104 protein-coding genes, 5 tRNA genes and 2 pseudogenes (2 of these 111 running past the window's edge) are annotated in these 113,681 nt (G+C 62.7%); 43 read left to right on the plus strand and 68 right to left on the minus strand.

Annotation, left to right across the window (positions count from 1 at the left end; genetic code table 11):
* Positions 1-96: the end of a DUF4880 domain-containing protein gene (locus IWW33_RS02495; RefSeq protein WP_174141627.1), read on the plus strand. It extends 420 nt beyond the left edge of the window; only the last 96 of its 516 coding nucleotides appear in the window; the start codon falls outside the window, past its left edge; it ends in the stop codon at positions 94-96.
* Positions 97-139: 43 nt separating this feature from the next.
* On the opposite strand, the gene IWW33_RS02500 is transcribed toward IWW33_RS02495, so the two are convergent.
* Positions 140-1,219 carry an MFS transporter gene (locus IWW33_RS02500; protein WP_231386141.1) on the minus strand — a complete coding sequence of 360 codons (1,080 nt, stop codon included), beginning with the start codon at positions 1,217-1,219 and terminating at the stop codon, positions 140-142.
* Between the two features lie 424 nt (positions 1,220-1,643).
* Between IWW33_RS02500 and IWW33_RS02505 the strand changes: the two genes are divergently transcribed.
* The gene (locus IWW33_RS02505; protein ID WP_161872319.1) at positions 1,644-2,792 is read left to right on the plus strand and encodes a M14-type cytosolic carboxypeptidase; all 1,149 of its coding nucleotides are present in this window, start codon (positions 1,644-1,646) and stop codon (positions 2,790-2,792) included.
* Positions 2,793-2,850: 58 nt separating this feature from the next.
* Here IWW33_RS02505 and IWW33_RS02510 read toward each other — a convergent pair whose 3' ends face one another.
* From IWW33_RS02510 to IWW33_RS02540, 7 genes are all read right to left on the minus strand, one after another.
* Positions 2,851-3,822 carry a spore coat U domain-containing protein gene (locus IWW33_RS02510; protein ID WP_115275571.1) on the minus strand — a complete coding sequence of 324 codons (972 nt, stop codon included), beginning with the start codon at positions 3,820-3,822 and terminating at the stop codon, positions 2,851-2,853.
* Positions 3,819-6,143, minus strand: coding sequence for a fimbria/pilus outer membrane usher protein (locus IWW33_RS02515; RefSeq protein ID WP_231386212.1), 2,325 nt, complete (start codon positions 6,141-6,143; stop codon positions 3,819-3,821). The genes IWW33_RS02510 and IWW33_RS02515 overlap by 4 nt, the downstream gene beginning before the upstream one ends.
* An 81-nt stretch (positions 6,144-6,224) precedes the next feature.
* Complete coding sequence (locus IWW33_RS02520; protein WP_115275340.1) at positions 6,225-7,001, minus strand: molecular chaperone; 777 nt, start codon at positions 6,999-7,001, stop codon at positions 6,225-6,227.
* Between the two features lie 43 nt (positions 7,002-7,044).
* Positions 7,045-7,548, minus strand: a complete 504-nt coding sequence (locus IWW33_RS02525; RefSeq protein WP_115275341.1) for a spore coat U domain-containing protein — start codon at positions 7,546-7,548, stop codon at positions 7,045-7,047.
* A 9-nt stretch (positions 7,549-7,557) separates the two neighbouring features.
* On the minus strand, positions 7,558-8,091 hold the full coding sequence (locus tag IWW33_RS02530) for a spore coat protein U domain-containing protein (RefSeq protein WP_115275342.1): 534 nt from the start codon (positions 8,089-8,091) through the stop codon (positions 7,558-7,560).
* 19 nt (positions 8,092-8,110) lie between these two features.
* Positions 8,111-8,647, minus strand: coding sequence for a spore coat U domain-containing protein (locus IWW33_RS02535; protein WP_039602589.1), 537 nt, complete (start codon positions 8,645-8,647; stop codon positions 8,111-8,113).
* 29 nt (positions 8,648-8,676) lie between these two features.
* Positions 8,677-9,204: a spore coat U domain-containing protein gene (locus tag IWW33_RS02540; RefSeq protein ID WP_119688620.1), complete on the minus strand. Its 528-nt coding sequence runs from the start codon at positions 9,202-9,204 to the stop codon at positions 8,677-8,679.
* A gap of 264 nt (positions 9,205-9,468) precedes the next feature.
* Here IWW33_RS02540 and IWW33_RS02545 point away from each other — a divergent pair, with 264 nt between their 5' ends.
* The 3 genes from IWW33_RS02545 to IWW33_RS02555 are packed head-to-tail and all read left to right on the plus strand — an operon-like array spanning position 9,469 to position 14,618.
* Positions 9,469-11,739, plus strand: coding sequence for an ATP-binding protein (locus IWW33_RS02545; protein ID WP_046787298.1), 2,271 nt, complete (start codon positions 9,469-9,471; stop codon positions 11,737-11,739).
* A 15-nt stretch (positions 11,740-11,754) separates the two neighbouring features.
* Positions 11,755-12,216, plus strand: a complete 462-nt coding sequence (locus IWW33_RS02550) for a response regulator (protein WP_046787299.1) — start codon at positions 11,755-11,757, stop codon at positions 12,214-12,216.
* Between the two features lie 14 nt (positions 12,217-12,230).
* Entirely contained in the window at positions 12,231-14,618 is a 2,388-nt protein-coding gene (locus tag IWW33_RS02555; RefSeq protein ID WP_115275346.1) for a hybrid sensor histidine kinase/response regulator, read from the plus strand.
* Between the two features lie 125 nt (positions 14,619-14,743).
* Here the strand turns inward: IWW33_RS02555 and IWW33_RS02560 are convergent.
* Positions 14,744-14,818, minus strand: a tRNA-Gln gene (locus IWW33_RS02560).
* Positions 14,819-15,087: 269 nt separating this feature from the next.
* Between IWW33_RS02560 and IWW33_RS02565 the strand changes: the two genes are divergently transcribed.
* Positions 15,088-15,330 carry a hypothetical protein gene (locus tag IWW33_RS02565; RefSeq protein WP_039602799.1) on the plus strand — a complete coding sequence of 81 codons (243 nt, stop codon included), beginning with the start codon at positions 15,088-15,090 and terminating at the stop codon, positions 15,328-15,330.
* Between the two features lie 105 nt (positions 15,331-15,435).
* Positions 15,436-16,518 (plus strand): cell division protein ZapE, encoded by a 1,083-nt coding sequence (zapE, locus tag IWW33_RS02570; protein WP_174141626.1) that lies wholly within the window; start codon positions 15,436-15,438, stop codon positions 16,516-16,518.
* A gap of 34 nt (positions 16,519-16,552) precedes the next feature.
* Here zapE and IWW33_RS02575 read toward each other — a convergent pair whose 3' ends face one another.
* The gene (locus IWW33_RS02575; protein ID WP_174141754.1) at positions 16,553-18,442 is read right to left on the minus strand and encodes a propionyl-CoA synthetase; all 1,890 of its coding nucleotides are present in this window, start codon (positions 18,440-18,442) and stop codon (positions 16,553-16,555) included.
* A gap of 180 nt (positions 18,443-18,622) precedes the next feature.
* Between IWW33_RS02575 and IWW33_RS02580 the strand changes: the two genes are divergently transcribed.
* Positions 18,623-19,489 (plus strand): LysR family transcriptional regulator, encoded by an 867-nt coding sequence (locus IWW33_RS02580; protein ID WP_039602801.1) that lies wholly within the window; start codon positions 18,623-18,625, stop codon positions 19,487-19,489.
* On the opposite strand, the gene IWW33_RS02585 is transcribed toward IWW33_RS02580, so the two are convergent.
* From IWW33_RS02585 to IWW33_RS02605, 5 genes are all read right to left on the minus strand, one after another.
* Positions 19,463-20,620, minus strand: a complete 1,158-nt coding sequence (locus IWW33_RS02585; protein ID WP_119688618.1) for an HPP family protein — start codon at positions 20,618-20,620, stop codon at positions 19,463-19,465. The genes IWW33_RS02580 and IWW33_RS02585 overlap by 27 nt on opposite strands.
* Positions 20,621-20,827: 207 nt before the next feature.
* Complete coding sequence (locus IWW33_RS02590; RefSeq protein WP_174141625.1) at positions 20,828-22,147, minus strand: sensor histidine kinase; 1,320 nt, start codon at positions 22,145-22,147, stop codon at positions 20,828-20,830.
* Positions 22,144-22,812, minus strand: a complete 669-nt coding sequence (locus IWW33_RS02595) for a response regulator transcription factor (RefSeq protein ID WP_115275350.1) — start codon at positions 22,810-22,812, stop codon at positions 22,144-22,146. Before IWW33_RS02595 ends, IWW33_RS02590 begins: the two co-directional genes overlap by 4 nt.
* On the minus strand, positions 22,813-23,127 hold the full coding sequence (locus IWW33_RS02600; protein ID WP_115275351.1) for a PepSY domain-containing protein: 315 nt from the start codon (positions 23,125-23,127) through the stop codon (positions 22,813-22,815). It abuts the gene before it with no gap.
* A complete protein-coding gene (locus tag IWW33_RS02605; RefSeq protein ID WP_012313686.1) occupies positions 23,127-23,435 on the minus strand; it encodes a PepSY domain-containing protein in 309 nt (102 codons plus the stop codon). The genes IWW33_RS02600 and IWW33_RS02605 overlap by 1 nt, the downstream gene beginning before the upstream one ends.
* Before the next feature lie 153 nt (positions 23,436-23,588).
* On the opposite strand from IWW33_RS02605, the gene IWW33_RS02610 reads away from it, so the two are divergent.
* Complete coding sequence (locus IWW33_RS02610; RefSeq protein ID WP_174141624.1) at positions 23,589-24,668, plus strand: patatin-like phospholipase family protein; 1,080 nt, start codon at positions 23,589-23,591, stop codon at positions 24,666-24,668.
* Positions 24,669-24,719: 51 nt separating this feature from the next.
* Positions 24,720-25,076, plus strand: coding sequence for a 6-carboxytetrahydropterin synthase QueD (gene queD / locus IWW33_RS02615; protein ID WP_012313684.1), 357 nt, complete (start codon positions 24,720-24,722; stop codon positions 25,074-25,076).
* Between the two features lie 27 nt (positions 25,077-25,103).
* Here the strand turns inward: queD and IWW33_RS02620 are convergent, their stop codons facing one another.
* Entirely contained in the window at positions 25,104-25,865 is a 762-nt protein-coding gene (locus tag IWW33_RS02620) for a hypothetical protein (protein WP_174141623.1), read from the minus strand.
* Between the two features lie 67 nt (positions 25,866-25,932).
* The gene (locus IWW33_RS02625) at positions 25,933-26,400 is read right to left on the minus strand and encodes a DUF1289 domain-containing protein (RefSeq protein WP_046787307.1); all 468 of its coding nucleotides are present in this window, start codon (positions 26,398-26,400) and stop codon (positions 25,933-25,935) included.
* A gap of 405 nt (positions 26,401-26,805) precedes the next feature.
* On the opposite strand from IWW33_RS02625, the gene acnB reads away from it, so the two are divergent.
* Entirely contained in the window at positions 26,806-29,415 is a 2,610-nt protein-coding gene (gene acnB, locus IWW33_RS02630; RefSeq protein ID WP_046787308.1) for a bifunctional aconitate hydratase 2/2-methylisocitrate dehydratase, read from the plus strand.
* Between the two features lie 65 nt (positions 29,416-29,480).
* Here acnB and prpD read toward each other — a convergent pair whose 3' ends face one another.
* From prpD to IWW33_RS02660, 6 genes are all read right to left on the minus strand, one after another.
* Positions 29,481-30,965 (minus strand): 2-methylcitrate dehydratase, encoded by a 1,485-nt coding sequence (prpD, locus tag IWW33_RS02635; protein ID WP_196914182.1) that lies wholly within the window; start codon positions 30,963-30,965, stop codon positions 29,481-29,483.
* A 138-nt stretch (positions 30,966-31,103) separates the two neighbouring features.
* Entirely contained in the window at positions 31,104-32,294 is a 1,191-nt protein-coding gene (prpF, locus tag IWW33_RS02640) for a 2-methylaconitate cis-trans isomerase PrpF (RefSeq protein ID WP_196914183.1), read from the minus strand.
* 139 nt (positions 32,295-32,433) lie between these two features.
* Entirely contained in the window at positions 32,434-35,022 is a 2,589-nt protein-coding gene (gene acnD / locus IWW33_RS02645) for a Fe/S-dependent 2-methylisocitrate dehydratase AcnD (protein WP_119688614.1), read from the minus strand.
* Positions 35,023-35,123: 101 nt separating this feature from the next.
* Positions 35,124-36,251, minus strand: coding sequence for a 2-methylcitrate synthase (gene prpC / locus IWW33_RS02650; RefSeq protein ID WP_119688613.1), 1,128 nt, complete (start codon positions 36,249-36,251; stop codon positions 35,124-35,126).
* A gap of 84 nt (positions 36,252-36,335) precedes the next feature.
* Positions 36,336-37,226 (minus strand): methylisocitrate lyase, encoded by an 891-nt coding sequence (prpB, locus tag IWW33_RS02655; protein ID WP_012313676.1) that lies wholly within the window; start codon positions 37,224-37,226, stop codon positions 36,336-36,338.
* An 8-nt stretch (positions 37,227-37,234) separates the two neighbouring features.
* Positions 37,235-37,939, minus strand: coding sequence for a GntR family transcriptional regulator (locus IWW33_RS02660; protein WP_046787312.1), 705 nt, complete (start codon positions 37,937-37,939; stop codon positions 37,235-37,237).
* A 294-nt stretch (positions 37,940-38,233) separates the two neighbouring features.
* Here IWW33_RS02660 and IWW33_RS02665 point away from each other — a divergent pair, with 294 nt between their 5' ends.
* The 5 genes from IWW33_RS02665 to IWW33_RS02685 all read left to right on the plus strand — a co-directional run bounded on the left by IWW33_RS02665 (position 38,234) and on the right by IWW33_RS02685 (position 43,620).
* Positions 38,234-38,770, plus strand: coding sequence for an ATP-dependent zinc protease (locus IWW33_RS02665; protein WP_046787313.1), 537 nt, complete (start codon positions 38,234-38,236; stop codon positions 38,768-38,770).
* A 5-nt stretch (positions 38,771-38,775) separates the two neighbouring features.
* Positions 38,776-40,311, plus strand: a complete 1,536-nt coding sequence (locus IWW33_RS02670; protein WP_012313673.1) for an inactive transglutaminase family protein — start codon at positions 38,776-38,778, stop codon at positions 40,309-40,311.
* Entirely contained in the window at positions 40,311-41,291 is a 981-nt protein-coding gene (locus IWW33_RS02675) for an alpha-L-glutamate ligase-like protein (protein ID WP_115275358.1), read from the plus strand. Before IWW33_RS02670 ends, IWW33_RS02675 begins: the two co-directional genes overlap by 1 nt.
* A gap of 131 nt (positions 41,292-41,422) precedes the next feature.
* Positions 41,423-42,766 carry an aminodeoxychorismate synthase component I gene (gene pabB / locus IWW33_RS02680; RefSeq protein ID WP_196914184.1) on the plus strand — a complete coding sequence of 448 codons (1,344 nt, stop codon included), beginning with the start codon at positions 41,423-41,425 and terminating at the stop codon, positions 42,764-42,766.
* Positions 42,767-42,885: 119 nt separating this feature from the next.
* Positions 42,886-43,620: a phosphoadenylyl-sulfate reductase gene (locus tag IWW33_RS02685; RefSeq protein ID WP_046787316.1), complete on the plus strand. Its 735-nt coding sequence runs from the start codon at positions 42,886-42,888 to the stop codon at positions 43,618-43,620.
* Positions 43,621-43,723: 103 nt separating this feature from the next.
* On the opposite strand, the gene cysB is transcribed toward IWW33_RS02685, so the two are convergent.
* The 3 genes from cysB to IWW33_RS02700 all read right to left on the minus strand — a co-directional run bounded on the left by cysB (position 43,724) and on the right by IWW33_RS02700 (position 46,377).
* Complete coding sequence (gene cysB, locus IWW33_RS02690; RefSeq protein WP_119688611.1) at positions 43,724-44,698, minus strand: HTH-type transcriptional regulator CysB; 975 nt, start codon at positions 44,696-44,698, stop codon at positions 43,724-43,726.
* Positions 44,699-44,827: 129 nt separating this feature from the next.
* Positions 44,828-45,325 (minus strand): universal stress protein, encoded by a 498-nt coding sequence (locus IWW33_RS02695; protein WP_012313668.1) that lies wholly within the window; start codon positions 45,323-45,325, stop codon positions 44,828-44,830.
* Positions 45,326-45,429: 104 nt separating this feature from the next.
* Entirely contained in the window at positions 45,430-46,377 is a 948-nt protein-coding gene (locus tag IWW33_RS02700) for a putative 2-dehydropantoate 2-reductase (protein ID WP_196914185.1), read from the minus strand.
* 233 nt (positions 46,378-46,610) lie between these two features.
* Here IWW33_RS02700 and IWW33_RS02705 point away from each other — a divergent pair, with 233 nt between their 5' ends.
* Positions 46,611-47,687: a 3-deoxy-7-phosphoheptulonate synthase gene (locus IWW33_RS02705; RefSeq protein ID WP_046787319.1), complete on the plus strand. Its 1,077-nt coding sequence runs from the start codon at positions 46,611-46,613 to the stop codon at positions 47,685-47,687.
* Between the two features lie 62 nt (positions 47,688-47,749).
* On the opposite strand, the gene IWW33_RS02710 is transcribed toward IWW33_RS02705, so the two are convergent.
* Positions 47,750-48,031, minus strand: a complete 282-nt coding sequence (locus IWW33_RS02710; RefSeq protein ID WP_046787320.1) for a GNAT family N-acetyltransferase — start codon at positions 48,029-48,031, stop codon at positions 47,750-47,752.
* 517 nt (positions 48,032-48,548) lie between these two features.
* On the opposite strand from IWW33_RS02710, the gene IWW33_RS02715 reads away from it, so the two are divergent.
* Positions 48,549-48,800 (plus strand): Lpp/OprI family alanine-zipper lipoprotein, encoded by a 252-nt coding sequence (locus tag IWW33_RS02715; RefSeq protein ID WP_003250288.1) that lies wholly within the window; start codon positions 48,549-48,551, stop codon positions 48,798-48,800.
* Positions 48,801-48,939: 139 nt separating this feature from the next.
* On the opposite strand, the gene IWW33_RS02720 is transcribed toward IWW33_RS02715, so the two are convergent.
* The 3 genes from IWW33_RS02720 to IWW33_RS02730 all read right to left on the minus strand — a co-directional run bounded on the left by IWW33_RS02720 (position 48,940) and on the right by IWW33_RS02730 (position 50,994).
* Positions 48,940-49,917 carry a L,D-transpeptidase family protein gene (locus tag IWW33_RS02720; protein ID WP_046787321.1) on the minus strand — a complete coding sequence of 326 codons (978 nt, stop codon included), beginning with the start codon at positions 49,915-49,917 and terminating at the stop codon, positions 48,940-48,942.
* Positions 49,918-50,048: 131 nt separating this feature from the next.
* Entirely contained in the window at positions 50,049-50,330 is a 282-nt protein-coding gene (locus tag IWW33_RS02725; protein WP_039601335.1) for a hypothetical protein, read from the minus strand.
* A gap of 58 nt (positions 50,331-50,388) precedes the next feature.
* Entirely contained in the window at positions 50,389-50,994 is a 606-nt protein-coding gene (locus IWW33_RS02730; RefSeq protein WP_046787322.1) for an arylesterase, read from the minus strand.
* Positions 50,995-51,004: 10 nt separating this feature from the next.
* Between IWW33_RS02730 and IWW33_RS02735 the strand changes: the two genes are divergently transcribed.
* A complete protein-coding gene (locus IWW33_RS02735; protein WP_012313661.1) occupies positions 51,005-51,688 on the plus strand; it encodes an ABC transporter ATP-binding protein in 684 nt (227 codons plus the stop codon).
* A complete protein-coding gene (locus IWW33_RS02740) occupies positions 51,688-54,195 on the plus strand; it encodes an FtsX-like permease family protein (RefSeq protein WP_196914186.1) in 2,508 nt (835 codons plus the stop codon). Before IWW33_RS02735 ends, IWW33_RS02740 begins: the two co-directional genes overlap by 1 nt.
* A 56-nt stretch (positions 54,196-54,251) precedes the next feature.
* Here the strand turns inward: IWW33_RS02740 and greB are convergent, their stop codons facing one another.
* The 4 genes from greB to IWW33_RS02760 form a co-directional block, all read right to left on the minus strand.
* On the minus strand, positions 54,252-54,725 hold the full coding sequence (gene greB, locus IWW33_RS02745) for a transcription elongation factor GreB (protein ID WP_115275363.1): 474 nt from the start codon (positions 54,723-54,725) through the stop codon (positions 54,252-54,254).
* Positions 54,726-54,736: 11 nt separating this feature from the next.
* Positions 54,737-55,045 carry a hypothetical protein gene (locus IWW33_RS02750; protein ID WP_046787940.1) on the minus strand — a complete coding sequence of 103 codons (309 nt, stop codon included), beginning with the start codon at positions 55,043-55,045 and terminating at the stop codon, positions 54,737-54,739.
* A 214-nt stretch (positions 55,046-55,259) separates the two neighbouring features.
* Positions 55,260-55,694, minus strand: a complete 435-nt coding sequence (locus IWW33_RS02755) for a DoxX family protein (protein WP_046787939.1) — start codon at positions 55,692-55,694, stop codon at positions 55,260-55,262.
* Between the two features lie 114 nt (positions 55,695-55,808).
* Positions 55,809-57,215, minus strand: coding sequence for a transglycosylase SLT domain-containing protein (locus IWW33_RS02760; protein ID WP_115275364.1), 1,407 nt, complete (start codon positions 57,213-57,215; stop codon positions 55,809-55,811).
* 158 nt (positions 57,216-57,373) lie between these two features.
* Here IWW33_RS02760 and IWW33_RS02765 point away from each other — a divergent pair, with 158 nt between their 5' ends.
* From IWW33_RS02765 to IWW33_RS02775, 3 genes are all read left to right on the plus strand, one after another.
* Positions 57,374-58,171 (plus strand): TatD family hydrolase, encoded by a 798-nt coding sequence (locus tag IWW33_RS02765; protein ID WP_115275365.1) that lies wholly within the window; start codon positions 57,374-57,376, stop codon positions 58,169-58,171.
* Positions 58,172-58,286: 115 nt separating this feature from the next.
* Complete coding sequence (locus tag IWW33_RS02770; RefSeq protein ID WP_046787936.1) at positions 58,287-59,765, plus strand: methyl-accepting chemotaxis protein; 1,479 nt, start codon at positions 58,287-58,289, stop codon at positions 59,763-59,765.
* 75 nt (positions 59,766-59,840) lie between these two features.
* The gene (locus IWW33_RS02775) at positions 59,841-60,209 is read left to right on the plus strand and encodes an Mpo1-like protein (RefSeq protein ID WP_125923210.1); all 369 of its coding nucleotides are present in this window, start codon (positions 59,841-59,843) and stop codon (positions 60,207-60,209) included.
* A 3-nt stretch (positions 60,210-60,212) separates the two neighbouring features.
* On the opposite strand, the gene IWW33_RS02780 is transcribed toward IWW33_RS02775, so the two are convergent.
* The 3 genes from IWW33_RS02780 to IWW33_RS02790 form a co-directional block, all read right to left on the minus strand.
* Positions 60,213-61,010, minus strand: a complete 798-nt coding sequence (locus IWW33_RS02780) for a thioesterase family protein (RefSeq protein ID WP_046787934.1) — start codon at positions 61,008-61,010, stop codon at positions 60,213-60,215.
* Between the two features lie 76 nt (positions 61,011-61,086).
* On the minus strand, positions 61,087-61,866 hold the full coding sequence (locus IWW33_RS02785; RefSeq protein ID WP_125923209.1) for a CHAD domain-containing protein: 780 nt from the start codon (positions 61,864-61,866) through the stop codon (positions 61,087-61,089).
* A gap of 14 nt (positions 61,867-61,880) precedes the next feature.
* A complete protein-coding gene (locus IWW33_RS02790) occupies positions 61,881-62,159 on the minus strand; it encodes a hypothetical protein (protein WP_012313650.1) in 279 nt (92 codons plus the stop codon).
* A 153-nt stretch (positions 62,160-62,312) separates the two neighbouring features.
* On the opposite strand from IWW33_RS02790, the gene IWW33_RS02795 reads away from it, so the two are divergent.
* The gene (locus IWW33_RS02795; protein WP_115275574.1) at positions 62,313-63,353 is read left to right on the plus strand and encodes a patatin-like phospholipase family protein; all 1,041 of its coding nucleotides are present in this window, start codon (positions 62,313-62,315) and stop codon (positions 63,351-63,353) included.
* Between the two features lie 80 nt (positions 63,354-63,433).
* On the opposite strand, the gene IWW33_RS02800 is transcribed toward IWW33_RS02795, so the two are convergent.
* From IWW33_RS02800 to IWW33_RS02850, 11 genes are all read right to left on the minus strand, one after another.
* Positions 63,434-65,305, minus strand: a complete 1,872-nt coding sequence (locus tag IWW33_RS02800; protein WP_125923208.1) for a SurA N-terminal domain-containing protein — start codon at positions 65,303-65,305, stop codon at positions 63,434-63,436.
* Between the two features lie 183 nt (positions 65,306-65,488).
* Complete coding sequence (locus IWW33_RS02805) at positions 65,489-65,761, minus strand: HU family DNA-binding protein (RefSeq protein ID WP_012313647.1); 273 nt, start codon at positions 65,759-65,761, stop codon at positions 65,489-65,491.
* A gap of 152 nt (positions 65,762-65,913) precedes the next feature.
* Complete coding sequence (gene lon, locus IWW33_RS02810; RefSeq protein ID WP_046787930.1) at positions 65,914-68,310, minus strand: endopeptidase La; 2,397 nt, start codon at positions 68,308-68,310, stop codon at positions 65,914-65,916.
* A gap of 156 nt (positions 68,311-68,466) precedes the next feature.
* Positions 68,467-69,750, minus strand: a complete 1,284-nt coding sequence (gene clpX, locus IWW33_RS02815) for an ATP-dependent Clp protease ATP-binding subunit ClpX (protein ID WP_012313645.1) — start codon at positions 69,748-69,750, stop codon at positions 68,467-68,469.
* 108 nt (positions 69,751-69,858) lie between these two features.
* Positions 69,859-70,500 carry an ATP-dependent Clp endopeptidase proteolytic subunit ClpP gene (gene clpP / locus IWW33_RS02820; protein WP_009683825.1) on the minus strand — a complete coding sequence of 214 codons (642 nt, stop codon included), beginning with the start codon at positions 70,498-70,500 and terminating at the stop codon, positions 69,859-69,861.
* Between the two features lie 91 nt (positions 70,501-70,591).
* Positions 70,592-71,905 carry a trigger factor gene (tig, locus tag IWW33_RS02825; protein WP_046787929.1) on the minus strand — a complete coding sequence of 438 codons (1,314 nt, stop codon included), beginning with the start codon at positions 71,903-71,905 and terminating at the stop codon, positions 70,592-70,594.
* 246 nt (positions 71,906-72,151) lie between these two features.
* Entirely contained in the window at positions 72,152-72,451 is a 300-nt protein-coding gene (locus IWW33_RS02830) for a DUF6388 family protein (protein WP_046787928.1), read from the minus strand.
* A gap of 239 nt (positions 72,452-72,690) precedes the next feature.
* Positions 72,691-72,766, minus strand: a tRNA-His gene (locus IWW33_RS02835).
* A 36-nt stretch (positions 72,767-72,802) separates the two neighbouring features.
* A tRNA-Leu gene (locus IWW33_RS02840) sits at positions 72,803-72,887 on the minus strand.
* A 54-nt stretch (positions 72,888-72,941) separates the two neighbouring features.
* A tRNA-His gene (locus IWW33_RS02845) sits at positions 72,942-73,017 on the minus strand.
* Positions 73,018-73,059: 42 nt separating this feature from the next.
* Positions 73,060-73,136, minus strand: a tRNA-Arg gene (locus tag IWW33_RS02850).
* A gap of 259 nt (positions 73,137-73,395) precedes the next feature.
* Here IWW33_RS02850 and folD point away from each other — a divergent pair.
* Positions 73,396-74,250, plus strand: coding sequence for a bifunctional methylenetetrahydrofolate dehydrogenase/methenyltetrahydrofolate cyclohydrolase FolD (gene folD, locus IWW33_RS02855; protein ID WP_039603436.1), 855 nt, complete (start codon positions 73,396-73,398; stop codon positions 74,248-74,250).
* A gap of 98 nt (positions 74,251-74,348) precedes the next feature.
* Here folD and IWW33_RS02860 read toward each other — a convergent pair whose 3' ends face one another.
* Genes IWW33_RS02860 through IWW33_RS02885 form a run of 6 tightly spaced genes read right to left on the minus strand, consistent with a single transcriptional unit; the run spans position 74,349 to position 80,267 of the window.
* Positions 74,349-76,088, minus strand: a complete 1,740-nt coding sequence (locus tag IWW33_RS02860; RefSeq protein ID WP_119688604.1) for an ABC transporter substrate-binding protein — start codon at positions 76,086-76,088, stop codon at positions 74,349-74,351.
* Positions 76,089-76,126: 38 nt separating this feature from the next.
* Positions 76,127-76,399, minus strand: coding sequence for a DUF2160 domain-containing protein (locus tag IWW33_RS02865; protein ID WP_119688603.1), 273 nt, complete (start codon positions 76,397-76,399; stop codon positions 76,127-76,129).
* Between the two features lie 12 nt (positions 76,400-76,411).
* On the minus strand, positions 76,412-77,212 hold the full coding sequence (locus IWW33_RS02870) for a carbohydrate ABC transporter permease (RefSeq protein ID WP_039603433.1): 801 nt from the start codon (positions 77,210-77,212) through the stop codon (positions 76,412-76,414).
* 3 nt (positions 77,213-77,215) lie between these two features.
* A complete protein-coding gene (locus IWW33_RS02875; RefSeq protein WP_039603432.1) occupies positions 77,216-78,079 on the minus strand; it encodes a sugar ABC transporter permease in 864 nt (287 codons plus the stop codon).
* On the minus strand, positions 78,076-79,173 hold the full coding sequence (locus IWW33_RS02880) for an ABC transporter ATP-binding protein (protein ID WP_174141615.1): 1,098 nt from the start codon (positions 79,171-79,173) through the stop codon (positions 78,076-78,078). Before IWW33_RS02880 ends, IWW33_RS02875 begins: the two co-directional genes overlap by 4 nt.
* Complete coding sequence (locus IWW33_RS02885) at positions 79,173-80,267, minus strand: ABC transporter ATP-binding protein (RefSeq protein WP_119688601.1); 1,095 nt, start codon at positions 80,265-80,267, stop codon at positions 79,173-79,175. Before IWW33_RS02885 ends, IWW33_RS02880 begins: the two co-directional genes overlap by 1 nt.
* A 223-nt stretch (positions 80,268-80,490) precedes the next feature.
* Here IWW33_RS02885 and IWW33_RS02890 point away from each other — a divergent pair, with 223 nt between their 5' ends.
* From IWW33_RS02890 to IWW33_RS02920, 7 genes are all read left to right on the plus strand, one after another.
* A complete protein-coding gene (locus tag IWW33_RS02890) occupies positions 80,491-82,248 on the plus strand; it encodes a sigma-54-dependent Fis family transcriptional regulator (RefSeq protein ID WP_196914187.1) in 1,758 nt (585 codons plus the stop codon).
* Between the two features lie 143 nt (positions 82,249-82,391).
* Positions 82,392-83,456, plus strand: a complete 1,065-nt coding sequence (locus IWW33_RS02895; RefSeq protein WP_196914188.1) for an ornithine cyclodeaminase — start codon at positions 82,392-82,394, stop codon at positions 83,454-83,456.
* A gap of 104 nt (positions 83,457-83,560) precedes the next feature.
* The gene (locus tag IWW33_RS02900) at positions 83,561-84,046 is read left to right on the plus strand and encodes an Lrp/AsnC family transcriptional regulator (protein WP_046787921.1); all 486 of its coding nucleotides are present in this window, start codon (positions 83,561-83,563) and stop codon (positions 84,044-84,046) included.
* 287 nt (positions 84,047-84,333) lie between these two features.
* Positions 84,334-85,644, plus strand: coding sequence for a C4-dicarboxylate transporter DctA (locus tag IWW33_RS02905; RefSeq protein WP_046787920.1), 1,311 nt, complete (start codon positions 84,334-84,336; stop codon positions 85,642-85,644).
* Positions 85,645-85,688: 44 nt separating this feature from the next.
* Positions 85,689-86,393, plus strand: coding sequence for a FadR/GntR family transcriptional regulator (locus IWW33_RS02910; RefSeq protein WP_046787919.1), 705 nt, complete (start codon positions 85,689-85,691; stop codon positions 86,391-86,393).
* 16 nt (positions 86,394-86,409) lie between these two features.
* Positions 86,410-87,090 carry a GntR family transcriptional regulator gene (locus IWW33_RS02915; protein ID WP_046787918.1) on the plus strand — a complete coding sequence of 227 codons (681 nt, stop codon included), beginning with the start codon at positions 86,410-86,412 and terminating at the stop codon, positions 87,088-87,090.
* Positions 87,091-87,165: 75 nt separating this feature from the next.
* A complete protein-coding gene (locus IWW33_RS02920) occupies positions 87,166-88,227 on the plus strand; it encodes a hypothetical protein (RefSeq protein WP_012313629.1) in 1,062 nt (353 codons plus the stop codon).
* Between the two features lie 14 nt (positions 88,228-88,241).
* On the opposite strand, the gene IWW33_RS02925 is transcribed toward IWW33_RS02920, so the two are convergent.
* Positions 88,242-88,670, minus strand: a complete 429-nt coding sequence (locus tag IWW33_RS02925; protein WP_012313628.1) for a PACE efflux transporter — start codon at positions 88,668-88,670, stop codon at positions 88,242-88,244.
* A 100-nt stretch (positions 88,671-88,770) separates the two neighbouring features.
* On the opposite strand from IWW33_RS02925, the gene IWW33_RS02930 reads away from it, so the two are divergent.
* The 3 genes from IWW33_RS02930 (at position 88,771) to IWW33_RS02940 (ending at position 92,617) form a co-directional block, all read left to right on the plus strand.
* Positions 88,771-89,649: a LysR family transcriptional regulator gene (locus tag IWW33_RS02930; RefSeq protein WP_196914189.1), complete on the plus strand. Its 879-nt coding sequence runs from the start codon at positions 88,771-88,773 to the stop codon at positions 89,647-89,649.
* A gap of 140 nt (positions 89,650-89,789) precedes the next feature.
* A complete protein-coding gene (gene mcpA, locus IWW33_RS02935; protein ID WP_115275379.1) occupies positions 89,790-91,670 on the plus strand; it encodes a methyl-accepting chemotaxis protein McpA in 1,881 nt (626 codons plus the stop codon).
* Positions 91,671-91,831: 161 nt separating this feature from the next.
* Positions 91,832-92,617, plus strand: a complete 786-nt coding sequence (locus tag IWW33_RS02940) for a sulfite exporter TauE/SafE family protein (RefSeq protein WP_012313625.1) — start codon at positions 91,832-91,834, stop codon at positions 92,615-92,617.
* 57 nt (positions 92,618-92,674) lie between these two features.
* Here the strand turns inward: IWW33_RS02940 and IWW33_RS02945 are convergent, their stop codons facing one another.
* Positions 92,675-93,214, minus strand: coding sequence for a histidine phosphatase family protein (locus IWW33_RS02945; RefSeq protein ID WP_196914190.1), 540 nt, complete (start codon positions 93,212-93,214; stop codon positions 92,675-92,677).
* Positions 93,215-93,355: 141 nt separating this feature from the next.
* Between IWW33_RS02945 and IWW33_RS02950 the strand changes: the two genes are divergently transcribed.
* Positions 93,356-93,955, plus strand: coding sequence for a biliverdin-producing heme oxygenase (locus IWW33_RS02950; RefSeq protein ID WP_196914191.1), 600 nt, complete (start codon positions 93,356-93,358; stop codon positions 93,953-93,955).
* Between the two features lie 52 nt (positions 93,956-94,007).
* Here IWW33_RS02950 and IWW33_RS02955 read toward each other — a convergent pair whose 3' ends face one another.
* From IWW33_RS02955 to IWW33_RS02970, 4 genes are all read right to left on the minus strand, one after another.
* A complete protein-coding gene (locus IWW33_RS02955; RefSeq protein WP_046787912.1) occupies positions 94,008-94,340 on the minus strand; it encodes a DUF3325 domain-containing protein in 333 nt (110 codons plus the stop codon).
* Entirely contained in the window at positions 94,337-95,851 is a 1,515-nt protein-coding gene (locus IWW33_RS02960) for a PepSY-associated TM helix domain-containing protein (RefSeq protein WP_196914192.1), read from the minus strand. Before IWW33_RS02960 ends, IWW33_RS02955 begins: the two co-directional genes overlap by 4 nt.
* On the minus strand, positions 95,848-96,135 hold the full coding sequence (locus tag IWW33_RS02965) for an iron transporter (RefSeq protein WP_161871180.1): 288 nt from the start codon (positions 96,133-96,135) through the stop codon (positions 95,848-95,850). Before IWW33_RS02965 ends, IWW33_RS02960 begins: the two co-directional genes overlap by 4 nt.
* 126 nt (positions 96,136-96,261) lie before the next feature.
* On the minus strand, positions 96,262-98,502 hold the full coding sequence (locus IWW33_RS02970; protein ID WP_174141761.1) for a TonB-dependent siderophore receptor: 2,241 nt from the start codon (positions 98,500-98,502) through the stop codon (positions 96,262-96,264).
* 242 nt (positions 98,503-98,744) lie between these two features.
* Between IWW33_RS02970 and IWW33_RS02975 the strand changes: the two genes are divergently transcribed.
* Entirely contained in the window at positions 98,745-100,028 is a 1,284-nt protein-coding gene (locus IWW33_RS02975; protein ID WP_196914193.1) for an arsenic transporter, read from the plus strand.
* Here IWW33_RS02975 and dmeF read toward each other — a convergent pair.
* The gene (gene dmeF / locus IWW33_RS02980; protein WP_196914194.1) at positions 99,952-100,947 is read right to left on the minus strand and encodes a CDF family Co(II)/Ni(II) efflux transporter DmeF; all 996 of its coding nucleotides are present in this window, start codon (positions 100,945-100,947) and stop codon (positions 99,952-99,954) included. The genes IWW33_RS02975 and dmeF overlap by 77 nt on opposite strands.
* Before the next feature lie 297 nt (positions 100,948-101,244).
* On the opposite strand from dmeF, the gene IWW33_RS02985 reads away from it, so the two are divergent.
* From IWW33_RS02985 to IWW33_RS26580, 5 genes and pseudogenes are all read left to right on the plus strand, one after another.
* Positions 101,245-102,987 carry a copper resistance system multicopper oxidase gene (locus tag IWW33_RS02985; protein ID WP_119689139.1) on the plus strand — a complete coding sequence of 581 codons (1,743 nt, stop codon included), beginning with the start codon at positions 101,245-101,247 and terminating at the stop codon, positions 102,985-102,987.
* Between the two features lie 14 nt (positions 102,988-103,001).
* Positions 103,002-103,301 (plus strand): hypothetical protein, encoded by a 300-nt coding sequence (locus tag IWW33_RS02990; protein WP_174141767.1) that lies wholly within the window; start codon positions 103,002-103,004, stop codon positions 103,299-103,301.
* Complete coding sequence (locus IWW33_RS02995; RefSeq protein ID WP_174141769.1) at positions 103,291-104,259, plus strand: copper resistance protein B; 969 nt, start codon at positions 103,291-103,293, stop codon at positions 104,257-104,259. The genes IWW33_RS02990 and IWW33_RS02995 overlap by 11 nt, the downstream gene beginning before the upstream one ends.
* Positions 104,260-104,268: 9 nt before the next feature.
* Entirely contained in the window at positions 104,269-105,048 is a 780-nt protein-coding gene (locus tag IWW33_RS03000; protein WP_119688586.1) for a cytochrome c, read from the plus strand.
* 15 nt (positions 105,049-105,063) lie between these two features.
* A pseudogene (locus IWW33_RS26580) lies at positions 105,064-105,214 on the plus strand (DUF411 domain-containing protein); the annotation flags it as partial.
* A 46-nt stretch (positions 105,215-105,260) separates the two neighbouring features.
* Here IWW33_RS26580 and IWW33_RS26585 read toward each other — a convergent pair.
* Positions 105,261-105,368, minus strand: a pseudogene (locus IWW33_RS26585) (peptidase S24); the annotation flags it as partial.
* Positions 105,369-105,439: 71 nt separating this feature from the next.
* On the opposite strand from IWW33_RS26585, the gene IWW33_RS03005 reads away from it, so the two are divergent.
* On the plus strand, positions 105,440-106,129 hold the full coding sequence (locus IWW33_RS03005) for an SOS response-associated peptidase family protein (RefSeq protein WP_196914195.1): 690 nt from the start codon (positions 105,440-105,442) through the stop codon (positions 106,127-106,129).
* Positions 106,130-106,145: 16 nt separating this feature from the next.
* On the opposite strand, the gene IWW33_RS03010 is transcribed toward IWW33_RS03005, so the two are convergent.
* The 6 genes from IWW33_RS03010 to IWW33_RS03035 all read right to left on the minus strand — a co-directional run.
* Positions 106,146-107,963, minus strand: a complete 1,818-nt coding sequence (locus IWW33_RS03010) for an ABC transporter ATP-binding protein/permease (RefSeq protein WP_115275389.1) — start codon at positions 107,961-107,963, stop codon at positions 106,146-106,148.
* A gap of 193 nt (positions 107,964-108,156) precedes the next feature.
* Entirely contained in the window at positions 108,157-108,360 is a 204-nt protein-coding gene (locus tag IWW33_RS03015; protein WP_046787904.1) for a formate dehydrogenase subunit delta, read from the minus strand.
* Positions 108,357-111,236 (minus strand): formate dehydrogenase subunit alpha, encoded by a 2,880-nt coding sequence (gene fdhF, locus IWW33_RS03020; protein ID WP_115275390.1) that lies wholly within the window; start codon positions 111,234-111,236, stop codon positions 108,357-108,359. The genes IWW33_RS03015 and fdhF overlap by 4 nt, the downstream gene beginning before the upstream one ends.
* Positions 111,233-112,792, minus strand: a complete 1,560-nt coding sequence (locus IWW33_RS03025) for a formate dehydrogenase beta subunit (RefSeq protein WP_174141770.1) — start codon at positions 112,790-112,792, stop codon at positions 111,233-111,235. The genes fdhF and IWW33_RS03025 overlap by 4 nt, the downstream gene beginning before the upstream one ends.
* A complete protein-coding gene (locus IWW33_RS03030; protein WP_046787901.1) occupies positions 112,786-113,268 on the minus strand; it encodes a formate dehydrogenase subunit gamma in 483 nt (160 codons plus the stop codon). Before IWW33_RS03030 ends, IWW33_RS03025 begins: the two co-directional genes overlap by 7 nt.
* Before the next feature lie 235 nt (positions 113,269-113,503).
* Positions 113,504-113,681, minus strand: the final stretch of a protein-coding gene (locus IWW33_RS03035; protein ID WP_125923185.1) for a glutathionylspermidine synthase family protein. The gene runs 980 nt beyond the window's last position; 178 of the gene's 1,158 nt are visible here — the last part of the coding sequence; the start codon falls outside the window, past its right edge; it ends in the stop codon at positions 113,504-113,506.

Raw genomic sequence — 113,681 nt, forward strand, 5'->3', positions numbered from 1 at the left:
TATCGGCAAGGGCGAGCGGCGATTTCGTTGGGTGGGTGTTCGATTGCAGTAGGGCTGGGCGTGGCGGCGCTGGTGCTGTTTGGCTACTGGGCGTAAGCCGTCAGGGTCGGCAGGATGCAAAGCCAGTACCCCTGCCAAATCAAGGCTTATGTCCGAATAGCCCGGACACGCAGGCAAGGAGCAACCAGCCTGATAGGCAAGAGGCTATAAAACTCACTGCCAGATGCATTGCCAAACTCACCTCTCCTGATGAAGCCACCAGCAGGCTAACGCCCCCACCGCACGCATAGAGCAATGTGTTGCTGACCGATGCAGCAGCCCCTGCGCGATCGGGATGCCGACTGAGTGCGTACGTGGTTGCAGCCGGGCGGACGATCGTCGTGCCGATTGTGCATAAGGTTAATGGCAATACAAGATCGATGAGCACCAGTTCACCGCTTGAAATGGCAAGATGCAGGGCTACGCCAGCGGTTCCTATCAGTGCAAATCCACAACCAATCTGCGCCTGTGTACTCATACTTCGATTCAGCGAATTGGCAACTACACCGCCGACCATGTAGGCCAACCCATACAAGAGGAACACCATGGAGAAGGCGAACTCCGTCAACCCTAGCGGCCCCATCAGCAACAAGGGGGATACGACAACAAATGAAAAGTGACAGGCAAATGCCAAACAGGAGAAGATCGAATACACAAGAAACTTTCTGTCCTTCAGAATCTGGCAATAGCCAGGCAAAAAACCTCCCCGATAGCGAGAGGCTCTATCTTCACCCAATAACATCAAACAAAGTAACAGCACCAATACTGCCAGCATGACAAATACCTGAAAACTCCCCTGCCACCCCCAATATTGCTGAAGCACGCTGCCTGCTAACGGCGACAACGCGATAAAGACGCCGCTTGCACTGGTCAGCAGAATTCGCATCGCATTGCGCTGCTGGCCACTGTAACTATCCTGCACCAGCGCTTGGCTTAGTACGAAACAGCCACAGCCCATGGCCTGCAACAGGCGAAACACCATGAAGGTCTCATAGTGAGTGGTGCGTATGCAGCCGATTGCCCCTGCGATGCCTACCAAGAGCCCAGCGATCAGCAAGCGTTTTCTTCCCACACAATCGGAAAGCGGGCCGATCACCGCTTGGGATAGAGCCACACCCAGCGCAAATAAACTCACTGAATAGGCAATGCGCTTTGTATCGACTGCAAAATACTCAGCCATCTACGGAACAGAAGGCAAAATGACGTCGAGTGGGAATACACCCAGCAGACTGATAAGAATGAGCAAAATCGACAGGAAAGAAGTTTTTGCAGGCACGCCACCCACTCCGGTTACTGACGACAGGGCGCTGGCCAACACGCCTAACCGTTCCACTATTTTTTCAATGCATATACGAACCCACACAGGCAATACACACAAGCGGGATTACTGAATGAAATACCCTAAAAACGTGTAGGATTCTTGAACCCAACATCGTACTAGTCCGTCCTGACCCGCCCATTCCAGTTCGATCTATCAACTGCTTAATCAGCCTGCAATTAACTTCCCAACAATAGGAAATCATTGAGGGTGCTGTTTTTTGTACACAGCCTCCCCCACGAGGGGTGTACAGTACCCCCACAACAAAGCCCAAGGAGCCACGCCAATGACCGTGACGCTGTCCCCTCTGCAGATCGACTGCGCTTTCGATTCCGGCAACATCCAGGTACTGGATGCCAGTAACCCTGCCCAGGTCCACCTGGCCATTCGCCCGGACACCCACAGCGGCCACTTCCAGTGGTTCCACTTCAAGGTCAGCGGCCTCACGCCCGGTCAGGTCCATCGCTTCAGCCTGGACAACGCCAGCGAGTCTTCCTACAAGAACGCCTGGGCCGGCTATAACGCCGTGGCTTCGTACGACCAGCAAACCTGGTTCCGTGTGCCCAGCCAGTTCGATGGCAAGGCACTGGCCTTCGAAGTGAAAGCCGAGCAGGAGCAGATCTGGTTCGCCTACTTCGAGCCCTACCCGCGTGCGCGCCACAACCAGTTGATCGAGCGTGCCCAGCAGATTCCCGGTGTCGAACTGCTGGCCCATGGCCGCAGCGTACAGGGCCGCGACATTCCGCTGTTGCGCGCAGGCGACGGAGCCGCAGGCAAACGCAAGCTATGGCTGATCGCCCAGCAGCACCCGGGCGAGCACATGGCCGAGTGGTTCATGGAGGGGGTGATCGACCGTCTTCAAGCCAATGACGCCGTCGTCCAGCAACTGCTGGCCAAGGCTGACCTGTACCTGATCGCAAACATGAACCCGGATGGCGCCTTCCTCGGCCACCTACGCACCAACTTCAAAGGCCAGGACCTCAACCGGGCCTGGCAGGACGCCAGCGTCGAGGCTAGCCCGGAGGTGTTCTTTGCCCAGGCGCAGATGAAGCAGTACGGGGTGGATGCGTTCATCGATGTGCATGGGGATGAAGAAATCCCGCACGTGTTCACCGCAGCGTGTGAGGGTAACCCGGGGTACACGCCACGCCTGGCCAAGCTTGAGGAGCAGTTCCGCAGCACCTTGTGCAGCGTTACGCCTGACTTCCAGACCAAGTATGGCTATACCCGCGATGAGCCTGGGCAGGCCAATACGACACTGGCGTGCAATGCGGTGGGCATGGCGTACGACTGCCTGTCGCTGACCCTTGAGATGCCGTTCAAGGACCATGACGATGCGCCCAACCCGGTGACCGGCTGGTCGGGAGAGCGGTCCAAGGCATTGGCAGGGGCGGTGCTGGAGACCTTGCTGAAGATGGCTGACGATTTGCGCTGATCAGTGCCGGCCTTTTCGCGGGGCAAGCCCGCGAAGAGGCCGGCGCAGACATACCCGGTCAAAACTGCACATCGAGTATCACATTGTCGGTATAGGTCGCCGCCGGCGGTGTCGCCTGGTCGGTATAGACCTTGGCGTTGTAGTTGAACACCTGGCTACCGGTGCCAGTCCCCACCCCAGGGTTGACGTTGGCATCGCTGCTGGAACGCCGCGCGCCACCCACTGCTCCCCAACGTACCGCGCCCGCGCTCTTGAAGATGTCGTAGGCCAGGTAGTCGTTGGCAGCAGACTTCATCCTCCGACGCCCGCCAGATGCGTTCTGCCCGTCATCCAGCCCGACCGTGTAGCTACTGCCCTTGGTGCAGGAAAGGTTCACGCTCTGGTTAACCGTGCCGAACCCCGCCACTACCGGTGCGCTGCCAAAGCTGATGGTCGGCGTTGTGATCTGGCAATCATTACTTACCGTCAGGGTCACCGTGAGGGTCTGGTTCCCCGCGCCCGTGTCGCGCCCCAGGCAGAGATTGCCCAGGCCAATGCCCGAGCAATAGTTCCAGACCCAGGCAAGGTTCAGCGTCTCGGTATAGACGCCGGCGGCCACGTTGGCGCCAACCGTAGTCTTCAGATACAGCGGCACAGACTTAGGGGAATTGCCATTGAGCAGGCCCAGGGCGTCGATCAGGCCATTGCGTGCGAAGTCGAACTGCGCGCTGCGGGTGATGGGGTTGCTGGTCGTATTATTGGCATAGATCGTATACGGGATGACATCCCCGGTCGGCCCCACCAGCCCGCTGGTAGCTGATGTAATGGTGAGGTAGAAGTGGTCACTGCTCACTAGCAGGGACAACAACGACCCGGTGCACTGCAAACCCGCATTGATGGTGGAAGCACTCTGGATGGCAGTGCGCACCAGCGTTGAGTTGACGGTGCCGAACGCCGCTGGCGCGGTCGCGACGGACGAGCATAGCGCCCAGACCGAACCCGCCGGCAGCCATAGCATTGCGATCACCAGGCCGAGCAACCCCCTCCTCATCGGCATACCAACGGGCCGATCAACGGGATGGAGCCTTCTGCCTGCGGCAAGTCGAACTCGACCTGGCACTGCCCTCCTCCCTCCAGCCCAACCCGCAGGTGGTTGTGCGCTGAGAGGTTCTCCAGATACACCAGTCCGTCCCAGCCCACCACCGCCTGGCTGCCACTTTCACGATGGCTGACCGTACTGCCCAGCTTGAGCGGCTGCTGGTTGCCATCGACCAGCTCGACGCTCGCCGCCAGCACGCGCTTGAGCGGGAATTCCAGCAAGTAGCCGCTGCCACGGCGTACCGCGACCCGCTGCTCCACCTGCGCCGCGAGCACATCGGGTGGCAGGTCCATGGGGTCGATCTCGTACTTGCCGCGGTAGTAGCCGCTGCTGTACGGCACCAGCAGGTGGCCGTTGCGGTCGGTGCGGCCGATCTCCTGGTTTTCGTAACGCACGGGCACATCGGCATAGCCGCCGGTGCTGACCACCACAAAGGCATCGTCGATACGGTTGGCGGCGAACACCCCGGCGTCCATCCACACCAGCGAGCCGCTGGCATCGGCCCAGCGGGTCATTTCGCCGCTGCTGCCGTACACGCCGGCCTGCAATTGCACCGACTGCAAGCGCCAGGTGGCGTCGGCCTGGCGGTAGGCATCGCGATCACCCCCAGTGGCGTAGCCAAGGTTGTAGCCAACACCACCGCCCACCGGCACCGCGCGGCTGTAGTTGACCCGCTGCAAATCCTCGCCTTCCTTGCTGCGCTCCATGCTCACGGCCAGGGTGCCGCTGAAGTCGATCGGGATCACCCATTGCGCCTGCACCGCCCATTGGCTGTCGCCGACCTCACGGTTGGCCGAGAGGTAGACACTGCTATTGCCCCAAAGCGGTTTGCTCCAGCTCAGGTTGATCAGCCGGGTGCGCGAGCCGTCACCGGCGCGCACATCGAAGTAGCCCGCGCCGAGGCTGCCGAAGCGGTCGAGGTTCAGGCTCAGGGTGACCTGCTCGCTGCGCTGGCTCAATTGCATGTCCAGGCTGTCGACCCGGCTCAGGTCGGCGTAATCACCATGACGCTGCAAGCGCTGATAGCTGAAACCCAGGCGCTGGCTGTTGTACTGATAGCCGAGGGCGACCTGGTGGCCCTTTTCGCCATCGTACTGGCTCTGCGCCGTCGCAGCGTTCAGTACACCGAACGTGCCCAGGCGCACATTCGCGCCCACACCGCCAAGCAGCAACGACTCTGCGGTTTCGACATGGCTTTCGAGGGTAAAGAAATCGCTGACGCCATGGCGCAGGCTGGCCGAGGCGACGCCGGGCCCGTAGCTGAAGTCGCGCACTGCATAGTCTCGGCGCAGGCTGCCGGCGGCCATCGAGAAATCCGACAGACCTTTTTGCAGCAGGCTGCTGGTGACGTAGAACGGCAACGTGGTGGAAACCTGGCGCCCAAGTGCGTCGGTGGTAACCACCACGGCCTCGCCGGCACCGTTGATGAACGGCACGTTGGTCAGGGTGTAGGGGCCTGGCTGCAACTCGGCGGTGCTGGACTTGTAGCCGTTGATGAACAGGTCCAGTGAGGTCGGCACCGCCGCCTCTCCCGCGAAAGCAGGCAACGGATAAGTGACCAGGTCAGGGCGGGCGGCAAAGTCACGCGACAACTGCAGGCCGCCTACCCGCACCGAACTGGTCCAGGGCAACGCACCGGTGACGAAGTCGCCCGCTTCGTAAGTCAGCAGGCGCTGCTCGTCGGTGAAGCGCCAGGTGGTGTCGTAGCGCAGGAAACCCTGGCGGCTGTCGTCGGCCGCGGCGCCGTTGAACGACTGCCGCCACTGGCCGGTGCTGGCAAAGGTGCCCCAGCTGTCGAACAGGCGCAGCTCATTCCACGCAGCCAGGTAAGTGCCACCCTCGTCGGTGTCGTTGAGGTACAGGTCGTAGTTGAACAACGCGCCGAAACTGCTGCGCGCATCGCTGGCCGGGTACAGGTTACGGTCGCCGACTTGCTGGTCCGGGAGCCAGGCCGGTGGCACTTGCAGCAGCAGGCGCTGGTTCTGGCTGTCGTAGTCGCTGTGCAGGCCCGCGACGGTATCCAGGGCCACCTCGCCTTGCGGATTGCCCGGCAGGGCGATGCCGGCAGCGCGCAGCACCTGGCTGTCGAGGAACAGCCCGCCGGCGCGCTGCTGCACCGGCACCAGCTCAGCCCTGGGCACCTGGTTCACCAGCAGGTCCAGATACAGTGTGGCGTCGGCAATGGCGGCGGCCTCGGTGGGCGGCGGCGGCAGCTCGTCGGCCACCACCAGGCCGGGGCCGATTACCGCGAGCCCCAGGCACCAGCGGCGCATCGCCTGCGACAGCCATTTCACACACGCATTCCGACCATCGCCGGGTCCTCCCTGGCCCCTGACATTCATTCAATAGTGGTTTCATTGCCCTTGGCGGATCGCTTCGGCCACCTCCTGACCGTTCACCCTGCCCTTGAGTACGCCACTGCTGTTCGGTGCAACCGGTGCCGGCCAGCGCATGCTGGCCCCGGGCAATACATACCCAAGCAGCCCCTCGGCCAGTGGCCTTGCCTGGCCGCCCTGCTGCACCACCACATCGGTCAGCCGGGCATGCACCGGGCCGGTGTTGCGCAGTTCTACATAGGGTTTGCCCTGCACCGTCACCGGCCGCCAGCTCAGTTGCGGCTTGCCTACGCCGCTGGCGCTGCGCTTGCCCTCCGGGTCCGGCTTGCCCCACAAGCCTTCGCCATAGACGAACAACGGTACCGAGTAGCGCATCTGCAGGCGGATGGCTGCGGTAGCGCCCTGACTGGCGTTGTCCGAGGGCAGTGGCGAGGGAATTTCGTCGATGATGATGCGGTAAGCCTGCTCCTGGCCGGCCGGTGAGCTGCCAGTGCGGGTCAGGCGGATCAGTTGTTTCTGGCCGGGGGCGATGGTGGCTACCGGCGGGCTGCCGATGATCTCCCGCTGGGCCTGGAACTGCTCCTGCATGTCGCCCTGACGCCAGGCGAAAACCCGCACCTGTAGGCTCGCCGGAGCGCTGCCACGGTTCTCCAGCCACAGCGCGCCGGCCTTCTGGTCAGCCTCCAGCACCGGGTCTATCGGCCAGATCAGCACCGAGGTGGCAGCCCCCGCCGGCAAGCTCGCCAGCAGCAATGACCCGATCAAACCCCGCGCCCACTTCGCGCTTGCCCGCATACCGCTCTCCTTGATTTATTTTATTGTCAGGGGCCCCGGTGTTTCACCAGGTCACCGTCACTTGCACGACGTCGGTGTAAGTCCCGGCCGGCACAAGGCCGGTGAGCTGCGTGCGGCCATACACCGACAGCTTGATCGTCGTCGGGTCGCTGTTGTTCAGCGTCACGCTCTGGCCCACTGCGATGCTCTGGCTGTAGGCCGCGTCCTGGTACAGTTGGTAGGCCAGCAGCTGCGTGCCGCCGCTGCGTTTGAGGAAGCGCGTGCCGGTCACCACGTTCTGGCCACCGTCCAGGCTCATGCTCAGGCTCACGCCGGGCGTGCACTGGAAGGTCACTGTGGCGCCCCCCAATGAGGTACTGAGGACCCCGGTCGACAAGGCCGACTGCGTCCCGTAGTCGAGCACGCCATACTGGGTGACGCCGCCCACCACCAGGCAGCCTGCGGTGATCGTCGCCGTGACCTGGAAGGTGCTGCTGGTTGCGGCATCCAGTGGCGTCGCCAGCAGCGCACCCAGGCCTGCAAGGCAGCCACCCAGCCAATAGCGCATGGCCGCGGCTCAGAACGACAGCTCGACGGCCACCGTATCGGTGTATACCCCTGCCGGCAGCCCCGCCTTGCCGCGTGCCTGACCGTAGAGGTTGACGGTCTGAGCAACCCCGGTGCTGGTCGGCAGCGTGATGGTGCCGTCGATGTCCAACAGTTGGGTGCGCCCGGTGTCGGTATAGAAGTCGTAAGGCACGAAGTTGCCGTTGCCGTCTGCCAGCGCCCGGGTGCCGCCATCCGATGCACCGTCGTTGGCCCCCGCTCGCACGCGAATGGCTGGCACCGTACCTGCGGAGCAGAGGATGCTCATCGCACCGCCGCCGCCACCGAGCACCTCACCGTTGGCGGTGGTGAACAGCGCCTCTTGGGTGCCGAAGCTGAGGGTACCGAAGTTCAACCCCGAGGTGCCTGTGGTGCCATTGACCTGGCACGCCGACGTCAATGTCAGGGTGGAGCTGATGGTCCCGGTCACCGTAGCGGCCTGGGCGTGGCATGCCATCGCCAGGCCAAGGCCAGCGAGCATCCAGTGGGTGAGGTTCGTTCGCATCGGGGTCTCCTTGCGTGAATTACCAGTCCAGAGTCACTCTAAGCGTGTCGCGGTACAGCCCGGCCGGCAGCGCACGCGGTTGCGCTACCACTACGCCGAAGATGGGAATCGGAATCTGTTCGGTGCTGCTGATGGTGAAGGCACGCGCCTGGCCGATGCCATAACGGCTATTGCCGCCTGGGTCGAGCGCCAATTGATAAGGGATCATTTCACGGCCATTGCTGAGCCGCCGTACGCCATCGCTGCCATTGAGGCCGCCGTTGATGCGCACATTGAAGGCCCTGACCTGGGGCGTGCAGCTGATCTGCAAGCTGCCCTCGCCGCCTGCCTCGTCAACCCGGCTGCGCAGCGGCTGGTCCCAGTTCGGGCCACGCTCGCCGAAGTCCATCAGCCCCGGGTTGCCGAGCGTGGCCGGGGGCTGGTCGCCACTGCTGATCTGGCACGCTGCGCTGATCACCAAACGAGCCTGGATAAAGCCGGTGGTTGTGCCATGTGCCCCACCACTGGGCAACAGCAGCGGGCCCAGGCTGAGCAACAGAATGGATGTACGGTTCATGGCGTGACGTCCTTGTGCATGGTGGCTCGCTACCAGGTGACCGTGACTTTGAGCAAGTCGGCATACGTACCGGCGTGCGGCACCCAGGCCAACTTGTCGATCCGGGCGTACAGTGGCAGTTCGACCGTACCGCTGTCCGGCACACGTGCGGCGTGGGGCTGGCCCACGACCACAGGCTCGCGCCAGGCCGCGTCGCGGTACAGGCGATAGGGAATCGGCCGGGCCCTGGCGTCGCTACTGGCCAAGAAGCGCAGTTCACCGGCACCACCGTGCAGGCCACCGTCGACACGTACCTGGTAGGGCGTGTCGGGGTTGCATTCCAGTCGCGGTGGGCGCTGGTTTAGCAGCACCCCGCTCAAGGGCGCACCAGGCCCATCCAGACGTGCGGCAGCGCCCAGGTCGATCCGACCGAGGTCCTGCGCCCCCGCCTCGCGCTGCTGGCTGACCAGCATGCAGCCCCGCTGCACCTGCACCCGCACCTCCACGAGGAAGTCCGCTGCCACGGCACTGCCACTCAACAACAGGCCCCACAGTGCGGCCACAAAGCGTCCCTTCACTGACACGTCCCTAGTTTTTCCGTCCTGAGTCTGAGCGTAGCAGCCGGTGGCCTGCCTGTGCCCACTCCACGCCATTCTTTGGTAGTAACAACAAAGGGTTAGACCGTTAGCCGGTCACAGCAAAGAAATTTTCGGCTGGCATCGAACCCAAGCGCCTCCAGTACCTCCAATGGCCATAGGCCGGCAAAGCAGTGCGCATTCTGTTACGGTGCGCAGCAGCCACCGAGCCCGCATCAGACGCATGCGCGCCATGCATGGACGAACATGACAGGAGCGTATCCATTGACGACCACCGACATCGCACTCGCCGAAGCCGTGGAACGCTGCGCCCAGGAGCCGATCCAGGTACCCGGCAGCATCCAGCCACATGGTTTTCTGCTGGTGCTGGATGAACAGGACCTGCGTATCCTCCAGGCCAGCGACAATGTCGAACGCTGGCTCGGTGTGCCCGCCCTTGAGCTGGTGGGATGCACCTTCGCCGACGTGGTCAGCGACAGTTTCGATCTGCGTTCCCATCTTGAGCGCCTGCCCGGCGACGATGTATTCCCCTTCCACATCGGCGATGTGCTCCTGCGCAATGGGGCACCCTGCAACGACCGGCTGCGCCTGCTGACCCATCGCCATGATCAGGTACTGATCGCTGAGTTCGAGCCCGTTCGTCAGCCTGTCGGCCCGGTCGACCAAGGCGATTATTACCCCCTGGTGCGGGGTTTCGTCAGTAGCCTGAACAACGCCGCAACCCTGGAAGCGTTGCTGCAGCAGACTGTATTGCAGATAAAGCGAATCACCGGTTTTGGCCGGGTCAAGGCCTACAGCTTCGATAAAGAGGGCAATGGCCAGGTGCTCGCTGAAGTGGCTGATGCCGGCTATCCACGCTACTTGGGTTTGTGCTTCCCAGCGTCGGACATTCCCCGCCAGGCCCGCGAGCTCTATCGGGTCAACCGCATTCGTGTGATCGAAGATGCCGACTACCAGGCCTCACCGCTGGTGCCGGCGGCCAACCCGCGCACCGGCAAACCGCTGGACATGAGCTTCGCCGCGTTGCGCAGCGTATCGCCGGTGCACCTGCAGTACATGCGCAACATGGGCACCCTGGCGTCGATGTCACTGTCGATCGTGGTCGATGGGCAATTGTGGGGCCTGGTGTCATGCCACCACGAGCAACCTCGCCCGGTCGACCTGCGCACCCGCACAGCCTGCGAGCTGCTGGCCAGTGTGCTGTCGCTGCAGATCGAGTCGCGTGAGGCCCACGCCAATACCCGGAAGCTGCTCGACCTGCGCCAGCACATCGTACGCATGATCTCCTCGATGGCCGACCATGACAGTGTCAGCGAGGGCCTGCGCGCGCAGCCCGAGGTGCTGCTGGCCTTCGCCGGGGCAAGCGGCGCAGCGGTCATTTCCGCCGAGCGCTGCGACCTGATTGGCCAGACGCCGCCGGCAGCGCAGGTCACTGCGCTGGTGCACTGGCTGGCCCAGCGCCATGATGAGACGGTGTTCCACAGTGACAACGTGCGCCGCGACATCGACGAACTGCCCGAGCTGGCCGAGCATGCCGGTGGCGTGCTGGCAGTGGCCATTTCTCAGATCCACTCGCACTACCTGCTGTGGTTCCGCCCCGAGCAGGTGCGCACGGTCAACTGGGCCGGACGGCCCGACAAACAGATAGGCCCGCAGGGCGCGCTGAACCCGCGGCACAGCTTCGAACACTGGCAGGAACAGCTGGGCGGCTACTGCGAGCCATGGGACCCGCTGACGATCGAAGGCGTGGTCGAACTGCGCACCGCCGTGCTCGGCATTGTCCTGCGCAAGGCCGAAGAGCTGGCGCAACTGGCCAACGAGCTGCGCCGTTCGAACAAGGAGCTCGAAGCCTTCAGCTACAGCGTGTCACACGACCTGCGCGCACCGTTGCGGCATATCGCCGGTTACACCGAACTGCTAGGCGAGATCGAAGGCCAGGGCCTGAGTGAACGCGGCCGGCGCTTTCTCAAGCACATCGAGGAAGCTGCGCAGTTCGCCGGCAGCCTGGTGGATAACCTGCTCAACTTCTCGCAGATGGGCCGCTCGGCCCTACGCCTGTCGGATGTTGACCTCAATGCGCTTGTAGAAGCCATCCGCCAGGAACTGGCGCCCGATTATGAAGGGCGCGAGATCGTCTGGGACGTCGCACCGCTGCCCAAGGTGATCGGTGACCCGGCGTTCATCAACCTGGCGCTGCATAATCTGATCGCCAACGCTATCAAGTACACCCGTGGCCGCGAACCTGCGCGCATCGAAATCGGCGCACACCAGCACGCGGAGGAAATCGAAGTCTATATTCGCGATAATGGCGTGGGCTTCGACATGGCCTATGCCAACAAACTCTTCGGGGTGTTCCAGCGGCTGCACCGCATGGAGGATTTCGAGGGCACCGGAATAGGTCTGGCCAGCGTGCGGCGGATCATCGAGCGCCATGATGGCCGAGTCTGGGCCCAAGGCCAGGTCGACCAGGGCGCCAGCTTCCATTTCACTCTTCCACGTCATCCAGAAACAAACTGAGGCACCGGTTCAATCATGCTCAAACCTATCCTGCTGGTAGAAGACAACCCCCGGGACCTGGAGCTGACGCTCCTGGCCCTGGAGCGTAGCCAGTTGGCCAACGAGGTCATCGTTCTGCGCGACGGCGCTGATGCCCTCGACTATCTGCTACGGCGTAACGCCTATGCCGCGCGCGACGACGGCAACCCCGCCGTGTTGCTACTGGACCTGAAACTGCCCAAGGTCGATGGCCTGGAAGTGCTAAGGGAGGTGCGTGCCACCCCCGAGCTGCGCAGCATCCCGACGGTGATGCTGACCTCGTCGCGGGAAGAGCCCGACTTGCTGCGGGCTTATGAACTGGGGGTCAATGCCTACGTGGTCAAGCCCGTGGAGTTCAAGGAGTTCGTCGCGGCGATTTCCGACCTCGGCGTGTTCTGGGCCGTGCTCAACGAACCACCACCTGGCTCGCTACGCCTTAACCGGCGTGGCAGCAACTGAGGCCCACCGCGAACATGCTGCCAACGCCGCTCAAATTACTGATGGTCGAAGACAGCTCGCTGGATGCCGAGCTGACCTTGCTGAGCCTGGAGCGCAGCGGACTGCAGCTGCAGTCGCAGCTGGTGTTCGATCATGTCGCCGCCGAGCATGCCCTGCACGAAGCCAGCTATGACCTGATCCTTTGCGACTGCGTGCTGCCCGGCTCGTCCGGTACCGACGTGCTGGCCATCGCCCAGCGCCTGGCGCCGGATACGCCGTTCATCTTCCTGTCGGGCATATACGGTGAGGAGCACGCGGTGGAAATGATCCGCCTGGGTGCCACCGACTACGTACTGAAGAAAAACCTGTCGTTGCTGCCCAAGGCAGTGCGCAGGGCGCTTACCGAAGTGCAGGAACGTCAGCGTCGGCGCCGTGCCGAAGAAGCCCTGGCGGACCTTGAGGCACGCGCCCGGATTGCCATCGATGCAGCCGGCATGGGTACCTGGGACTTTCGCCCGGAAGAAGGGCTGCTGATCTGGGACGACCGCTGCAAGACGCTGTTCGGTCTGCCGGTAGACACCGAGATGAGCCTTGACGTTTTCTATGCCGGCATTTATCCAGAAGACGTGCAACGGGTGCGCGAAACGGTGGAATACGCCATGCGCCCGGACAGCGACGGGCTTTACCGGGCCGAATTTCGCATTGCCCAACCCAACGGCCTGGAACCGCGCTGGCTGCTCAGCAGCGGTCAGAGCCAGTTTGTCGATGGCCGCTGCACACGCTTTTCGGGCGTATTGCAGGACATCCACGCCCAGCGCCTGGCGACCCAGGCGCTCAAACAGCTCAACGAAATGCTCGGCGAGCGGGTCGAGCGCCGTACCCGCGAGCGTGACCGGGCCTGGGAGCTTTCCCAGGACTTGCTCGCGGTGCTCAACAAAGACCTCACACCGGTCGCACTGAACCCTGCCTGGGAGGCCAGCCTGGGTTTCTCGCGCGAACGCCTGAGCCAGACCTCGTTATTGCAGTTGCTGCCCGAACCGGACCAAGAAGCGCTGCTGACCGAACTCGCCGCCCTCGCCCATGGCCGCACCAGCGCGCGCTTCGTCGGCCGTATCCAGCATGCAGGCGGCCAGTTGCGCTGGCTGTCATGGGTGGTGGTACCGGAAGACACGCTGCTCTATGTGGTAGCCCGCGACATCACCAGCGAGCGCGAAGCAGCCATGGGCCTGGCCGACGCCAACGACCGCCTGCGCGAACAGATCACCGAGCGCGAGCGCATAGAGGCAGCGTTGCAGCAGATGCAACGGCTGGAGGCGGTCGGCCAGCTCACGGCGGGTGTTGCACACGACTTCAATAATCTGCTGACAGTCATCCTTACCGGCTCAAGCTTCCTTGAGCGCGACCTGGACAAAGGTGACCTGGAAAAAGCGCGCAAACGCCTGACGCATATCCGCGAGGCGGGTGAACGCGGCGCCAAGCTGACCTCACAGCTGCTCGCCTTCTCCCGCCGCCAGCGCCTGGAACCGGTACCGCTGAACCTCAACCGCACCTTGGGCGGCCTGGAGGAATTGCTGCGCCGCACCTTGGGCGGGAGCATTTCTGTGCGCCTGGACCTGGACCACAGCCTGTGGCAAGCGCTGACCGACCCGACCCAGACCGAAATGATCATTCTCAACCTGGCGATCAACGCCCGCGACGCCATGCCCGACGGTGGCCAGTTGACGCTGGCCACACGCAATACCCGGATCAAGGCCCGCCCGCAGCGGCCGGAAGACCCGGAGCCGGGCGAGTACGTGATGCTGAGCATCCGCGACACCGGCTGCGGCATGAGCGAAGAGGTGGTGGCCAAGGTGTTCGAACCCTTCTTCACCACCAAGGACATCGGCAAAGGCTCGGGCCTGGGGCTGGCCCAGGTGTTCGGCTTTGCCAAGCAGTCTGGTGGCGGTGTGCGCATCGACACCGCGCCTGGGCATGGCACCCAGGTTGCCGTTTACCTGCCCGCAGTGAAGCATGAGCTGGCGGCGGACCCGGTGATCCCGGCTGCGTCGCAGTCCATCAGCGACAGTGGCCGCGACCGCACGGTGCTGCTGGTGGATGACGACCACCTGGTGCGCGACATGCTCGGCGATGTGTTGCGCCAGTACGGCTATCAGGTACGCCAGGCACACAGCGGCGAACAGGCATTGGCCCAGCTGGACGACGAGATCGACTTGTTGCTGACCGACTTTGCCATGCCCGAATTCAACGGTGCCCAACTGGCTTTGGCCGCACGTGAACGGCATCCGCGCTTGCCGGTGGTGTTTCTGACCGGGTATGCCGAGCTGGAAGGGCTGGATTTGCCGGACAGCCTGGTGATGCAGAAGCCGGTGCAGGCTGAGGAACTGGCCCGCGTGCTGGATGAACTGCTGCGGGTGAACAGGTAATCGCGCTGTAGCTGACAGGGCCCATTGTCGTCAGTCGACGATGGGCCTGCGCAAACGCCAGAAACGAAAAAACCCAGCGCCGATATCATCTGCACTGAATCAGGAATGGATGTTTAACGAGAAAATGGCAGGGGCGGCTGGATTCGAACCAACGCATGGCAGGATCAAAACCTGCTGCCTTACCGCTTGGCGACGCCCCTGTATCGGATGCAGCGTTAGCTGCTCTGACCATTCCAACTGAGTGACAACTGGGTTGTTGTCTTGGAATGCGCGGCACTTTAACAACATTCTTTGCACCTGGGAAGCCCCTTGCGCAAAAAAAATGCTTTAAAACAGCAGGTTAGTGTTTTGCGGGCCGTTCACACGCCGCAAAACGACCATCCGTCGCATTTAATCCGCTTGGCTTCAACACAATCGCATCGCGCCCTTCCAATCAGATAAGCCATTTGCATTGACCAAGGAGGATGCCATGCCCGTTTCCCACGACCTGTACCAGGACCTGCACTACCCCCGCGAGATCGTCCAGCAGCGCCGTCAACAGGACAAGACCCTTGACCGAATGCTCGACGAGTACGTCGACATCGACAACCAGGTACTGGCTGCCGAGGCGATTTCAGCAGGTAACTTTCAGGACGACGACCTGCGCCACCTCAAGGAGCGCCGGCTGGCCATCAAGTACATGATCGAGCGTCAGCTGGAACGCAAGGTTTGAGTTATCCGGCCAACTGATAGAAGCCCCGCACTTTTTCTATTGGTTAAAAGGGCCGACCTGGGGCAAGCTGCGCGCTGACCTTCCTGTGCCCAAGGAGCTTAGCTTTTGTCTGCCTGGATCCCCTCCCCCCTGCGCCAACTGGGCCAACGCCTGCGACCCGCCACCTCCAGCCAGAGCGAACTGCTCGCATGGTTCGAAGACAAGGCGCGCAGCCGTGGCTACCAGCTCAGCGCGGGCCAGCGCCGGGTCATCCAGGCCATGGCCGAGCAGCTTGCCCGCTTGCCAGGCGAACCACGCAGCCTTTACTTGTACGGGTCGGTTGGCCGCGGCAAGAGCTGGCTGCTGGACGGTTTCTTCCAGGCAGTGCCGATCGAGGCGAAAAAACGCCTGCACTTCCATGATTTTTTTGCCCGCCTGCACCAGGGCATGCACCGTCACAGGCTGCTGGACGATGCCCTGGGCGCCACGCTGGACGCATTGCTGGGCGACTGCAAGGTGCTGTGTTTCGACGAATTCCATGTGCATGACATCGGTGATGCCATGCTGCTCACCCGCCTGTTCAATGCCTTGTTCGCGCGTGGCATCTTCGTGCTGGTGACTTCGAACTACGCCCCCGAGGGCCTGCTGCCCAACCCGCTGTATCACGAGCGATTCCTGCCGGTGATCCGCCTGATCCATGGCCGCATGGAGGTCCTTGAAGTGGGCGGCGACACAGACTTTCGCAGCCTGCCGGCCAACCGCGAACACCAGCGCTTTACCCAGGGCCACTATGTATGGCCGGGCGATGCGGCCCAGCGCCTTGCGCTGAAGGTGCCGCCCGCGCACCCGCTCACGCTTGAGGTGAACAAACGCAACCTTCGCGCGCTCGCCAGTCACGGCAGGCTGGTGATGTTCGCCTTTGACGACCTGTGCGAGCAGCCCACAGCAGTGATCGATTATCTGCAGCTTGCCCAGCAATATGATGCCTGGATCATCGACGGGCTGGATGACCTCTCGGAGTGCTCATTGGCAGCGCAGCAGCGCTTCGTCAACCTGGTGGATGTGCTGTACGATCAGGACTGCCAGGTGACGGTGATCGGGCAGCGGCGGCTGGAAGAGAGCCTTGGCGGCACCATTGCCGACCTGATGCGCACCCGCAGCCGGCTGGGGCAGTTGCATCAGGTGGGGCCGGAGGACTTCATCGGCTGAACCCTCGCATTCACGCGCTAGCCAGGCCAACCGGTCAGCCTGCCCTGGGCAGATCCGCCAGCACCGCTTCGATCTCTCTGAGCACCGCCGGATCATCCAGTGTCGAGGGCGGCACATACGCCTGGCCATCGGCAATTTTGCGCAGCACCGCCCGCAGGATCTTGCCCGAGCGGGTCTTGGGCAGCCGTTTCACCAAGCGCACCCGGTTGAAGCAGGCCAACGCGCCGATCGCTTCACGCACCCTGCCCACCAAGTCCACCAACAGTTGCGCCTCGGTAATGCCCTCCCCGTCCTTGAGCACTACCAGCGCCAAGGGCACCTGGCCCTTGATCTCGTCATGCACACCGATTACCGCGCATTCGGCCACCGCAGGGTGGCACGCCACCAGGTCCTCCATCTCGCCGGTGGAAAGGCGATGGCCGGAGACGTTGATCACATCATCGGTTCGACCCATGATGTAGACGAAGCCATCGTCATCCAGGTAGCCACCATCACCGGTGTGGTAGTAACCCGGGTAAGTCTGCAGATAAGCCTGCAGGTAGCGCTCATGATCGCCCCACAAGGTCTGGCTGCAACCGGGCGGCAGCGGCAGAGCGATGACGATGGCGCCCTGATGGTTCGGGCCCAGCAAGTGCCCATCGTCATCCAGCACACGCACGTGATAACCCGGCACCGCGCGGTTGCTCGAACCCGGACGCGCCGCGCTGCCCTCCAGCCCCACGCATGGCGCGGTGACTGGCCAGCCGGTCTCGGTCTGCCACCAATGGTCGTGCACCGGCTTGCCGGTAACCCGTTCCAGCCATTGGTGGGTACTGGAATCGAGCTTTTCCCCGGCCAGGAACAACTGGCGCAGCGTACTCAAGTCATGCCGGCGGATCAGCTCGCCATCCGGGTCCTCCTTGCGGATCGCCCGCATGGCGGTCGGTGCACAGAACAAGGCATTGACCCCATACTGCTCGACCACGCGCCAATAGGCCGACGCATCCGGGGTGCGGATCGGCTTGCCTTCGTAGAACACCGTGGTGCAGCCGCTCATCAGTGGCCCATAGACGATCAGCGAATGGCCGACCACCCAGCCCACATCGGAAATACCCCACCACACATCACCGGCCTGCATGCCGTAGATGTGGCGCATGGCATAACAGAGGGCGACCGCGTTGCCACCGTTCTCACGGACGATGCCCTTGGGTTTGCCCGTGGTACCGGAGGTGTACATGATGTAAAGCGGGTCTGCCGACTCCAGCTCGACCGCAGGCACCGGCTCGGCATTTACCAGCGCTTGCTGCCAGTCAAGGTCGCGGTTTGGTTGCAACCGGGCGCGAGCCTGGGGCCGCTGCAGCACCAGCACGTGGCGCGGCTGATGGTGAGCCAGTTGCAGTGCGCGGTCGACCAGCGGCTTGTACTCGATCACCCGATCGAATTCCAGGCCGCAGGACGCCGTCAGCAGCAGCGTTGGCCGCGCATCATCGATACGCAGGGCCAGCTCGTTGGCTGCAAAGCCACCGAACACCACCGAGTGCACCGCACCGATACGCGCGCAGGCGAGCATGGCCATGGCCGCCTGCGGCACCATCGGCATGTAGATGACCACCCCATCGCCTTTGCCCACCCCCAGCTGGCGCAGCAACCCGGCCAGGCGCGCCACCTCGTCACGCAGCTCGTTGTAGGTGAACGCCTGCTGCACACCGGTGACAGGGGAGTCGTAGATCAACGCCATCTGCTCGCCACGGCCCAGCTCGATTTGCCGATCGAGGGCCAGGTAGCAGCTGTTCAGGCGGCCGTCGGCGAACCAGCGATGGGTGCCGTCCGGGTTTTCCTGCAGTGTCAGGGTAGGTTTGCGGTACCAGGCCAGATGTTTGGCCTGGTCGGCCCAGAAGGCAGCAGGGTCGGTAATGGAATGGGCGTAGCTGTGCTGGTAGGTCATGTTGATGGCAACCCGGTACTTGTTGTTATTGAAGGGCGAGCCTTGAGTATGGACCGCCACGCCCCGGCCGCCATGGGACTAAAGTCACAACGCATATGCAGATTTGCAGCGCTGGCGAAAGCGCCCCATAACGGTGCAAAGCCTCTAGAATAGGCAACCCTTCCCGCCACAGAGCAGCCCATGGATATCGAGCAGGCCCGAACGTTTCTGGAAGTCGTACGGTGCGGCAGCCTCGTCGCCGCCGCCGAGCGCCTGTTCGTGTCACAGACCGCCATCACCGCACGCGTGCAGCGCCTCGAGCAGCAACTGGGCTGCCAGCTGTTCGTGCGTAGCCGCAACGGCGCCAGCCTGACCAGTGATGGCGAAGCCTTCGTCAGCTATGCCAACCAGCTGGTGCAGACGTGGGAGGCGGCGCGCCGTGACCTGCCGCTGCCCGAGGGCTGCCAGCAAGTGCTGCACGTAGGGGCAGAAGTGAGCCTGGGCAACCCGATGCTGCTCGACTGGGTCAGCGCCTTGCACTGCGCATTACCCAGCCACGCCATCCGCAGCGAGGTCAGCGACGGTGAGTCCTTGCTGCGCAAGGTAGAGATGGGCCTGCTGGACGCCGCACTGGTCTATCAGCCCACCTACGGCCCGGGCCTGCAGGTAGAGCAGTTGATGGAAGAGAAGCTGATCCGCATACGCCGGGTCGAGCAACCCGACCCGTACATCTACATCGACTGGGGCGAGGCCTTCCGCCGCCAGCACGACGCCGCCCTGCCCGACTGCGCGCGACCGGCGCTGAGCTTCAACCTCGGGCCGCTGGCCCTGCAGTTCATTCTCGACAAAGGCGGCAGCGGCTATTTCCGTACCCGCGTGGTGCAGGCGTATCTGGACAGCGGGGTATTCGAGCGGGTACCGCAAGCCCCGGAGTTCACCTACCCGACCTTCCTTGTCTACCCGCGCAAACGCGACAGCGAGGCCCTGCAACAGGCCTTCGCGGTGCTGCGCCGGCTGGTGGCCTCCGGCGCCAGCGATTGGTCACAACGCTGGGACCCGCTGATCTGAAACGCTGCCAGCGCCACTGAGCAGCTGGCGCTTGAGGCCGGCGATCAGGTCGGTCTGGGTGATCACACCGACCAACTGGTCGCCATCGATCACCGGCAGGCAGTGCAGCCCTTGCTCGCACAGCAGGGGCAGCAGGCGTTGCAATGGGTGCTGGCTGCTGACACTGATGACCTGCCGGCTCATCACCTGCTCCATACGCACGGCCTTGCCCGCGAAAAGCCCCCGCCAACTGAACCGGCCACGTTGCATGGCCGGACCGAGCAGATCGCTAAGGCTGACGATACCCACCAGCTTGCCCTCTTGCAGCACCGGCAGGGTTTTCAGGTGATGACTGGCGAGCATCTTCCAGGCCTGTTCCAGGGTGGTGTCGGGGGCGGCGAACTGCACATCGCGGGACATCACCGAAGCTGCGCTGATCCCGCCCAGGCTGCGCTGCAGGGCATGCTGCTCGGTGGCCAGGATGATGCGCTCCAGTTCATCGCGGGTGACGTCGACGAACTCACCCAACTCTTCCAACGCCTGATCCAGGTCCGCACCACTGACCCCGACCCGCTCGCTGGGCAACGGGTCGTGGGTGTGGTGCTGGTCCTTGCGTGGCGCAGCACCCTTGGGGTAATGCACGCCGGTCAAACGGTTGTAGACCACTGCCACCGTCACCAGAATCAGCGCGTTGAGCAACACGGGCTCCAGCAGGTGGTCGCCCAGCGCCGTCAGCCCTGAATCGGCCAGCACCGCGCTCACCGCAACACCGCCACCCGGCGGGTGCAGGCAGCGCAACAGGCACATCAGCAAAAGCGAGATGCCCAGGGCAGCCGCCGCAACCCACAGGTGGGGGCCGAACCCCTCGCGCATGGCAAGGCCCACTGCGCCCGCCAGCGCATAGCTGCCCAGCACTGGCCAGGGCTGGGCCAACGGCCCGGAATGCACGGCGAACACCAGCACTGCCGAAGCCGCAAGAGGGCCCAGCAGGTGCAAGGCGATACCAGGCCCGTAGGCCATACCGGTCAACCAGCCGGCGAGGAACAAACCGAGCAGCGCGCCGATGCCGGCACGCAGCCATTGTTTTGGAGGAATATTCAGGGGCGACGGCAACAGCCGCTGCAGGCGACTTTCGGAACGCAAGGCAGTCATTCAAGTAATCGTGTTTGTGGTTCTGATCAAAAGAAAGCCCAGCCGAACTGGCCTGGGCCCTAGGGGCTCCGTCCGTGGAGAGATGGAAACCGCAGGGTTTCGTCAGGGGATTGTGCCGCCCAGTGTCGGGCTTGGGCCAATTCAAAAAAATGCGGCTGTACTGCAGTTTTTTTGCAGTGCTGCTGCCGGCGACAGGGCCAGAGAGGGTCAGCGCACCTTGCGCGGTAAATCGATACTCACCCGCAACCCGCCCAAAGGGCTCTGGAGCAAGGCCAAAGACCCACCCCAGGCATCGACGATATCCCGCACGATCCCCAGCCCCAGGCCATGCCCATCCACTTGCTCATCCAGCCGCGAACCGCGCTCCAGCACCTGCTGGCGCTGGCTTTCAGGTATGCCCGGACCGTCATCGTCGACCCACACCTGATAGCCTTCGGTGGTCGGGGCTATGCCCAGGCGCACTTCGCTGTCAGCCCATTTGCAGGCGTTATCCAGCAGGTTGCCAAGCAGCTCCAGGAAGTCCTCCCGGTCCCAAGGCAGCAGTAACCCTGGCGGTACATCGCGCTCGAGCAGCAAGCCTTCGCCATGGATCATGCCCAAGGTGGCGAGCAACCCCGGAAGCTCGGTATCGCAGTCGAATTGAGCGCCAGGCAGCGCATCCCCGGCCAGGCGCGCCCGGTTCAGTTCGCGTGCCAGGCGCTGCTGGATCTGCTCCAGTTGCTCGCGCAGTTGCGCACGCACTTCGGGCAAGCCATTCAGGCGCTCGCTGGACGCCAGGCTCAGCAGCACCGCCAATGGCGTCTTCAATGCATGACCCAGGTTGCCCAACGCGTTGCGCGAACGGCGCAGGCTGTCTTCGGTATGGCTGAGCAGATGATTGATCTGACCTACCAGCGGTGCCAGTTCGCTGGGCACTTGGGCATCGAGCTGCGAGCGCTGGCCTTGCTGCAACTGAGCAATCTGCTGACGCGCCCGCTCCAGCGGGCGCAACGAACGGGTGACGGTGATGCGCTGCAGCACCAGCACCAGGATCAGCGCCACCAGGCCCATCCCCAGGCCGATCTGCTGCAGGCGCCGGAACCCCTCGCGCACAGGCGAGTAATCCTGGGCGACGCTGATCGAAATGTCCTGGCCCAGCCGCCGGTAATCGGCACGCAGCGCAAGCAACTGCTGGCCTTCCGGGCCCAGCTCGTGGCTATCGGAGAGACCGGGCGCGGCCGGTTTCGGCATGTCCAGGTCCCATAAAGAGCGCGAGCGCCAGGTGCCCTTGTCGAAATCGATGCGGAAGTAGTAACCGGAAAACGGCCGTTGATAGGCGGCGGAAATGCGCCGCTCATCCAACTGCAACCCCGAAGGCCCGCGCACCAGCGCCACCAGCAGGTTCTCGCTTTCCTTGCGCAGGCCGTTTTCCAGATAGCGCTGCAAACCGGCCTCGAACAACCACAAGGTAAGCTGCGCAAGCACCACCCCGACCACCACCAATACGGCTACAAGGCCCAGGCTCAAGCGTGCCTGAATCGATTTCACCCGGTGCTCCCGGCGTAGATGTAGCCTTGCCCGCGGCGGGTCTCGATGACACTGCGGCCCAGCTTGCGGCGCAAATGGTTGACGTGCACTTCGAGCACGTTGGAGTCACGCTCGGTTTCACCGTCGTACAAGTGCTCGGCCAGGTGGCTCTTGGAGAGGATCTGTTGAGGGTGCAGCATGAAGTAACGCAACAGGCGGAACTCCGCAGCGGTCAGCTGGATGTCCACCCCCTCGCGGCTCACGCACTGGCGGCTTTCGTCCAGGTGCAACCCGGCGGCTTCAAGACGGGGCTGGTTGGCAAGGCCCTTCGCCCGGCGCAGCAGCGCCTGAATGCGCAACTGCAGCTCTTCAGGGTGGAAGGGCTTGCTCATGTAGTCGTCGGCGCCAGCCTTCAACCCCTCGATGCGCTCGGCCCATGACCCCCGTGCGGTCAGAATCAGCACCGGCGTGGCCAGACCTGCTGCACGCCACTGCGCCAGCACGTCCAGCCCCGGCAACCCCGGCAGGCCGAGGTCCAGAATGATCAAGTCGTAGGGTTCGCTCTGGCCCTGATATACCGCGTCCCGGCCGTCGGCCAGCCAGTCCACGGCGTAGCCCTGGCGCTGCAGGCCGGCAATCAACTCGTCAGCCAGGGGAACGTTGTCCTCGACAAGCAACAGGCGCATTCAGTCGTCTTCCTCGTCTTTGAGCAGGGCACCGGTGCTGGCATCGAGCTTGATCTCGCGCACCACACCTTCCGTGGTCAGCAGCTCGACTTCGTATTCGTAGCGATCATCGTCTTCTTCCAACTCCGCCTCCAACAACCGCGCCCCGGGGTGACGCCCCAGGGCGGTCTCGAGCAGTTGCTCGAGCGGCAGAATCACGCCTTTCTGGCGCAACTGCAGGGCCTCATCCTGATCCAGGTCGCGAGCAACGGCCAAGGAGCAGACGGCCAGCAGCGAGAGCGCCAGGTAGCGCGCCCACCGGGTCAAGTGGATCATCAGCGGTCCTGTTCGTCCTTCAGCACTTCACCGGTCTTGGCGTCCAGGTCAACGTCCCATTCGACGTTCTGGGTGTCACGCATCTCGACCTTGTAGATGTAGCGACCGTATTCGTTTTCCAGCTCCGAATCGGTGACGGTGGCGCCCGGGTGCTTGGCAACGGCAGTGGCCTTGAGCTCATCCAGCGACTTGATGGTCTTGGCATTCACCAGCTTTACCACTTCGTCAGGCTGTACGTCCTTGGCCAGGGCAACGTTGGCACCGAAAGCAAGCGCAGCGGCAGTGAAAATGGCAGTCAGAGTTTTCATCAGGTTCTCTCCATCGAGGTGTGCAATTTGTCTACGGAGTTAAGATTATCCACCAGTCCTTAACTCAACCTGAAAATAGCTGGCGCCATGATAGCGCAGCGCATCAACCAGCGACTCCCTATAATGGCCCTCCTGTGAGTTGCGAGGCCGTCCATGAGCGCCATCCATATCAAGTACCCGGCTCTGACCCTGAAGGCCGGCAAACGTGCCCTGCAGCAGATCCGCGAACGCGGGCTGCAGGCAGCGGACGTCGGTGTGGTGCCAGGCGCCGCTGGCGGGCCCAAGCCGCTGGGGATTCAGGGATTGGACCTGGCGCTGTTTGGCGAGTGGCTGCCATCGGCCCCTCGCCAGCGGGCATTGATTGGCGCATCGATCGGCTCCTGGCGCTTCGCCAGCGCCTGCCTCGATGACCCGATCGCTGGCATCCGCCGCCTCGGTGAACTGTATACCAAACAGGACTTCGCCAAAGGTGTGACCGCAGCCCAGATCAGCCGCAGCTGCCAGCAGATGCTCGACGACCTGCTGCAAGGGCGCGATGGGCAGATCCTGGCAAACCCGTACTACCGCCTGAACATCCTGGTGGTGAAGAGCCACGGCCATCTTGCCCACGACCACCGCGGCCGGTTGGGGATGGGGCTGGGCTCGGTAATCGCCAGCAATCTGCTGGGGCGCTCGCGCCTGGGCCGGCATTTCGAACGGGTCATCCTGCACGATGAGCGTGCCGCCCCGCCGCTGGATCAACTCACAGACTTTCCCTCACGCTACCTGCCACTGGGCCAGGGCAACCTGCGCCACGCCCTGCTCGCGTCCGGCTCGATCCCGATGGTCATGGAAGGCGTGCGCGACATCCCCGGTGCGGGTGCGGGCACCTACCGCGACGGCGGTTTGCTCGACTATCACCTCGACCTGCCATACCGCGGCGACGACCTGGTGCTTTACCCGCATTTCACCGACAAGGTCGTGCCTGGCTGGTTCGACAAGGCGCTGCCATGGCGCAAGGGCGATGCCACGCGCCTGCGCAATGTGCTGTTGGTGACGCCGTCACCGCAGTACCTGGCCGCACTGCCCTTCGGCAAGCTGCCCGACCGCAACGACTTCAAGCTTTTCATGGGCGATGCACCCAGCCGCAAACGCTACTGGTACCAGGCCATTGCCGAAAGCCAGCGGCTGGGTGACGAACTGCTGGAGCTGATCGCCACCGGGCGGCTGCACGAACGCCTGCAAGCCTTGTAGCGACCATGCTGGTAGACTGCGCGCATCTTCGATACACACAGAGTTCTGACCGTGGAAATCTTTAAGGAATTTACCTTCGAATCGGCCCACCGCCTGCCTAACGTCCCGGCCGGGCACAAATGCGGCCGCCTGCATGGCCACTCGTTCAAGGTCGGCCTGCATCTGACCGGCCCGCTTGACCCGCATACCGGCTGGATCCGCGACTTTTCCGAGATCAAGGCGATCTTCAAGCCGATCTACGAGCAGTTGGACCACAACTACCTCAACGATATTCCAGGCCTGGAAAACCCCACCAGCGAGGTCATCGCCAAGTGGATCTGGGAGCAAGTCAAGCCGCTGCTGCCGGAGCTGTCCAAGGTGCGTATTCATGAAACCTGCACCAGCGGCTGCGAATACAGCGGCGATTGACTGGCGCTGCGCTACACGAGCACGGGGTCAAGCCTTGGCAACGAGCGGACGAGGGTGAGGCGGCACACAAGGGTTAGACACCTGCAGGCTGAACTGGCCACGGTCGCCTCGACGGTTGTTGAGGTATGCAACCCGCTCCACCCGTCGCCTCACTTGCCGACCGTCTGCGCTATAGAGCTTCAGGTTCAACAGCACTTGCCCTTCTTGCAACTCCTGTGGATCCAGGCCAGGGATATGCCACAGTGGCGTTCGCCGCCCGGCGGTCAGCTTGTACAGTGCCGTCTCCAGATCGACAGGCGGGTCGGCGGGTAGCACCACGGATGTCCCGAAGGGGTCTCGCAACGCCAGACTGGCGGGGTCGTCCTTGCACACACCGGCATCCGAACGCGCCGGGTAAAAGCCCAGATAACCGTTTCGACTGACGTCGAGCCAGTATTCCAGTGAAGGCCAACGGTCGACATTATTGCCCTCATATGCCGGGCGGATCTCGTAAACGAAGCCTGTTGCAAGTCGATAGACACCAAACCAGAAAACGTCACAAAACGCACGCTTACGAGCCTCGCGACCCCATAGCGAGTCAATCAGGAACGATTGCAACATTTCCTCGCCATAGTCCAGGCTGGTCATCAGCCAACCATCGTCACCGTTCCAGTCATCGAATTCGACCCAGAACGGCCGGGTGATATCATCATCGTCAATCTGGGCGGCCCGCAACGGTGCATCCAGCAATTGCCAGCGGCATGTCGCGGTAAAACTCAGCAGCGGTTCAAAACACAGCTGCGCCATCATCCGTACTCCTTTCGCTCGATAAAAACGCACAGTGGCGCCTTTTCAAGGCAGGGGGCAGGAAGAAGGCTTACCTCAGTTCGGTACGCAGGAACCCCGGCGCGATATAGCGCTGGTAATGCGCCTCGGACAACAAAAAGAATTCGCGGTCGATGGCATCGCGCAACTGCGGCAGCTCCCAGTCCCGAAACTCGGGCAGCAACGCCATCCCGTACGCTTCCAGGTCGCGAATCAGGCGGGCACCGCGTGCAATCAGCTGATACGCCCAACAATACTCAGACTGCTGCTCGACAAAGCGGATGGAGCGCTGCTGCAGCTGCTGACGCAGCAGGTTCGTATCGAACACTTCCAGCTTGGCCATCATCACCTGCACCAGCAACTGTTCCAGGCGCAGCAAAACGGCACGCTTGTGATCGTCGTCGTAAGCGTTCCAGTGGATGACTTCGTGATGGAAACGCTTGCAGCCACGGCACACCGTGTCTCCATACACCGTGGAGCAAAGGCCGACGCAAGGGGTCTTGATGGACTGGTTGGGCATGGAAAAACAACGGCTTGGCGGTGGAACACAGGCCCATGTTAGCCCTTTGTCTAACCAGGGTCACTCGTTAAAGTCATGTTCGCCGCCTTACCTTCTGCGACAATTTGCCGTAGAATCATCCCGCCTTTTCAAGGCAACAATGTCCGTTGGAAGCTGTTTTCAAAGCGTCACGAGCACAGTTGATCCGGTAGAACGGCGTTGGCCCGGGCCATGCACCCCTCGCATGCCCGCGCCAGCCCTCATCAGCCCCCGTTCTGCAGGCGTAAAACTTTGAAAGCAGCTTCTGTAAGGATTCTCTGCGACCCTGGCTGGGCGGCCCAAGAAGCCGTGATGGCGCATGGGTGCAGAGAATGCTGGATGAGCGTCCCGGACTCCCTTTAGGGACCACTGATGAGGGTAATAACTGTGCTTGAAGCCTACCGCAAACACATCGAAGAGCGTGCCGCCCTGGGTATCGTGCCCCAGCCGCTGAACGCCGAACAAACCGCAGGCCTGGTCGAGCTGCTGAAAAACCCGCCGGCCGGCGAAGAAGCCTTCCTCGTAGACCTGATCACCCACCGCGTTCCACCAGGAGTCGACGAAGCTGCCTACGTCAAGGCCGCTTTCCTGTCTGCCGTGGCCAAGGGTGAAGCCAACTCGCCACTGATCGACCGCAAGCACGCCACCGAGCTGCTGGGCACCATGCAGGGCGGCTACAACATCGAAACGCTGGTCGCGCTGCTGGATGACGCCGAACTGGGCGCCGTCGCGGCCGAAAAGCTCAAGCACACCCTGCTGATGTTCGATGCTTTCCACGACGTGGCCGAAAAAGCCAAGGCGGGCAACGCTCACGCCAAGGCCGTGCTGGAATCCTGGGCTGCCGGCGAGTGGTTCACCTCGCGTCCGGCCATCGCCGACAAGTACACCCTGACCGTGTTCAAAGTGCCGGGCGAAACCAACACTGACGACCTGTCCCCTGCCCCGGACGCCTGGTCGCGCCCTGACATCCCGCTGCACGCCCTGGCCATGCTGAAAATGGCCCGCGACGGCATCGAGCCGCAGCAGCCGGGCTCGGTCGGCCCGCTGGCGCAAATCGAAGCGGTCAAGGCCAAAGGCTTCCCGGTCGCCTACGTCGGTGACGTGGTCGGTACCGGTTCTTCGCGCAAATCCGCCACCAACTCGGTGCTGTGGTTCTTCGGCGACGACATCCCGTACGTGCCGAACAAGCGCGCCGGTGGCTTCTGCTTCGGCACCAAGATCGCCCCGATCTTCTACAACACCATGGAAGACGCCGGTGCCCTGCCGATCGAATTCGACTGCACCAACCTGGGCATGGGCGACGTCATCGACGTTTACCCATACAAAGGTGAAGTACGCCGTCACGACAGCGACGAGCTGGTCACCAGCTTCGAGCTGAAAACCGAAGTACTGCTGGATGAAGTCCGCGCTGGCGGCCGTATCCCGCTGATCGTCGGCCGTGGCCTGACCGAAAAAGCCCGTACCGAGCTGGGCCTGGGTGCATCCGACCTGTTCAAGAAGCCAGAGCAGCCTGCCGATTCCGGCAAGGGCTTCACCCTGGCTCAGAAAATGGTCGGCCGTGCCTGCGGCCTGCCCGAAGGCCAGGGCGTGCGCCCAGGTGCTTACTGCGAGCCGAAGATGACCACCGTCGGCTCCCAGGACACCACTGGCCCGATGACCCGCGATGAGCTCAAAGACCTGGCGTGCCTGGGCTTCTCCGCTGACCTGGTGATGCAGTCGTTCTGCCACACCGCGGCCTATCCGAAGCCGATCGACGTCACTACCCACCACACCCTGCCAGACTTCATCCGCACCCGTGGCGGCGTGTCGCTGCGCCCAGGCGACGGCATCATCCACAGCTGGCTGAACCGTATGCTGATGCCTGACACCGTCGGTACCGGTGGTGACTCGCACACCCGTTTCCCGATCGGCATCTCGTTCCCGGCCGGTTCCGGCCTGGTGGCCTTCGCCGCCGCCACCGGCGTCATGCCGCTGGACATGCCAGAGTCGATCCTGGTGCGCTTCAAGGGCAAACTGCAGCCAGGCATCACCCTGCGTGACCTGGTGCATGCCATCCCTTACTACGCCATCCAGCAGGGCCTGCTGACCGTCGAGAAGAAAGGCAAGAAAAACGCCTTCTCCGGCCGCATCCTGGAAATCGAAGGCCTGGACGAACTGACCGTCGAGCAAGCGTTCGAACTGTCCGACGCCTCGGCCGAGCGTTCCGCTGCCGGCTGCACCATCAAGCTGCCGGAAAAGGCCATCGCCGAGTACCTGAAGTCGAACATCACCCTGCTGCGCTGGATGATCGGCGAAGGCTACGGCGATGCCCGCACCCTGGAGCGTCGCGCCCAGGCCATGGAAGCCTGGCTGGCCAAGCCTGAGCTGCTGTCGGCTGACGCCGATGCCGAATACGCCGAAATCATCGAAATCGACCTGGCCGACGTCAAGGAGCCTGTGCTCTGCGCGCCGAACGACCCGGACGACGCCCGCCTGCTGTCGTCGGTACAGGGCGAGAAGATCGACGAAGTGTTCATCGGTTCGTGCATGACCAACATTGGTCACTTCCGCGCTGCCGGCAAGCTGCTGGAGAAGGTCAAGGGCGGTATTCCGACTCGTCTGTGGCTGGCTCCGCCAACCAAGATGGACGCCCACCAGCTGACCGAAGAAGGCTACTACGGCATCTACGGCAAGGCCGGTGCGCGCATGGAAATGCCAGGCTGCTCGCTGTGCATGGGTAACCAGGCACGTGTGCAGACCGGTTCGACCGTGGTCTCCACGTCGACCCGTAACTTCCCGAACCGCCTGGGCGACGCCACCAACGTCTACCTGGCATCGGCCGAGCTGGCTGCTGTCGCATCGATCATCGGCAAGCTGCCGACCGTCGAGGAGTACATGCAGTACGCGAAAGACATCGACAGCATGGCTGCCGACGTCTACCGCTACCTGAGCTTCGACCAGATCGCCGAGTTCCGCGAAGCTGCGGCCAACGCCAAGATCCCGGTTGTCCAAGCGTAATCAGCAGTACGCTTCAAGAAAAACCCCGGCATTAATGCCGGGGTTTTTTATTGCTCTTGCTCGCCTCAGGTCACGAACAAATCCACAAACCGGTGTACCGCCGTACCCTCCAGCCGCTGTTGATCCTCGCACAGCTCGAAAATCTCCAGGCAACGCTGGGGCGCAAACCGCGTCGCCAGGTTGTCCCTGAACTTGGCCTCCAGCAAGGGGATGCCCTCCCCGCGCCGGCGCCGGTGCCCGACCGGGTACTCCACCACCACCTGTTCGGTACTGCTGCCATCCTTGAAGAACACCTGCAAGCCATTGGCGATCGAGCGCTTGTCCGGCTCCAGGTATTCGCGGCTGAAACGAGGGTCCTCGACCACCTCCATCTTTTCGCGCAGACGGTCGATGCTCGGGTGGGCGGCGTGGAAGGCATCTTCGTAATGCTCGGCCACCAGATGGCCGAATATAAGCGGCACCGCCACCATGTACTGCAGGCAGTGGTCGCGGTCAGCAGCATTGGCCAGCGGGCCGACCTTGGAAATGATGCGAATGGCCGATTCCTGGGTCGTGATGACGATACGGTCGACTTCGTGCAGGCGGTTGCGCACTTGCGGGTGCAGGCTGACCGCGGCTTCGCAGGCGGTCTGGGCGTGGAACTCGGCCGGGAAACTGACCTTGAACAACACGTTCTCCATCACGTAGCTGGCCAACGCCTGCGGTACCCGCAGCGTCTGCTGGGCAGACGGCTTGAGCGCCAGGTCCTTGTTGGTATGGCTGAACGACACGTCATAAAAGCCCCACTGCGGCGCGGTCAGCACCCCGGGTACCCCCATCTCGCCACGCAGCGCGATATCGGCCAGGCGCACACCACGGCTCGAAGCATCGCCGGCGGCCCACGACTTGCGCGAGCCAGCGTTGGGTGCATGGCGGTAGGTGCGTAGCGCCTGGCCATCGACAAAGGCATGGGACAGGGCCGACAGCAGTTGTTCACGATTGGCCCCCATCAGCTTGGCGCACACGGCCGTGGAGGCCACCTTGACCAACAGCACGTGGTCGAGGCCGACACGATTGAAGGCGTTTTCCAGCGCCAGCACACCCTGGATCTCATGGGCCATGACCATCGCCTCGAGCACTTCACGCATGAGCAACGGGCCTTCACCCTTGGCCACCCGTTTTTGCGACAGGTGATCGGCCACCGCGAGGATCCCCCCAAGGTTATCGGAAGGGTGGGCCCACTCGGCGGCAAGCCAGGTGTCGTTGTAATCCAGCCAACGCACGGTGCAGCCGATATCCCAGGCGGCCTTGACCGGGTCGAGCCGGTAGCTGGTGCCGGGCACCCGGGCGCCATTGGGCACCACTGTTCCCTCCACCAGCGGGCCGAGGTGCTTGGTGCACTCTGGAAAGCGCAGGGCCAACAGGCCGCAGCCCAGGGTGTCCATCAGGCAATTGCGCGCGGTGTCCAGCGCCTCGAGGGATTCGACGCGGTAGGTGAGAACGTAATCGGCAAGGGTTTGCAGCACCCCGTCGTAGTCAGGACGCTCGTTCAGGTCCACGTTGGCGCTCATTTGCAGCTCCTTTGATTGGGGCTGCTACGCAGCCCATCGCCGGTGAACCGGCTCCCACACGGTCAATGCAGGAACCGGATTGCCAGCGACGGGCCGCGCAGCGGCCCTGCTGATTCAAAGCCAAGCGCCAATGGTGCGTCAGAAGCTGTCGCCAGGCACCCTTACCCAGCCTTCCATCAACACCCGGGCACTACGACTCATGATTGCCTTGGTGACCGTCCACTCACCATCCACCTGGCTGGCCTGAGCCCCGACCCGCAAAGTGCCGGAGGGATGGCCGAAGCGCACGGCACTGCGCTCGCCCCCGCCAGCAGCGAGGTTGACCAACGTACCTGGAATGGCAGCAGCGGTACCGATGGCCACCGCAGCAGTACCCATCATCGCGTGGTGCAACTTGCCCATGGAAAGTGCACGCACCAACAGGTCGATGTCAGCCGCCTCGACAGCCTTGCCACTGGACGCAGTGTAGGTGCTTGGCGGCGCAACGAAAGCCACCTTCGGCGTGTGCTGACGCCCGGCCGCCTGGTCGACATGCTCGATCAGCCCCATGCGCACGGCGCCATGGGCACGGATCGCCTCGAAACGCGTCAGCGCCTGGGCATCGCCGTTGATCGCATCCTGCAGCTCGGTACCGGCATAGCCGACATCGTCGGCATTGACGAAAATGGTCGGGATCCCCGCGTTGATCAAAGTGGCTTTGAAGGTACCGACACCGGGCACCTCCAGGTCATCCACCAGATTGCCGGTAGGGAACATCGCCCCGCCGCCTTCGCCCTCATCGGCCGCCGGTTCAAGGAACTCCAACTGCACCTCAGCCGCCGGGAACGTCACACCGTCGAGTTCGAAGTCGCCGGTTTCCTGCACTTGGCCCTCGGTGATCGGCACATGAGCGATGATGGTCTTGCCGATATTGACCTGCCAGATACGCACGGTGGCAACGCCATTGCGCGGGATGCGCGACGGCTCGACCAAGCCACTGCTGATGGCGAACGAGCCGACAGCAGCAGACAGGTTGCCGCAGTTGCCGCTCCAGTCGACGAAGGCCTTGTCGATGGCTACCTGGCCGAACAGGTAGTCAACGTCGTGCTCGGGCTTGGTGCTAGGTGAAAGGATCACGGTCTTGCTGGTGCTTGAGGTGGCGCCGCCCATGCCGTCGATCTGCTTGGCGTAGGGGTCGGGGCTACCGATGACCCGCAGGAGCAGTGCGTCACGGGCCGGCCCTGGGACTTGGGCTCGTTCAGGGAGGTCTTGCAGGCGGAAGAACACGCCTTTGCTGGTGCCGCCGCGGATGTAGGTGGCGGGGATCTTGATTTGTGGTGCGTGTGCCATGGTTGTGCTGTCCTGATAGTCCGGCGAAATACCCTTGGGGCTGCTTTGCAGCCCTTCGCGACGCAAGGCCGCTCCTACAACCCCGGTTGGAGCGGCCTTGCGTCGCGAAAGGGCCGCAACGCGGCCCCGCTTTTCAAGCTCAGGCGGTAGCTTCGAGGAAATCCTGGGCAAAGCGCTGCAATACCCCGCCCGCCTCGTAGATCGACACCTCTTCGGCGGTATCGAGCCGGCAGGTCACCGGTACCTCGACCCGTTCGCCATTGCTGCGCGTGACCACCAGCGTCAGGGTTGCACGCGGCTTGCGCTCACCTGCCACGTCATAGGTCTCGCTACCATCCAGGCCCAGGGTCTTGCGGTCGGTGCCCGGCAGGAATTCGAGCGGCAACACGCCCATGCCCACCAGGTTGGTGCGGTGAATGCGCTCGAAGCCTTCGGCCACGATCGCCTCGACGCCCGCCAGCCGCACGCCCTTGGCCGCCCAGTCGCGGGACGAGCCTTGCCCATAGTCGGCACCGGCAACGATGATCAGCGGCTGCTTGCGCTGCATGTAGGTTTCGATGGCTTCCCACATCCGGGTCACCTTGCCCTCCGGCTCCAGGCGCGCCAGCGAACCCTGCTGCACGCTGCCATCGGGTTTGCGCACCATCTCGTTGAACAGCTTGGGGTTGGCGAAGGTGGCACGCTGCGCCGTCAGGTGGTCGCCGCGGTGCGTGGCGTAGGAGTTGAAGTCCTCCTCCGGCAGGCCCATCTTGGCCAGGTATTCACCCGCCGCGCTGTCGAGCAGGATGGCATTGGAAGGTGACAGGTGGTCGGTGGTGATGTTGTCGGGCAGCACCGCCAACGGACGCATGCCGCGCAACGTGCGCTCACCGGCCAGGGCGCCTTCCCAGTAGGGCGGGCGGCGGATATAGGTACTCATCGGGCGCCACTCGTAAAGCGGCGCCACTTTCGGCCCACGGTCTTGCTCGATAGCGAACATCGGGATGTAGACCTTGCGGAACTGCTCCGGCTTGACCGCAGCGCGCACCACCGCGTCGATCTCTTCGTCGCTTGGCCAGATGTCCTTGAGGCGGATTTGCTGACCATCGACTACGCCCAGTACATCCTTCTCGATGTCGAAGCGGATGGTGCCGGCAATGGCATAGGCCACCACCAGCGGCGGCGAAGCGAGAAATGCCTGCTTGGCGTACGGGTGGATGCGCCCATCGAAGTTGCGGTTGCCCGAGAGCACCGCCGTCGCGTAGAGGTCACGGTCGATGATTTCCTGCTGGATCACCGGGTCCAAAGCACCGGACATGCCGTTGCAGGTGGTGCAGGCGAAGGCGACGATACCGAAGCCCAGTTGCTCCAGCTCCTTCTCCAGCCCCGCTTCCTCCAGGTACAGCTGCACGGCCTTGGAGCCGGGCGCGAGCGACGACTTGACCCACGGCTTGCGCGCCAGGCCGAGCTTGTTGGCATTGCGCGCCAGCAGGCCAGCGGCGATCACGTTGCGCGGGTTGCTGGTGTTGGTGCAACTGGTAATCGCAGCGATGATCACTGCGCCGTCAGGCATCTGCCCCGGTATCTCGTCCCAGGCACCAGCGATGCCCTTGGCTGCCAGCTCACTGGTGGCAACACGGGCATGCGGGTTGGACGGCCCGGCCATGTTGCGCACCACGCTCGACAGGTCGAAGTTCAGCACGCGTTCGTATTCGGCCGTGGCCAACGCGTCAGCCCACAAGCCCGTGGCCTTGGCGTAGGTTTCCACCAGCTTCACCTGCTGATCTTCACGGCCGGTCAGTTTCAGGTAGTCGATGGTTTGCTGGTCGATGGCGAACATTGCAGCGGTTGCACCATATTCCGGTGCCATGTTGGAGATGGTCGCACGGTCGCCGAGGGTCAGGGCGCGTGCACCTTCGCCGTAGAACTCAAGGTAGGCGCCAACCACCTTCTGCTTGCGCAGGAACTCGGTCAAGGCCAGCACCAGGTCGGTGGCGGTGATGTTGGGCGCCAGCTTGCCGCGCAGCTCCACGCCGACGATTTCCGGCAGGCGCATCCACGAGGCCCGGCCCAGCATGACGTTTTCAGCTTCCAGGCCGCCGACGCCGATGGCGATCACGCCCAGCGCGTCGACATGCGGGGTATGGCTGTCGGTGCCCACGCAGGTGTCCGGGTAGGCCACACCGCGATCGCTGTGGATCACCGGCGACATTTTCTCCAGATTGATCTGGTGCATGATGCCGTTACCGGGCTGGATCACATCGACGTTCTTGAACGCCTTCTTGGTCCAGTTGATGAAATGGAAGCGGTCTTCGTTGCGACGGTCTTCGATGGCGCGGTTCTTGTCAAAGGCCTGCGGGTCGAAGCCACCGCACTCGACGGCCAGCGAGTGATCGACGATCAGTTGCACCGGCACGACCGGGTTGACTGCCGCCGGGTCGCCACCTTTCTCGGCGATGGCGTCACGCAGGCCGGCGAGGTCGACCAGCGCGGTCTGGCCGAGGATGTCGTGGCACACCACGCGAGCCGGGAACCACGGGAAGTCGAGGTCGCGCTTGCGTTCGATCAGCTGGCCGAGCGAGGCGTTCAGGGTTGCAGGGTCGCAGCGGCGCACCAGGTTTTCGGCGAGCACGCGCGAGGTATAAGGCAGGTTGTCGTAGGCACCGGGCTTGATGGCCTCGACCGCGGCACGGGCATCGAAATAGTCCAGGTCAGTACCTGGCAGGGCTTTGCGGTATGCAGTGTTCATAAAATTATCGGCTCGGTCACGGTACGGTCGTGGATGAACGCACAGGCCCTGCAATCACTGTGGGAGCCAGCTCCCACAGGGTCGCTATAGGGCCTGTTGTTTCAGCGCTGCTCGATTGGCACGAACTGGCGCTGCTCGACGCCGACATACTCGGCGCTCGGGCGGATGATGCGGTTGTTGGCGCGCTGTTCGAACACGTGCGCTGCCCAGCCGGTCAGGCGCGAGCAGACAAAGATCGGGGTGAACAGCTTGGTCGGGATGCCCATGAAGTGATACGCCGAGGCATGGTAGAAATCGGCGTTGGGGAACAGACGCTTCTGCTCCCACATGGTCTTGTCGATGGCTTCTGAGACCGGGAACAGCACCTTGTCACCGACTGCGTCGGCCAGCTGCTTCGACCAATCCTTGATCACCTCGTTGCGCGGATCGGACTCTTTGTAGATGGCATGGCCAAAGCCCATGATCTTGTCCTTGCGCTCGAGCATGCGCAGCAACTCTGCGGTGGCTTCCTGCGGGTTCTGGAAGCGCTCGATCAGCTCCATCGCCGCCTCGTTGGCACCGCCGTGCAGTGGGCCGCGCAACGAGCCGATGGCCGCGGTGATGCAGGAGTACAGGTCCGATAGCGTCGAGGCGCAGACCCGGGCGGTGAAGGTCGATGCGTTGAACTCGTGCTCTGCATACAGGATCAGCGAAACGTTCATTACCTTGACATGCAACTCGCTCGGCTTCTTGCCGTGCAGCAGGTGCAGGAAATGCCCGCCCAGGGTGTCTTCATCGCTGGTGCAGTCGATACGTACGCCATGGTGGGTGAAGCGGTACCAATAGCACATCACCGCCGGGAACAGCGCCAGCAGGCGGTCGGTCTTGTCGTGCTGGGCGTCGAAGGTCAACTCCGGCTCCAGCGTACCCAGCACCGAGCAGCCGGTGCGCATGACGTCCATCGGGTGCGCGTCGCGCGGGATGCGCTCGAGCACTTCCTTCAGCGCCTGCGGCAGGTCGCGCAGGCCCTTGAGCTTGTGTTTGTAATCGGCAAGTTCTGCCTTGCTGGGCAACTCGCCGTATAGCAGCAGGTAGGCCACTTCTTCGAATTCGGCGCCTGCTGCCAGGTCGCGCACATCATAACCCCGGTAAGTCAGGCCGGCGCCGGCCTGGCCGACGGTCGACAGAGCGGTCTGGCCGGCCACCTGGCCACGCAGGCCTGCGCCACTGAGTACTTTTGCTTCGGCCATGGTGTTTCTCCTTTCTTGAATTTGTTATGGATATCGTTCTGGCTAAATCAGGGTGCCTGTACCGGCCCTATCGCCGGCATTGGCTCAACCTTTTTTCTGCGCAAACAAGGCATCGAGGCTCTGCTCGAATGCGTGGTAGCCAATGGCATCGTAGAGCTCCATGCGGGTCTGCATGGTGTCGATCACATTCTTCTGCGTGCCGTCGCGACGCAGCGCGGTGTAGACATTCTCGGCCGCCTTGTTCATGGCGCGGAACGCCGACAGCGGGTAGAGCACCAACGACACGTCCACGCCAGCCAGCTCTTGGGTGGTGAACAGCGGCGTGGCACCGAACTCGGTGATGTTGGCCAGGATCGGCGCCTTCACCCGGTCGGCGAAGGTCTTGTACATCTGCAGTTCGGTAATGGCCTCAGGGAAAATCATGTCGGCGCCGGCCTCGATGCAGGCGGCGGCGCGGTCCAGCGCTGCGTTCAGGCCTTCCACAGCCAGGGCATCGGTACGTGCCATGATCACGAAGCTGTCATCGGTACGGGCATCGACCGCAGCCTTGATGCGGTCGACCATCTCCTGCTGGGAGACGATTTCCTTGTTCGGCCGGTGGCCGCAGCGCTTGGCGCCTACCTGGTCTTCGATATGGATGGCGGCGGCACCGAACTTGCTCATCGAACGCACCGTGCGCGCAACGTTGAAGGCCGAAGCACCGAAGCCGGTGTCGACATCTACCAGCAATGGCAGGTCGCAGACGTCGGTGATGCGCCGCACATCGGTCAGCACGTCATCAAGACCGGTGATGCCCAGGTCCGGCAAGCCCAGCGAACCGGCGGCGACACCGCCACCGGACAGGTAGATGGCCTTGAAGCCGGCGCGCTTGGCCAGCAGCGCATGGTTGGCGTTGATGGCGCCGACCACCTGCAGTGGATGTTCGGCGGCAACGGCATCGCGAAAACGCTGACCAGGGGTGCTCTTCACAGTCATTTCTCACCTCAAAGGCTATTGTTGTTGGCGTCCAGGTAGTGGCGCTCGATATTGCGTTTGGACGCGCCGATGTGGCGGCGCATCAGGAGTTCGGCCAGCTCGCCGTCACGATCGGCGATGGCATCGAGGATGCGGTGGTGTTCGGCGAAGGCCTGGCGCGGGCGGTTGGGCGTGGCGGAAAACTGGATGCGGTACATGCGCACCAGCTGGTACAGCTCGCCGCAGAGCATCTTGACCAGGGTCTGGTTGCCGCTGCCCTGGATGATCCGGTAATGGAAGTCGTAATCGCCTTCCTGCTGGTAGTAACCCACCCCCGCCTGGAACGCCGCGTCGCGTTCGTGGGTGTCCAGCACCCGGCGCAACTCGTCGATATCGCCTTGGCTCATGCGCTCGGCCGCCAGGCGGCAAGCCATGCCCTCCAGCGACTCACGGATTTCGTACAGCTCGATCAGCTCGGCATGGTTGAGCGACACCACGCGCGCACCTACATGTGGCACACGCACCAGCAGGCGCTGGCCCTCCAGACGATGGATGGCCTCACGCAGCGGGCCACGGCTGATGCCATAGGTGCGCGCCAGCTCCGGCTCGGAGATTTTGCTGCCCGGGGCTATTTCCCCCTTGACGATCGCGGCCTGGATGCGCCGGAAGACATGCTCGGACAAGGTTTCCGTTTCATCCGGCGCTGAAGGGCTGGGGGTAATGAGGTCCAGCATATTGTTGACACCTTGATAAGCCATTGAGGAGAAACTAGCGAAACAAGCCCATTCAGTCAAAGAGAAAATGAACATTGTCGACAATTGTCTGAGCGCGAACTTAGTGAGTGATGGCGTTGTCAGATCGCGACGCGCTGGCGCCAAGGCATCGGCGTGATAGAATGCCGCGCCTCCAACGGAGTATGGATAGCGTTTCTGTCATCCATTCATGTTGTTGACAGACGAACCGAGGAAGCTTGCGCAGTACCTGCCAGTCGCCTTGCCCCGAACCTTGCACAGCACCGCGCCAGGACTATGAGACTTACACCCGTTTTATTGCTGTCATGCCTCACCCTGCTGCCGGCCCTTGGCCAGGCGGCGGGCAAGACCGTGTACGGTCTTAACGAATACGCCCGCCTCGGGGACCTCGACCTGGAAGTGGCCGCCAAACTCGACACCGGCGCCAAGACCGCATCCCTGAGTGCCCGCGACATCAAGCGCTTCAAGCGCGACGGCGAGAGCTGGGTGCGTTTCTACCTGGCGATAGATGCCGCCCATTCGCACCCCATCGAACGCCCGTTGGCGCGGGTCAGCAAGATCAAGCGCCGCGCAGGCGACTATGATGCCGAATCGGGCAAGGCCTATACCGCCCGCCCGGTCATCGAACTCGAAATCTGCATGGGCCAGGCCCTGCGCACCATCGAAGTCAACCTCACCGACCGCAGCGCGTTCCAGTTCCCGCTGCTGATCGGTTCCGAGGCGCTCAAGCACTTCGACGCGCTGGTCGACCCAAGCCTTAAATACGCGGCCGGCAAACCTGCCTGTGCCACCGACGCTCCCAAAGCAGAGTAATCCCGATGCGCTCTCTTACCCTCCATCTGAAAGTCCTGATCACCGTACTGGTGCTGTTGGGCGTGGCGGTCACGGCCTATCAGATCTTCTTCCTCGGCATCCCGGTGACCGAAGACGAAACCGACGACCTTTGGAACATCGACGCCAAGGTCGAGTTCGTCGCCAGCAGCAAGGACCCGGTCAAGGTACAAATGTTCGTACCGCCGCTGAACCGCGACTATGTCAGCCTCAACGAGAGCTTCATCTCCAACAACTACGGGGTCAGCGTCAACCGCGCCGATGGCAACCGCAAGGTAACCTGGTCGGCCCGCCGCGCCAGCGGCAACCAGACCCTCTACTACCGCCTGGTGCTGACCAAGCGCTACAGCAGCGAAAAGGCCGCCATCAAAGGCCCGACCTTCCGTGACAGCCTTGCCGTAGAAGGCCCCGAGAAGATCGCCGCCGAAGCCCTGATGGCGCCGATCCGCCAGCACTCGGCCGACGTCGAGACCTTCGTCAGCGAAACCATCAAGCGGGTGAACAACCTCAACGACGACAACGTCAAGCTGCTGCTGGCCGGCGATACCTCGCCCATGAAGAAGGCCCAGGTCATCGACCTGCTGCTGTCGATCGCGCATGTACCGATGGAAAAGGTCCATACCATCCGCCTGGTGGCCGATACGCCGCAGTCCCCCGAGCTCTGGCTGCGCAGCTTCAACGGCAGCGACTGGCTGTACTTCAACCCGGACACCGGTGAGCAGGGCCTGCCCAGCGACCGCCTGCTGTGGTGGACCGGTGATGACAACCTGGTCACCGTCGATGGCGGCAAGAAAGCCAACGTCACTTTCAGCATGAACAACAGCGAGATGAACGCCATCCGCCTGGCCAAGCTGACCGACGAGAACACCGACGCCGACTTCCTCGAGTACTCGCTGTACGGCCTGCCGCTGCAGACCCAGCAGACCTTCATGATCATGGTGATGATCCCGATCGGCGTGCTGGTGATCCTGGTCCTGCGCAACCTGATCGGCATCCAGACCCTGGGCACGTTCACACCGGTACTGATCGCCCTGGCGTTCCGCGAGACCCAGCTGGGCTTCGGCATCGTGCTGTTCACCGTGATCACCGCATTGGGCCTGTCGCTGCGCTCCTACCTGGAGCACCTCAAGCTGCAGATGCTGCCGCGCCTCTCGGTGGTACTGACCTTCGTCGTGGTATTGATTGCCGCCATCAGCCTGTTCAGCCACAAGCTGGGGCTGGAACGCGGCCTGTCGGTAGCGCTGTTCCCGATGGTGATCCTGACCATGACCATCGAGCGCCTGTCGATCACCTGGGAAGAACGTGGCGGCGGTCATGCCATGAAAGTGGCGATCGGCACCCTGTTCGCAGCGTCGCTTGCCCACCTGCTGATGATGGTGCCGGAGCTGGTGTACTTCGTCTTCACCTTCCCGGCGGTACTGCTGATCCTGGTGGGCTTCATGCTGGCGATGGGTCGCTACCGCGGCTACCGCCTGACCGAGCTGGTGCGCTTCAAGGCATTCCTGAAGAAGGCTGACGCCTGATGTTTGGCCTGATCAAGACGTGGAAAGCCCTGGAGGCCCGGGGCATCATGGGTATCAACCGGCGCAATGCCGACTATGTGCTCAAGTACAACAAGCGCAACCTGTACCCGATCGTCGACGACAAGATCATCACCAAGGAGCGTGCGCTGGCAGCGGGCATTCACGTGCCTGAAATGTACGGCATCATCGAGACCGAGAAGCAGATCGACAAGCTTCACGAGATCATCGGCGGGCGCAACGACTTCGTCATCAAGCCGGCCCAGGGGGCCGGCGGTGACGGCATCCTGGTGATTGCCGACCGCTTCGAGGACCGCTACCGCACCGTTTCCGGCAAGATCATCAGCCATGAAGAGATCGAGCATCAGGTCTCCAGCATCCTGACCGGCCTGTACTCACTCGGCGGGCACCGCGACCGCGCGCTGATCGAGTACCGGGTAACCCCCGACCAGATCTTCAAGAGCATCAGTTACGAAGGTGTGCCGGACATCCGCATCATCGTGCTGATGGGCTACCCGGTAATGGCCATGCTGCGCCTGCCGACCCGCCAGTCCGGCGGCAAGGCCAACCTGCACCAGGGCGCCATCGGCGTAGGTGTGGACCTGGCCACCGGAGTGACCCTGCGCGGTACCTGGCTGAACAACATCATCAGCAAGCACCCGGACACCACCAATGCGGTGGATGGCGTACAGCTGCCGAACTGGGACGGCTTCATGAAGCTGGCAGCCGGCTGCTATGAGCTGTGCGGCCTGGGCTACATCGGTGTGGACATGGTGCTGGACCAGGACAAGGGGCCGTTGATTCTCGAACTCAATGCCCGCCCTGGCCTGAACATCCAGATCGCCAACGACACCGGGCTGACCCAACGCACCCATGCCATCGAGGCGCACATCGAGGCGCTGGCCAAGGACGGTGTGACCGAGGATGCCGAACAGCGTGTCCGGGTCGCGCAAAGCCTGTTCGGGCACGTGCATCCGGGCTGATAGCTCTGCCCCCATCGCCGGCAAGCCGGCGATGGCTTCAACCCACTGCCTGAAAGTCACACTGGCGCTAGGCGCATTTCCTGCGCAGGTCTACAATCGCCCTCCTCGCTTTTACATCGCCGTCCACACTGATGCCGACCTGTACGCTCTACCCCCTGCCCTATCAGCCCGACCCCGCCGCGTACTTCGCCCGCCTGCGCCAGGCGCCCGGGGCGATCCTGCTCGACAGCGCCCGCCCAGGCGCCGAGCGCGGCCGCTTCGACCTGCTCAGCGCCTGGCCGCTGCAACACTTGCAGGTGCTGCCCGACGAAGATGGCCGGGCCTTCCTGCAACGGCTGCGCGCCAGCCTGAAACAACTGGGCCCTGCGCAGTTGCCAGGTGGTGTCGAGCTGCCATTTGCCGGCGGCCTGATCGGCTACCTCAGCTACGACTTCGGCCGACGCCTGGAGCACCTGCCCTGCCTCGCCACGGATGACCTCGGCCTGCCCGACGCCCAGCTTGGGTTGTATGGCTGGGCGCTGGTGACCGACCACCAGCATGGCACCAGCCAACTGGTGTTCCACCCCCAGCTGGCTGATGACGAGCGCGAGCGCCTCATCGCCTTGTTTGAAGACACCAACAACGCTGCAAGCGGCGATTTCCGCCTGCTCGCCGCCATGACGGGTGATTTGCAGCCAGGGCAATACGAGGCAGCATTCGATCAGGTACAGCGCTACATTCAGGCCGGCGATTGCTACCAGATCAACCTGACCCAACGCTTCCGCGCACCTTGCCAGGGCGACCCCTGGCGCGCCTACCAGGCCTTGCGCAAGGCCTGCCCGACGCCGTTCTCTGGTTACCAGCAACTGGCCGACGGCAGCGCACTGTTGAGTTTTTCTCCAGAACGCTTCATCCGCGTCAGCCAGGGGCAAGTGGAGACCCGCCCAATCAAGGGCACCCGCCCGCGCTCTGCCGACCCGGCAGAAGACGCCCGCAATGCCGAGGCGCTGCGCCACAGCCCCAAGGACCGCTCGGAAAACCTGATGATCGTGGACCTGCTGCGTAACGACCTGGGCCGCACTTGCCAGGTCGGTTCGGTGAAGGTGCCAGAGCTGTTCAGCCTGGAAAGTTACCCCAACGTGCACCATCTGGTCAGCAGCGTCACCGGGCAACTGGCCACCGACAAGGACGCCCTGGACCTGATCGGCGACAGCTTCCCAGGCGGTTCGATCACCGGCGCCCCCAAGATTCGCGCCATGCAGATCATCGACGAGCTGGAGCCCAGCCGCCGCGCGCTGTATTGCGGGTCCTTGCTGTACGTGGATGTGCGCGGTGAAATGGACAGTTCCATCGCCATTCGCAGCCTGCTGGTCAAGGATGGGCAGGTCAGCTGCTGGGGCGGCGGCGCGGTGGTGGCGGACTCCGACTGGCAATCGGAATACGAAGAATCGATCGCCAAGGTACGGGTATTGATGGAGACCTTGCAAAGCCTGTGACCCAGCGTTTGCCTGCACCGGCCCAGGGCCGGTGCAGGCACAGCGTCTAGCCTGCCATTTTTTGTTACCATCACCTCATTACGAGCGCACAGCGCCACAGCCAAGATGGAAACCGCCTGATGAGCCAACCCTTCGACGTCGCCGCCCTGGCCGCGACCTACGCCAGCAAATCCCCGCAGGACATTCTCAAGCTCGCCTTCGAGCACTTCGGCGACGACCTGTGGATTTCTTTCAGCGGTGCCGAGGACGTGGTGCTGGTCGACATGGCCTGGAAGCTGAACAAGCAGGTCAAGGTGTTCAGCCTCGACACCGGCCGCCTGCACCCTGAGACTTACCGGTTCATCGACCAGGTCCGTGAGCAGTACAGCCTGCCGATCGAGATCCTCAGCCCGGACCGCGCCAAACTCGACCCGTTCGTTCAGGAAAAGGGCCTGTTCAGTTTCTACAAGGACGGCCATGGCGAGTGCTGTGGCATCCGCAAGATCGAGCCACTGCGGCGCAAGCTCGCCACTGTCAGCGCCTGGGCCACCGGCCAGCGCCGCGACCAGAGCCCAGGCACCCGCAGCCAGGTGGCAGCACTGGAAATCGACAGCGCGTTCTCCACAGCGGAACGCACCCTGTACAAATTCAACCCGCTGGCGCAGATGACCAGCGCGGAAGTCTGGGGCTACATCCGAATGCTCGAGCTACCGTACAACAGCCTCCACGAGCGCGGCTTCATCAGCATCGGTTGCGAGCCCTGCACCCGCCCGGTACTGCCGAACCAGCACGAACGTGAAGGCCGCTGGTGGTGGGAAGAGTCGACCCAGAAGGAATGCGGGCTGCACGCCGGCAACCTGATCAGCAAGGCCTGAAGGCAGCTGCAAGCCTCAAGCTATAAGCTGCAAGCCCCAAGAAGAAAGAGCAGCCCACATGGGCTGCTCTTTCTGCTCTTTCTTGAAGCTTGAAGCTGCTTTTTCAGTGCACCGGCAACTCGACACCGGCAAACAGCTCTTCGAGTTCCTGCTTGTTGTGGCACTGGATCGCCTTGGCCATCACTTCACGCGTCAGGTGCGGCGCAAATTTCTCAATGAAATCGCACATGAAGCCGCGCAGGAAGGTGCCGCGGCGGAAACCGATCTTGGTGATGCTGGCCTCGAACAGCTCACTGGCATCAAGCGCCACCAGGTCGCTGTCCAGCTTGCTGTCCACCGCCATCTTGGCCACGATGCCCACGCCCAGCCCCAAGCGCACGTAAGTCTTGATCACGTCGGCGTCAGCAGCAGTGAACACCACCTTCGGCGTCAGGCCGCGGTGATTGAAGGCCTCATCCAGCTTGGAGCGGCCAGTGAACCCGAATACATAGGTGACGATCGGGTATTCGGCTACAGCTTCCAGCGTCAGCTTCGGCAATTTGGCCAGCGGGTGACCCTGCGGCACCACCACGCAGCGGTTCCACTTGTAGCACGGCATCATGATCAGGTCGCCGAACAGCTCCAGCGCCTCGGTGGCAATGGCGAAGTCGACGGTACCGTCCGCAGCCATCTCGGCAATCTGCATGGGCGAACCCTGATGCATGTGCAGGGCGACTTCCGGGTACTGCTTGATGAAGCTGCTGATGATCGGCGGCAGCGCATAGCGAGCCTGGGTATGGGTGGTAGCGATGGACAGCGTACCCTTCTTCTCGTTGGAAAATTCCTGGGCGATCTGCTTGATGCTTTCGACCTTGCGCAGGATTTCACCAGCGGTGTTGATGATGCGCTCACCTGCCGGAGTGACACGGGTCAGATGCTTGCCGCTGCGGGCAAAGACTTCAACACCCAGTTCATCCTCGAGCAGGCGGATTTGTTTGCTGATCCCCGGCTGAGAGGTGTACAGACTCTGCGCCGTCGCGGAGACGTTGAGGTCGTGGTGCGCCACTTCCCAGATGTAGCGCAGTTGTTGAAGCTTCATAGGTTTCCCTCGAATCAGCGGTAAGTCAGCGGCAGCAGGCAGCGACGGGATATAACTATATTAGTGGTTCTCGAAATAAAACTAGAACTATTTTGTTACATGCCGCTCCGAAACTGCCCACCATCAGCTTCACGTTTTCCTACGGCCGAGATGCTGCGAAAGCGGCACCATGTACACCGGCACCGCAGACAACTGCAGCAAGCGCACAGCCGTTCGGCCAATCGGCACATCTACCCCAGCACCGGCGCTGTGGCTGCCGAAAATCAGCAAGTCCACGCTCAAACGTTGCGCCTGTTCCAGGATAACCTGCGCCGGATCACCCTGGCGCACCCGGACCGCCTTGATCACCGCCAGGTCCGCGTCCTCGCCCAGCTCCTCGCGAAAGTTCTCCAGCACACGCTGCTCGATGTTGGCCATCACCGTATTGACGCCCTCGCTATGCAACGCATCGAGCGTCTGCTCATCGAGGTAGCTTTGCAGGAGGGATTCGGCGAACTGCCCCATGGGTTCTACGGCATGAATCACATACAGTTCCGCGCCGAACGTGCGGGCCAGGGCCAAGGCATGCTGCATGACAAAAGGGGCGTAGACACCGAGGTCGGTGGCGTACAGCATGGAGCGGATCATTCGACCTCCTCGACTGCCGTGGCGGCAGAGCAAGCTTCAGCTTAGCAGCGCGCCGGGCGCTCGCTCGGCCGCCCGGCGCACTGCCAATGCGGGCTGTAGAGGTTTCAGCCGGCGCGATTGGCGCGATCGACGAAGGCCAGTACCTGGTAGAGCATCTGCATGCGCGGCACGCTGCACCCCGCAGCGCGCGCCCGGGCCAGAGGCTCGGCATAGATAGCCTGAAGCTCCAGCGGTCGCTGCTGGACGTGATCGTGGTACATGCTCGGCCAGTAGTCGGGCATCTGCTCGGTGACCCGGAACAAGTGCTCGGCATAACCGGCAGGCAACTCGTGACCACAGGCGGCGGCCGCCTGGACCACCTCAGCCATCAACGCCCGAACCAGCTCACGGCTGTCGGCATCTGCCATCAGCGGTAAGGTACTGGCACCAAGCAACACCGAAAGGCCGTTGTAGGGGACATTCCACACCAGCTTCTGCCAGCGAGCCTGACCGAGGTCGTCCATGGCCTGGGAGTCGATACCCGCGGCGCGGAACAGCCTGGCGCCCTCCTCTACGATGCTCAGCCCCCCGTCGCTGGCGGGCCCGCTGTGATAGCCCAGGTTGACCGCACCCAGCGCCTGATGGCGTATCACACCAGGGCTCACGCGGTTGACACAGATAAAGCACAAGCCACCGAGCAGGTGCAGATTGCCGGGCAACGCTGGCCGCAACTGCTCCTCGACACCCAACCCGTTCTGCAGCAGCACCACCTTGGCATCGGGTGCCGATGCCTGCGCAATCAGCGGCGCCAATTCGCCATTGCTGGTCGCCTTTGCACCCACCAGCAACCAATCGCACGGCGGCATGTCGGCAGCGCTGGCATAAGCCTGCACCGGCATGCGCCAGTCGCCGTGCACGGCGCTTTCCAGCCTCAGGCCATGCCCCCGAACCTGCGCAAATTCACTGCGCAGCAGAAAATGCACGTCAAACCCGGCCCGCGCCAGCATCAGGCCATAAAAGCCGCCGATGGCACCACTGCCAATAATGCCAATGCGTGGTTTGCGAGGGTCCATGCTGATCTCCTGATAAATGTCGGTGTGCTTTTCTACACCTGTTGAGGCATTTTGCGCACCCAAATAGCAGGACAAGCCTGTTGCACCAGGGAAAAACCCTGCACAGGCGCACTGCAGCCCATTGTCGCGCCCCCAGTAACGCGCTAAGGTTCGGCTCCCCGCTGCGAACATTCTTGCTGCTGGGCCGCACGGGGATTGCTGGCGGCCGGCACCGTGACCTGACGAGTAACACGATGGCTGATTTACCGATCGACGACCTTAACGTTGCCTCCAACGAGACCTTGATCACTCCCGATCAGCTCAAGAAGGAAATCCCCCTCAGCGCCAAAGCCTTGCAGACCGTTACTGCCGGCCGCGAAGTGGTGCGCAATATCCTCGACGGGAAAGACCATCGCCTGTTCGTAGTGGTCGGCCCGTGCTCGATCCACGACATCAAGGCCGCTCACGAATACGCTGAGCGCCTCAAGGTGCTGGCTGAGGAAGTTTCCGACACGCTGTATCTGGTAATGCGTGTTTACTTCGAGAAGCCGCGCACCACGGTCGGCTGGAAAGGCCTGATCAACGACCCTTATCTGGATGACTCGTTCAAGATCCAGGACGGCCTGCACATCGGCCGCCAACTGCTGCTGGATCTGGCCGAAATGGGCTTGCCAACCGCCACCGAAGCGCTCGACCCGATCTCGCCGCAGTACCTGCAAGACCTGATCAGTTGGTCGGCCATTGGCGCGCGCACCACCGAATCCCAGACCCACCGTGAAATGGCCTCGGGCCTGTCCTCGGCGGTCGGCTTCAAGAACGGCACCGATGGCGGCCTGACCGTGGCCATCAACGCCCTTCAGTCGGTATCCAAGCCGCACCGTTTCCTGGGCATCAACCAGGAAGGCGGCGTATCCATCGTCACTACCAAGGGCAACCCCTACGGCCACGTAGTGCTGCGTGGCGGCAACGGCAAGCCGAACTACGATTCGGTCAGCGTTGCCCTGTGCGAACAGGACCTGGCCAAGGCAAAGATCAAGGCCAACATCATGGTCGACTGCAGCCACGCCAACTCCAACAAGGACCCGGCCTTGCAGCCGCTGGTCATGGAGAACGTCGCCAACCAGATCCTCGAAGGCAACCAGTCGATCATTGGCTTGATGGTCGAAAGCCACCTGAACTGGGGCGCCCAGTCGATCCCGAAGAACCTGGAAGATCTGCAGTACGGCGTATCGGTCACCGACGCCTGCATCGACTGGTCTGCCACAGAGAACACCCTGCGCAGCATGCACGCCAAGCTCAAGGATGTACTGCCCAAGCGCAAGCGCGGCTGAACGTGGCCACAAAATGAAACGCCGGGCTTAGCCCGGCGTTTTCGCATGTGCAGTCAGCAGGTTCAGGCTTTACTCGAATGACGCTGCTTGCGCTCCATGTAGCGTTCGACGTACGAGCAGGAAGGAATCACCGTGTAGCCCATCTGGTCCGCATACTCCAAGGCCCTTTCGGTCAGTGCTGCAGCGATGCCGCGGCCGCGCAAGGCGTTGGGGACGAAAGTGCGATAGATATCCAGCGTCTGCTTGCCCAGATCCATGTACGTCAGGTAGGCACGATGACCGTCCACGTTGGTCTCGAACTGATGACCGGCCTGGTCATGGTGGATGGTCAGCGCTTCACTCATCACTACTCCTCGCAGGCCTTTTGGGCAGACCTTTACCTTAATCGATGGTGATGTATCCGGCAGAGGAACCAATGCGTGCAGCGCCTATGCCACCTCTTGCCCCTTGGACCGCAGGCCGATTGCAATGGTTCTGCCGGACCGGGCCATCAAATAGTAGGCGCGACACCCCGGATTGCTCAAGGTGGCATCGGTTAAAAGTCACGGCAATGAGCTCGAACCCCTGTACGAACTGACCTGCAAACTCAGCCGGACACTCTTGGGCTTTAGACGTACAACGACCCTTAAAGTCACCGTTAGTTCAACAAAAAAGTTCCCATACAACAATCGCTTGCGCCGCCTGCACAGCGTGCTCACAAAAAGTCTGAAAATCTCGTCAAGCACCCTTGGGCAACATTTTTTTTACCGTTCTTGCGCTGAGTCAGTTTACTTACTACAAGTAATGGGTACTATGTACGCCGGCCAGTTTCTCTTTCCTGAGAGATGGCTATTTAATAGAAAGTCCTTGAAGGGGAACACGATGAACAACGTTCTGAAATTCTCTGCTCTGGCTCTGGCCGCAGTTCTGGCTACCGGTTGCAGCAGCGTATCCAAAGAAACCGAAGCTCGTCTGACTGCGACTGAAGACGCAGCAGCTCGCGCTCAGGCCCGTGCTGACGAAGCCTACCGTAAGGCTGACGATGCAATGGCAGCCGCTCAGAAGGCTCAGCAGACCGCTGACGAAGCCAATGAGCGCGCTCTGCGTATGCTGGACAAAGCCAGCCGCAAGTAATAGTCCTCACGGATTGTTAAGAAGCCGACCCACTTGTGGGGTCGGCTTTTTTATTGCCGCTACAAAAGCAAACAGCACAAATGAAAAAGCCTGCCCAGGCGTTTGACCTGGGCAGGCTTCAGCCCTATCGCTCAAGGGCTTACTGCAGTTCTGGCGGAATGCTCGACACCATGGGAGCTGCACCCTGGTTATCGACGGGCACGGCAATTTCCACCGGCATGCCATCTTCGGCAGCGACCACGTCGCGGACCATGTCCCAGTTCATGCGCACATTGTTGGCCAGGTCTTCGCGCTTGAGCAGTGCGTTGATGACAGCAGTGTGCTTGTCGACCACCGAAGGGTCGCCGTGATCGTCCAGCGGTGTGTGCGCCTCGAGGTATACCTTGCCACCACTGATTCCGAACTTGTACGGCTCGTTGATGATGCGCACCGGCGTACCGACCGGGACCATCTTCGACAGCTCCAGCACATTATTGTTGAACATGCGGAAGCAACCATGGCTGGTGCGCATGCCAATGCCGAACTTCTTGTTCGAACCGTGAATCAGATAACCCGGCACGCCCAGGGTGAACTTGTAAGGCCCCAGCGGGTTGTCTGGCCCGGCCGGCACCACGGTTGGCAGGATGTCACCGTCGGCGGCGTGCTCAGCACGGATCGAAGCCGGTGGCGTCCAGGTCGGGTTTGGGGTTTTGGCAATGATCTTGGTGTTGGCGATGGGGGAACCCCAGCCTTCACGACCGATCCCCAGCGGGAAGGTGTACACCACGCTCTGCCCTTTCGGGAAGTAGTACAACCGGTATTCAGCAAGGTTGATGACAACGCCCTCGCGGGGCCCCGGCGGAAGCACGTAGCGGGTCGGCAGGATGATCTCGGTACCGGCGCCCGGCAGCCATGGGTCGACACCCGGGTTGGCGGCGATCATCTCCAGGTAGCCGAGGTCGTTGGCAGTGCCGATGTCGGCAAAGGTGTCCTCATACTTGGCCTTGATCACCTGTACCTGGCCAACGACGTCTTCTCCCGGAGGCGGCAGCGGCAGCTCCAGTGCAACGGCGGGGCCTGCTGCCAGCAGGCCGGCCAGGGTCAGGCAGCGGGTGACGGCGGGAAAGCGCGGCAACATCCGGTAAATCCTTCGAAAGGTGGGTCAAGAGAATCGATTGTACACCCGCACCGTGCCAAGCGGGAGCCACTGGCGGTTTCCATGCGTTTCAGATGATGAAAGGCGCTCGGAGTTTCAGGCCCAGGGCCGTGTCAAAGCTGTGGCCATACCGGACGCATGCCGCGGCGCTGGGCGTCGAGAATCGCCCGGCAGAGGTCGCACAGGCGGCCGTCACGATAGATCGAACGCGGCACGCCGGACCACCGTGGCTGTGCAGGCAGCAAGCCCCCACAAAGGGTTCGGTCGACCGGCACACCCAGTTCGAGCTGGCGGGCGACAAGGTGGACGCGGATTTCCTGGCAGGCGAACAGATCGAGCTGCTCATCGGGCTCGATCAGTTGGTAGGCATACAAGGACCAGGCAGGGCGCGGCATTGGGGGCTCTCGAAACGGGGGGCGCAACATTAGCCGAAAGCCGGCCCCGTTTAAAGCGTCACAGCAAGGGTTTTATCGCCGGCCAGGCATTTTCCAGCAACCGCTGCTGGGCACCCTGCGCCGGATGGATGCCATCGGCCTGCATCATCTCCGGCACACCCCCTACGCCCTCGAGGAAAAACGGCACCAGTGCCACCTGTTTCTGCGCTGCCAACTGCTCATAAACCTTGGCGAACGCCGTGGTGTAGCGCACCCCGTAATTGGGCGGCAGGCGCATGCCCAACAGCACCACTTTGGCCCCGGACTCGCGTGACCGCTCGATCATCGAGGCAAGATTTTGTTGCAATTGCTCTGGAGGCTGTCCGCGCAGCCCGTCGTTGCCGCCCAATTCCAGCACCACCAGGCTGGGCTTGTGCGCTGCAAGCAGCGCCGGCAGCCGCGCCTGGCCCCCTGCACTGGTGTCGCCGCTGATCGACGCATTGACCACCCGATCATCGAAACCTTCGTCCCTGAGCCGGGTCTGCAACAAAGAGACCCACCCCTGGCGGGTATCCAGGCCAAAACCGGCGCTGATACTATCGCCGACAACCAGCAACGTTCCCGCCGCCGCGCTCTGGGCCAGGCAATACAGGGCCAGACCGGCACTCAACCACCACACTCGCATTGGATTCTCCATGGGCCCCAGCATTCTCGTTGCGCAGAACCTTAGCAAAGTGGTCCCCAGTGCGGAAGGTGATCTGACCATCCTGCACGCACTGTCCCTGGACCTCGCCCAAGGCGACAGCCTGGCCATCGTCGGCGCCTCGGGCTCAGGCAAATCCACCCTGCTCGGGCTGCTGGCCGGCCTGGACCGCCCCAGCGCCGGCAAGGTGATACTCGCCGGACACGACCTGGGCCCACTGGACGAAGACCAACGCGCCAGGGTGCGCGCCGAACATGTCGGCTTTGTGTTCCAGTCGTTCCAGCTGCTCGACAGCCTCAATGCACTGGAAAACGTCATGTTGCCACTGGAGCTGGACGGCCGTCGCGATGCTCGCGAACAAGCCCGCACCCTGCTTGAACGGGTCGGCCTGGGCAAGCGCCTGACCCACACGCCACGCCAGCTGTCCGGTGGCGAGCAGCAACGGGTGGCGATCGCCCGCGCCTTCGCCGCCCAACCGGCGGTGCTGTTCGCTGACGAACCTACCGGCAACCTCGACAGCCATACCGGCGAGCGCATCAGCGACCTGCTGTTCGACCTGAACAAGGAGCGCGGCACCACCCTGGTTCTGGTCACCCATGACGAGCGCCTGGCCAGCCGCTGCAGGCGCCTGATACGACTGGAAGCAGGCCGCCTGGTGGCGCCGGTGGAGGCCTGATGAAGCACATGCCGCTTTCCCGCCTGTGCGGCCTGGCGCTGCGCCAGTTGTTGCGCGACATCCGCGCCAGCGAAGTGCGCGTGCTGTTCTTCGCCCTGCTGGTCGCTGTTGCCGCCAGCACCGCCATCGGCTATTTCGGCGCCCGCCTCAATGGCGCCATGCAGTTGCGCGCCAGCGAGTTCCTTGGCGCCGACCTGGTATTGCAAGGCAGTGCGCCGGCGCGTCAGGAACAGGTCGACGCCGGCTCCGCCCTGGGGCTGCGCCACGCCCGGGTGGTGGAGTTCACCAGCGTGGTCGGTGGTGATGCCGGCATCCAGCTGTCGAGCATCAAGGCCGCCGATGGCGCCTACCCCCTGCGTGGCCAGGTACGCAGTGCACCGGCGCCGTATGCCATGGAAACACCCGGTGGCGGCCCGCCGCCGGGCGAGGTCTGGGTCGAACCGCGCCTGCTGGCTGCCCTTGGCCTGAGCATCGGCGACAGCATCGATGTCGGCATGAAGACCCTGCGCATGAGCCGCGTACTGACCTACGAACCGGACCGTGCCAACAACTTTTATAGCCTCACCCCGCGGGTGATGATGAACCTCGCCGACCTGGAGGCCACAGGGGTCATTCAGCCCGGCAGCCGGGTCAGCTACCGTGAGCTGTGGCGCGGCGATGCACAGGCCCTGGCGCAGTACCGCCAGGGGCTGGAGAAGAACCTGGCGGCGAACCAGCGCCTGCTCGACACCCGCGATGGCAACCGGCAGATCGGGGGTGCCCTGGGCAAGGCCGAACGCTACCTGAACATGGCCAGCCTGGTAGCGGTGCTGCTGGCAGGCGTCGCCGTGGCACTGTCGGCCAGCCGCTATGCGGCGCGGCGCCTGGACGCCAGCGCACTGTTGCGCTGCCTGGGGCTGTCCCGCCACCAAGCGCTGGGCCTGTACTGCCTGCAACTGGCCATGCTCGGCCTGCTGGCCGCGCTGGTCGGTGCCTTGCTCGGCTGGCTGGCGCAACTGGGCCTGTTCCGCCTGTTGCACGGCCTGCTGCCGAGCGTGGTGCCGCCTGGCGGCATCCTCCCGGCATTGGCCGGCATCGCCACCGGGCTGGTCGCACTGGCCGGTTTCGCCCTGCCCCCGCTCGCCGCTCTGGGCAAGGTGCCGCCACTGCGTGTACTGCGCCGCGACCTGCTGCCCGTGCCACCCAGCAGCTGGCTGGTCTACGGCGCCGCCCTGTTCGCCCTGGGCCTGATCATGTGGCGCCTGAGCCTCGACCTGCTGCTGACCTTCGCCCTGCTAGGCGGCGGGTTGCTTGCCGCGCTGGCACTGGGCGGCCTGCTGCTGCTTGGGCTACGTAGCCTGCGGCAACTGCTGGCAGGCGCCCCGCTGCCCTGGCGCCTGGGCTTGGGCCAGTTGCTGCGCCACCCCATGGCTGCCGCGGGCCAGGCACTGGCGTTTGGCCTGATCCTGCTGGCCATGGCCCTGGTCGCCTTGCTGCGCGCCGAGCTGCTCGACACCTGGCAGGCACAACTGCCCAAGGACGCACCCAACCATTTCGCCCTGAACATCCTGCCCGACGACCGTGAGCCTTTCGCCCAGCGCCTGCACGAGGTGAACGCAGCCTCCGCACCGCTGTACCCGGTGACGCCTGGCCGGCTGATCCAGATCAACGAGCAACCCGTGCAACAGATCGTCAGCAAGGATTCCGCCGGCGAGCGCGCCGTTCAGCGCGACCTCAGCTTGACTTGGGCCGCCGACCTGCCCGCAGGCAATGCCTTGACCGCCGGCAACTGGTGGCGGGCGCTACCGGCTGGTGATGAAATCCCCGGCGTTTCGGTCGAGGCGGAACTTGCCGCCAGCCTGAAGGTGCAACTGGGCGACCTGCTGACCTTCGACATTGGCGGCGAACAACGCCAGGCGCGAGTGAGCAGCTTGCGCAGCGTGCACTGGGACAGCTTCCAGCCGAACTTCTACATGATTTTCCAGCCCGGCACCCTGCAGGGGCTGCCGACCACCTACCTGACCAGCTTCTACCTCGCGCCGGGTCATGACCTGGATGTGGTGGCCCTGTCGCGGGCGTTCCCGGCGGTGACCATCCTGCAAGTCGATGCCTTGCTGGAGCAGCTGCGCAGCATCCTCGCCCAGGTTACCCTGGCGGTGGAATATGTATTGCTGTTCGTCCTGGCAGCGGGGTTGGCCGTGCTGTTCGCAGGTTTGCAGGCAACGCTGGATGAACGCATTCGCCAAGGCGCATTGCTGCGCGCGCTTGGCGCTGCTCGACCGTTGCTGGTGAAAGCGCGGCGTATCGAGTTCGGGCTGCTGGGTGCGGCCAGTGGCGCCCTGGCAGCGCTAGGCTGTGAGTTGATTACCCTGGTGCTTTACCGCTATGCGTTCGACCTGCAGTGGGGCCCGCATCCGTGGCTGCTGATACTGCCGCTAGCGGGCGCGCTACTGGTAGGAGGGGCTGGTGTGTTGGGGACTCGGCGGGCGCTTAATGCCAGCCCGTTGGCGGTGCTGCGGGAGGGATAGCCTTAAGCTGCAAGCTGCAAGCATGAGCAGATACGCCTCGGCTTGCAGCTGAACGCTTACTGCTCGTAACTTATGCTGCTTACATACCAGGTCGCTTCGCCAGTAGGTGTATGCACCAGCACCTCATCACCCTCCTCTTTCTTGAGCAGGGCCCGCGCCATGGGCGAATCGATCGAGATATAGTCATTGCGTCCATAGATCTCGTCGTACCCGACGATGCGAAACTTCAGGGCTTCGCCGTCATCGTTTTCGATCTCCACCCAGGCACCGAAGAAGACCTTGCCCTCCTGCTGCGGCGAATAGGCAACCACCTTGACGTCTTCGAGGCGCTTGCGCAGGTATCGGACCCGACGGTCGATCTCACGCAGCAACTTCTTGTTGTACTGGTAGTCGGCATTCTCGCTGCGATCCCCCAGCGAGGCAGCCCAAGCCACCTTCTGGGTGATTTCCGGGCGATACACCCGCCACAGATGGTCCAGCTCTTTCTTCAGAGCTTCATGGCCTTCTGTCGTGATGATATTGGTACTCAACAGCGGGTTCCTCAGCGTCGGGTAATCAGGCCCTGGCGTGCGATGCGGGTGAGGTGGCCGATCACTTCGGCAGCATCCTGCGCGGCAGGTGCCTGGATCACCGCCAGATCGAAGCGGTCGTTGCCAAACTGCTCCAGCCGGCACGCGGTTTCGGCAAACTGGATGAGGAAGGCGCGGGCCTGGCCTTTGCGACGGGACAAGCCTTCGAGATGACGCAAAAGAGTAGGCTGATGCTGGCCACCGAGCAGAATGCGCGGTGTGCGGGTGGCCTGGCTGGCAGGCAGTGGGCTCAAGCAGACACTGGTACGTGGGCAACTCATGGAGTGTTTCTCCGCCTCGCAAATCCCGCTGGGCAGCGGTGGGAGGCGTCACCGAACCAGCGCTTTAGCGGTATTTCGGATGACCCGGGGCTGGGTTTTCCTGCGCCCCGCAAGTAGCTGTTTAAATCGGCGCAGGCGGTATGCTAGAGCTACACGCGGCAAGCTGCAAGCCCCAAGCTGAAAGTCATCAACTTGAGGCCTGCAGCATGAGCTGTCAGCGGGCGATCAATCGGTCTACGGAGAAGCGACCAGCGCCTTCGATCAGTACCGCGACGGTACCCGCCAGCAACGCCAGGGCGAACTCATAGCCATTGTTGGACATGAACAGGCCGTTACCGATGTGTACCGAGAAAATTGCCACCACCAGGGTTACGCTCAGTGCCAGCGCCGCCGGGCGAGCCAGCAGGCCGATCACCAAGGCCAGGCCGCCGAAGAACTCGGCGCTGCCGGACAGCAGGGCCATCAGGTAGCCGGGGGCCAGGCCGATGCTCTCCATCCACTGGCCGGTGCCCTCCAACCCGTAGCCGCCGAACAGGCCGAAGAGTTTCTGCGCACCGTGCGCCATGAAGATGATGCCGACCAGGATGCGAACCACGCTCAGGCCCAGGCCAGCGTGGGTGGAGAGCAGTTTGATGATTGCGTTGTTCATTGGGTGACTTCCTTGAAAGCTGGGATGTTGTGTTGGGATGGGCGCCATAATAATCGACATAAAAGATATATAAATCGCAAAAAACCCAGCATACAAATCAAATAAATCGATTTATCAGCGATTCCCCCTCCGCTCCAGCACCGCACGCTCACGGTTGAACGCCAGGAAGTACTTGTTCACGCTGTTGACGAAGTTCACCGGCCCCATGCCCACCTGCTCCATCGCGACCCGTTCAGTCTGAAAGAACCATTGATTGCCATTGAGGCCACGCTTGCGAGCCTCGACACGCATGGCCTGGACCCGCTCGGGCCCAAGGTTGTAGGCGGCCAGCACAAAGGCCATGCGCTCACGCTCGTTGATCTTCGGGCTGGCAAAGAACTTGCGGCGGATCAACGCCAGGTAACGGGCGCTGGCCTGGACATTGCCATCCACCGTTGCGGTATTGCTGACCCCGACCCGTTGGGCAGCTGCAGGAGTGATCTGCATCAGGCCATGCGCCCCGCCACTGCCGCGCGCCGCCGGGTTGAGGGTCGACTCCTTGAAGGCCAACGCAGCAAGGTTCAGCCAGTCGATCTGTTGCGCCTGGCCATGTTTCTGCAGCACCGCGCGCACAGAAGCCAGGCGCTGACGGTCCTTGCGCGCAAGCGGGTTGTGCACGCGGTACTGGCGCCGGTAGATGCGCTCGAAGGCAGCGTCCTGGTTTTCCGGCGCGCGGTAGCCCTGCAGAAAACGATCGACCGTGGCCTGCAGCAGCGTCGCATCTCGGCGCACATACCAGCGCATGGCTTGCGGCGGGCCCAGTTGCAGTCGGCTATCCAGGCGCAGGCGTGGCATTACCCGGGCCCAGCGCAGCGCGATCGGCCGCTCCACCACGGTCAGGTGATAGATGCCGGCCTGGACCATCTCCAGCACGTCCTCCACCGCCAGGGTCGAATCGACCCACTCGATCTTGACGGGCGGGCGCTTGCGCAGCGCCAGGTGCTGGTTGATCTGCTGGATCAGCGCGCCGGCGGCACTGGCACTGGTCAACGCCACGGTGCGCCCGGACAACTGCTCGACGCGGGTGAAACTGCGCTCGCCCTTGCGCCCGACCAGCCACAACGGCACCTGGTCCAGGACCGGAGCACTGCTGTTCACGCCACCGACCAGGCTCGGGTCGAGCAATTCGCCCGGGGCGGCAAGGTCGCCCTCACCGCGCTGCAGGGCCCCGAGTAGTTGCTCTTTGGCTCTGGGGATGAGTTTGAGCCGCACCTGTTGCCCGTCGCCGGCCCGGGCGTTGAGGTAATGCTCAAGCGCACGCAAGCGGTAGTACTCGATGCCGACGGGCTCGCCCTTGACCTCACCGGAACTGTTGCGGCTTTGGTTGACCAGTACCCGCAGCACCTTGCTGCTGCGGATCTGTTCAAGGTCACGGGCCTTGCTCACCGGCACGTTCTGCTGCGGCCCCGGCAGGCGTGCGTAGGCGGGACCGACGCTCATCAGGCCAAGCGCCAGCAGCAGGGCGAGCAGGTATCGCAGCATGCGAAGACGTATCCGAGGTCGGTGGGCAGCATCCATGTGTGCGAGCAACTCGTGATAAATGACGGCAAAAGACCATCGCAACAGCCTGAAGTTCTTGGCTTTTTCCCGGAAATCGCGCTTTTTGCTATGCTGGCCGTCCCGCGGCACGAGGTAGCACCATGCAACTGATCGATATCGGCGTCAACCTGACCAATAGCAGTTTCCACGACCAGCAGGCCGCCATCGTCGAGCGCGCCATCGAAGCCGGCGTAGTGCAGATGATCCTTACCGGCACCAGCCTCGCGGTCAGCGAGCAGGCGCTAGAGCTGTGCCAGCAGCTGGACCCCGCCAGCGAGCACCTGTTCGCCACAGCCGGCGTACACCCGCACGACGCCAAAGCGTGGGACGCCAACAGCGACCAACGACTGCGCCAGTTACTGAATGAAGCGCGTGTGCGCGCCGTAGGCGAATGCGGGCTGGACTTCAACCGCGACTTCTCCCCTCGCCCACTCCAGGAAAAAGCCCTGGAAGCTCAATTGGCGCTGGCCGCCGAGTTGCGCCTGCCTGTGTTCCTGCATGAGCGTGATGCCAGCGAGCGCTTGCTGGCGATTGTGAAGGACTACCGCGACCACCTGCCTGCCGCCGTGGTGCATTGCTTCACCGGCGAGCGCGACGCACTGTTCGCCTACCTGGACATGGACCTGCACATCGGCATCACCGGGTGGATTTGTGACGAACGCCGCGGCACGCACCTGCATCCGCTGGTGGGCAATATCCCACAAGGGCGCCTGATGCTGGAGAGTGATGCCCCGTATCTGCTGCCGCGCAGTCTGCGACCGAAACCGAAGAGCGGGCGCAACGAGCCGGCTTTTTTGCCAGAGGTGCTGCGGGAGGTAGCGTTGCACCGAGGTGAACGTGTTGAAGATACCGCGGCGCACACCACTGCAACGGCTCGGGCATTTTTCCAGCTGACCTGAGCTTGATCGGGCATAAACGGTTTGTTGATACACGTCAAAACCTCCCAGGCGTGAGCGGGCACAATGATGGCACCTTGCCAATAATGTTTCCGCTCAACTCAGAGAAGACCTACCCATGGGTGCCTGGCTTAGCAATATTTCCCTGAAGTACAAGTTCTGGGCCGTCAACGCAGTGGCCTTTGTCACCACCTTGATGCTGGTGCTTTATGCCGTGCACCTGGAGCAGCGAGCCCGCGCCGAGGCTGTGCAGATCCAGGCGCAATCCCAGGCACAGCTGCTGGCCGCCTGGCCGCAAGGGCTTGCCCTGCCCCGCCAGGCCAACGTGATCACCTGGCAACCCGGCCAAACCCCGACCTTTGCCGGCCAAAGCCTGGATGCACTGCGTAATGCACAAGGCTGGGTAGCACTCCCGGCCGCCTGGCTCTTCGGTAACAACCCGCTGCGGGGTGCTCAGGTACTGCGCCATGGCGACGAGCAGGTGGCGGTACTGGCCCAGGCACCGAGCGTGCGCCAGGTGTTCTTCGAGCGTTTTGCCAACTACGCGGTTTGTGTGCTGATCCTGATGCTGGCCATGCTCTGCGCCTCGCAACTTTTGATCCGCTTCCTGCTGAGCCAACTCAACACCCTCAAGGACGTCATGCTGCACGTGGAAAAAACCGGTGACCTGTCGGCCCGCGTGCCTCTGGCTTGCGGAGACGAAGTGGGCCAGATGGCAGGCGCGTTCAACGCCATGCAGTCGACCTACCACCGCGTGGTCAGCACCGTGGCACGCACAGCCGCGCAACTCGATTCGGGCGCCGCGCGCCTGGCCACGAGCATGAACGAAGTTCGCCACGGCATGCTCGGCCAGCAAAGCGAGACCGACCAGGCAGCCACGGCGATCAACGAGATGTCCGCCACCGTGCACCATATCGCCCAGCATGCCGGCGCCACCCGCGACCTGTCGCAGACCGCCGACACCCTCGCTGGCAGCGGCAAGAATGTGGTCAACCGGGTGCAGGATTCGATTGCCGGGCTATCCAGCGGTGTGCAGCAGACCGCCGAAATGATCCGCCAACTGGCCGAGGACAGCCAGAAGATCAATGGCGTGGTCAACGTCATCCACAGTATTGCCGAACAGACCAACCTGCTGGCGCTCAATGCCGCCATCGAAGCAGCGCGCGCCGGCGAAATGGGCCGTGGCTTTGCGGTGGTCGCCGATGAAGTGCGCAGCCTGGCCAAACGCGTGCAAACCTCCACCGACGAGATCACCGGCATGGTGGCCGACCTGCAGGCCGGTACCCGCGATGCGGTGGAGTTCATGCAGGAAAGCTCTTACAAAGCTGACGACTGCGTGCGCCAGGCCAAGGAAGCCGGCGCAGCGCTCGCCGAAATTACCGGCGCCGTGGCGCAGATGCGCGAGAGCAACACCCAGATAGCCGTCGCCGCCGAGCAGCAGAGCCAGGTGGCGGAAGAAATGAACCGGGCAGTAGTCAGCATCCGTGACGTCACGGAGGAAACCGTGCAGCAGACTGTCGATTCGGCCACCACCAGCAGCGAACTGGCGACCCTGGCCGGCGAGCTGAACAAGGCCATCGGCCAGCTCAAACTATAGTCACCATAGCCAGCCTCGATTGGCTGTGACCACCGGGCCGCACTAAGCTTTGGGCATGACCGCGAGGAACTGCCCATGAGCAAACGACTGCCCAACTTGCCCGCCTGGCAATGGCGCGGCTATCACCACAACCACCGCCATCCGACCAACCTGGTGCTGCACCTGATTGCCGTGCCGCTGTTCATCCTTGGCGCTCTACTGGTGCTGTCAGGCTTGTTCGCCCTGGACCTTGGCCAGATTGCTGTCGGCATCATTTCCCTGATCGCCGGCCTGGGCCTGCAGCGTCAGGGCCACCGCCTGGAGGCCGAGCAGCCGGAACCGTTCGCCAACCGCAAGGACGCCGTGCAGCGCCTGCTGACCGAGCAATTCATCACCTTCCCGCGTTTTGTGCTCAGTGGTGCCTGGTGGCGCGCCTGGCGCGGACGGCACAAACATCGGCGTTGAATCTCAAGCGAACACTGTGACCGTCTGCCGGCTCAATGCCAGCAACTCACCTTCAGCCGTCCACAGGGCAGCTGCGGCATGCCCGTAACCATCGCGGGCGTGTTCCGTCTCGACGCAGTAGCGGCACCAGTCCAACGTCGACAGCCTGGCAACCGGCTGGATGAATTCGATGGTCCAGGTCAGCGTACTGCCTGCTGCGGGCTGCTTCAGGTAAGGCATGAGGCTGGGCGGCCAGGCATCGACCAGCGCTAAAAGGTGGGCCTCGTTGACCTGCTCCTGGGCAACATCCCGCAAGCGCACCCAGCCGCCCATGTGCCGTGACTGATTGCCACTGAACGGCAACCCACCAACCGCCCAGCGCAGGGCAACATGGCGCATGAACTCAGGTGTGACGCCTTTGATGTAAGGAAGCTCAGGGGCGGCATCCTCAAGCGCCTTCATCTCCATGGCCGGCACTGCAGGAACATTCACCACCGATGCCCGCCCGGCGCCGAAATTGCCCTGCACCAAAGTCACCACTTGGCCATCCTGAATCGCTCGACCAAGCAGGGTGCTGACGGCTTTGCCCTCGCGCAGCACTTCGACTTCAAAACGGGTTGGCACGTCGGGAGCGGCGGGGGCGACGAAACTGATGGCCAGGGAACGCACCGGGCGGCTATCGGCGAGCTTCAGGCGCATGGCCTCATACACCATGGCGGCCATCAGGCCACCGAATGCGGCACGCCCTTGGGCCCAGTTGGGCGGAACACTGACGCCGTCGGGGTGTGCTCGCACGGCGTCGAGCAGTTGGTTGAAGTTCATGGGCCGGCTCCTGCAGCAGCGAAAGGTGTCAGCCAATACTAGCGAGCAACCTTGCGTCGAACAGCCCGCATATCGGTCATTTGCCGGGCTTGCGCCGCTGCAGCGCTGCCTGCAAGGCATCCAGTGTCACGTCGGACTGGCGTTCGGCGTCATCCAGCTCCTGCTCCCAATCGACCTTGCAGGGCGCGAGATCCGCATGCGATTGAGCCTGCAACAGCCATTGCAAGCGATCATGCCAGTTACCCAAATCGCTCTGGGCTTGTTTTAGCATGCGCTGCAGCGGCTTGCCGGCATGATCGAGTTGCGGATAGGCCTGGTCGCCATAGCGCACACGTTTGATCAACAGGCGCAGGCGGTGGCGGTCGTGGGCCGGGTCCTGCAAGGCTTCCTGCAGCTTGCGCCATTGCTTGACCAGGCGTTTGTCGACACGCTTGCGCAGTGACTTGGCCAACCCTTCACGGCCCGCTGCGCGCAGGAACAGCGGGAAGGCATCGAGGATGGCAAGTACACGGCTCAGCTGCGCGCTGGTGGCCACGCCGGCAAAGGTGGCAGCCCGCCCTTGCAGACGCCGCTGCCCCGCCTGGGCAACGCCGCGCTTGATCAACTCGGCCGCCAGTACCTCACGGTCACGTAGCGGCGTGGTCAAGGTACCAAGGGCTTTCGCAGCGTCCTCCAACTGCTCGACCCCCGGCAAGCCCCTCAGCGGCCGTAACAGGCTGCGCAAGCGCCTCAGGCCTATGCGCAGATCGTGCAAGGCTTCGCTGTCGGTATCGGCAGCGAGGCGCTCGCGACAAGCCAGCAGGCGCACCTGCAAGGCCACTACCTGGGCAACCACATGGTCGAGCATGCTGGACATACAGCGCTCCTCGGTCAGCGCCCGGCGCGCGACTCACGAATGTAGAAACGCGCCTTTTCGGCTTTATTGGTGCAACCTTCGAAGCCTTCGAACTGCTGCTGGGTCTTGGCCCCGGTCAAAAGCGACAAAGCCTTGGAATAGCTGACAGTACCGGCAAAGCCTTCAGCCTTGGCCAGGTCAAGCTCCTTCCAGGCGGCATCGAGCTGCGACGCGCAGCTGTCACGGTAAGCCGTCTTGCCCGCACAGCCGGCAAGGGCCAGGGCAATCAGAGGAAGGCAGATCCAGGCTTTCATCGGTAATACCTCAGAGGTTCAAATAGAATGGCTGTTCGACGCGTGGGCACCTGAAAAGTGCCGCGCCCGGCACGTTTTGCCTAGAGTCTACATTGAAGCACAGGCAACGCTCGGTGCATTGTAGGACCATGGATGCAAAAGCCGGGGATGATCATGAGCAAACGTGTAGCACTGGTATTGGGATCGGGGGGCGCTCGGGGCTATGCCCATATCGGCGTGATCGAGGAAATCGAACGGCGCGGCTACGAGATCGCCTGCATTGCCGGTTGCTCGATGGGCGCGGTGGTCGGGGGCATATACGCGGCGGGCAAACTCGATGAATACCGCAACTGGATCGAAAGCCTGGATTACCTGGACGTACTGCGTCTGGTCGATGTCAGCTTCCGCCTTGGTGCCATTCGCGGCGACAAGGTGTTTGGGCAAATCCGCAAGATCGTTGGCGAAATCAATATCGAGCAATTACGCATCCCCTACACGGCAGTGGCCACCGACCTGACCCACCAGCAGGAGATCTGGTTCCAGGAAGGCTGCCTGCACCAGGCAATGCGCGCTTCGGCGGCAATTCCAAGCCTGTTCACGCCGGTAATGCAAGGCAACCGCATGCTGGTCGACGGCGGCATCCTCAACCCGCTGCCGATCGTGCCGGTGGTGTCCAGCCACTGCGACATGATCATTGCGGTGAACCTCAACTCCACCAACCAGAAGCAATACCAGTTGCCTGTCATCGAGCGGCCGGCAGCATTCAGGATGCGCTTTGACGCGCTGATCAATTCGCTGGGGTCGCGCATGCCGTTTCGGCGCAAGCCCGTCGAGGAACTGATGCGCATCGAACAGGAGATCACCGGCGAGGGCCTGATTCCACCCAACCCCTGGCTGGCCGATACGGCCGACCCCGAAGCGCAGCAACCGACGGCGGCACCGCAGAGCGAGGGCGCGCCAAAATCAGCCACAGGGTCGATCATCGTCGACAACGTAGGGCCAGCTTCGCTGCTGGACCTGATCAACCAGAGTTTCGAGGTCATGCAGACGTCGTTGGCGCAATACAAGATCGCGGGGTATCCACCGGACGTGCTGATCAACGTGCCCAAGCGGGTATGCCGCTTCTTCGAGTTCTACAAGGCGCCGGAGCTGATTGCCTTGGGCCGGGAGATTGCGCGGGATACGCTGGATAACTATGAGGGGGAGAAGCGCTGAGGCGAACCCGGCGCTTACGCCCGTGCCACAGAAACGAAACAGGCCGCATCATGCGGCCTGTTTCATTACCAGACAGTCACTCAGTAGCGAGTGATGTCCGCACTGCCTTCGAGCTGCTTGCGGTATGCCGCAAAGTCCTGCTGGCCCGCACGCGAAGCGAGATAGCGGCGGATCTGCTGCTTCTCTTCAGCGCTGGCGGCGGCACCTTCGTTGACACCTTTGAGCTGCAGCACGACCAGGCTGCCATCGGCCAGAACCACGCTGCCATATACCGGCTTGCCCTTGGCTTGCGGCTTGGCCAGGCGGAACAGTGCCTGCAACTCGGCCGGGTCGATACCGTCCTGGCTGCGGGTGACTGCTTCGTAGGCCTTCCAGCTCTGGCCTTCCTGGGCAGTATCGGTAGCGACCGAGCCGTCACGCAGGCCGGCGATCAGCTTGTCCGCCTTGGCCTTGAGCTCGGCGGTTGCCTTCTCCTTGGCCAGGTGTTCGCTGATTTTCTTGGCCACGGCTTCGAGCGGCATCTGCTCCGGCTTGCGGTGCTCCTTGACGCGCAATACCACCGTGGTTTCCGGGTCCAGCTCGATGGCGGTGCTGTTGGCAGCCTCCTCCAGCACTTCCTCGGAAAACGCAGCCTGGACCACGGCACGGTTGGCCGTGATGCCTTCACCGCCCTCACGGCCGAATGGCGCCGACGTATGCACCTTGAGGTTCAGGTCCTGGGCGGGCTGGGCCAGGTCGGCAGCCTCGTAGGCAGCATCCTGCAACTGCTTGCTGGCATCGACATAGCGCTGCTCGACCAGCGGAGTCTTCAGGTCTCGCGTGAGCTTGTCCTTCAGGCTGGCAAAACTCGGGACTTCCGGCGCCTGCTTGCCCAGCAGCTTGATCAGGTGATAACCGAACTGGGTACGCACCGGTGCAGACACCTGGCCATCGTCGAGCTTGTACAGCGCGTCCTCGAAGACCGGGTCATACACCCCCGGGCCGGCGAAGCCAAGGTCGCCACCGCTGTTGGCCGAACCCGGGTCCTGGGAGAACTCCTTGGCCAGTTTGGCGAAGTCTTCACCTTTGGCCAGGCGTTGCTCGACCTCTTCGATGCGGGCCTTGGCCTGGGCATCGGTGACCTTGTCATTGACCTCGACAAGGATGTGCGCAGCGTGGCGCTGTTCGGCCAGGTTGGCGATTTCCTTCTCGTACTGGGCCTTGAGCTCGTCGTCGGTAACCTTCACCTGATCGAAGAATGCCGACTTCTTCAGCTCGACATAGTCGATGACCACTTGATCCGGCGTCATGAACTCCTTGGCGTGCTGTTCATAATGGGCCTTGACCTCGTCATCGCTGACCTTGACCGCAGCCGGGTTGGCCTTGAAGGTCAACGAAGCGAAGTCGCGGGTCTGGTTTTCCAGGCGAGCGAAGGCGTCGACCTGCTGGTCGGTCACGAAGCTGCTGCCGGCAATACCCGTGCGTACCTGGCCGATCAGCATTTCTTCGGCGAGCATCTGGCGGAACTGCAAGCGGCCATAGCCCATCTGGCGGATGACCTGATCGAAACGGTCAGCGTTGAACTTGCCATCAACCTGGAATTCCGGCGTCTGCAGGATCACTTGATCCAGCGCGGCCTCACTGAAGGCGAACTTGGCATCTTCGGCACCCTGCAGTAGCAGCTTGCGTTCGATAAGCCCTTTGAGCGCGGCATCGCGCAGCAATTTCTCGTCCAGCAGTGCCGGGTCGAAATCCTTGCCCAGCTGTTGCATCAGCTGGCGGCGCTGCATGTCGGCCGCCTGGCTCAGCTCGTTCTGGCTGATGGTCTGGCCGTTCACCTTGGCGGCGTCCTGACTATGGCTGGCGGCCTGGAAAATGGCCTCGAAGCCCGTCAACGCCATCAGCACGACGATGAGGCCGATGATGGTCTTGGCAATCCAACCTTGTGAATTGTCCCTGATATTTTGCAGCATGCGTCCCCCAGAAACGGCTGTACCACTGCGTCGACAACCGCGGAGCGTGGGTAGAATCCTGATAAAAGAAAGGCGCATCCGAGGATGCGCCTTTTCTTAGCAAACGTGTCAGGCGGGAACGTTTGCGACCCGCCTTCAGCGTGCTCGGACCTGGCCAGGCCGGGTCCGGCTGAAAGAGACGACTTAGTTGACGGCGTCTTTCAGGCCTTTGCCAGCCTTGAAGCCTGGAACCTTGGCAGCAGCGATCTTGATGGTCTTGCCAGTTTGCGGGTTACGGCCATCGCGCTCTGCGCGCTCTTTGACCGAGAAGGTACCGAAGCCAACCAGAACGACGTCGTCGCCTGCTTTCAGGGCACCAGTCACGGAGTCAATTACTGCATCCAGCGCGCGGCCGGCTACAGCTTTCGGGATGTCAGCAGATGCGGCGATAGCGTCAATCAGTTCCGACTTGTTCACTCTAAGTCCCCTTATTTCTCTATTGAGTTTGTTTCTAAGTATGTAATGAAAAGCTTATGAAACGTGCGCTGGGTGGCCTGGTGACAATAGCGTGCCGCTTTATAGCAAGGCCCCGAAAATACTGTCAAGGAAAGCCCCCCAGCCAAAAACTACTAATGCGTGCTAATTCGTTCCTTAGCATCGCCGTCGCGCTTTTCATCTTTCGCGACAATCTCAGGAGCCACATCTGGCAAGGGCTCCGGGGCGTATTGCAGCGCAATTTGCAGGACTTCGTCAATCCATTTGACCGGTTTGATCTGCAGATCCTGTTTGATATTTTCCGGAATCTCCTTCAGATCGCGAACATTCTCCTCTGGAATGATCACCGTCTTGATCCCGCCACGGTGTGCCGCCAGCAGTTTTTCCTTCAACCCGCCAATGGCCAATACCTGCCCACGCAAGGTGATTTCACCGGTCATGGCAACATCTGCACGCACTGGAATCTGCGTCAGCGCCGACACCAGCGCGGTGCACATGCCGATACCGGCGCTCGGGCCATCCTTGGGCGTAGCACCCTCGGGCATGTGGATGTGCACGTCGTGCTTCTCATGGAAGTCGGCGGCAATCCCCAGGCTGCGGGCGCGGCTGCGGACTACGGTTTGCGCGGCGGTGATCGACTCGACCATGACGTCGCCGAGCGAACCGGTCTTGATCAGTTGGCCCTTGCCAGGGATGACCACCGACTCGATGGTCAGCAATTCGCCACCCACCTGGGTCCAGGCAAGGCCGGTCACCTGGCCGATCTGGTCCTGCTGCTCGGCCAGGCCGTAGCGGAACTTGCGCACACCCAACAGGTGCTCGAGCTGCTCACTGGTGACCTTGACCTTGACCTGCTTCTGGCCGGTATGTTCCTTGACGACCTTGCGGCAAACCTTGGCAATTTGCCGCTCAAGGCCACGTACACCGGCTTCGCGGGTGTAGTAACGGATGATGTCGCGGATCGCCGAGGTGTCGATCTCGAGCTCTTCCTTCTTCAAACCGTTGGCCTTGACCTGCTTAGGTGTCAGGTATTTGACCGCGATGTTGATCTTCTCGTCCTCGGTGTAACCCGGCAGGCGAATGACTTCCATGCGGTCAAGCAGCGCCGGCGGGATGTTCATCGAGTTCGAGGTGCACAGGAACATCACGTCAGAGAGGTCGTAATCGACCTCCAGATAGTGGTCGTTGAAGTTGTGGTTCTGCTCAGGGTCGAGCACTTCCAGCAGCGCCGAGGCCGGGTCGCCACGCATGTCGCTGCCCATCTTGTCGATCTCGTCGAGCAGGAACAGCGGGTTGCGCACACCCACCTTGGTCATCTTCTGGATCAAGCGGCCTGGCATCGAACCGATGTAGGTCCGACGGTGGCCGCGAATCTCGGCCTCGTCACGCACGCCACCCAAGGCCATGCGCACGAACTTGCGGTTGGTCGCAGCGGCGATCGACTCGGCCAGCGAGGTCTTGCCCACGCCTGGCGGGCCAACCAGGCACAGCACCGGGCCGCGAATTTTCTTCACGCGCTTCTGCACGGCGAGGTATTCGAGGATGCGTTCCTTGACCTCTTCAAGGCCATAATGGTCCGCATCGAGAATTTCCTCAGCCTTGGACAGGTCCAGTCGAACCTTGCTCTGGGCCTTCCACGGCACCTGCACGAGCCAGTCGAGGTAGGTCCGCACCACGGTGGCCTCGGCCGACATCGGCGACATCTGCTTGAGTTTGTTAAGCTCCGCCTGAGCCTTGGCCAGGGCATCTTTCGGCAGGCCAGCGGCTTCAATGCGCTTTTTCAGCTCTTCGACTTCGTTGTGGCCTTCGTCGCCATCGCCGAGCTCTTTCTGAATGGCCTTCATCTGCTCATTCAGGTAGTACTCGCGCTGGCTGCGCTCCATCTGTTTCTTGACCCGGCCACGGATACGCTTCTCGACCTGCAGCAGGTCGATTTCAGCATCCAGCATCGCAAGCACATGCTCGACACGGGTGGACAGATCGACGATCTCGAGAATTTCCTGCTTCTGCTCGATCTTCAGGGCCATGTGTGCGGCCATGGTATCGACCAGGCGCCCAGGCTCCTCGATGCTGTTCAGCGACGACAGCACTTCGGCAGGGACTTTCTTGCCCAACTGCACGTACTGCTCGAACTGCGACAGCAGCGTGCGCACAAAGACTTCCGACTCGCGCTCGGCGGCGTCGGTTTCGTCGATCAGGGAAACTTCGGCACGGATGTGCCCTTCAACTTCGGTAAAGCGCTCGACTGCACCCCGCTGCTCGCCCTCGACCAGCACCTTGACGGTGCCATCAGGCAGCTTCAGCAGTTGCAGCACGGTAGCGACGGTACCGACGCGATACAGGGCGTCTTCGCCCGGATCATCGTCGGCGGGGTTCTTCTGGGCCAGCAGAAGGATCTGCTTCTCGCCAGTCATCGCAGCCTCAAGGGCCTCGATGGACTTCTCACGCCCCACGAACAGTGGGATGACCATGTGCGGATAAACAACGACATCGCGCAATGGCAAAAGAGGCAAGTCGAGGGTGGTCTTCATGATTTCGCCTCTACAGCGGCCTTATGGCCGGAAACCGGTGGAAATGATGCTTGGACCTAATGTGGGGGCACGCCTGGGAAATTACAAGCGCTTGCACAGGAAAAGCAGAAAGGGGCCCGCATGGGCCCCTTTCTTGCTTGCTGCCACCTGACCGACTCAGGCGTCGGGTGCGGCCTTGGCTTGCGGCTCGCTGTTCTCGTAGATCAGCAACGGCTGCGAAGTGCCTTCGATGACGCTCTCGTCGATCACCACTTTGCTGACTTCCTTCTGCGAAGGAATTTCATACATGGTGTCGAGCAGAACGCCCTCGAGGATCGAACGCAGGCCGCGGGCGCCAGTCTTGCGCTCCAGGGCCTTGCGTGCGACGGCCTTGAGCGCATCACTGCGGAACTCAAGGTCAACGCTTTCCATCTCGAACAGCCTGGCGTACTGCTTGGTCAGGGCGTTCTTCGGCTCAGTGAGGATCTGCATCAGCGCAGCCTCGTCCAGCTCGTCGAGGGTTGCCAGAACCGGCAGACGGCCGACGAACTCGGGGATCAGGCCAAACTTGACCAGGTCATCCGGCTCGACTTCACGCAGCGACTCGCCAACCTTCTTGCCCTCTTCCTTGCTGCGTACTTCAGCGCCAAAACCGATGCCACCCTTGGTGGAGCGGTTCTGGATGACCTTTTCCAGGCCTGAGAAGGCGCCACCGCAAATGAACAGGATGTTGCGGGTATCCACCTGCAGGAATTCCTGTTGCGGGTGCTTGCGCCCCCCTTGCGGCGGAACGGAGGCAACGGTGCCTTCGATCAGCTTGAGCAGTGCCTGCTGCACGCCTTCACCCGAAACGTCACGGGTGATCGACGGGTTGTCCGACTTGCGCGAAATCTTGTCGATCTCGTCGATGTAAACAATGCCCATCTGGGCTTTTTCCACATCGTAGTCGCACTTCTGCAGCAGTTTCTGAATGATGTTCTCGACGTCCTCACCCACGTAACCGGCTTCGGTCAGGGTGGTGGCGTCAGCAATGGTGAACGGCACGTTCAACAGGCGAGCCAGGGTTTCGGCGAGCAGGGTCTTGCCCGAGCCTGTAGGCCCGATGAGCAGGATGTTGCTCTTGCCGAGTTCAACCTCGTCACCTTTCTTGTCACGCTGGTTCAGGCGCTTGTAGTGGTTGTACACCGCTACCGAAAGCACCTTCTTGGCGCGCTCCTGACCAATCACATACTGGTCCAGGATGCCGCTGATTTCTTTCGGCGAAGGCAATTTGTGCGCGCTGCTTTCGGCCTGGGCTTCCTGCACCTCCTCTCGGATGATGTCGTTGCACAGGTCGACGCACTCGTCGCAGATAAATACCGAGGGCCCGGCAATCAGTTTGCGCACTTCGTGCTGGCTTTTGCCGCAGAAGGAGCAATAAAGCAATTTGCCGCTGTCCTCGCCGTTACGGGTGTCAGTCATTCGATCGATCCAATCCGGTAGGCTTGCAACACAAGATGAAGGCAATTGCGGGCTTTTTCAAGTCCGCAGGTAGGCGCTTTGGGCGCCTGCCTGCTCTGGCACCTGGGTTCAGGAGGCCAGTTGCCGCTTGTCGTATACCGAGTCGATCAGGCCGTACTCGGCCGCGCGCGAGGCGCTCATGAAATTGTCACGTTCGGTGTCGCGCTTGATGGTCTCCAGATCCTGGCCGGTGTGGTAGGCCAGCAGCTCGTTCAGACGCGCTTTGATGTTGAGGATTTCCTGGGCATGGATCTCGATATCGGTCGCCTGGCCCTGGAAGCCGCCGAGCGGCTGGTGAATCATCACCCGCGAGTTAGGCAGGCAGTGACGCTTGCCCTTGGCACCGGCGGCCAACAGGAAGGCACCCATGCTGCAGGCTTGGCCGATGCAGATGGTCGAGACGTCCGGCTTGATGAATTGCATGGTGTCGTAGATCGACATGCCAGCCGTTACCGAGCCGCCTGGGGAGTTGATGTAAAGATGGATATCCTTGTCCGGGTTTTCCGCCTCAAGGAACAGCATCTGCGCCACTACCAGGTTGGCCATGTAGTCCTCTACCGGGCCGACCAGGAAGATCACTCGCTCCTTCAACAGGCGCGAGTAGATGTCATAGGCACGTTCGCCACGGGCGGACTGCTCGATAACCATCGGGACCAGGCCGCCTGCGGCCTGGATGTCAGAGCTCTGCTGAATATAAGAATTGCGGGACATGTCCTGCGCTCACTCCCAAATAGTCATGGCTTGAATACGCACAAGCCAGCGCGAAGGCTGGCTTGTGGGGGTTTCCTACGAGAGGGCCGCCTTACTCAGCTTCGGCAGGAGCCTGCGCTGGTTTTACGGCTTCTTCGTACGAGACCGATTTGTCGGTCACAGTCGCTTTCTGCAGAACAGTATCTACAACTTGTTCTTCCAGTACAACCGAACGTACCTCGTTCATCTGCTGGTCGTTTTTGTAGTACCAAGCGATGACCTGCTCAGGCTCCTGGTAAGCCGAAGCCATTTCTTCGATCATTTCACGAACCTTGCCTTCGTCCGGCTTCAGTTCGAACTGCTTGACCACTTCGGCGACGATCAGGCCCAGCACCACACGGCGCTTGGCTTGCTCTTCGAACAGCTCGGCCGGCAGCTGCTCAGGCTTGATGTTGCCACCGAACTGCTGAACAGCCTGGACGCGCAGGCGGTTGACTTCATTTTCCAGCAGAGCCTTCGGCACTTCGATCGGGTTGGCGGCCAGCAGACCGTCCATGACCTGGTTCTTCACCTTGGTCTTGATCGCCTGACGCAGTTCACGCTCCATGTTCTTGCGAACTTCGGCGCGGAAGCCTTCCAGGGTCGATTCCTTGATGCCGAACTGGGCGAAGAACTCTTCGTTCAGTTCTGGCAGCTGAGGTGCCGAAACGCTGTTGACGGTGATGGTGAACTCGGCAGCTTTGCCAGCCAGGTCCAGGTTCTGGTAATCCTCAGGGAAGGTCACGTTGACAACGCGCTCTTCGCCAGCCTTGGCGCCAACCAGGCCGTCTTCGAAGCCTGGGATCATGCGGCCGGAGCCCAGTACCAGCTGGGTACCCTTGGCCGAACCACCGGCGAAGGCTTCACCGTCGATCTTGCCGACGAAGTCGATGTTGACCTGGTCGTCTTTCTCGGCAGCGCGCTCGACGGCCTCGAAGCGCACGTTCTGCTTGCGCAGCACTTCCAGCATGTTGTCCAGGTCGGCATCAGCCACTTCGGCGCTCAGGCGCTCGACGCTGATCGACTCCAGGCCGGCAACGGCGAACTCTGGGAACACTTCGAAGATGGCGACGAACTCCAGGTCCTTGCCCTTTTCGAAGGACTTCGGCTCTACAGCAGGCGCGCCAGCCGGGTTCAGCTTCTGCTCGACGATGGCTTCGTAGAAGGAAGCCTGGACCAGGTCACCGAAAGCCTCTTGACGGGCATCGGCTTCGAAACGCTGGCGGATCACGCTCATCGGCACTTTGCCTGGGCGGAAGCCCGCGACCTTGGCGCGCTTGGCAGTCTGCTGCAGACGCTTGTTGACTTCGTTCTCGACGCGCTCGGCCGGAACGGCGATGGTCATGCGGCGCTCGAGAGCGGAAGTGTTTTCAACAGAAACTTGCATGGATATTCCTCGTTGCACAGACGTTAGCCGGCGTTAGCCCGACTCCAGAATCAAGGGCAAGCATTCTAGTGAGTCACGCACCAGAAGTCACCCCACCCGGGACGACGGGAAACCACGCCGGTCGATTAGCTTGCAAGGCCCGCACGGCGTATCGCCGGGCCTCTATATATATGCAGGGTGCGCAACGCCGTCGGCGGCACGCAACCGTAATACTTTGTCAAACAACTACAGCCCGCAAAAACGCCCTTATTCAGGGTCGATTTCATTGAACTGGCAGTACTCTTCCCAAGCCATACCCAGCGCTTGGGCCACTTCGCGATGGGTCTCCAGGCGCATGGCCTGAAGTTGCTCGGGGCTTTCGGCGATCAACTGCAGCGCCAGCTCCCAAGGCTGGATGCCCTGCTGGTCGGCGGCATCCTCGAACGCCCATTCGATCTGCTGGGCCTGTTCGCGCGCATCCAGCCCACGGATTTCCTCGAGCAGTTGCGGATTGGCCTCGGCGAAGCGCTGAAGCGCCAGCGCCTGACGGGCTTCTTTTGCAATCATTGGATTAATCCTTTGCTGGCCTAATCCAGCCGGTATTTCAACCGACTGAAATCTATCAGCTTTTATTGGGGTGTCGCCAGAGGATTGCAAGGGCTGTCAGAGGTATTGCGCAGGCCTCAAGAACTGCGCGCCCCTGCAGGAGCCGGCTTGCCGGCGAGGCTGCATAGTTACACGCTCGTACGCATAACGCAGAAACAACAAAGGCGCCTGATCATACAATCAAGGCGCCTTCGAAAATATGGGGTGGACGATGGGAATCGAACCCACGACAACCGGAATCACAATCCGGCGCTCTACCAACTGAGCTACGCCCACCATATTGCGGTGTTACGGTACAACCTTACATAAACATGGTGCGGACGAAGAGACTCGAACTCTTACAGCTTGCGCCGCTGGAACCTAAATCCAGTGTGTCTACCAATTTCACCACGTCCGCATAACGCTTAAAACAAAGGCGCCAGATCTACAATCAAGGCGCCTCTGAAGAATATGGGGTGGACGATGGGAATCGAACCCACGACAACCGGAATCACAATCCGGCGCTCTACCAACTGAGCTACGCCCACCATATCGCTTTACTGCCTCACTTGCTTGCCCAAGCTGCCTAATGGCGCACCCGGCAGGACTCGAACCTGCGACCATCCGCTTAGAAGGCGGATGCTCTATCCAGCTGAGCTACGGGCGCATAAGCGTAAAGCCTAACCGAACGAGTAATACTAAAACCACTCATTCTGCCCGACTTCGCCAACCAGTGCTAGGCTGTGCCCGACAAGTGCGGCGAATCTTATAGGCGACCCGTATAAGCGTCAACACCTTTCTATAAAAAATTTAAATTATTTAAGGGGTTAGGGCATTTGCCCGACCACCCGCCTTTGCCCTCGGGCCGTGTCGTGCGAGAATGCGCCCTCTTTATTGTTCCTTTCTCGATGGTTAATCACGCGTCTATGACTGCACACCTAATCGATGGCAAGGCGATCGCCGCCAACCTGCGCAAGCAGATCGCTCAACGTGTCGAGGAGCGTCGCCAGCAAGGCCTGCGCACGCCGGGCCTGGCGGTGATCCTGGTCGGCACCGACCCCGCCTCCCAAGTCTATGTCTCGCACAAGCGCAAGGACTGCGAAGAGGTCGGTTTCATTTCGCAGGCCTTCGATCTGCCCAGCGAAACCACGCAGCAAGCCCTGACCGAGCTGATCGACCGCCTCAACGACGACCCGGCAGTGGACGGCATCCTGCTGCAACTGCCGCTGCCTGCACACCTGGATGCATCGCTGCTGCTCGAGCGCATCCGTCCGGACAAGGACGTCGATGGCTTCCACCCGTATAACATCGGTCGCCTGGCCCAGCGTATTCCGCTGCTGCGCCCGTGCACCCCTAAAGGCATCATGACCCTGCTCGAAAGCACCGGTCAGGACCTGTACGGCATGGACGCCGTGATCGTCGGCGCTTCCAACATCGTTGGCCGCCCGATGGCCATGGAGCTGCTGCTGGCCGGCTGCACCGTGACTGTCTGCCACCGCTTCACCAAGGACCTGGCCGGTCATGTCGGCCGTGCCGACCTGGTGGTCGTGGCTGCCGGCAAGCCGGGGCTGGTCAAGGGTGAGTGGGTCAAGGAAGGCGCCATCGTCATCGACGTGGGCATCAACCGCCAGGAAGACGGCAAGCTGGTCGGCGATGTGGTCTACGAGACCGCCCTGCCCCGCGCGGGCTGGATCACGCCGGTGCCGGGCGGCGTAGGGCCGATGACCCGGGCCTGCCTGCTGGAAAACACGCTGTATGCGGCAGAAGAGCTGCATAAGTAAGCTTGCGTGAAATGAAAACGGCACCTCTGGCAGGTGCCGTTTTTTTGCCTTGGATTCAGCAGCTTGCCGACGATGAACCCATTTGGGTCCCTAGCCGGTCACTTGCGCGCCGCCTCCCACGATTTCAGCAGCTCGTCATAGCTGACCGTCTCGCCCTTGGGCTTCTCGTTGGCCAGTTTCGGTTTTGGCGCCCCCGGCTGGTCGAACCAGTACTGTGCGTCTTTTTCAGGGTTCAGCTTAGGCGCGCAGGTGGCCTGGGCATTGGAGCGCTGCAACCGCTCCATCATGCGGTCCTGATCCCGGGCCAAGCCATCCAGCGCTTCTTGCGGCGTTTTCTCGCCACTGGCCACTTCGGCGATATGGCTCCACCACAGTTGTGCCAGGCGAGGATAGTCCGGCACGTTGGTCCCGGTCGGGGTCCATTGCACCCGTGCCGGGCTACGATAGAACTCCACCAGCCCGCCAAGCTTGGGCGCCAGGTCGGTCATGGCCTGGGAGTTGATGTCCGACTCGCGGATCGGCGTCAGGCCAACGATGGTCTTTTTCAACGACACGGTCTTGGAGGTGACGAACTGGGCGTATAGCCAAGCGGCCAGGCGCTGCTTCTCGGGGGTGGACTTGAAGAAGGTCCAGGAGCCGGTGTCCTGATAGCCCAGCTTCATCCCCTCCTCCCAGTATGGCCCCTTGGGCGAGGGCGCCATGCGCCACTTCGGCGTGCCGTCAGCGTTGACCACCGGCAGCCCCGGCTTGGTCATGTCGGCGGTAAAGGCGGTGTACCAGAAGATCTGCTGGGCGATGTTGCCTTGCGCAGGCACCGGGCCGGCCTCGGAGAAGGTCATGCCTTGCGCTTCCTTGGGCGCATAGGCGCGCATCCAGTCGACGTACTTCTGCGTGGCATAGACGGCCGCCGGGCCATTGGTGTCGCCGCCACGGGTCACGCTGGACCCTACCGGGTGGCAATCCTCCACGCGGATGCCCCACTCGTCCACTGGCAAGCCATTGGGCAGCCCTTTGTCGCCACCACCGGCCATGGAGAACCAGGCATCGGTGAAGCGCCACCCCAGCGAAGGGTCCTTCTTGCCATAGTCCATGTGGCCATAGACGCGCTTGCCATCGATTTCCTTGACGTCTTCGGTGAAGAATTTGGCGATGTCCTCATAGGCGGACCAGTTCACCGGCACGCCCAGCTCGTAACCGTACTTTTCCTTGAACCTGGCCTTGAGCTCGGGCCGCTCGAACCAGTCGGCGCGGAACCAGTACAGGTTGGCGAACTGCTGGTCGGGCAACTGATAAACCTTGCCATCCGGCGCGGTGGTGAACGAAATGCCAATGAAGTCCTTCAGGTCCAGGGTCGGCGAGGTGTAGTCCTTGCCTTCGTTGGCCATCAGATCAGTGATCGACTCCACCTTGCCGTAGCGAAAGTGCGTACCGATCAGGTCGGAGTCGTTGACCCAGCCGTCGTAGATGTTCTTGTCCGACTGCATCTGCGTCTGCAGCTTCTCCACCACGTCGCCTTCCTGCAGCAGGTCGTGGGTCAGCTGGATCCCGGTGATCTCGCTGAAGGCCTTGGCCAGCACCTTGGACTCGTACTCATGGGTGGTGATGGTTTCCGACACCACATTGATCTTCATCCCGCGAAACGGCTCGGCGGCCTTGATGAACCACTTGAGTTCGGCCAACTGCTGCTCCGGCGTCAGGGTCGACGGTTTGAACTCGCTGGTGATCCATTTCGACGCCGCATCCTCGTACTGGTCGGCCCACGCCGCACCGTGTACGCCCGCCAGTACCAGCATCGCGGCCAGGGTCAAATGTCGCCGGTTGTGTTTGTTATGGAACATTGTGCTCTCCCGTTTGAGTTATTCCCCGGAGCCGTCGCTCAGCCCCAGCGCAGCACCACCACGAGCCAGCCCAGCGACAGCAGCGAGGCCACCCATAAAGGCCAGTCGCTGACCCCGACTACCAGCAAGTGCAGGTAGGCGCTGACCAACAGGCCGATGAACAACCGGTCGCCACGGCTGGTGACGATCGGCAGAAAGCCGCGCCGCTCCACACAGGGGCGGCGCAGTTCGCACAGGGTCATGCACAGCAGCAGTACGCCGACGACGGCGAAGAACAGCGCCGTGGGCAAGGTCCAGGCCATCCACTCCATGCGTTGCCCTCCTCACACCCGGCCCAGGGCAAAACCCTTGGCCACATGGTTGCGAACGAACCAGATCACCAGCATGCCTGGCAGGATGGTCAACACCCCTGCCGCCGCCAGCACGCCCCAGTCGATGCCCGAAGCAGACACCGTGCGGGTCATCACGGCGGCAATCGGCTTGGCGTTCACCGAAGTCAGGGTGCGCGCCAGCAACAGTTCGACCCAGGAAAACATGAAGCAGAAAAACGCCGTCACGCCGATGCCGGAGCCGATCAGCGGAATGAAAATTTTCACGAAGAAACGCGGGAAGCTGTAACCATCGATGTAGGCGGTTTCATCAATCTCCTTCGGCACGCCCGACATGAAGCCCTCGAGAATCCACACTGCCAGCGGCACGTTGAACAGGCAGTGGGCCAGGGCAACGGCAATGTGCGTATCGAACAGGCCGATGGACGAATAGAGCTGAAAGAACGGCAGCAGAAACACCGCAGGTGGGGCCATACGGTTGGTCAGCAACCAGAAGAACAGGTGGCGGTCACCGAGGAAGCGGTAGCGCGAGAAGGCATAGGCCGCCGGCAGCGCCACCAGCAGCGAAATCAGCGTGTTCAGGCACACGTAGTACAGCGAGTTGATGTAGCCGCTGTACCAGCTGGCATCGGTGAAGATCACCCGGTAGTTGTCGAGGGTGAACGCCTGCGGCCACAGGGTGAGGCCACCGAGTATCTCGGTGTTGCTCTTGAACGACATGTTCAGCAGCCAGTAGATCGGCACCAGCAGGAAGAAGAAGTACAGCAGCAGGGCCAGCGTCTTGCGTGTACTCATGGCCTAGTCCTTGTCGGCGTGGGTCATGGCGGTATAGAACAGCCACGACACCAGCAGAATGATCAGGAAATACACCAGCGAGAACGCCGCCGCCGGGCCCAGGTCGAACTGCCCGACCGCCATGCGGGTCAACGTCTGACTGAGGAAGGTAGTGGCGTTACCCGGCCCGCCTCCGGTGAGCACGAACGGCTCGGTGTAGATCATGAAGCTGTCCATGAAGCGCAGCATCACCGCGATCAGCAGCACGTTCTTGAGCTTGGGCAACTGGATATGCCGGAACACCGCCCAGCCCGATGCCCGGTCGATGCGAGCGGCCTGGTAGTACACGTCGGGGATGGCGCGCAGGCCCGAGTAGCACAGCAGCGCCACCAGTGATGTCCAGTGCCAGACGTCCATCACCAGCACGGTGAGCCAGGCGTCGAACGGGTCGCCGGCATAGTTGTAGCTGACGCCAAGCTTGGCCAGCGTGGCACCGAGCAGGCCGATATCGGCGCGGCCAAAGATCTGCCAGATGGTGCCGACCACATTCCACGGGATCAGCAGCGGGATGGCCATGACGATCAGGCATACCGAAGCCAGGCGCCCCTTGGTCGGCATGGTCAGGGCGATGCCGATGCCCAGCGGAATTTCGATCAGCAGCACGCAGGCGGAATAGATGAATTGGCGCAGCAAGGCATCGTGCAATGCCGGGTCGCGCAACACCTGGCGGTACCAGTCGGCGCCGACGAAGTAGCGGCTGGACTGGTCGAAAATGTCCTGCACCGAATAGTTGACCACCGTCATCATCGGCATCACGGCACTGAACGCCACCAGCAGGAACACCGGCAGCACCAGCCACCAGGCCTTGTTGTTCGGCACCTTGTTCATGGCACGGCCTCCAGCAGCAGATCGTCGACGTACAGCAGCAGCCACTGCGTCGGCAGGCTGACCCAGGCATGTGCCACCGGCACCGGGCGATCTTCTGCCAGGCGCGCCTTGAGCGCCACGCCGCCAAGCACCAGAGTGACGATGCGATAGGTGCCCAGGTCCTCGACGTCCAGCACTCGCGCAGGCAAGGCGCCCTCGAATGGGCTGTCCCACAGTTGCACGAACTCCGGGCGAATGCCCACTTGCAGGCGCCCGCCGCGCGTGCCCGCCAAGCGTTCGCGCAGGCCGTCGGGCAGTATCAGGTGCACATCGCCGAACGCGACCCCCGCCGCGTCGGCGCGCACGTCGATCAGGTTCATCCCCGGGCTGCCGATGAAGTAGCCGACAAAGGTATGCCGTGGCCGCTCGAACAGCTCACGCGGGGTGCCGAACTGGACGATGCGCCCGCCATGCATCACCGCGATCTTGTCGGCGAAGGTCGAAGCCTCCAGTTGATCGTGGGTCACGTAGATCATGGTGATGTTGAACTGCTCATGGATCTGCTTGAGCTTGCGCCGCAACTTCCATTTCAGGTGCGGGTCGATCACCGTCAACGGCTCGTCGAAAAGGATGGCCGAGACGTCATCGCGCACCAGGCCACGGCCCATGGACACTTTCTGCTTTTCGTCGGCGCTGAGGTTGCGCGCCTTTTTCTTCAGCACTGCGCCCAGGTCGAGCACTTCGGCGATTTCCTCGACCCGCGTGCGCACCCTGGCTTCGTCCAGGCCCTGGTTGCGCAAAGGGAACGCCAGGTTGTCGAACACCGTCATGGTGTCGTACACCACCGGGAACTGAAACACCTGGGCAATGTTGCGCTGCTGCGGCGAAAGGTCATTGACCGGCTTGCCGTCGAACAGCACCTGGCCATGGGAGGGCGTGAGCAGCCCCGAGATGATGTTCAGCAAGGTCGACTTGCCACACCCGGAAGGCCCGAGCAACGCATAAGCGCCGCCCTGCTCCCACACGTGCTCCAGTTGATGCAGTGCGTAGTCGCCCTCGGTGGCGGGTTGTCGGCTATAGCTGTGCGCCAGTTGGCGCAGGCGGATTTCGGCCATCAGGCGCTCCTTGCCTGGCGCAGGCCCGGTGCCTGTACCAGTGCCCCGGCGCTGTCGAAGACGAACAGCTTGTGGGTGGGTATGAAGACACGGATCGGCGTATCCACCTGATACTCGTGCACCCCCGGCAGGTGCAGGACCATCGGCCAGTGCTCGTTACGCACGTGCAGAAATGTCTCGGAACCGCTGATCTCGGCCAGTTCCACCCGCACCGCCAGTTCCAGGTCGTCATCGTGCGCCGGCACCAGGGTGAGGTGGCTGGGGCGCACGCCAAAGCGGTAAACGCCGTCGCCCAGGCGGTGCAGGTCGACATTGCGGGCGAAGTGCACGGCCTGGGCCAGGCTCACCTCATTGCCATTGATACGCCCCGGTATCAGGTTGATCGGCGGCTCGCTGAACAACTCGGCGGCCAGCACGCTGCCGGGCCGCTGGTAGACCTCGGCCGTCGGCCCGCTCTGGACGATTCGCCCCTCGTGCACCAGGGTGGTGGTGCCGCCCAGTGCCAGCGCTTCGTTGGGCTCGGTGGTGGCATACACGGCAATGCAGTTGCGCGCGGCGAACAACTCGCGCAGCTCCTGGCGCAGCCCTTCGCGCAGCTTGTAGTCGAGGTTGACCAGCGGCTCATCGAACAGGATCAACCCGGCATCCTTGACCAGCGCCCTGGCCATCGCCGTGCGCTGCTGTTGGCCGCCAGACAGCTCCAACGGCAAGCGTTGCAGGTAGGGTTCGATACGCAGCATTTCGGCAGTTTCCTGCACGCGCCGACGGATGTCCGGCTCGGCCAGGCGCGCCTGGCGCAGGGGTGAGGCGATGTTCTCGTACACGCTCAGGGTCGGGTAATTGATGAACTGCTGATACACCATCGACACATTGCGCCGGCGCACCGGCACGCCAGTGACATCTTCACCCGCCATCAGCACGCGGCCACGGTCGGGGCGGTCGAGCCCGGCCATCAGGCGCATGAGGCTGGTTTTGCCGGCCAGGGTCCGGCCAAGCAGCACGTTGAACGAGCCAGGCTCGAACTGCAGGGACGCGTCGATGATCCAGGGCTGGTTATCGACGCTGCGGCTGACCTGTTCCAGCACCAGAGACATGGCAGGACCTTGTTATTGTGGTTGTCCGGCACAGACAGCCAGTTCCGTGCCAGTTCCACTCTGGCCCTCTGGCCTGCGGCTTTGACGGTGCCGACAAGCCAGCAGCGATTCACAACTGAACACTTTCGCTGAACACCTGAACAGTGGCGGGTTTGACAATGAACAACGGTGGACGACACTCAACAGCGGTCGGCTGATAACAACAATCACACAGGACAGGCCCATGGCCACCGCCACTTCGACCCATGCCCAACTGATCCAGGCCTCCTGGGCGCGCTGCCGCGATCACGGCCTGCAGCCACAGAGCGCCCCCGACTTCGATTGCCTGACCAAGGCCGAACTCAGCGCCCTGCTGGAGCGGCGCCAGGCACTGTTGCAACACACCCGCGATGGCGTGCTGCCGCAGTACGCGCACCTGCTGGGCAATGCCAGCTACCTGGTGATGCTCGCCGACGCCAACGGCTGCCTGCTCGAGACCTGGGGTTCGCGACGCTTCGTCTGCCCCCAGCACCAGCACGGTTTCAGCGCCGGCGCCCACTGGCACGAACGGGGCGTGGGCACCAATGCGCTGGGTACCGCGCTGGTCTGCGCCGAGCCCGTCCATGTTGGCCAGGACGAACACTTCCTGCGCCAGAACCGCTACATGTCCAGCGCCGCAGCCCCGCTGTACGATGCCCTGCGGCAACTGGTCGGGGTGCTCGATGTGGCCAGCGACGGCTACCTGCCGGCCACCCAGACCCTCGGCCTGGTGCGCATGATGGGCCAGAGCCTGGAGAATCGCCTGATCCTTGCGCAGCATGCCGAACAGCACGCCCAATTGCTGTTCAACAGCGCTTGCGACAACCTCGACAGCCCCTGGGCCGGGCTGCTGGTATTCGATGAGCGTGGCCAGGTACTCGCCGCCAATCATCGAGCCGACAGCCTGCTGGGCGGCAACCCGCTGCAACAAAACGTCGAGCAACTGTTCCAGATCCCCTTGTGCCAGTTGCTTGCCCACCCCCAGCAGCAACCCTTCGCTTTGCAGGCAGCCGGGCGCAACCGCTTCCACTGCCAGTGGCAAGCCCCCCGGCAAAGCCACCCGCGCTCAGCGCTTGGCAGTGGCGACCCACGCATGGAAAAGGCCCTGGCCCAGGCCAGCCTGATGCTGGAAAAAGACATCCCGCTGCTGGTCCAGGGTGAAACCGGCGTCGGCAAGGAAGTCTTCGTCCAGGCCCTGCACCGCGCCAGCAGCCGTGCCCGCCAGCCGTTGATCGCGGTCAACTGTGCGGCGATCCCGGCAGAGCTGGTGGAATCGGAGTTGTTCGGTTATGACAAAGGCGCCTTCACCGGCGCTCATCACAAGGGCAACCCCGGGCTGATCCGCAAGGCCGACCAGGGCATCCTGTTCCTCGACGAAATCGGCGACATGCCGCTGCCGACCCAGGCCCGCCTGCTGCGCGTGCTGCAATCGCGCAGCATTCAGCCTCTGGGCAGCGGCGAACCGGTAGCGGTGGATATCCGCGTGGTCTCGGCAAGCAATCGGGACCTGACCGAAGAGGTGCGTGCGGGGCGCTTTCGCCAAGACCTCTACTACCGCATCGCGGCAATGGCGGTCGTGTTGCCGGCGCTGCGCGAGCGCACTGACCGGCGAGCATTGATCGAGCGCATCCACGCACGTTATCGCGACCCTCACCAACCCCAGCGCTTGGGGCAGCCTATCCTCGAGCTGCTTGACCGCCACCCCTGGCCGGGCAATGTGCGCGAGCTGGTGAGTGTGATGCAGGTGGCGCTGGCGCTGGCAGGCGATGGGCCGGTCGGCGTCGAACATCTGCCTGGGGTCTTTCTGGCTGAAACACAAGGGCGCCCGGTGGTGAGCGACTGCAGTGACGATGAGGCGGACCTGCAAAGCCTGCTGAAACGGGCCAATGGCAACCTCTCGGCCGTGGCCCGGAGCCTGGGGATCAGCCGAACGACACTGTATAAACGCCTTCGCGAGCAATGACCGGGGGCCGACAGCCGATTCGGCTGCCCGGGCCCTGAAGTCAGCCGGACCCGCTGCCCGCACCGCCTTTTTCGGCCGGCATTCCCGCCCTGATCGCCCGACAATATCCCTACAGCCCAACCCGCAAGTTGCAGGGAGATGCCATGACCCGCTTCATCGATGTGCAAGACCTCGCCCGCCTGGTCAACCGCAAAGGCTTGGCCAGCTGCCTGGTGGAGATGGCCGAGTACATTCGTCAGGACTACCTGCGCTGGCACGATTTCCAGAAGTGCCCGCGCCTGGCCAATCATTCGGCGGACGGCGTGATCGAACTAATGCCGGTTTCCGACTCCAGCCGGTATGCCTTCAAGTATGTCAACGGCCACCCGAAGAACACCCGCCTCGGCCTGCCCACGGTGATGGCCTTCGGCGCCTTGAGCGACGTCGGCTCCGGCGCGCCGCTGCTGCTCAGCGAGATGACCCTGACCACAGCGATGCGTACCGCCGCCACCTCGGCACTCGCCGCCCGCTACCTGGCGCGTGAAGACAGCCGCAGCATGGCGCTGATCGGCAACGGCTCGCAAAGCGAATTCCAGGCCATCGCCTTCAAGACCCTGCTGGGCATCGACGAGATCCGCCTGTTCGACATCGACCCTGCAGCCACGGCGAAGCTGGTGGCCAACCTGACGGGCCGCCCAGGGCTCAAGGTGATCGTCGCCCACAGCGTCGCCGATGCCGTGCGCGGTGCCGATATCGTCACCACGGTCACGGCGGACAAGACGTACGCGACCATCCTCACGCCGGACATGATCGAACCGGGCGTGCACCTGAACGCCGTGGGCGGCGACTGCCCGGGCAAGACCGAGCTGCACCGCGACATCGTCGAGCGGGCCCGGGTGATCGTTGAGTACGAGCCGCAAAGCCGGGTCGAAGGCGAAATCCAGCAAATGCCGGCCGATTCGCCGGTCTTCCCATTCTGGCAGGTGGTCGCAGGCCTTGTTCAGGGCCGTGAAAACGCCGACCAGGTGACCCTGTTCGATTCGGTAGGTTTTGCGCTGGAAGATTATTCGGCACTGCGCTACGTGCTCGATACAGCGCTCACGTTAGGGATCGGCCAGGATATCGGGCTGGTGCCGGTGCTGGAAAACCCCAAGGACTTGTATGCACTGCTGCAGCCTCGGGTGGTGGCGGTTCGTTCAGTGCACCGGGCCGACAGCGCCTGCGCCTGACGGACCTTGGGCTGCTACGCAGCCCAATCGCCGGCGCGTGAGGACGATCACCCGATAACCGCCTAACCTGTCCATGCCCCGCCGTCAAAAAAGAAGCACCTCGCATGGACACCAAGGACGCCACCTCTGCCCCGCTGGACCGCATCGACCAAGCCATCATCGACATACTGCGCGTCGATGGCCGCATCACCTTCGAAAAGCTCTCGACCCTGGTGCATCTTACTCCGCGCCCCTGCCTGGAACGCGTACGCAAGCTGGAACGGCGCGGCGTGATCCGCGGTTATGGCGCAATCATCGACCCGCAGAAGCTCGCACCAGGGCTGTCACTGCTGGTACTCGTAGCCCTTTCCAACCTGCGCGGGCGGTCCGCACAAAAGGCGTTCGAGGCAACCATGCTGGCCTGCCCTGACGTTCATGAATGCCAACTGATCAGTGGCCATTTCGACTACAGCTTGCGCGTGCGCTGTCGTGACATGGAGCACTATCGGGTGCTGAGCGAAAGCTGGATGAACGACGACGCCCTGCACATCGACAAGCTGGTGGCCCACCCTGAACTGGCTTCGGTCAAAAGCATCGCCCCGCCGCCCTGATCGGGCAGAAGTTGGCAGGCCGATTGCTAACACCCTGCAGGTATTGGCAAATGCCGGCCAACGGCGCATCACCTCAATCTGCAGCACGCACCGAACTAGAGCCTGGCAAGCCGAAATGCCCCACAACTGGTCAGACCGGTAAGGCCAAAAAACCTTGCATATTCGGATTTTTCGCGCTTTTATGACTTCGCGCTGAACAAACCGGTAAGACCACAAAAATAAATAAGTCCTGCGCTCTTTCGCCCCGTGCGGCACCGAAGCAAGGACACCGATCAGAGATCACTCCCATGCTCAAATGGTGCTCGCGTTCGATCTTCCTGCAAGTTGTGCTCGGCCTTGCCCTCGGCATCGCCTGCGGCCTCAGTTTTCCCGACCTTTCCCTGCAGCTCAAACCCCTCGGCGACGGCTTCATCAAGCTGATCAAGATGCTTATCGGCCTGATCGTCTTCTGCGTGGTGGTCAGCGGCATTTCCGGTGCCGGCGACCTGAAGAAAGTCGGGCGCATCGGCCTGAAATCGGTGATCTACTTTGAAGTGTTGACCACCATCGCCCTGGTGATCGGCCTGGTGTTCGCCTTTACCAGCGGCATCGGCAGCGGCGCCAACATCCACCTGGATCAGCTTTCTGCTGCCGACGCCAGCGGCCTGGCCGAGCGCGGCCAGCATATCCATGGCGCCACCGCGTTCTTCATGGACCTGATCCCCACCTCCGTGGTGGGCGCCTTCGCCGACAACAACATCCTTCAAGTCTTGCTGTTCTCGGTGCTGTTCGGCAGCGCGCTGAACCTGGTGGGTGACTCGGCCGCCGGTATTTCGCGGTTGATCAACGAACTCAGCCACGTGATTTTCCGCATCATGGGCATGATCGTGCGCCTGGCGCCGATCGGCGTCTTCGGCGCCATCGCCTTCACCACCAGCAAATATGGCCTGGAGTCGCTGCAGCACCTGGGTGGCCTGGTAGCGTTGTTCTACCTGACCTGTGCGGGCTTCGTGCTGATCATCCTGGGCACCGTGATGCGCGTGTCGGGGCTCAAGTTGCTGCCTTTCATCAAGTACCTGCGCGAAGAGTTGACCATCGTCCTGGGCACCGCTTCCTCCGATGCCGTATTGCCGCAGATCATGCGCAAGCTCGAGCACCTGGGCATTGGCAGCTCCACCGTTGGCCTGGTGATCCCGACCGGCTACTCGTTCAACCTTGACGGCTTCTCCATCTACCTGACCCTGGCCATCGTGTTCATCGCCAACGCCACCGGTACGCCGCTGGCGATGACCGACCTGCTGACCATCCTGCTGGTGTCACTGGTGACGTCCAAAGGCGCTCACGGCATCCCAGGCTCGGCACTGGTGATCCTCGCCGCCACCCTCACCGCCGTGCCGGCGATCCCGGTGGTAGGCCTGGTGCTGGTGCTGGCAGTGGACTGGTTCATGGGCATCGGCCGGGCGCTGACCAACCTGATCGGCAACTGCGTGGCTACCGTGGCCATTGCCCGCTGGGAAAAAGACATCGATCTGGAGCGTGCGCAGAACGTGCTCGATGGCAAACCCGGCTTTGCCCATGCACCGCGCAAGCAGCCCAACGCCCATCAACAGGAATTCTGAGCCCACGTGGCCGGCGCTGACGCCGGCCCTTTCAGGAGAAAACCGTGATCAGCTCATCGACCGTCGTCAACTCAGTGGTGGAAAAACTGCGCCAGGCCCTGGCCCGCGGCCAGTGGCGCTCCGGCGACATGCTGCCTGGCCAGCGCGAGCTGGCCGAACAATTGGGCATCAGCCGCCCCAGCCTGCGCGAAGCCGTGACCGTGCTGGAGACCCTCGGCCTGGTGCGCTCCATGCCGGGCAAGGGCGTACTGGTGCTGGATGCCGAAACGGCCGTGCTGGAGCCAGGCGTCGACAGCAGCGCTGCGGCGAGCCTGGCCGATGTCCTGGAGCTGCGCTACACCCTCGAACCGTTCATCGTCGGCCTGGTGGCGCAATCGGCCAACAGCCAGGACATCGGCCAGCTACGCCTGACCCTGATGGACATGCGCGAAGCGCTGGATGCCGATGACAGCGATGCCGGGGCCAAGGCCTACATCGCCTTCCACGAGGCGCTGTTCGCGCTGACCACCAACCCGATTTTCCAGAGCGTGGTACAGCAGACCGGCAATGCCCTCAAGCAAAGCGCCAACATGCTGCGCAACTCACCCGAACACCTTGCTGCTCGGCTCAAGGAAAACGAAGCCGTGGTACGCGCCATTCGCGACCGCAACAGCGCCCAGGCCAGCGCCCAGATGCGCCAGCACATCCTTGCCGAAGGGCAGCGGATGGGCATCGAACTGAACATCCCGGATGACCATCCGCGCCAATGACCCCAGGAGAGCGACCATGACCGCCTGCGCCCACGCCGCCCCCCACCTGCCTGCCCTGCTCGGGGCCGGCGAAACCCGCCTGTCGGCCGAGCAGATCTACCCCCGCCTGTTCGACGCGATTCTCGAGCAGCGCTTGCCACCCGGCAGCCTGCTGCCCGAGCAGGCACTGGGCAACGCCTTCGGCGTCAGCCGCACGGTGATCCGCCGGGTACTCGGGCGCCTCTCGGACCAGCAAGTGGTGGTACAGCGCCCCAGCCACACCGCGCACCTGGCCGCCCCTGATCCACAACAGGCGCGCCAGGTGCTGAGCGCCCGGCGCCTGGCCGAAACCACCCTGATCAGCCTGGCAGCGCAACGCGCGCGGCCGGCGCAGATCCGCCAACTGCGTTCGCTGGTGGAGCGCGAGCGCCAGCACCACGAGCGGGGCGAACGTTGCGCGGCAATCCGCCTGGGCGGCGAATTCCACCTCAAGCTTGCCCAGGTGGCCGCCAATGCACCGCTGGCACGTTTTCTCAACGGTCTGGTGCCGATGACCTCACTGATCATCGCCCGCTATGAATCGCCCTGCTGCGACCACTGTGCCTGGCAAGAGCACGCGGCGATCATCGATGCCGTGGAGGCTGGTGACGCGGCAGCCGCGCTTGCACTGATGGATGAGCACCTAGACCGCCTGGAAGAAAAACTCGACCTCGCCTGACAGGGCGCATGCGCAGCCGATCACCGGCCCTATACTCGGTTAACCACCCAGCCTCGAAACCCGGGAGGCGGTCGTGTGAACCCACGCATCCTCGTGCTGCTCTGCCTTCTGCTGGCCCTCGGCGGCTGCGCCGGCAAGCGCCCGCCTGCCCCGCCACCGCCCGCCGTGCTGACCCCCGCCGCCTGGCAACGCATCGACCAGGAACTGATCGATGCATCGGTAGGCGCCGCAGGCTCGGCCAACGACTATGCGCGGCGCTCGATGCGGGTATGGAAAGAACAGGTACAGCAACGTACCGAAAGCGACTTCATTCCCTGGTTCACCGGTTACTGGACCCAGCAATGGCTGACCCTCAAGGTCGCCTGGTACAAGCTCAACAGCGGTGAGGGCCGCGAGCCTGCGGAAAAACGCCTGGCCCTGTACCTGCAGGAACAGTACCAGAACCGGGTGATCGAGCCGGTGGCCGAGCAGATCAACCCCGAAGTCATCCGCGACCGCGCCTGCGAGTTGTACCTGCAACTCTTTGGCCAGCAACTGCCGGCCATCATCCAGCGCTACAACGCCCCACCCGATCAGCTCAGCCAGCGCCTGAACCGGGTCCCGGCCATTGCCCTGGGGCCGCCGCCGGCGCGCAACGCCAGCCTCTATCAATTGCTCAAAGCCAAGCCGCTCGATCAGCAACCCGCCTGGCTCGCCCTGCGCGACCACCTGCACCGGCAAGCGGCCAAGGGCCCCGGGCAGACCGACGTAGGCCTGTCGTCGGTGGCCACCCGCGCCAGCGAGAAGCTTGGCGCCACCCTGGCCCCTCGCGGCATTGCCAGCGCAGTGGCCAGTGCGGTAGGCAAGGTGGCCGGGGCAATGATCTCGGTGGCGGCGGCAGGCTACGGCATGATCACTCATGATCGCGATCACCCGGAGATGGTCGAGCAATTGCGGGTGATCCTCAACGTGGCGCTCAATCAGGAATGGCAAGAATTGATGGAGAACCGCCAGAGCGGCGCCATGGCGGGGGTGTACTACCTGTCAGGGCAGGTCGAGGACAGTTTGCTGGCCAGTGCGCCGCGGCCAGTGGACCAGGCAGTGCAACCGGAACAACCTGCGCGGCAGGAACCCTTGTTGATTCGCCTGCCGCCATAGCGGTACCGACACCCTCAGGCGGTGGCCATGGCCGATGCCGGCAACCCGAATATCCGGTCAAACGCCCAGTTGTAGGCAAAGGTGTAGCAAGGCACCAGGATGATAAAGGCAAGGTCCACCAGAAACGCCTCGACCAGGCTCATGCCCAGCCACCAGGCAATCAGCGGGATCAGGTACACCACCAGGGTCAGCTGGAAACCGACAGCATGCACCACCCGCCGCGCCACGCTGCGACCGCGCTTGGCTTGGCGGCTCTCCCAGTACTCGAACAAGCTGTTGTAAATCAGGTTCCAGAGCATGGCGATGGTGGTGATCATCACCGCCAGCGGTCCAGTATGCGAAGCCTGAGTATCGGACAAGTAAGCCAGCCCCAGCGTCGACATACACAAGCCAATCAGCTCGTAGAAAGTCACGTAGACCAGTTTGCGTTTCAGTCCCTGCACGGGTTTACCTCATGTGGAATCAAGCGAAGGGCGAAAGGATGCTTCAAATTTATTGACAGACAAAGTCGGTAGCTTTCAGATTCACTGATAGGAGGCCGACATGAACTTTTCCAGCGACAACATCCAGCTGTTCCTCGCCGTGCTCGACCGGGGTTCGTTTTCCGCTGCGGCACGCACCCTTGGCCGGGTACCATCCGCTGTCAGCATGGCCATCGGCAACCTTGAAGCCGAACTGGGCTACCCCCTGTTCGAGCGCGGCCCGCGCGAGGTTCACGCTACCGCCCAGGCTTTGGCCCTAGAGCCACACGCCAGGCTGATCGCCGAGCAACTGGGGCTTCTGCAAGTGCACGCACTGGAGCTGTCGCAAGGGCTGGAAAGCAGCCTGACCCTCGCCGTGGTCCCGGATATCGATCAGCGCCCGCTGTTTGCCGCCATCGCCAGCCTGGGCGAGCGCTACCCGCTGCTGGACATCCAGCTGCTCAGCGCCCCGCAGGAAGACGCATTGCAGTTGCTCGACAGCGGCCGTGCCGACCTGTGCCTGGCCTTCGCCGGCCTGCATGTCGATGCCCGCCGGGGGTTCCAGCACATTGGTACGCAATCGCTGGTTGCCACCCTGTCACCGGCGCACCCGGCACTGCGCGACGGGCGCATCCGCTACCTGGAAGACCTGATCAACGTGCGCCAGATCCTGGTGCGCAGCCGCGACCTGCCGCTGGCCGACCCGCGCGCGCTGATCGGCGCCACGCACTGGTCCACCGACAGCTTCGACTTCGCCGTGCAAATGGTCGAAGCAGGCCTTGGCTGGGGCGATTTGCCATTGGCCAGGGTGGCGCCGCTGATCGAGGCAGGGCGCCTGGTGCGCCTGCGTTTTGGCAATACCCGCAACGAACTTCAGTTGCCGATTCACGCCTTCTGGCGCAGGCAGCAACCGCTGCGCCAAGCGGCGCGTCTGCTGATCGAACAGCTAGCCAACTGCTAGCGCACCGTCCGTCGAAATCGCCTCAGCCTGATGACGTAAGTGCTTCAATTTTTTAAGAGATTTGCCGATATCAGAGTGGACAGGCCCATCGCGCCACAAGCGCGCAGTGCCCTTCCCTCCATGGCTCAAGGTCTCGAAACATGAACCTGAAATTTCGCCACAAAATCCTCCTCAGCGCGTGCGGCGTGGTGGTACTGGCTTTTGCCCTGTTCACGCTCTACAACGATTACCTGCAACGCAACACCATCGCCCAGAACATCGAGTCGTCGGTGCAGCAGTCCGGTGCGCTGACTGCCAGCAGCGTGCAGAACTGGATGAGCGGGCGCATCCTGGTGCTGGAGAACCTGGCACAGGACATTGCTGAACAAGGGGCCGGCGATACCCTGGCCGGGCTGATCGAGCAGCCGTCCTACACGCAAAATTTCCTGTTCACCTACCTGGGCCAGGCCAATGGTGTGTTCACCCAGCGCCCCAACGCCCAGATGCCGGCCGGTTACGACCCACGCCAGCGCCCCTGGTATGGCGCCGCCGCAAGCGCCGGGCAGACCGTGCTTACCGCCCCTTACCAAGGCGCCGTCGGTGGCCTGATGGTGACCATCGCCACGCCGGTAAAGCGTGACGGCGAAATGCTCGGAGTGGTCGGCGGCGACCTGACCCTCGATACCTTGGTGCAGATCATCAATTCGGTCGACTTCGGCGGCATCGGCCACGCCTTCCTCGCCGACAGCAGCGGCCAGGTGATCGTCAGCCCCGACAAAGACCAGGTGATGAAGAACCTCAAGGACATCTACCCAGGCGCTGGCTTGCGCGTGGAGCCCGGCATGCAGGATGTCACCCTCGATGGCCAGCAGCGGTTGATCTCCTTTGCCCCGGTGGCGGGCTTGCCGTCTGCCCAGTGGTATATCGGCCTGTCGATCGACAAGGACAAGGCCTATGCCGCATTGGGCCAGTTCCGCACCTCGGCGATCATCGCCATGGTCATTGCCGTGGCGGCCATCGCCGGGCTGCTGGGCTTGCTGATCCCGGTGCTGATGCGCCCGCTGACCACCATGGGCCGCGCCATGCGCGACATCGCCGAAGGTGAAGGCGACCTGACCCGCCGCCTTGACGTGCAGCGCAAGGACGAGTTCGGCGAGCTGGCCACCTCGTTCAACCACTTTGTAGAACGCATTCACACCTCGATCAGCGAAGTTTCGTCGGCCACGCGGCTGGTGCACGACCTGTCGGAAAAGGTGGTCAACGCCTCCAATGCCTCGATCATCGGTTCCGAAGAGCAGAGCATGCGCACCAACAGTGTCGCTGCGGCCATCAACCAACTGGGTGCCGCCACTCAGGAAATCGCACGCAACGCTGCCGACGCTTCGCAGCACGCCAGCGGCGCCAGCGAGCAGGCCAATGGCGGGCGCGAAGTGGTGGAAGAAGCGATCAACGCCATGACCGCCCTGTCGCAGCGCATCAGCGAATCCTGCGAACAGATCGAAACGCTCAATGCCAGCACCGACGAAATCGGCAAGATCCTCGACGTGATCAAGGGCATCTCCCAGCAGACCAACCTGCTGGCGCTCAACGCCGCGATCGAAGCGGCCCGTGCTGGTGAAGCCGGGCGCGGGTTTGCCGTGGTCGCCGACGAGGTTCGCAACCTGGCGCACCGCACCCAGGAATCGGCGGAAGAGATCCACCGCATGATCACCAGCCTGCAGGTCGGCTCGCGTGAGGCGGTGCACACCATGAACACCAGCCAGGTGTCCAGCGAACAGACCGTGCAGGTCGCCAACCAGGCCGGTGTTCGCCTGGCCAGCGTGACCCAGCGCATCGGCGAGATCGACGGCATGAACCAGTCGGTGGCCACCGCTACCGAAGAGCAGACCGCCGTGGTCGAGAGCCTGAACCTGGACATCACCCAGATCAATGCGCTCAACCAGCAAGGGGTAGAGAACCTCAACCAGACACTGCAGCATTGCGATGCGCTGGCGCAGCAGGCCGGGCGTTTGAAGCAACTGGTGGGCAGCTTCCGCATCTGAGGGGATGTGCCGGCACGCTCGCCTTCTGCAGGGGATGAGCGTGCCGGCGCTGAAGCTCAGGCAGTTATAACCTAATAACGAACAAGTCTATTTGGCTATATAAACTACCTATATGCTGGCACCCATCCGATCACGGGCAAAGCTGGGCAGTCGAGTAGCGTATGGATGTAGGTTCTTTCGGTTTCACCATAGCCGGGCTGGTTGTGGGGTTCATCGTCGGCATGACCGGCGTCGGTGGCGGTTCGCTGATGACGCCGATCCTGCTGTGGTTTGGCATCAGCCCGGCCACCGCTGTCGGCACCGACCTGCTCTACGCCGCCATCACCAAGGCCAGTGGCGTGTGGGTGCACAGCCGCAACAAGAACATCGACTGGAGAATCACCGGCCTGCTCAGCCTGGGCAGCGTCCCGGCAGCAGCGCTGACCCTGTGGTTCCTGAGCACCCTGCACACCGACACCTCGGCGCTCAACGGCATCATCAAGCAGGGCCTGGCGGTGGTATTGATCCTCACTGCGCTGGCAATCCTGTTCAAGTCGCGGCTGCAAGCGTTCGCCAACCGCCATGCCGGTGACCATTACCAACTCAGCGACCGTAGCCTAAACATCCTTACCGTACTCACCGGCGTGGTGCTGGGTGTCATGGTCACCCTCACCTCGATCGGTGCCGGCGCCCTGGGCACCGTGGCGCTGTTTTTGCTTTACCCGTTCCTGGTCACCCGGCGCCTGGTGGGCACCGAGATCGCCCACGCGGTGCCGTTGACCCTGGTCGCAGGCCTGGGCCACGCCGGCATGGGCAACATGGACTGGTCGCTGCTGGGTTACCTGCTGCTCGGCTCGTTGCCCGGCATCTACCTGGGCAGCCACCTCACCGGGCGGATCTCCGACCGCGTGCTGCGGCCCTGCCTGGCGGGGATGCTGTTGCTGATCGGGTACAAGCTGGCGTTTTGAGGGAAGGATTTGGCGTGAGACGGGTTGGCCGGCCCTCACGCCATCACAAGCCACACCTCACCCGAGCCGCAAGCGCCATCGCCCGGTAAAGCTCAGTTGCACACGCGACAAAGGCAGCACATCAATCTGCCGATGGGCAGCCAGGGGGCAGCCAAGCACCTGCACCAGCACCGCACGAATCACCATGGGATGGGTCACCGCCACCCACTCGCCCGGTTTATCGAATGCCGCCAGCCACCCCGCCATGCGCTGGCACAGCTCGGCAAACGACTCACCACCATGCGGCGCACTGTGCGGGTCGTCCAGCCACAACGCCAGCGCCTGCGGTTGCTCAGCCTGCAACTGCTTCAATGCCAGCCCGTGCCAGCACCCCAGGTCGCAATCGGCCAACGCTGGCTCGACCTGCACCGGCATCGAAAACCCTGCCGCCGTTGCCCACGCACGCCGCTCCGGCGCGGTCAGCATGCGCGTTTCAGGCGCCACGGCGAACGGCTGGGCGTGCAGCGGCAAGATGCCGTCGTCAGGGCGGTGCAAGCGCCCGGTCTTCTGGGCCGTGGTCAGGGCATGACAGATCAAGGTCAGGTGTACGGCTTTCACCAGGCGGCTTCTTTGCGGGGGACGGCCGACTGGTTTAGCACGCCGAGATTATTTTTTCCGCAACAATGTCGCAGCCCAGGAGGAACACTACGTTACGATGGTCAGTCCAAATTAGGCGAAATGCCACTAGAGCCGACCCGAATGCCAGCCAGTCCCTCCTCCCCCAGCACTTTGCTGCTTGCCCTGCGCGAAGGCACCCGCGACTGCCATAAGTCGCTCGAAGCACGCCTGCCATTTTTTGCAGCGAACTTCGATGCCGCTGCCTACAGCCGGCTACTGCAAGCCTATTACGGGTTCCACGCCCCTCTCGAAGCCCGGCTGGGCGATTATCAGGAACCCGTGAGGGCCAAGACACCGGCTCTCACTCTGGACCTGCAAGCCTTGCACCTGAGCGCCGCCGACATCGATGCCCTGCCCCTGTGCCAAGCGCTGCCTGCCATCAACGATGAGGCAAGCGCGCTGGGTGTGATGTACGTAATGGAAGGCTCGACCCTGGGCGGCCAGGTACTCAAAAAGGCAATGTCCGAACGCCTGGGTCTCGACCCGGCCAGCGGCACAGGTTTTTTAGATGTATACGGTGCGCGGACCGGCAACTACTGGCGCAGCTTCCTCGACCGCCTTGGCCAGGCCTCGACAGCACCTGCAGCGCAGGCCGCCACCGTGCAGGCGGCCATCGAAACATTCCAGTGCTTCGAGCGCTGGCTTGGGCAACGCAACGTGCTGAACCAAAAACCCGGCTAAAGAGGCCTGCTCGCTCTGACCCTGTCGCCGGCAAGCCGGCGATGGGGCCCGCTCAGGCAAACAGCTGCAGCAGCACCCACCCCGGCACCAACCCCGCCAGCCCGACCGCCAGCCGCGGCCAATACGGCAACAGCACGACCAGCAGCATTGCCCCCAGCGACATCATCGCCAACCAGGCCACCGGCGCCATGGCCCAGCCCCAGGCCTGGGCACAGAGCAACAGGCTGATCATCAGTGCCAGCCAGCCAGCGCCACGCAGCACCACGCGCAATGGCCGCGGGCAAGCCCGCTGCCATACCTGCTTGTAGTGCCGCTCCAGGCCTTGGCAAAGGCCAAGCATGCCGGCATAGGCGAACAGCGTGCCGCCCGCGATCAGCATCATCATGCGCCTGCCTCCACGCTGCGCCCTGCCTTGCGTGCAAGCGGCGCCGGCTCGGCATTCTGCACGCGCCACGCCACCACACCGAGCAATACCCCCAGCACCAGTGCGCAAGCTGCCACGCCCAGGCGCAAGGCATCCGCCAGCCCACCGAACAGCCCAAGGCCCATGCACAGCAGTGCCGTCAGTCCCAACTGCTCCACCCACGCCCGGCGCGCAGGCCTGATACCCGCATGCAACAGCGCCAGCAGCCATACACCAAAGAACGCCCGCACCTCCCAGGCTTCGCGCTGTACCAGCTCGACCGGCAGCAGGCGGCTGGCCCAGAGCAAGCCGGCACAGGCCAGCAGCAAACCGGCAACGAAACCGACATTGCACACCTCGGCCACCCGGTACCAACGCCGCGCCGACAACTGCGCGCTGGCGTACTTGCGCCCACGCTTCACGCAAAACAGCACCAGGCCACTGGCGATCATCACGCAGCTGATAACGCCACAAACGAAGTACAACCAACGCATCGGGTACCCGCCAAACTGGGCAAAATGCAGGCCGACCATGACCCGCTGGGTCAAGGGGGCCGCACGCCACTCGGTCACATCGCTGAGCAACTGGCCGCTTACACCATCGAATACCATGGCCTGCCCCTTGGACAGGGCGATGCGGTTACCCAGTTCAGGGCGGACCTCGATACGTGCCCCGGCAGTGTTGGGATTGCGGATATTGAAACCGCCTATGGGCCCCAAGCGTGCCTGCGCCTGGGCCAGTAGCGGTACCACATCGGCCAGCTCCGCGGGCTGCCTGGCCATGCCCCTTGGCTGCTCCAGGCGGACGTTGCCCTGGGCCTTGAAGTAGGCCCGGTTGTCCCCGGCGAACAGCGCATCGACACCTGCAGGAATGTAGATGAGCATGAAGATCACAAGCCCCGTGTAGGTGATCATCAGGTGGAATGGCAGCAACAGCACTGCACTGGCGTTGTGAAAGTCCAGCCAGGAGCGCTGGCCCTTGTTCGGCCGGAAAGTGAAGAACTCCTTGAAGATCTTCTTGTGGATGACAATGCCGGTGACAAGCGCCGCCAGCATCACCAGCGCCAGTGCACCGACCACGAAGATGCCCCAGTTGCGCGGCAGGTCGAGGGTGAAATGGAAGCGGAAAAAGAAATTGCCGCCGACACTGTCGCGTACCTCGATGGCCTCGCCCGTCTGCGGGTCGAGCTGTACGCCGCCGCCATGGCGCCGCTCACCGGTAGACACCCGCAGCCCGGGCGAACGATCGGTGGGCAGGCTGACGCCCCAGTTGCCGGCCTGCGGCTCATGGGCTTGCAGGTAGGCAATGGCGCGCCGCGCGGCATCGGCCTGGGTCACTTCACTGGCCGGGATTTCCGGCTGCATCCAGTGGTTCAGTTCTTTGTCGAACACCGCCAGGGTGCCGGTGACGAAGATGGCGAACAGCAGCCAGCCGAAGATCAGCCCGCCCCAGGTGTGCAGCCAGGCCATCGATTGAGTGAAGGTGTTCTTCATGCCAGCCACTCCAGCGCCTGAGGCCAGAAGCCGATCAACGCCAGGGGCGCAGCCAGGGCCAGCGGTAGCCAGGCGCGCACCGCGTCACGGCTGGCAAAGGCCCATAGGATGGCTGCGGTGTAGAAAATGAAGGCCGGCAGGGTCGCGACGATGACTGCATCGGCAGGTGACAGCGGCAATAGCCGGGCCAGGCAGGCGCTGGCGGCATAGGTAAGCGCGTAGCCGCCCAACAGCGCGGCGCTGCTGCGCGAGAGGATCTGCAACCAGGCGGTTTTAGTGTTCATTGGGGTATTTCCTGGTAGTCACATCGAGGCAAGCCCGCTCCCCCAGATACTCCTCTTCGCTTGCGCCCGTGGGGTATCTGCAGGAGCGGGCTTGCCCCGCGAATGGGCCGCAGCGCGGCCCCTGCATCAGAACGAGATATTCAAGGAAGCAAACACCGCACGTCCCGGCTGGTTGTAGGTGTTGGCACCCGAGCTGCTGGCATTGCCACCGCGATAGATCTGCTTGTCGAACACGTTGTTCACGCCCACCCGCACGTCATAGTTGGCGTTGAACTTGTACCCGGTGCTGACATCCACCAGCCCGTAAGCCTCGACATCCTGCTGCGCCTCGGCGTCGTAGCTCTCCTCGGTGCGGTAGTTGTAGGTCGGCGACTTCTGCTTGCCGTAGTAGGTACCGGCCACCTGGAACGAAAGCTTGTCGGTGGCGCGCCAGTCCAGGGTGCTGTTGACCGTGTATTCGGGGATCACCGACAGCGGCTCGCCCGTCTCGCGGTTGTCGTTGTCGAGCATCCAGGTCAGGTTGGTGTTCCAGTCCAGTACCGGGGTCAGTTCGACGAACAGGTTGCCCTCGATGCCTTCCACACGTGCCTCGCCGGCGTTCTCCCACTGGGTCACGCGGCGGCCGCTGTTGATGGTGTAAAGCACATCGGTGTCACCGATGATCTTGTTCTTGTAATCGTTGCGGAAGTACGTCGCGCTGGTACGCCAGGTGCCGCGGTCGTACAACAGGCCGATTTCCTTGTTGACGCTGATTTCCGGCTTGAGGTCGGCATTGCCCTGCAGGTAGCAGCCCCCGGAGTTGCTCTGCTGCACACTGCAGCCGTTGCCGCGGCTGTAGAGCAGGTAGTTGGGGTTGGACTGATACAGGTTCGGCACCTTGTAGGCCCGCGCGATACCGCCCTTGACCGACAGCGCATCGGTCAGCTTGTGCGACAGGTTGAGGCTGGGGCTGAAGTTGTCGCCAAAGGTTTCGTGGTGGTCGAAGCGCAGGCCCGGGGTGACGGTGGTGTCGCCCAGCACAATGTTGTCCTCGACGAACAACGCGTAGCTCTTGGCGGTCATCTTCGAGTTGCTGCGGTCGAAGCCACTGATGACGTCACTGCCACCGCCGCTGGGGTCGAAGCTCTGGGGGCGGAACGAGCCCTGGTCGTTGAGCGATTCGTACAGGTACTCACCGCCCAGGGTCAGCACATGTTCAGTACTGCCCATGGCAAACGGCAGGTTCACTTCGCTGCTCAGACGAGTGTTGCGCAGCCGCGACATGGCTGCACCGCTGTCGTTGATCGCACCTTCCGGGCCACCGGCCAGGCCTTCGTTGAGACGCCAGTTGCGTACGTATTCGTAAGCCAGGCTGGTCTTGCTGGTGCCCCAGCTAAAATCGCCAAGGTGGGTCAGGTCATAGGTGTTGCGCTGCATGACATTGGTCTCGTGGCCATACAGGCTGGAGATCAGGTCGACATTGCTGCCACCGTTGCTGTTCATGGTATCGCCGGCATAGAGGTTGCCCTGGCGGCTGTAACCGGCGCTGGCTTCAAGGCGGTGCTCGTCGTTGAGCCGCCAGCTCAGCAGGCCGTTGATGTCCTTGTTGCGCACGCCCTCACGACCGGCGACCAGCGCGCTGTTGGCGTGGTCGGCGTTGATGTCCAGGTCGTCGGCGTCGGTCTTGGCCAGGCCACCGTACAAACGGAAACCGAGGTTGTCGGTAAGCCCACCGCTGAGGTTGAAGTTGGCACGACGGCTGACACCCTCTGCGCTGTCTTGCGGCATTTGCGTGAACAGGTTGAGGCTGCCCTTGAACGCCTCGGTGGGCCGCTTGGTGATGATGTTCACCACCCCGCCCATGGCGCCCGAGCCGTAGCGCGCCGCCGCGGGGCCGCGCAGGATTTCGATGCGCTCGACCGCCTCGGCCGGCACCCAGTTGGTTTCGCCGCGGGTGTCGCGGTCGCCGTTCCAGCCGTAGCGCACGGCGTTGCGCGCGCTGGACGGTTTGCCGTCGATGAGGATCAGGGTGTTCTCCGGGCCCATGCCGCGCAGGTCGATCTGCCGGTTGTTGCCACGCGCACCACTGGCGCTGTTGCCGGTCAGGTTGACCCCCGGCTCCCGACGGATGATGTCGGACAGGTCGTTGGCCGGCGGGCGACGCTTGATGTCTTCTTCAGTGATGATCGACGAACCCAGCGCCTGACGTGCCTCACGCTCTGCAGTGACCAGGGTGTCCTGGATCACCAGTGCGTCGTCGGCCACCGGCATTTCCAGCACCTCACCAGGGCTGCGCTCCACTGTTTCAGCGGCGGTCGCCATCATGGCCGGTGACGCCAACGCGACAAACGCCAGGGCCAGGCTGTTGGGTGAAGTTCTGCACTGCATTGACACATCTCCTGCGATGGGTAAGCGAAGGGCACATCCCTGCCAGGAAGCCGGAAGGCCCGCGCCCACCGGCCTCGCAAACACTGTTCGGGGGCCAACAGGGTTGGTAAATATAGTGATTCTCAAATGGGTTTAAATCTTATTTACGAAACTTACATGTTTGCACCGGAACTTTTCCGACGCGTAGCCAGCCCGTGTACAGTCACTTTTGCCCCTCTCCCCTGAGATGAGACAGCGTTTCCATGCTCCCAGCCGCTCTGATCTTCCTGTTCACCCTGACCCTGGTCATCTGGCAGCCCAAAGGCCTCGGCGTTGGCTGGAGCGCCACACTCGGCGCCGTGCTGGCCCTGGTGTTCGGCGTGGTATCGCTGCATGACATCCCCACGGTATGGGCCATCATCTGGAACGCCACCGCCACCTTCATCGCCCTGATCGTCATCAGCCTGCTGCTGGACGAAGCGGGCTTTTTCGAATGGGCGGCGCTGCATGTGGCGCGCTGGGCGCGAGGGGACGGGCGCCGCCTGTTCGCCTTCATGGTGCTGCTGGGCGCGGCGGTGTCGGCGCTGTTCGCCAATGACGGCGCGGCGCTGATCCTCACCCCGATCGTCATGTCGATGCTGCTGGCGCTGCGCGTCTCCCCGGCGGCGACCCTGGCCTTCGTCATGGGTGCAGGCTTCATCGCCGACACCGCCAGCCTGCCACTGGTGGTATCCAACCTGGTGAACATCGTCTCGGCGGACTACTTCGACCTGGGGTTCAACGCCTATGCCGCGGTGATGGTGCCGGTGAACCTGGTAGCAGTGGCAGCCACGCTACTGGTGCTGTGGCTGTATTTTCGCCGCGACATTGCGCTGCGCTATGCCACCGAGGACCTCAAGGTGCCGGCCATGGCCGTGCGCGACCGCGCAACGTTCCGTGTCGGCTGGGCGGTGCTGCTGGCATTACTGGCCAGCCTGTTCGTGCTCGAGCCCATGGGTATCCCGGTCAGTGCCGTGGCCGCAGCCTGCGCGGCGGTACTGTTCGCCGTTGCCGCCCGGGGCCATGTGATCTCCACCCGCCGCGTGCTGCGCGAGGCACCGTGGCAGATCGTGGTGTTTTCGTTGGGGATGTACCTGGTGGTCTACGGCTTGCGCAATGCCGGCCTCACCGACTCGCTCGGCAATGTGCTGAGCTGGCTGGCCGGGCACGGGCTATGGGCAGCCTCGCTGGGTACCGGGCTGATTGCGGCGCTGCTGTCGTCGGTCATGAACAACATGCCCAGCGTGCTGATCGGGGCGCTGTCGATTCATGCCAGCGAGGCGCAGGGTGTGGTGCGCGAAGCGATGATCTATGCCAACGTGATCGGCTGCGACCTGGGGCCGAAGATCACCCCGATCGGCAGCCTGGCCACGCTGTTGTGGCTGCATGTGCTGGCGCGCAAGGGCGTGACCATCGGCTGGGGGTATTACTTCAAGGTTGGGGTGTTGTTGACGGTGCCGGTGTTGCTGGTGACCTTGGCAGCGTTGGCGGTGCGCCTGAGCCTTTGAAAACGCCGCAGGCCACTGCCCTGTATTCGACCGTGAGGTGAGTGACCTCATGTACAGGCGTCAATGCAGCCCGAACGTCATCGGCAGAGAGCACCTCTGGGCCATGCACACTGACGATGGCAGCATGCGCTTGAGGCCCCACTTTCCAAACATGCAGGTCGGTGATCTGAAAATCGCCGGCTTGGCCAAGCAACTCCCTGATTTCTTCGGCGACAGGGTTATCGGTCTTATCAAGCAATACGGCCGCAGTATCCTTCATCAGCAACCACGCCCAGCGTGCAATCACAACAGCGCCAATGATCCCCATGACCGGATCGAGCCATATCCAGCCAAGGTATCTACCGGCCAGCAGCGCGACGATCGCCATGACCGACGTGACCGCATCGGCGAGCACATGGAGGTAAGCCGACCGCAAGTTGTTATCTCCATGCGAATGGGTGTGATGCCCATGCGAATGGCTGTGATCATGACCGCCGCCGGCCAGAAGAAGGGCGCTGATGATATTGACCAGCAAACCAACGATCGCAATCAGGGTCGCCATCCCGAACTGCACTTGGGTAGGCTGAAATAGTCGCAGAACCGACTCGATACCGATGCCTAACGAGACAAAACCAAGAATCAACGCAGAAGCGAACCCTCCAAGGTCACCCACTTTACCGGTGCCAAAGCTGTAGGCAGCACTTGCCGAATGCTTGCGGGCGTAAGCATAGGCCGCAGCGGCAATTCCCAGCGCGCCCGCATGGGTTGCCATATGGAAACCATCTGCCAAAAGCGCCATCGATCCCGTGACATAGCCTGCGGCAATCTCACCGACCATCATCACCACGGTGAGCATCACTACCCACAATGTTCGTTTGGCATTGTCATCGTGGGCGGTGCCCAAGAAGTTGTGGCTATGTTCGAAATCAGTCGTGCTCATGGCCTGCTCACTTTGAATACCGCCGAATCGGCATCGAATGGTTCTTCAACGTCTTGTGCGCGCTCCAGGCCGGTCAGGCCTATCCCCTCTTGGTTGCCCTTCAGTGTGCAACAAAAATGGCACTCAACCAGAAGCTGACGGAAAAGTAATGTCGGGCTCAGCTTGCTGACAGCGCCCGGTAGCTAGCCTGAACCCGAGACCAGCGCCTATCAGGCGGAGTGAGAGCTCAATTGAAACGGGATGGTTGCCCAAGTCGCAGCCTGGATATCAGTGATCTACCTGACTGGACGCAACGGCATGCAAAGCAAAACCACGAGACGCTCATTCGTCACGGGCCTCGCTGCTACCGGACTACTGGGTGGGCTGGGCATGTGGCGCACGCCGGTCTGGGCCGTGACCAGCCCTGGCCAACCCAACGTACTGACCGGCACCGATTTTGACCTGTACATCGGTGAGCTCCCGGTGAACATTACCGGCGCAGCGCGTACGGCAATGGCCATCAACGGCTCGCTGCCGGGACCGATTCTTCGCTGGCGAGAGGGCGACACAGTCACGCTGCGCGTGCGCAATCGCTTGAAACAGGATACGTCCATCCACTGGCACGGGATCATTCTGCCGGCAAACATGGACGGCGTACCGGGCCTGAGCTTCCATGGCATCGCCCCGGATGGCATGTATGAATACAGGTTCAAGGTTCACCAGAACGGCACCTACTGGTACCACAGCCACTCGGGCTTGCAGGAGCAGATCGGTGTTTACGGTGCGCTAGTGATCGATGCGAAGGATCCAGAGCCTTTCACCTACGACCGTGACTACGTCGTCATGCTCAGCGACTGGACCGACGCAGATCCGGCGCAGGTCATGTCCAAGCTCAAAAAACAGTCGGACTACTACAACTTCCACAAGCGGACGGTTGGCGATTTCGTCGATGACGTGAGTGAGAAAGGCTGGTCTGGCGCTGTAGCCGATCGGAAGATGTGGGCTGAGATGAAGATGAGCCCAACCGATCTTGCTGACGTGAGTGGGTATACCTACACCTACCTCATGAACGGCAAGGCGCCCAATGACAATTGGACTGGAATATTCAAGCCAGGCGAGAAAATCCGGCTGCGCTTTATCAACGGCTCCGCCATGACCTATTTCGACGTGCGTATACCCGGCTTGAAGATGACGGTCGTCGCAGCCGACGGGCAGTACGTCAAGCCTGTGTCGATCGATGAATTCCGCATCGCGGTTGCCGAAACCTACGATGTCATTGTCGAGCCTGAAAACGAGCAGGCTTACACCCTCTTTGCCCAATCCATGGATCGCACTGGCTATTCCAGAGGCACCCTGGCTGTTCGCGAGGGCATGCAAGGCCCGGTGCCTGCTTTAGACCCAAGGCCTTTGATCTCCATGAGCGACATGGGGATGGACCACGGCAACATGGCCGGCATGGAGCACAACAATATGGCGGGTATGGACCATGACAGCATGGCCGGCATGAATCACGGCAGCATGACGACTGGCAGTGCCATGCAAAGCCATCCCGCCTCGGAAACAAACAACCCGCTGGTCGACATGCAGACCATGACCCCGACGCCCAAGCTGAACGACCCAGGAATCGGGCTTCGTGACAATGGCCGTCGTGTGCTCACTTATTCGGATTTGCGAAGCACCTTCATCGACCCGGATGGCCGTGAACCGGGCCGGACTATCGAACTGCACCTCACCGGCCATATGGAAAAGTTCGCCTGGTCGTTCGACGGCATCAAGTTCTCTGATGCCCAGCCGCTGCGGCTCAAATACGGCGAGCGCCTGCGCATCACCTTGGTCAACGACACCATGATGACTCACCCCATCCACCTGCACGGCATGTGGAGCGACCTGGAGGATGAGAATGGCAACTTCATGGTCCGAAAGCACACGATCGATATGCCTCCCGGCGCGAAACGAAGCTATCGGGTAACCGCCGATGCGCTAGGGCGTTGGGCCTATCACTGCCACCTCATGTACCACATGGAAACGGGCATGTTCCGAGAAGTGCGCGTAGACGAATGAACAGGAGAGACGAGATGAGCAAACCAATGAAACGAAGCGCCTTTTTCCTCAGTGCCGCGATGGTCGGCCTGCTCGCGGTTTATCCACCAACTTCCTGGTCCAGTGAGCATCATGATCAGCACACGCAAAAGTCGCCCGATGCAGCGCAGCCGAACGCGTCAAAGAGCAAGCAAGCCCATGGCATGAACCATGAAGGCATGGACCACGGTGTCATGGAAGGTATGGACCATCATTCGATGGAGGGCATGGACCACAGCAAAATGATGGAATCACAGGGTAGCGACAAAGCCAAGGCAGGGAAAAATGGCCAATAGCGTTGTACGACCATCGTTGCTGACATTGAGCGTTTTTCTCGGCGTGCTGGGCGTTTCGCCCAGCATCGCCGCTGAAATGGATCATTCCGGGATGGATCACTCGGCAATGGGCCACAGCCAGCCTAAAGCCAAACCCGCCTCAATGGACCACAGCAAGATGGCCACTACAAGCATGAAGGACATGGACCATGATGCGATGGATCATTCCAACATGAAACACGGGGAGGCCGATTCGCCTGCCTCGACCAGCCGCACGCCGATCCCCGTGCTGACGGACGCCGACCGCCAGGCTGCCTTCCCCCCGCTCGACGGGCACAAAATGGATGACAGCGGGATCAACGGGTTTTTCTTGCTGGACCAGCTGGAATACCAAAACGCCGATGAAGGCAGCACGCTTGCCTGGGACGCATCAGGATGGGTGGGCGGCGACGTCAACCGGCTCTGGATTCGCGCGGAGGGCGAGCGCACCAACGGGGTAACTGAAGATGCGCAGCTGCAGCTCCTGTACGGCCGCTCGATCAGCCCATGGTGGGATGTGGTCGCCGGTCTGCGGCAGGACTTCCAACCCCAATCGCCCCAGACCTGGGCAGCATTCGGTATCCAGGGCATGGCGCTGTACGATTTCGAGGCGCAAGCGACGGCTTTCATAGGTGAGAACGGTCAGACTGCGGCCCGCCTGGAAGGTGAGTACGACATTCTGCTGACCAATCGTTTGATCCTTCAGCCAACCGCTGAGGCCAACTTCTATGGCAAGAACGATCTGCAACGCGGGGTCGGCACTGGCCTGGCCAACACCGAAGTCGGACTGCGCTTACGGTACGAAATTGTCCGCCAGTTTGCACCCTACATAGGCGTTACCTGGAGTCGTTCCTACGGCAAAACCGCCGACTTCATCCGTGATGAAGGCGGGGACGTGAACGAAGCGCGCTTCGTTGCCGGCATTCGCATGTGGTTTTGAGAACTCGACATGAAAAGAACAATTACAACGCTGTTGTCGATAGGTGCCGTAGGTAGCGCGGCAGTTCTGGGCTCGGCCTACTTCGGTCTCGTGAACGTAGGCGCGGATGATCCGCACTTCCCGGCTGTCCATGCGTTTTTGGCCATGGCGCGTGATCGCTCGATCGAAGTTCGAGCACGCAACATCAAGGTGCCGAATTTGAAAGACCCCGCTCTGGTCAAGGCCGGAGCAGGTAACTACAACGCCATGTGTATCGGTTGCCATCTCGCTCCAGGCCTGCAGAAAACTGAACTCAGCCAAGCGCTATACCCAGCACCTGCCAACCTCAGCAAGAGCGGCGTAAGCGGCGGCCCCGCAACTGCGTTCTGGATAATCAAGCACGGTATCAAGGCCACCGGCATGCCAGCATGGGGCAAAAGCATGGAAGACCAGTACATCTGGGGGATCGTCGCCTTTCTGGACCAGCTCCCGCAACTCAATGCCGAGGAGTACCAAGCGATGGTCGCCTCCAGTGGCGGCCACCAGCATGGCGGTGGCGAGAGCGATATGCATGACCATGAAGGTCAACACGGCAGTGCCAAGTCCGAACAAGGTACCCGTGAGGCCACAACGGGCCATGGCATGGCTGAGGAAGGTCATGACCGTGGAAGTGCGCATTCAGAACCGGTGTCTCTCACGGAGCACCACGGCGGCCACCAGGCCGCTGAGGCACCTTCAGACCATCGAACAGGCCATTCCTCCAAAAACCATGTGCATGAAGACGGGAAGGCGCACACCCAGGTCAAGTAAACACACCGCCCCCGGCTGAGCACCTGTGCGGCCATACTGAGCGCCCCAGCAGCCTAAGCTGACGCCCTCTCTATTGATGTGCACCGGGACGCGAGTTGCGGTTGCTTGCAGGAAATGGATAGCACACCTGGAAGCAAACGACTTCTTGGTCGTTGACCACGTTGAAGCTGTCTAACCAGATCGCCAGCGCAAACCTTTTAAAGGATGGACCTCCCAGGCATGCCGTCGCCGTCTATCCTGACCAGATACATGTGCGGCGCACGCAGTTCGAACAACTCGTCCCGCGAGATGGGGAGCTCTGCGAGATCGGCGGCCGACGATGTAAGCCGTACAAGCAAACCGGCAGCGGGTCAATCGGACGCGCGACATTTGACGAATGGGGGGACATGCCATGTGCGGACGCTTCGTCCAGTATCAGGGCCAGGCCGATTACCTGCGTGAACTGGACGCCGGGCAGGACGTGATCAGCGGTTACGACAACGTGCCCATTGGCCGTTACAACGTGGCCCCTGGCAGCGGCGTACAGGTTTTGCACAACACCGCCGATGGCCTGCGCATCGACCCCTGCCATTGGGGTTGGGCACCGTTCTGGGCCAAGGGCCCGAGGCCTGCGCCGATCAACGCACGGGTGGAAACCGTGACCGCCGGCAATTTCTTCAAGGCACTCTGGCCTCAAGGCCGGGCCCTGGTCATGGCCGACGGCTGGTACGAATGGGTGAGCGACCCGCACGACCCCAGGCGCAAGCAGCCCTACTTCATCCGCCTGAAAAGCCAGGCACCGATGTTCATGGCCGCGCTGGCTCAGGTACGTTCAGGGCTGGAGCCGAACGAAGGGGATGGGTTCGTGATCATTACCGCAGCGAGTGATGCAGGAATGGTCGATATCCATGACCGCCGGCCACTGGTACTGGGGCCGGCGGATGCGCGGGCGTGGATCGACCTGGAAGTGCCTGCCGAGGAGGCCGAGCGGTTGGCACGCGAGCGGTGCCTTCCGGTAGAAGCCTTTGAATGGTTTGCGGTGGGCGAGGCCGTAGGGAATGTCCGTAATGAAGGCGCGCAGTTGATCGTGATGCAGCCCTGAACAGGGTACAGGCCTCCTAGACCTGCAACGCTACCTCCGGCTTTTGCTCCAGCAGCGACCAACCACCCTGCCCGTCCACTTCCAGCCGGTGGGTATGGAACCCGGCCAACGTACTGCGATGGCCGACACTCACCAGCAAGGTTTGCGGCATTTCATTGCGCAGCAGCGAATACAACGCATGCTCCAGGCCTTCATCCATCGCCGAGGTGGACTCGTCGAGGAACACCACCTGCGGCCGGTTGAACAGCACCCGGGCAAACGCCAGCCGCTGCTGCTCACCGACCGAGAGGATATGCGACCAGTCGCAACTGACCGCCAGCCGCTCAGCCAGGTGGGCCAGGTTGACCTGGCGCAGCGCCTGCTGCATGCGCGCCTCGTCCTCTGGCTTGCTGTCAGCCGGGTAGGCGATGGCGGTTCGCAGGTCCCCCAGGGGCAGGTACGGGCGCTGCGAGAGGAACAGCGCCTCGGTGCCGGTGGGCCGCCTGACCTCACCCTCGGCGTAAGGCCACAGCCCCGCCAGGGCGCGCAACAAGGTGGTCTTGCCACTGCCCGACGGGCCCTTGATCAGCAGCGCCTGGCCGGCCTGCAAGCGCAAGTCGAGGTCGGCGATCAACGCGTGGCCGTCGGGGCGCATCACCTGCAAACCCGAGATATCCAGGGCCTGCGCCTGTTCCTGGGTGCTGACCCGCGGCAAGGTGCTGGCCTGCTGGTTGGCATCGAGAAACCCGGTCAGACGGTCGAGCGTGGCGCGGTACTGGGCAAAGGTGTCGTAGGACTCGCGGAAGAACGACAACGCATCCTGCACCTGGCCAAACGCTTGGGAGGTCTGCATGACATCGCCCAGCTTGATCGCGCCACTGAAGAAGCGCGGCGCCTGGAGGATGAACGGGAACACCACTGCCACCTGGCTGACGCCCAGGTTGAAACCGCTGAACTTCAGGTTGCGGAACACCAGTGCCCAGACATTGACGATCAATGCACCGAAGCGGCCCAGCAAGGTCCCCCGCTCCACTTGCGCGCCCTGGTAGAACGCGATGTTCTCAGCGTTCTCACGCAGGCGCATCAGCGCATAACGGAAGTTGGCGGTGAGTTTTTCGTTGAGGAAGTTCAGGCGGATCAACGGCTGCCCGAGCCGGAAGGCGATCCAGGTGGCGATCAGCACATACACATACACGGCAAACACCATGGCCCGGGGGATTTCCACACCTGCTACCGCCAGCGGCGCCGACAGCCCCCAGAGGATGGCGGTGAACGCCACCAGCGACACCAGCGCGCTGACCGCGCCCAGCGCCAGGGTTACCGAATTGGTGACGAAGGCGTTGACGTCCAGTTCGATTCGCTGGTCGGGGTTGTCTACAGGCTCGGCGAGGAACTGGCCGCGGTAATAGGCGTCACCGTGGAGCCAGTCGTTGGTCAGGCGCTCGGTCAGCCAGACCCGCCAGCGGATGCTGAAGGCCTCGGTCACGTAGAAGGTGAACAGCGAACGCAGCACATGAAGGGTGGCCAATACCGCGAACACGCCCAGCAAGTACCAGAAGGCGGTTTGGTCGAGGGCCTGCAGGGCGCTGTAGAAGCCGTTGTACCAGAACGAGAACAGCACGTTCATGCGTACCGAAAACAGGGTCAGCACCAGCAGTGCGGCAAACACCAGCAGCGGTCGCCAGCTGCGCCTGAAGGAGAAATAGGGCCCGGCAAGCTGCCAGAACTGGCTACCCCAGCGCGTGTAGCGCACAGCCAGCGCAGCGGCGGCAGTGAAGCCGATCAGGGTGATGAACGAAGCGATTGCAAGCCAGCTCAGGCTCTCTTGCAGGGCCTGGTGCCAGTTCATGTCCATGGTGGGTATCCGTGACGAGTGTTTACGCGAGCGTAGCATTGCGCCGGCTTTGGTCAGGCATTCATGACGGACATTTCATTTTGTCGGCACCGCCCCTATCGCCGGCAAGCCGGCCCCACAGGAATTGCACTCGATTCGAGGGCAGTCCCGGAGTCCCACCGCTTGCTGGCGACGGGGGCAGCGCAGACAAACGCTAAGCCAAGGCCTCCACCACCTTGGGGTCCAAACCCTCCCCTGCATGGGCCTGGGCCCATTCCCCCAACTGCCTGCGCATCGCCGGGGTCCAGAAGTTCTGCAAATGCTGCTGCACCCCTTTCACCGCCAACGCATGATCAGGCTCGCTGTCGAAGTAATGGGCAATCTGGTTGGCCATCTTGACCAGGTTTTCGATGCTCATCGGCGTACCTCGGCCTGCTCGGGCTTGTCGGCCGTGCGGCGCTCCTTGAGCAGGCGCCGCTGTTCATCGCTGAAGTCCTGGTAGCGCTTTTGCCACTGCGACGGGTGGAACACCTTGACCACCTCCACCGCCGTGACCTTGTACTCCGGGCAGTTGGTGGCCCAGTCGGAATTGTCGGTAGTGATCACGTTGGCGCCGGACTCGGGGAAGTGGAAGGTGGTGTACACCACCCCCGGCGCCACGCGCTCACTCACCTTGGCACGCAGGACCGTCTGCCCGGCGCGGCTGCCGATGCCGACCCAGTCGCCGTCATGGATGCCGCGGCTTTCGGCGTCGGTGGGGTGCAGCTCCAGGCAGTCGGCAGCATGCCAGGCGACGTTCGCGGTGCGCCGGGTCTGGGCACCGACGTTGTACTGGCTGAGAATGCGCCCGGTGGTCAGCAGCAGTGGGTAGCGGCTGTTGACCTTCTCGTCGGTGGGCACATAGCCGGTGAGCATGAAGCGCCCTTTGCCCCGCACGAACTGATCGATGTGCATAGTCGGCGTGCCGTCGGGCGCTGCGTCGTTGCACGGCCACTGCAGGCTGCCATGGCGGTCGAGTTCGGCGTAGCTGACGCGGTGAAAGGTTGGTGTCAGGCGGGCGATTTCGTCCATGATCTCGGACGGGTGGCGGTAGCTCATCGGGTAGCCCAGGGCATTGGCCAAGGCCACGGTGGCCTCCCAGTCAGCCTTGCCGGCCAGCGGCTGCATCACCTTGCGTACCCGCGAAATACGGCGCTCGGCGTTGGTGAAGGTGCCGTCCTTTTCCAGGAACGAGCTACCCGGCAAGAACACATGGGCGAACTTGGCCGTCTCGTTGAGGAAGATGTCCTGCACCACCACGCATTCCATGGCCCGCAGCGCGGCAGTGACGTGCTGGGTGTTGGGGTCGCTCTGGGCGATGTCCTCACCCTGGCAGTACAGCGCCTTGAAGCTGCCGTCCAGCGCCGCTTCGAACATGTTGGGGATGCGCAGGCCCGGGTCGGGCTGCAGAGTCACACCCCAGGCCTGCTCGAACTCGGCACGCACGGCCTCGTTGGAGATATGCCGGTAGCCTGGCAACTCATGCGGGAACGACCCCATGTCGCACGAGCCCTGCACATTGTTCTGCCCACGCAGGGGGTTTACCCCTACCCCTTCGCGGCCAATATTGCCGGTGGCCATGGCCAGGTTGGCGATGCCCATCACCGCCGTGCTGCCCTGGCTGTGTTCAGTCACGCCCAAACCGTAGTAGATCGCCGCGTTGCCGCCTGTGGCATACAGGCGGGCGGCGGCGCGGATCTGCTCGGCGGGCACGCCGCACACGGGGCCCTGCACTTCAGGGGCGTTTTGCGCGAGGCTGACGAAGTCGCGCCAGCGGGCGAAGGCCTCGCTCTCGCAGCGCTCGTCAATGAAGCGCTGGGCCAGCAGCCCCTCGCTAACGATCACATGGGCCAAGGCGTTGAGCATGGCCACGTTGGTACCAGGGCGCAGTTGCAAGTGCAACTCGGCACGGGCGTGGGGCGAATCCACCAGGTCGATGCGCCGCGGGTCGATGACGATCAGCCGCGCCCCCTGGCGCAGGCGGCGTTTGAGCTGCGAGCCAAACACCGGGTGGGCATCGGTAGGGTTGGCACCGATCACCAGGATCACGTCGGCCTGCATCACCGAATCGAAACTCTGGGTACCCGCCGACTCGCCGAGGGTCTGCTTGAGGCCATAGCCGGTGGGCGAATGGCAAACCCGCGCGCAGGTGTCGACGTTATTGTTGCCAAACGCCGTGCGCACCAACTTTTGCACCAGGTAGGCTTCTTCGTTGGTGCAACGGCTGGAGGTGATGCCACCGATGGAGTCGCGCCCGTACTTGAGCTGGATGCGCCGGAACTCGCTGGCCGCGTAGGTGACGGCCTCGTCCCAGCTGACTTCCTGCCACGGGTCATCCACATGCTTGCGGATCATCGGTCTGGTGATGCGATCAGGGTGGGTGGCATAGCCCCAGGCGAAGCGGCCCTTGACGCAGGCATGGCCGTGGTTGGCGCCGCCGTTCTTGTCCGGGACCATGCGTACCAACTGGTCACCCTTCATTTCCGCACGGAACGAGCAGCCCACGCCGCAGTAGGCGCAGGTGGTGATCACCGCTCGTTCCGGCTGGCCGCTCTGCACCAGGCTTTTTTCGGTCAGGGTAGCCGTCGGGCAAGCCTGCACGCAGGCGCCGCACGACACGCATTCGGAGGTGAGGAAGTTGTCACCACCGGCTGCCGCCACCCGCGACTCGAAGCCGCGCCCGGTGATGGTCAGGGCGAAGGTGCCCTGGATGTCCTCACAGGCACGCACGCAGCGGCTGCAGACGATGCACTTGCTGGGCTCGTAATCGAAGTACGGGTTGGACACGTCCTTCTGCTCAGCCAGATGATTAGCGCCGTCATAGCCGTAGCGCACCTCGCGCAGGCCGACCTGGCCGGCGACCGTCTGCAGTTCGCAGTTGCCATTGGCCGAGCAGGTCAGGCAGTCGAGCGGGTGGTCGGAAATGTACAGCTCCATGACATTGCGACGCAGGTCGGCCAGGCGTGGCGTCTGCGTGCGCACCACCATGCCTTCGCTCACAGGCGTGGTGCAGGACGCCGGGTATCCGCGCATGCCGTCGATTTCGACCATGCACATGCGGCAGGAGCCAAAGGCCTCCAGGCTGTCGGTGGCGCACAGCTTGGGGATGCTGGTACCCAGCAGGGCGGCGGCGCGCATCACTGAGGTGCCCGCCGGCACGCTCACGCTGCGCCCGTCGATGTTCAGGCTGATCTGCACATCGCCGTAGCGTTCAGGGGTGCCCAGATCGGTCTCGGGGTCGAAGTAATTGATCACTGCGCGGCCTCCGTGGTGGTCAGCCCGAAATCGGCCGGGAAGTACTTCAGGGCGCTGGCCACCGGGTAGGCGGTCATGCCGCCCATGGCGCATAGCGAGCCGTATTGCATCGTGTCGCACAGGTCGCGCAGCAGCAGGGCCTGGTCATGGCGGTCGGTGAGGTCGCTGCTGGCGATCAGGCGGTCGACCACCTCCATGCCGCGGATAGAACCGATGCGGCAAGGCGTGCATTTGCCGCACGACTCTTCGGCGCAGAACTGCAGGGCAAAACGCGCCATGCTGGCCATGTTCAGGGTGTCGTCAGCCACCACCACGCCGCCGTGGCCCAGCATCGCGCCCATGGCAGCGAAGGCCTCGTAGTCCAGTGGGGTATCGAAGTGACTGGGCGGCACCCAGGCACCCAGCGGGCCACCGACCTGGGCAGCCTTGAGCGGCCGGCCGCTGGCGGTGCCGCCCCCGTAGCCTTCCACCAGCTCGCGCAGGGTCAGGCCGAAGGCACGTTCTACCAGGCCGCCATGGCGGATGTTGCCGGCCAGCTGGAACGGCATGGTGCCAAGCGAACGGCCCATACCGAAGTCGCGGTAGAACGCTGCGCCCTTGGCCAGGATGGTGGGCACCGAGGCCAGGGTGAGTACGTTGTGCACCAGCGTCGGCAGGCCGAACAGGCCCTGCAGGGCCGGTAGCGGTGGCTTGGCACGGACGATGCCGCGCTTGCCCTCGATGGATTCGAGCAGCGCGGTTTCCTCACCGCAGATATAGGCACCCGCGCCCACGCGTACTTCCAGGTCGAAGGCCTGACCGCTACCGGCCACGTCGAAACCCAGATAATCGGCGTCGCGGGCGATGACGATGGCCTCATCGAGCACGCGGATGGCGTCGGGGTATTCCGAGCGCACGTAGATAAAGCCCTTGTCGGCACCCACCGCGAGGCCGGCGATGATCATGCCTTCGATCAGCAAGAAGGGGTCCCCTTCCATCAGCATGCGGTCGGCGAAGGTACCCGAGTCGCCTTCGTCGGCGTTGCACACCACATACTTCTGCCCTGCCCCGGCGTCACGCACGGTGCGCCATTTGATACCTGCCGGGAACGCTGCGCCGCCGCGGCCGCGCAGGCCAGAATCGAGCACGGCGGCGACCACTTCGGCGCCGCCCAGCGCAACGGCTTGCGCAAGGCCGGCAAAGCCGCCGTGGGCGCGATAGTCCTCCAGCGACAATGGCCGGGTGATACCGGCGCGGGCGAACAGCAGACGTTGCTGGGTCTTGAGGTAAGGGAGCGCTTCCACCGGCCCGAGCGCCAATGGATGGCTGCCGGGTTCTGCCGCCAATGCATCGAGCAGCGCAGGCACATCCTCAGGGGTGACCGGGCCGAAGCCTTGCCGCCCTCCTGCGCGCTCGCACTCCACCAGCGGTTCGAGCCAATACAGGCCACGCGAACTGGTGCGCTGGATGTCCAGCGCCAACTGGCGCTGCTCGGCCTCGCGCTGCAACGCCTCGACAACCTGATCTGCGCCCACGGCGCGGGCCACCGAGTCGCAGGGGATGAACAGCTTCAGCATGCTGTGTCCTCCAGGCAACCGTTGACCAGCGAGCGCAGGCGCTCAGGGGTCAGGCGCGCATGCACCTGGCCATCGAGCTCAAGTGCCGGCGAGCAGGCGCACGCGCCCAGGCAGTACACCGGGCGCAGGCTGATGGCGCCATCGGCGCTGGTGCCATGGTCGTCCAGCGCCAACTGTTCGCGCAGCTGCGCGGCCAGGGCTTCACTGCCACGGCTCTGGCACGACTCGGCGCGGCACAGGCGCAGGGTATGGCGGGCCGGCGGCGCGGTGCGGAAATCGTGGTAGAAGCTGATTACCCCGCGCACCTCGGCCAGGCTGAGGTTGAGGGCATGGGCAATGTCAGCGACGGCGGCATCGGGGATGAAACCAATGCTTTCCTGCACGGCATGCAGGATCGGCAAGAGCGCGCCGGGGGTGTCCTGGTGGCGACTCAGGATACTGTGGATCACGGGCAGGTGGGGCAATTGATCAGGCATACAGCGGACCTCGGCATCACGGCCCCCGCCTGTTGTTGTAGTGGGCAGGTGACCGGCGTGTTCTGCTGCGGCGCACCGCCCACGTCACGGTCGCGTGGTTGTCGGTGGCCTCCTTGCCGGTGGCCGTGCGTCTGCGCGCACTGGGCTCAGGGGCATTCCACAAGCATGGCACTTGTGGCGCCGAAGGGATGCACGCGAACGACCAGGCGCATCCTGAAACCGACCAGAGGGCCGGTCAGCCCAATACCACATGCGGCAAGAAGCGCGAGCTGTCCTTGGTGATCAGCGAATCATCTTCACGAATGCCAAGCCCCGAGGCCTTGTCGCCAATCACCCACGAACCAATCAGCGTGTAACTGTCAGCGAACTTCGGCAAAGGTGCAAAAGCCTGCAGAATATAGGGCGCATCGTCA

Origin of the sequence: Pseudomonas sp. M2 (genome assembly GCF_015751845.1) — a bacterium.
Taxonomy (GTDB): Bacteria; Pseudomonadota; Gammaproteobacteria; order Pseudomonadales; family Pseudomonadaceae; genus Aquipseudomonas; species Aquipseudomonas putida_E.

Bases quoted from the DNA above. Each gene is read 5' to 3' on its own strand.
- IWW33_RS02500 (WP_231386141.1), bottom strand. From the start codon at position 1,219: ATGGCTGAGTATTTTGCAGTCGATACAAAGCGCATTGCCTATTCAGTG.
- IWW33_RS02505 (WP_161872319.1), top strand. From the start codon at position 1,644: ATGACCGTGACGCTGTCCCCTCTGCAGATCGACTGCGCTTTCGATTCC.
- IWW33_RS02510 (WP_115275571.1), bottom strand. From the start codon at position 3,822: ATGAGGAGGGGGTTGCTCGGCCTGGTGATCGCAATGCTATGGCTGCCG.
- IWW33_RS02515 (WP_231386212.1), bottom strand. From the start codon at position 6,143: ATGCGCCGCTGGTGCCTGGGGCTCGCGGTAATCGGCCCCGGCCTGGTG.
- IWW33_RS02520 (WP_115275340.1), bottom strand. From the start codon at position 7,001: ATGCGGGCAAGCGCGAAGTGGGCGCGGGGTTTGATCGGGTCATTGCTG.
- IWW33_RS02525 (WP_115275341.1), bottom strand. From the start codon at position 7,548: ATGCGCTATTGGCTGGGTGGCTGCCTTGCAGGCCTGGGTGCGCTGCTG.
- IWW33_RS02530 (WP_115275342.1), bottom strand. From the start codon at position 8,091: ATGCGAACGAACCTCACCCACTGGATGCTCGCTGGCCTTGGCCTGGCG.
- IWW33_RS02535 (WP_039602589.1), bottom strand. From the start codon at position 8,647: ATGAACCGTACATCCATTCTGTTGCTCAGCCTGGGCCCGCTGCTGTTG.
- IWW33_RS02545 (WP_046787298.1), top strand. From the start codon at position 9,469: ATGACAGGAGCGTATCCATTGACGACCACCGACATCGCACTCGCCGAA.
- IWW33_RS02550 (WP_046787299.1), top strand. From the start codon at position 11,755: ATGCTCAAACCTATCCTGCTGGTAGAAGACAACCCCCGGGACCTGGAG.
- IWW33_RS02555 (WP_115275346.1), top strand. From the start codon at position 12,231: ATGCTGCCAACGCCGCTCAAATTACTGATGGTCGAAGACAGCTCGCTG.
- IWW33_RS02565 (WP_039602799.1), top strand. From the start codon at position 15,088: ATGCCCGTTTCCCACGACCTGTACCAGGACCTGCACTACCCCCGCGAG.
- IWW33_RS02575 (WP_174141754.1), bottom strand. From the start codon at position 18,442: ATGACCTACCAGCACAGCTACGCCCATTCCATTACCGACCCTGCTGCC.
- IWW33_RS02580 (WP_039602801.1), top strand. From the start codon at position 18,623: ATGGATATCGAGCAGGCCCGAACGTTTCTGGAAGTCGTACGGTGCGGC.
- IWW33_RS02585 (WP_119688618.1), bottom strand. From the start codon at position 20,620: ATGACTGCCTTGCGTTCCGAAAGTCGCCTGCAGCGGCTGTTGCCGTCG.
- IWW33_RS02595 (WP_115275350.1), bottom strand. From the start codon at position 22,812: ATGCGCCTGTTGCTTGTCGAGGACAACGTTCCCCTGGCTGACGAGTTG.
- IWW33_RS02600 (WP_115275351.1), bottom strand. From the start codon at position 23,127: ATGATCCACTTGACCCGGTGGGCGCGCTACCTGGCGCTCTCGCTGCTG.
- IWW33_RS02605 (WP_012313686.1), bottom strand. From the start codon at position 23,435: ATGAAAACTCTGACTGCCATTTTCACTGCCGCTGCGCTTGCTTTCGGT.
- IWW33_RS02610 (WP_174141624.1), top strand. From the start codon at position 23,589: ATGAGCGCCATCCATATCAAGTACCCGGCTCTGACCCTGAAGGCCGGC.
- IWW33_RS02620 (WP_174141623.1), bottom strand. From the start codon at position 25,865: ATGATGGCGCAGCTGTGTTTTGAACCGCTGCTGAGTTTTACCGCGACA.
- IWW33_RS02625 (WP_046787307.1), bottom strand. From the start codon at position 26,400: ATGCCCAACCAGTCCATCAAGACCCCTTGCGTCGGCCTTTGCTCCACG.
- prpD (WP_196914182.1), bottom strand. From the start codon at position 30,965: ATGAGCGCCAACGTGGACCTGAACGAGCGTCCTGACTACGACGGGGTG.
- prpF (WP_196914183.1), bottom strand. From the start codon at position 32,294: ATGGCACACGCACCACAAATCAAGATCCCCGCCACCTACATCCGCGGC.
- acnD (WP_119688614.1), bottom strand. From the start codon at position 35,022: ATGAACACTGCATACCGCAAAGCCCTGCCAGGTACTGACCTGGACTAT.
- prpC (WP_119688613.1), bottom strand. From the start codon at position 36,251: ATGGCCGAAGCAAAAGTACTCAGTGGCGCAGGCCTGCGTGGCCAGGTG.
- prpB (WP_012313676.1), bottom strand. From the start codon at position 37,226: ATGACTGTGAAGAGCACCCCTGGTCAGCGTTTTCGCGATGCCGTTGCC.
- IWW33_RS02660 (WP_046787312.1), bottom strand. From the start codon at position 37,939: ATGCTGGACCTCATTACCCCCAGCCCTTCAGCGCCGGATGAAACGGAA.
- IWW33_RS02665 (WP_046787313.1), top strand. From the start codon at position 38,234: ATGAGACTTACACCCGTTTTATTGCTGTCATGCCTCACCCTGCTGCCG.
- IWW33_RS02670 (WP_012313673.1), top strand. From the start codon at position 38,776: ATGCGCTCTCTTACCCTCCATCTGAAAGTCCTGATCACCGTACTGGTG.
- IWW33_RS02675 (WP_115275358.1), top strand. From the start codon at position 40,311: ATGTTTGGCCTGATCAAGACGTGGAAAGCCCTGGAGGCCCGGGGCATC.
- pabB (WP_196914184.1), top strand. From the start codon at position 41,423: ATGCCGACCTGTACGCTCTACCCCCTGCCCTATCAGCCCGACCCCGCC.
- IWW33_RS02685 (WP_046787316.1), top strand. From the start codon at position 42,886: ATGAGCCAACCCTTCGACGTCGCCGCCCTGGCCGCGACCTACGCCAGC.
- cysB (WP_119688611.1), bottom strand. From the start codon at position 44,698: ATGAAGCTTCAACAACTGCGCTACATCTGGGAAGTGGCGCACCACGAC.
- IWW33_RS02695 (WP_012313668.1), bottom strand. From the start codon at position 45,325: ATGATCCGCTCCATGCTGTACGCCACCGACCTCGGTGTCTACGCCCCT.
- IWW33_RS02700 (WP_196914185.1), bottom strand. From the start codon at position 46,377: ATGGACCCTCGCAAACCACGCATTGGCATTATTGGCAGTGGTGCCATC.
- IWW33_RS02705 (WP_046787319.1), top strand. From the start codon at position 46,611: ATGGCTGATTTACCGATCGACGACCTTAACGTTGCCTCCAACGAGACC.
- IWW33_RS02710 (WP_046787320.1), bottom strand. From the start codon at position 48,031: ATGAGTGAAGCGCTGACCATCCACCATGACCAGGCCGGTCATCAGTTC.
- IWW33_RS02715 (WP_003250288.1), top strand. From the start codon at position 48,549: ATGAACAACGTTCTGAAATTCTCTGCTCTGGCTCTGGCCGCAGTTCTG.
- IWW33_RS02720 (WP_046787321.1), bottom strand. From the start codon at position 49,917: ATGTTGCCGCGCTTTCCCGCCGTCACCCGCTGCCTGACCCTGGCCGGC.
- IWW33_RS02725 (WP_039601335.1), bottom strand. From the start codon at position 50,330: ATGCCGCGCCCTGCCTGGTCCTTGTATGCCTACCAACTGATCGAGCCC.
- IWW33_RS02730 (WP_046787322.1), bottom strand. From the start codon at position 50,994: ATGCGAGTGTGGTGGTTGAGTGCCGGTCTGGCCCTGTATTGCCTGGCC.
- IWW33_RS02735 (WP_012313661.1), top strand. From the start codon at position 51,005: ATGGGCCCCAGCATTCTCGTTGCGCAGAACCTTAGCAAAGTGGTCCCC.
- IWW33_RS02740 (WP_196914186.1), top strand. From the start codon at position 51,688: ATGAAGCACATGCCGCTTTCCCGCCTGTGCGGCCTGGCGCTGCGCCAG.
- IWW33_RS02750 (WP_046787940.1), bottom strand. From the start codon at position 55,045: ATGAGTTGCCCACGTACCAGTGTCTGCTTGAGCCCACTGCCTGCCAGC.
- IWW33_RS02755 (WP_046787939.1), bottom strand. From the start codon at position 55,694: ATGAACAACGCAATCATCAAACTGCTCTCCACCCACGCTGGCCTGGGC.
- IWW33_RS02760 (WP_115275364.1), bottom strand. From the start codon at position 57,215: ATGCTGCGATACCTGCTCGCCCTGCTGCTGGCGCTTGGCCTGATGAGC.
- IWW33_RS02765 (WP_115275365.1), top strand. From the start codon at position 57,374: ATGCAACTGATCGATATCGGCGTCAACCTGACCAATAGCAGTTTCCAC.
- IWW33_RS02770 (WP_046787936.1), top strand. From the start codon at position 58,287: ATGGGTGCCTGGCTTAGCAATATTTCCCTGAAGTACAAGTTCTGGGCC.
- IWW33_RS02775 (WP_125923210.1), top strand. From the start codon at position 59,841: ATGAGCAAACGACTGCCCAACTTGCCCGCCTGGCAATGGCGCGGCTAT.
- IWW33_RS02780 (WP_046787934.1), bottom strand. From the start codon at position 61,010: ATGAACTTCAACCAACTGCTCGACGCCGTGCGAGCACACCCCGACGGC.
- IWW33_RS02785 (WP_125923209.1), bottom strand. From the start codon at position 61,866: ATGTCCAGCATGCTCGACCATGTGGTTGCCCAGGTAGTGGCCTTGCAG.
- IWW33_RS02790 (WP_012313650.1), bottom strand. From the start codon at position 62,159: ATGAAAGCCTGGATCTGCCTTCCTCTGATTGCCCTGGCCCTTGCCGGC.
- IWW33_RS02795 (WP_115275574.1), top strand. From the start codon at position 62,313: ATGAGCAAACGTGTAGCACTGGTATTGGGATCGGGGGGCGCTCGGGGC.
- IWW33_RS02800 (WP_125923208.1), bottom strand. From the start codon at position 65,305: ATGCTGCAAAATATCAGGGACAATTCACAAGGTTGGATTGCCAAGACC.
- lon (WP_046787930.1), bottom strand. From the start codon at position 68,310: ATGAAGACCACCCTCGACTTGCCTCTTTTGCCATTGCGCGATGTCGTT.
- clpX (WP_012313645.1), bottom strand. From the start codon at position 69,750: ATGACTGACACCCGTAACGGCGAGGACAGCGGCAAATTGCTTTATTGC.
- clpP (WP_009683825.1), bottom strand. From the start codon at position 70,500: ATGTCCCGCAATTCTTATATTCAGCAGAGCTCTGACATCCAGGCCGCA.
- tig (WP_046787929.1), bottom strand. From the start codon at position 71,905: ATGCAAGTTTCTGTTGAAAACACTTCCGCTCTCGAGCGCCGCATGACC.
- IWW33_RS02830 (WP_046787928.1), bottom strand. From the start codon at position 72,451: ATGATTGCAAAAGAAGCCCGTCAGGCGCTGGCGCTTCAGCGCTTCGCC.
- folD (WP_039603436.1), top strand. From the start codon at position 73,396: ATGACTGCACACCTAATCGATGGCAAGGCGATCGCCGCCAACCTGCGC.
- IWW33_RS02860 (WP_119688604.1), bottom strand. From the start codon at position 76,088: ATGTTCCATAACAAACACAACCGGCGACATTTGACCCTGGCCGCGATG.
- IWW33_RS02865 (WP_119688603.1), bottom strand. From the start codon at position 76,399: ATGGAGTGGATGGCCTGGACCTTGCCCACGGCGCTGTTCTTCGCCGTC.
- IWW33_RS02870 (WP_039603433.1), bottom strand. From the start codon at position 77,212: ATGAGTACACGCAAGACGCTGGCCCTGCTGCTGTACTTCTTCTTCCTG.
- IWW33_RS02875 (WP_039603432.1), bottom strand. From the start codon at position 78,079: ATGAACAAGGTGCCGAACAACAAGGCCTGGTGGCTGGTGCTGCCGGTG.
- IWW33_RS02880 (WP_174141615.1), bottom strand. From the start codon at position 79,173: ATGGCCGAAATCCGCCTGCGCCAACTGGCGCACAGCTATAGCCGACAA.
- IWW33_RS02885 (WP_119688601.1), bottom strand. From the start codon at position 80,267: ATGTCTCTGGTGCTGGAACAGGTCAGCCGCAGCGTCGATAACCAGCCC.
- IWW33_RS02890 (WP_196914187.1), top strand. From the start codon at position 80,491: ATGGCCACCGCCACTTCGACCCATGCCCAACTGATCCAGGCCTCCTGG.
- IWW33_RS02895 (WP_196914188.1), top strand. From the start codon at position 82,392: ATGACCCGCTTCATCGATGTGCAAGACCTCGCCCGCCTGGTCAACCGC.
- IWW33_RS02900 (WP_046787921.1), top strand. From the start codon at position 83,561: ATGGACACCAAGGACGCCACCTCTGCCCCGCTGGACCGCATCGACCAA.
- IWW33_RS02905 (WP_046787920.1), top strand. From the start codon at position 84,334: ATGCTCAAATGGTGCTCGCGTTCGATCTTCCTGCAAGTTGTGCTCGGC.
- IWW33_RS02915 (WP_046787918.1), top strand. From the start codon at position 86,410: ATGACCGCCTGCGCCCACGCCGCCCCCCACCTGCCTGCCCTGCTCGGG.
- IWW33_RS02930 (WP_196914189.1), top strand. From the start codon at position 88,771: ATGAACTTTTCCAGCGACAACATCCAGCTGTTCCTCGCCGTGCTCGAC.
- mcpA (WP_115275379.1), top strand. From the start codon at position 89,790: ATGAACCTGAAATTTCGCCACAAAATCCTCCTCAGCGCGTGCGGCGTG.
- IWW33_RS02940 (WP_012313625.1), top strand. From the start codon at position 91,832: ATGGATGTAGGTTCTTTCGGTTTCACCATAGCCGGGCTGGTTGTGGGG.
- IWW33_RS02950 (WP_196914191.1), top strand. From the start codon at position 93,356: ATGCCAGCCAGTCCCTCCTCCCCCAGCACTTTGCTGCTTGCCCTGCGC.
- IWW33_RS02955 (WP_046787912.1), bottom strand. From the start codon at position 94,340: ATGATGATGCTGATCGCGGGCGGCACGCTGTTCGCCTATGCCGGCATG.
- IWW33_RS02960 (WP_196914192.1), bottom strand. From the start codon at position 95,851: ATGAAGAACACCTTCACTCAATCGATGGCCTGGCTGCACACCTGGGGC.
- IWW33_RS02965 (WP_161871180.1), bottom strand. From the start codon at position 96,135: ATGAACACTAAAACCGCCTGGTTGCAGATCCTCTCGCGCAGCAGCGCC.
- IWW33_RS02970 (WP_174141761.1), bottom strand. From the start codon at position 98,502: ATGCAGTGCAGAACTTCACCCAACAGCCTGGCCCTGGCGTTTGTCGCG.
- IWW33_RS02975 (WP_196914193.1), top strand. From the start codon at position 98,745: ATGCTCCCAGCCGCTCTGATCTTCCTGTTCACCCTGACCCTGGTCATC.
- dmeF (WP_196914194.1), bottom strand. From the start codon at position 100,947: ATGAGCACGACTGATTTCGAACATAGCCACAACTTCTTGGGCACCGCC.
- IWW33_RS02985 (WP_119689139.1), top strand. From the start codon at position 101,245: ATGCAAAGCAAAACCACGAGACGCTCATTCGTCACGGGCCTCGCTGCT.
- IWW33_RS02990 (WP_174141767.1), top strand. From the start codon at position 103,002: ATGAGCAAACCAATGAAACGAAGCGCCTTTTTCCTCAGTGCCGCGATG.
- IWW33_RS02995 (WP_174141769.1), top strand. From the start codon at position 103,291: ATGGCCAATAGCGTTGTACGACCATCGTTGCTGACATTGAGCGTTTTT.
- IWW33_RS03000 (WP_119688586.1), top strand. From the start codon at position 104,269: ATGAAAAGAACAATTACAACGCTGTTGTCGATAGGTGCCGTAGGTAGC.
- IWW33_RS03005 (WP_196914195.1), top strand. From the start codon at position 105,440: ATGTGCGGACGCTTCGTCCAGTATCAGGGCCAGGCCGATTACCTGCGT.
- IWW33_RS03010 (WP_115275389.1), bottom strand. From the start codon at position 107,963: ATGGACATGAACTGGCACCAGGCCCTGCAAGAGAGCCTGAGCTGGCTT.
- IWW33_RS03015 (WP_046787904.1), bottom strand. From the start codon at position 108,360: ATGAGCATCGAAAACCTGGTCAAGATGGCCAACCAGATTGCCCATTAC.
- IWW33_RS03025 (WP_174141770.1), bottom strand. From the start codon at position 112,792: ATGCTGAAGCTGTTCATCCCCTGCGACTCGGTGGCCCGCGCCGTGGGC.
- IWW33_RS03030 (WP_046787901.1), bottom strand. From the start codon at position 113,268: ATGCCTGATCAATTGCCCCACCTGCCCGTGATCCACAGTATCCTGAGT.